The sequence below is a fragment of the Flavobacterium panacis genome (assembly GCF_024649945.1).
In the GTDB taxonomy this organism is placed as follows: Bacteria; Bacteroidota; Bacteroidia; order Flavobacteriales; family Flavobacteriaceae; genus Flavobacterium; species Flavobacterium panacis.
Map to the genome: position 1 here is coordinate 57,672 of NZ_JANKMS010000002.1, position 115,343 is coordinate 173,014.

Annotated in this window: 108 protein-coding genes and 3 pseudogenes (2 of these 111 cut by a window edge); 62 read left to right on the forward strand and 49 right to left on the reverse strand. The window is 32.5% G+C overall.

The features are described from left to right. Window positions 1-874, forward strand: the 3' portion of a protein-coding gene (locus tag NQQ59_RS05135; RefSeq protein WP_144214520.1) for a hypothetical protein. It extends 110 nt beyond the left edge of the window; 874 of the gene's 984 nt are visible here — the last part of the coding sequence; the start codon falls outside the window, past its left edge; its stop codon occupies window positions 872-874. A 139-nt stretch (window positions 875-1,013) separates the two neighbouring features. Here the strand turns inward: NQQ59_RS05135 and NQQ59_RS05140 are convergent, their stop codons facing one another. After that, window positions 1,014-1,565, reverse strand: a complete 552-nt coding sequence (locus tag NQQ59_RS05140) for a Smr/MutS family protein (protein WP_144214522.1) — start codon at window positions 1,563-1,565, stop codon at window positions 1,014-1,016. A 1-nt stretch (window position 1,566) separates the two neighbouring features. Then, window positions 1,567-1,716 carry a hypothetical protein gene (locus NQQ59_RS05145; protein ID WP_186296678.1) on the reverse strand — a complete coding sequence of 50 codons (150 nt, stop codon included), beginning with the start codon at window positions 1,714-1,716 and terminating at the stop codon, window positions 1,567-1,569. A gap of 149 nt (window positions 1,717-1,865) precedes the next feature. Here NQQ59_RS05145 and NQQ59_RS05150 point away from each other — a divergent pair, with 149 nt between their 5' ends. Next, a complete protein-coding gene (locus NQQ59_RS05150; protein WP_257698169.1) occupies window positions 1,866-2,132 on the forward strand; it encodes a DUF2752 domain-containing protein in 267 nt (88 codons plus the stop codon). A 101-nt stretch (window positions 2,133-2,233) separates the two neighbouring features. Here the strand turns inward: NQQ59_RS05150 and NQQ59_RS05155 are convergent, their stop codons facing one another. Beyond that, window positions 2,234-2,935 (reverse strand): DUF1003 domain-containing protein, encoded by a 702-nt coding sequence (locus NQQ59_RS05155; protein WP_144214526.1) that lies wholly within the window; start codon window positions 2,933-2,935, stop codon window positions 2,234-2,236. A 190-nt stretch (window positions 2,936-3,125) separates the two neighbouring features. Between NQQ59_RS05155 and epsC the strand changes: the two genes are divergently transcribed. From epsC to NQQ59_RS05175, 4 genes are all read left to right on the forward strand, one after another. After that, a complete protein-coding gene (epsC, locus tag NQQ59_RS05160; RefSeq protein WP_144219753.1) occupies window positions 3,126-3,917 on the forward strand; it encodes a serine O-acetyltransferase EpsC in 792 nt (263 codons plus the stop codon). Between the two features lies 1 nt (window position 3,918). Continuing rightward, window positions 3,919-4,806, forward strand: coding sequence for a cysteine synthase CysM (gene cysM, locus NQQ59_RS05165; protein WP_144214528.1), 888 nt, complete (start codon window positions 3,919-3,921; stop codon window positions 4,804-4,806). A gap of 102 nt (window positions 4,807-4,908) precedes the next feature. Next, window positions 4,909-5,895: an aldo/keto reductase gene (locus NQQ59_RS05170; protein WP_144214530.1), complete on the forward strand. Its 987-nt coding sequence runs from the start codon at window positions 4,909-4,911 to the stop codon at window positions 5,893-5,895. A gap of 112 nt (window positions 5,896-6,007) precedes the next feature. Beyond that, window positions 6,008-6,412 carry a hypothetical protein gene (locus tag NQQ59_RS05175; RefSeq protein WP_144214532.1) on the forward strand — a complete coding sequence of 135 codons (405 nt, stop codon included), beginning with the start codon at window positions 6,008-6,010 and terminating at the stop codon, window positions 6,410-6,412. A 37-nt stretch (window positions 6,413-6,449) separates the two neighbouring features. Here the strand turns inward: NQQ59_RS05175 and NQQ59_RS05180 are convergent, their stop codons facing one another. Beyond that, the gene (locus NQQ59_RS05180; RefSeq protein WP_257698150.1) at window positions 6,450-7,325 is read right to left on the reverse strand and encodes a sensor histidine kinase; all 876 of its coding nucleotides are present in this window, start codon (window positions 7,323-7,325) and stop codon (window positions 6,450-6,452) included. 332 nt (window positions 7,326-7,657) lie between these two features. Here NQQ59_RS05180 and rlmD point away from each other — a divergent pair, with 332 nt between their 5' ends. Genes rlmD through NQQ59_RS05195 form a run of 3 tightly spaced genes read left to right on the forward strand, consistent with a single transcriptional unit; the run spans window position 7,658 to window position 10,395 of the window. Beyond that, window positions 7,658-9,070: a 23S rRNA (uracil(1939)-C(5))-methyltransferase RlmD gene (gene rlmD, locus NQQ59_RS05185; RefSeq protein ID WP_144214536.1), complete on the forward strand. Its 1,413-nt coding sequence runs from the start codon at window positions 7,658-7,660 to the stop codon at window positions 9,068-9,070. Between the two features lie 7 nt (window positions 9,071-9,077). Further along, the gene (locus NQQ59_RS05190) at window positions 9,078-9,608 is read left to right on the forward strand and encodes a DUF6452 family protein (protein WP_144214538.1); all 531 of its coding nucleotides are present in this window, start codon (window positions 9,078-9,080) and stop codon (window positions 9,606-9,608) included. After that, window positions 9,580-10,395, forward strand: coding sequence for a DUF6048 family protein (locus NQQ59_RS05195; RefSeq protein WP_144214540.1), 816 nt, complete (start codon window positions 9,580-9,582; stop codon window positions 10,393-10,395). The genes NQQ59_RS05190 and NQQ59_RS05195 overlap by 29 nt, the downstream gene beginning before the upstream one ends. A gap of 109 nt (window positions 10,396-10,504) precedes the next feature. On the opposite strand, the gene NQQ59_RS05200 is transcribed toward NQQ59_RS05195, so the two are convergent. Together NQQ59_RS05200 and NQQ59_RS05205 are read right to left on the reverse strand one after the other, a co-directional pair. Further along, a complete protein-coding gene (locus NQQ59_RS05200) occupies window positions 10,505-10,741 on the reverse strand; it encodes a hypothetical protein (protein ID WP_144214542.1) in 237 nt (78 codons plus the stop codon). Between the two features lie 182 nt (window positions 10,742-10,923). Beyond that, window positions 10,924-12,081 carry a THUMP domain-containing class I SAM-dependent RNA methyltransferase gene (locus NQQ59_RS05205; protein WP_144214544.1) on the reverse strand — a complete coding sequence of 386 codons (1,158 nt, stop codon included), beginning with the start codon at window positions 12,079-12,081 and terminating at the stop codon, window positions 10,924-10,926. Window positions 12,082-12,227: 146 nt separating this feature from the next. Between NQQ59_RS05205 and NQQ59_RS05210 the strand changes: the two genes are divergently transcribed. Both NQQ59_RS05210 and NQQ59_RS05215 read left to right on the forward strand, forming a co-directional pair. Further along, complete coding sequence (locus tag NQQ59_RS05210) at window positions 12,228-12,992, forward strand: class I SAM-dependent methyltransferase (RefSeq protein ID WP_144214546.1); 765 nt, start codon at window positions 12,228-12,230, stop codon at window positions 12,990-12,992. A gap of 94 nt (window positions 12,993-13,086) precedes the next feature. Further along, entirely contained in the window at window positions 13,087-13,755 is a 669-nt protein-coding gene (locus NQQ59_RS05215; protein WP_144214548.1) for a ZIP family metal transporter, read from the forward strand. Between the two features lie 134 nt (window positions 13,756-13,889). On the opposite strand, the gene NQQ59_RS05220 is transcribed toward NQQ59_RS05215, so the two are convergent. Together NQQ59_RS05220 and NQQ59_RS05225 are read right to left on the reverse strand one after the other, a co-directional pair. Beyond that, window positions 13,890-16,268 carry a TonB-dependent receptor domain-containing protein gene (locus NQQ59_RS05220; RefSeq protein ID WP_144214550.1) on the reverse strand — a complete coding sequence of 793 codons (2,379 nt, stop codon included), beginning with the start codon at window positions 16,266-16,268 and terminating at the stop codon, window positions 13,890-13,892. A gap of 156 nt (window positions 16,269-16,424) precedes the next feature. Beyond that, on the reverse strand, window positions 16,425-17,573 hold the full coding sequence (locus tag NQQ59_RS05225) for a helix-turn-helix domain-containing protein (RefSeq protein WP_144214552.1): 1,149 nt from the start codon (window positions 17,571-17,573) through the stop codon (window positions 16,425-16,427). 165 nt (window positions 17,574-17,738) lie between these two features. Here NQQ59_RS05225 and murQ point away from each other — a divergent pair, with 165 nt between their 5' ends. The 5 genes from murQ (at window position 17,739) to NQQ59_RS05250 (ending at window position 20,069) form a co-directional block, all read left to right on the forward strand. Next, the gene (gene murQ / locus NQQ59_RS05230) at window positions 17,739-18,551 is read left to right on the forward strand and encodes an N-acetylmuramic acid 6-phosphate etherase (protein ID WP_144214554.1); all 813 of its coding nucleotides are present in this window, start codon (window positions 17,739-17,741) and stop codon (window positions 18,549-18,551) included. 179 nt (window positions 18,552-18,730) lie between these two features. Next, entirely contained in the window at window positions 18,731-18,952 is a 222-nt protein-coding gene (locus NQQ59_RS05235; RefSeq protein ID WP_144214556.1) for a DUF6095 family protein, read from the forward strand. A gap of 27 nt (window positions 18,953-18,979) precedes the next feature. Then, complete coding sequence (locus tag NQQ59_RS05240) at window positions 18,980-19,210, forward strand: hypothetical protein (RefSeq protein ID WP_144214558.1); 231 nt, start codon at window positions 18,980-18,982, stop codon at window positions 19,208-19,210. Next, the gene (locus NQQ59_RS05245; protein ID WP_144214560.1) at window positions 19,195-19,509 is read left to right on the forward strand and encodes a type II toxin-antitoxin system RelE/ParE family toxin; all 315 of its coding nucleotides are present in this window, start codon (window positions 19,195-19,197) and stop codon (window positions 19,507-19,509) included. The genes NQQ59_RS05240 and NQQ59_RS05245 overlap by 16 nt, the downstream gene beginning before the upstream one ends. Next, the gene (locus tag NQQ59_RS05250; protein WP_144214562.1) at window positions 19,497-20,069 is read left to right on the forward strand and encodes a pentapeptide repeat-containing protein; all 573 of its coding nucleotides are present in this window, start codon (window positions 19,497-19,499) and stop codon (window positions 20,067-20,069) included. The genes NQQ59_RS05245 and NQQ59_RS05250 overlap by 13 nt, the downstream gene beginning before the upstream one ends. A 4-nt stretch (window positions 20,070-20,073) precedes the next feature. Here NQQ59_RS05250 and NQQ59_RS05255 read toward each other — a convergent pair whose 3' ends face one another. Next, window positions 20,074-20,877 (reverse strand): DNA alkylation repair protein, encoded by an 804-nt coding sequence (locus NQQ59_RS05255; protein ID WP_144214564.1) that lies wholly within the window; start codon window positions 20,875-20,877, stop codon window positions 20,074-20,076. Between the two features lie 130 nt (window positions 20,878-21,007). Here NQQ59_RS05255 and NQQ59_RS05260 point away from each other — a divergent pair, with 130 nt between their 5' ends. From NQQ59_RS05260 to NQQ59_RS05300, 9 genes and pseudogenes are all read left to right on the forward strand, one after another. After that, the gene (locus NQQ59_RS05260; protein WP_144214566.1) at window positions 21,008-21,358 is read left to right on the forward strand and encodes a winged helix-turn-helix transcriptional regulator; all 351 of its coding nucleotides are present in this window, start codon (window positions 21,008-21,010) and stop codon (window positions 21,356-21,358) included. Between the two features lie 11 nt (window positions 21,359-21,369). Continuing rightward, a complete protein-coding gene (locus NQQ59_RS05265; RefSeq protein WP_144214568.1) occupies window positions 21,370-21,945 on the forward strand; it encodes a DUF1572 family protein in 576 nt (191 codons plus the stop codon). A 16-nt stretch (window positions 21,946-21,961) separates the two neighbouring features. Then, window positions 21,962-22,426: a hypothetical protein gene (locus tag NQQ59_RS05270; protein ID WP_144214571.1), complete on the forward strand. Its 465-nt coding sequence runs from the start codon at window positions 21,962-21,964 to the stop codon at window positions 22,424-22,426. A 134-nt stretch (window positions 22,427-22,560) separates the two neighbouring features. Then, window positions 22,561-22,932, forward strand: a complete 372-nt coding sequence (locus tag NQQ59_RS05275; RefSeq protein ID WP_144214573.1) for a DNA topoisomerase IV — start codon at window positions 22,561-22,563, stop codon at window positions 22,930-22,932. Between the two features lie 224 nt (window positions 22,933-23,156). Beyond that, window positions 23,157-25,076 (forward strand): DUF294 nucleotidyltransferase-like domain-containing protein, encoded by a 1,920-nt coding sequence (locus NQQ59_RS05280; protein ID WP_144214575.1) that lies wholly within the window; start codon window positions 23,157-23,159, stop codon window positions 25,074-25,076. Between the two features lie 2 nt (window positions 25,077-25,078). Continuing rightward, a complete protein-coding gene (locus NQQ59_RS05285; protein WP_144214577.1) occupies window positions 25,079-25,714 on the forward strand; it encodes a 3'-5' exonuclease in 636 nt (211 codons plus the stop codon). A gap of 155 nt (window positions 25,715-25,869) precedes the next feature. After that, entirely contained in the window at window positions 25,870-27,348 is a 1,479-nt protein-coding gene (locus tag NQQ59_RS05290) for a PhoX family protein (protein ID WP_186296571.1), read from the forward strand. 71 nt (window positions 27,349-27,419) lie between these two features. Then, on the forward strand, window positions 27,420-29,204 hold the full coding sequence (locus NQQ59_RS05295; protein WP_144214581.1) for a cytochrome-c peroxidase: 1,785 nt from the start codon (window positions 27,420-27,422) through the stop codon (window positions 29,202-29,204). Window positions 29,205-29,350: 146 nt separating this feature from the next. Next, window positions 29,351-30,007, forward strand: a pseudogene (locus NQQ59_RS05300) (AAA family ATPase); the annotation flags it as partial. 62 nt (window positions 30,008-30,069) lie between these two features. Here NQQ59_RS05300 and NQQ59_RS05305 read toward each other — a convergent pair. From NQQ59_RS05305 to NQQ59_RS05365, 13 genes are all read right to left on the reverse strand, one after another. Next, the gene (locus tag NQQ59_RS05305; protein WP_144214583.1) at window positions 30,070-32,790 is read right to left on the reverse strand and encodes a DNA gyrase/topoisomerase IV subunit A; all 2,721 of its coding nucleotides are present in this window, start codon (window positions 32,788-32,790) and stop codon (window positions 30,070-30,072) included. A gap of 32 nt (window positions 32,791-32,822) precedes the next feature. After that, window positions 32,823-33,383 (reverse strand): hypothetical protein, encoded by a 561-nt coding sequence (locus tag NQQ59_RS05310; RefSeq protein ID WP_144214585.1) that lies wholly within the window; start codon window positions 33,381-33,383, stop codon window positions 32,823-32,825. A 6-nt stretch (window positions 33,384-33,389) separates the two neighbouring features. Next, complete coding sequence (locus NQQ59_RS05315; RefSeq protein WP_144214586.1) at window positions 33,390-34,493, reverse strand: PDDEXK nuclease domain-containing protein; 1,104 nt, start codon at window positions 34,491-34,493, stop codon at window positions 33,390-33,392. A gap of 20 nt (window positions 34,494-34,513) precedes the next feature. Further along, window positions 34,514-36,382 (reverse strand): DNA topoisomerase IV subunit B, encoded by a 1,869-nt coding sequence (locus NQQ59_RS05320; protein ID WP_144214588.1) that lies wholly within the window; start codon window positions 36,380-36,382, stop codon window positions 34,514-34,516. A gap of 162 nt (window positions 36,383-36,544) precedes the next feature. Next, window positions 36,545-37,720, reverse strand: coding sequence for a nicotinate phosphoribosyltransferase (pncB, locus tag NQQ59_RS05325; protein ID WP_144214590.1), 1,176 nt, complete (start codon window positions 37,718-37,720; stop codon window positions 36,545-36,547). A 72-nt stretch (window positions 37,721-37,792) separates the two neighbouring features. After that, window positions 37,793-38,773 (reverse strand): transglutaminase domain-containing protein, encoded by a 981-nt coding sequence (locus NQQ59_RS05330; RefSeq protein ID WP_144214592.1) that lies wholly within the window; start codon window positions 38,771-38,773, stop codon window positions 37,793-37,795. Further along, on the reverse strand, window positions 38,774-39,298 hold the full coding sequence (locus NQQ59_RS05335; RefSeq protein WP_144214594.1) for an NADPH-dependent FMN reductase: 525 nt from the start codon (window positions 39,296-39,298) through the stop codon (window positions 38,774-38,776). After that, on the reverse strand, window positions 39,295-40,254 hold the full coding sequence (locus NQQ59_RS05340) for a YihY/virulence factor BrkB family protein (protein WP_144214596.1): 960 nt from the start codon (window positions 40,252-40,254) through the stop codon (window positions 39,295-39,297). Before NQQ59_RS05340 ends, NQQ59_RS05335 begins: the two co-directional genes overlap by 4 nt. A gap of 430 nt (window positions 40,255-40,684) precedes the next feature. Next, a complete protein-coding gene (locus tag NQQ59_RS05345; RefSeq protein ID WP_257698151.1) occupies window positions 40,685-41,026 on the reverse strand; it encodes a hypothetical protein in 342 nt (113 codons plus the stop codon). A 7-nt stretch (window positions 41,027-41,033) separates the two neighbouring features. Further along, entirely contained in the window at window positions 41,034-41,711 is a 678-nt protein-coding gene (locus tag NQQ59_RS05350) for a TIGR02117 family protein (RefSeq protein WP_144214600.1), read from the reverse strand. Window positions 41,712-41,939: 228 nt separating this feature from the next. Further along, window positions 41,940-43,034: a redox-regulated ATPase YchF gene (ychF, locus tag NQQ59_RS05355; RefSeq protein WP_144214602.1), complete on the reverse strand. Its 1,095-nt coding sequence runs from the start codon at window positions 43,032-43,034 to the stop codon at window positions 41,940-41,942. Window positions 43,035-43,277: 243 nt separating this feature from the next. Next, on the reverse strand, window positions 43,278-44,435 hold the full coding sequence (locus tag NQQ59_RS05360) for a carboxypeptidase-like regulatory domain-containing protein (RefSeq protein WP_186296572.1): 1,158 nt from the start codon (window positions 44,433-44,435) through the stop codon (window positions 43,278-43,280). 169 nt (window positions 44,436-44,604) lie between these two features. Continuing rightward, a complete protein-coding gene (locus NQQ59_RS05365; RefSeq protein ID WP_144214606.1) occupies window positions 44,605-44,955 on the reverse strand; it encodes a 4Fe-4S dicluster domain-containing protein in 351 nt (116 codons plus the stop codon). Window positions 44,956-45,091: 136 nt separating this feature from the next. On the opposite strand from NQQ59_RS05365, the gene NQQ59_RS05370 reads away from it, so the two are divergent. The 7 genes from NQQ59_RS05370 to NQQ59_RS05400 all read left to right on the forward strand — a co-directional run bounded on the left by NQQ59_RS05370 (window position 45,092) and on the right by NQQ59_RS05400 (window position 53,196). After that, window positions 45,092-46,165 (forward strand): acyl-CoA reductase, encoded by a 1,074-nt coding sequence (locus NQQ59_RS05370; RefSeq protein WP_144214608.1) that lies wholly within the window; start codon window positions 45,092-45,094, stop codon window positions 46,163-46,165. 93 nt (window positions 46,166-46,258) lie between these two features. Continuing rightward, window positions 46,259-47,329: a 3-phosphoserine/phosphohydroxythreonine transaminase gene (gene serC, locus NQQ59_RS05375; protein WP_144214610.1), complete on the forward strand. Its 1,071-nt coding sequence runs from the start codon at window positions 46,259-46,261 to the stop codon at window positions 47,327-47,329. Between the two features lie 88 nt (window positions 47,330-47,417). Continuing rightward, window positions 47,418-48,368, forward strand: a complete 951-nt coding sequence (locus tag NQQ59_RS05380) for a D-2-hydroxyacid dehydrogenase (protein WP_144214612.1) — start codon at window positions 47,418-47,420, stop codon at window positions 48,366-48,368. Window positions 48,369-48,470: 102 nt separating this feature from the next. Continuing rightward, a complete protein-coding gene (locus NQQ59_RS05385; protein WP_144214614.1) occupies window positions 48,471-49,034 on the forward strand; it encodes a hypothetical protein in 564 nt (187 codons plus the stop codon). A gap of 264 nt (window positions 49,035-49,298) precedes the next feature. After that, window positions 49,299-49,733 (forward strand): DUF6146 family protein, encoded by a 435-nt coding sequence (locus NQQ59_RS05390; protein ID WP_144214617.1) that lies wholly within the window; start codon window positions 49,299-49,301, stop codon window positions 49,731-49,733. A gap of 33 nt (window positions 49,734-49,766) precedes the next feature. After that, window positions 49,767-50,072 carry a DUF6787 family protein gene (locus tag NQQ59_RS05395; RefSeq protein ID WP_144214619.1) on the forward strand — a complete coding sequence of 102 codons (306 nt, stop codon included), beginning with the start codon at window positions 49,767-49,769 and terminating at the stop codon, window positions 50,070-50,072. A 349-nt stretch (window positions 50,073-50,421) separates the two neighbouring features. Further along, entirely contained in the window at window positions 50,422-53,196 is a 2,775-nt protein-coding gene (locus NQQ59_RS05400) for a T9SS type A sorting domain-containing protein (protein ID WP_257698152.1), read from the forward strand. Between the two features lie 48 nt (window positions 53,197-53,244). On the opposite strand, the gene NQQ59_RS05405 is transcribed toward NQQ59_RS05400, so the two are convergent. Further along, window positions 53,245-53,529 (reverse strand): hypothetical protein, encoded by a 285-nt coding sequence (locus NQQ59_RS05405; protein ID WP_144214621.1) that lies wholly within the window; start codon window positions 53,527-53,529, stop codon window positions 53,245-53,247. A 264-nt stretch (window positions 53,530-53,793) separates the two neighbouring features. Between NQQ59_RS05405 and NQQ59_RS25255 the strand changes: the two are divergent. From NQQ59_RS25255 to NQQ59_RS05455, 11 genes and pseudogenes are all read left to right on the forward strand, one after another. Next, window positions 53,794-54,012 (forward strand): annotated as a pseudogene (locus tag NQQ59_RS25255) (ATP-binding cassette domain-containing protein); the annotation flags it as partial. Between the two features lie 213 nt (window positions 54,013-54,225). Continuing rightward, window positions 54,226-54,672, forward strand: a pseudogene (locus NQQ59_RS25260) (ABC transporter ATP-binding protein); the annotation flags it as partial. Beyond that, entirely contained in the window at window positions 54,672-56,369 is a 1,698-nt protein-coding gene (locus NQQ59_RS05415; RefSeq protein WP_144214626.1) for an LIC_10190 family membrane protein, read from the forward strand. The pseudogene NQQ59_RS25260 and the gene NQQ59_RS05415, both read left to right, overlap by 1 nt. Further along, window positions 56,362-57,126 (forward strand): TIGR02757 family protein, encoded by a 765-nt coding sequence (locus tag NQQ59_RS05420; RefSeq protein WP_144214628.1) that lies wholly within the window; start codon window positions 56,362-56,364, stop codon window positions 57,124-57,126. The genes NQQ59_RS05415 and NQQ59_RS05420 overlap by 8 nt, the downstream gene beginning before the upstream one ends. Before the next feature lie 86 nt (window positions 57,127-57,212). Beyond that, the gene (locus NQQ59_RS05425; RefSeq protein WP_144214629.1) at window positions 57,213-57,968 is read left to right on the forward strand and encodes a LytR/AlgR family response regulator transcription factor; all 756 of its coding nucleotides are present in this window, start codon (window positions 57,213-57,215) and stop codon (window positions 57,966-57,968) included. After that, entirely contained in the window at window positions 57,946-60,972 is a 3,027-nt protein-coding gene (locus NQQ59_RS05430; RefSeq protein WP_144214630.1) for a sensor histidine kinase, read from the forward strand. Before NQQ59_RS05425 ends, NQQ59_RS05430 begins: the two co-directional genes overlap by 23 nt. A 93-nt stretch (window positions 60,973-61,065) precedes the next feature. Continuing rightward, window positions 61,066-61,251 (forward strand): hypothetical protein, encoded by a 186-nt coding sequence (locus NQQ59_RS05435; protein WP_144214631.1) that lies wholly within the window; start codon window positions 61,066-61,068, stop codon window positions 61,249-61,251. Between the two features lie 20 nt (window positions 61,252-61,271). Further along, on the forward strand, window positions 61,272-61,874 hold the full coding sequence (locus NQQ59_RS05440; protein ID WP_144214632.1) for a hypothetical protein: 603 nt from the start codon (window positions 61,272-61,274) through the stop codon (window positions 61,872-61,874). A gap of 6 nt (window positions 61,875-61,880) precedes the next feature. Continuing rightward, on the forward strand, window positions 61,881-62,537 hold the full coding sequence (locus NQQ59_RS05445) for a hypothetical protein (protein WP_144214634.1): 657 nt from the start codon (window positions 61,881-61,883) through the stop codon (window positions 62,535-62,537). A gap of 2 nt (window positions 62,538-62,539) precedes the next feature. Continuing rightward, the gene (locus NQQ59_RS05450) at window positions 62,540-62,986 is read left to right on the forward strand and encodes a hypothetical protein (RefSeq protein ID WP_144214636.1); all 447 of its coding nucleotides are present in this window, start codon (window positions 62,540-62,542) and stop codon (window positions 62,984-62,986) included. After that, entirely contained in the window at window positions 62,961-63,893 is a 933-nt protein-coding gene (locus tag NQQ59_RS05455; RefSeq protein ID WP_144214638.1) for a lysozyme inhibitor LprI family protein, read from the forward strand. Before NQQ59_RS05450 ends, NQQ59_RS05455 begins: the two co-directional genes overlap by 26 nt. A 255-nt stretch (window positions 63,894-64,148) precedes the next feature. On the opposite strand, the gene NQQ59_RS05460 is transcribed toward NQQ59_RS05455, so the two are convergent. Beyond that, window positions 64,149-64,766 carry a hypothetical protein gene (locus tag NQQ59_RS05460; protein WP_144214640.1) on the reverse strand — a complete coding sequence of 206 codons (618 nt, stop codon included), beginning with the start codon at window positions 64,764-64,766 and terminating at the stop codon, window positions 64,149-64,151. Between the two features lie 205 nt (window positions 64,767-64,971). Here NQQ59_RS05460 and NQQ59_RS05465 point away from each other — a divergent pair, with 205 nt between their 5' ends. Further along, the gene (locus NQQ59_RS05465; protein ID WP_144214642.1) at window positions 64,972-66,321 is read left to right on the forward strand and encodes a DEAD/DEAH box helicase; all 1,350 of its coding nucleotides are present in this window, start codon (window positions 64,972-64,974) and stop codon (window positions 66,319-66,321) included. 113 nt (window positions 66,322-66,434) lie between these two features. Here NQQ59_RS05465 and NQQ59_RS05470 read toward each other — a convergent pair whose 3' ends face one another. Continuing rightward, window positions 66,435-67,547 (reverse strand): lactonase family protein, encoded by a 1,113-nt coding sequence (locus NQQ59_RS05470; RefSeq protein ID WP_144214643.1) that lies wholly within the window; start codon window positions 67,545-67,547, stop codon window positions 66,435-66,437. A gap of 250 nt (window positions 67,548-67,797) precedes the next feature. Between NQQ59_RS05470 and NQQ59_RS05475 the strand changes: the two genes are divergently transcribed. From NQQ59_RS05475 to NQQ59_RS05490, 4 genes are all read left to right on the forward strand, one after another. Continuing rightward, entirely contained in the window at window positions 67,798-69,726 is a 1,929-nt protein-coding gene (locus NQQ59_RS05475; protein ID WP_144214645.1) for a vWA domain-containing protein, read from the forward strand. A 156-nt stretch (window positions 69,727-69,882) separates the two neighbouring features. Then, window positions 69,883-71,133 (forward strand): dihydroorotase, encoded by a 1,251-nt coding sequence (locus NQQ59_RS05480; protein WP_144214647.1) that lies wholly within the window; start codon window positions 69,883-69,885, stop codon window positions 71,131-71,133. Between the two features lie 5 nt (window positions 71,134-71,138). After that, window positions 71,139-71,465, forward strand: coding sequence for a hypothetical protein (locus tag NQQ59_RS05485; protein WP_111286666.1), 327 nt, complete (start codon window positions 71,139-71,141; stop codon window positions 71,463-71,465). A 148-nt stretch (window positions 71,466-71,613) separates the two neighbouring features. Next, window positions 71,614-72,258: an alpha/beta hydrolase gene (locus tag NQQ59_RS05490; RefSeq protein ID WP_144214649.1), complete on the forward strand. Its 645-nt coding sequence runs from the start codon at window positions 71,614-71,616 to the stop codon at window positions 72,256-72,258. A gap of 95 nt (window positions 72,259-72,353) precedes the next feature. Here NQQ59_RS05490 and NQQ59_RS05495 read toward each other — a convergent pair whose 3' ends face one another. From NQQ59_RS05495 to NQQ59_RS05505, 3 genes are read right to left on the reverse strand one after another with little or no spacing between them, the layout of a single operon-like run. Then, entirely contained in the window at window positions 72,354-72,812 is a 459-nt protein-coding gene (locus tag NQQ59_RS05495) for a hypothetical protein (protein WP_144214650.1), read from the reverse strand. 46 nt (window positions 72,813-72,858) lie between these two features. Next, a complete protein-coding gene (locus NQQ59_RS05500; RefSeq protein WP_144214651.1) occupies window positions 72,859-73,362 on the reverse strand; it encodes a hypothetical protein in 504 nt (167 codons plus the stop codon). 12 nt (window positions 73,363-73,374) lie between these two features. Next, entirely contained in the window at window positions 73,375-74,139 is a 765-nt protein-coding gene (locus NQQ59_RS05505) for an MBL fold metallo-hydrolase (protein WP_144214652.1), read from the reverse strand. 89 nt (window positions 74,140-74,228) lie between these two features. On the opposite strand from NQQ59_RS05505, the gene NQQ59_RS05510 reads away from it, so the two are divergent. Beyond that, window positions 74,229-75,689, forward strand: coding sequence for a TonB-dependent receptor (locus NQQ59_RS05510; RefSeq protein ID WP_144214653.1), 1,461 nt, complete (start codon window positions 74,229-74,231; stop codon window positions 75,687-75,689). Window positions 75,690-75,985: 296 nt separating this feature from the next. On the opposite strand, the gene bcp is transcribed toward NQQ59_RS05510, so the two are convergent. After that, on the reverse strand, window positions 75,986-76,438 hold the full coding sequence (gene bcp / locus NQQ59_RS05515; RefSeq protein WP_144214654.1) for a thioredoxin-dependent thiol peroxidase: 453 nt from the start codon (window positions 76,436-76,438) through the stop codon (window positions 75,986-75,988). Between the two features lie 286 nt (window positions 76,439-76,724). On the opposite strand from bcp, the gene NQQ59_RS05520 reads away from it, so the two are divergent. After that, entirely contained in the window at window positions 76,725-77,411 is a 687-nt protein-coding gene (locus tag NQQ59_RS05520) for an endonuclease III domain-containing protein (RefSeq protein ID WP_144214655.1), read from the forward strand. Between the two features lie 108 nt (window positions 77,412-77,519). Here the strand turns inward: NQQ59_RS05520 and NQQ59_RS05525 are convergent, their stop codons facing one another. The 3 genes from NQQ59_RS05525 to NQQ59_RS05535 all read right to left on the reverse strand — a co-directional run bounded on the left by NQQ59_RS05525 (window position 77,520) and on the right by NQQ59_RS05535 (window position 79,944). Further along, window positions 77,520-78,584: a tetratricopeptide repeat protein gene (locus NQQ59_RS05525; protein ID WP_144214656.1), complete on the reverse strand. Its 1,065-nt coding sequence runs from the start codon at window positions 78,582-78,584 to the stop codon at window positions 77,520-77,522. A gap of 582 nt (window positions 78,585-79,166) precedes the next feature. Further along, window positions 79,167-79,310, reverse strand: a complete 144-nt coding sequence (locus NQQ59_RS05530) for a hypothetical protein (protein ID WP_186296573.1) — start codon at window positions 79,308-79,310, stop codon at window positions 79,167-79,169. 49 nt (window positions 79,311-79,359) lie between these two features. Further along, complete coding sequence (locus tag NQQ59_RS05535) at window positions 79,360-79,944, reverse strand: RNA polymerase sigma factor (RefSeq protein ID WP_144214657.1); 585 nt, start codon at window positions 79,942-79,944, stop codon at window positions 79,360-79,362. Window positions 79,945-80,485: 541 nt separating this feature from the next. Here NQQ59_RS05535 and uvrA point away from each other — a divergent pair. Beyond that, window positions 80,486-83,281, forward strand: a complete 2,796-nt coding sequence (uvrA, locus tag NQQ59_RS05540) for an excinuclease ABC subunit UvrA (RefSeq protein ID WP_144214658.1) — start codon at window positions 80,486-80,488, stop codon at window positions 83,279-83,281. 81 nt (window positions 83,282-83,362) lie between these two features. Here uvrA and NQQ59_RS05545 read toward each other — a convergent pair whose 3' ends face one another. The 5 genes from NQQ59_RS05545 to NQQ59_RS05565 all read right to left on the reverse strand — a co-directional run bounded on the left by NQQ59_RS05545 (window position 83,363) and on the right by NQQ59_RS05565 (window position 89,762). Further along, complete coding sequence (locus tag NQQ59_RS05545) at window positions 83,363-83,662, reverse strand: hypothetical protein (protein ID WP_167365388.1); 300 nt, start codon at window positions 83,660-83,662, stop codon at window positions 83,363-83,365. 435 nt (window positions 83,663-84,097) lie between these two features. Beyond that, window positions 84,098-85,567 carry an oligosaccharide flippase family protein gene (locus NQQ59_RS05550; RefSeq protein WP_144214659.1) on the reverse strand — a complete coding sequence of 490 codons (1,470 nt, stop codon included), beginning with the start codon at window positions 85,565-85,567 and terminating at the stop codon, window positions 84,098-84,100. Between the two features lie 39 nt (window positions 85,568-85,606). Beyond that, on the reverse strand, window positions 85,607-86,893 hold the full coding sequence (locus NQQ59_RS05555) for a glycosyltransferase family 4 protein (protein ID WP_144214660.1): 1,287 nt from the start codon (window positions 86,891-86,893) through the stop codon (window positions 85,607-85,609). Between the two features lie 69 nt (window positions 86,894-86,962). Then, on the reverse strand, window positions 86,963-89,419 hold the full coding sequence (locus NQQ59_RS05560; RefSeq protein ID WP_144214661.1) for a YfhO family protein: 2,457 nt from the start codon (window positions 89,417-89,419) through the stop codon (window positions 86,963-86,965). 49 nt (window positions 89,420-89,468) lie between these two features. Further along, entirely contained in the window at window positions 89,469-89,762 is a 294-nt protein-coding gene (locus NQQ59_RS05565) for a DUF4834 family protein (protein WP_144214662.1), read from the reverse strand. Between the two features lie 122 nt (window positions 89,763-89,884). Here NQQ59_RS05565 and NQQ59_RS05570 point away from each other — a divergent pair, with 122 nt between their 5' ends. Together NQQ59_RS05570 and NQQ59_RS05575 are read left to right on the forward strand one after the other, a co-directional pair. Beyond that, window positions 89,885-90,853 carry a transporter gene (locus NQQ59_RS05570; protein WP_144214663.1) on the forward strand — a complete coding sequence of 323 codons (969 nt, stop codon included), beginning with the start codon at window positions 89,885-89,887 and terminating at the stop codon, window positions 90,851-90,853. Window positions 90,854-90,901: 48 nt separating this feature from the next. Further along, window positions 90,902-92,020 carry a GTP cyclohydrolase gene (locus NQQ59_RS05575; protein WP_144214664.1) on the forward strand — a complete coding sequence of 373 codons (1,119 nt, stop codon included), beginning with the start codon at window positions 90,902-90,904 and terminating at the stop codon, window positions 92,018-92,020. Between the two features lie 315 nt (window positions 92,021-92,335). Here NQQ59_RS05575 and NQQ59_RS05580 read toward each other — a convergent pair whose 3' ends face one another. Further along, window positions 92,336-92,824, reverse strand: coding sequence for a hypothetical protein (locus NQQ59_RS05580; protein WP_144214666.1), 489 nt, complete (start codon window positions 92,822-92,824; stop codon window positions 92,336-92,338). A 118-nt stretch (window positions 92,825-92,942) separates the two neighbouring features. Further along, on the reverse strand, window positions 92,943-94,202 hold the full coding sequence (locus NQQ59_RS05585; protein ID WP_144214667.1) for an aminotransferase class I/II-fold pyridoxal phosphate-dependent enzyme: 1,260 nt from the start codon (window positions 94,200-94,202) through the stop codon (window positions 92,943-92,945). 311 nt (window positions 94,203-94,513) lie between these two features. Here NQQ59_RS05585 and nirK point away from each other — a divergent pair, with 311 nt between their 5' ends. From nirK to NQQ59_RS05600, 3 genes are read left to right on the forward strand one after another with little or no spacing between them, the layout of a single operon-like run. Continuing rightward, a complete protein-coding gene (gene nirK, locus NQQ59_RS05590) occupies window positions 94,514-95,902 on the forward strand; it encodes a copper-containing nitrite reductase (protein ID WP_372497214.1) in 1,389 nt (462 codons plus the stop codon). Between the two features lie 16 nt (window positions 95,903-95,918). Further along, window positions 95,919-96,698 (forward strand): formylglycine-generating enzyme family protein, encoded by a 780-nt coding sequence (locus tag NQQ59_RS05595; protein WP_144214669.1) that lies wholly within the window; start codon window positions 95,919-95,921, stop codon window positions 96,696-96,698. 16 nt (window positions 96,699-96,714) lie between these two features. Next, on the forward strand, window positions 96,715-97,311 hold the full coding sequence (locus tag NQQ59_RS05600) for an SCO family protein (protein WP_144214670.1): 597 nt from the start codon (window positions 96,715-96,717) through the stop codon (window positions 97,309-97,311). Between the two features lie 413 nt (window positions 97,312-97,724). On the opposite strand, the gene NQQ59_RS05605 is transcribed toward NQQ59_RS05600, so the two are convergent. The 5 genes from NQQ59_RS05605 to NQQ59_RS05625 all read right to left on the reverse strand — a co-directional run bounded on the left by NQQ59_RS05605 (window position 97,725) and on the right by NQQ59_RS05625 (window position 103,228). Further along, on the reverse strand, window positions 97,725-98,963 hold the full coding sequence (locus tag NQQ59_RS05605) for a cbb3-type cytochrome c oxidase subunit I (RefSeq protein WP_257698153.1): 1,239 nt from the start codon (window positions 98,961-98,963) through the stop codon (window positions 97,725-97,727). A 184-nt stretch (window positions 98,964-99,147) separates the two neighbouring features. Next, window positions 99,148-99,879 carry an iron-sulfur cluster repair di-iron protein gene (ric, locus tag NQQ59_RS05610; RefSeq protein ID WP_144214672.1) on the reverse strand — a complete coding sequence of 244 codons (732 nt, stop codon included), beginning with the start codon at window positions 99,877-99,879 and terminating at the stop codon, window positions 99,148-99,150. A 23-nt stretch (window positions 99,880-99,902) separates the two neighbouring features. Then, window positions 99,903-102,137 carry a nitric-oxide reductase large subunit gene (locus NQQ59_RS05615; RefSeq protein WP_144214673.1) on the reverse strand — a complete coding sequence of 745 codons (2,235 nt, stop codon included), beginning with the start codon at window positions 102,135-102,137 and terminating at the stop codon, window positions 99,903-99,905. 91 nt (window positions 102,138-102,228) lie between these two features. Beyond that, complete coding sequence (gene azu, locus NQQ59_RS05620; protein WP_144214674.1) at window positions 102,229-102,756, reverse strand: azurin; 528 nt, start codon at window positions 102,754-102,756, stop codon at window positions 102,229-102,231. 22 nt (window positions 102,757-102,778) lie between these two features. Beyond that, window positions 102,779-103,228, reverse strand: coding sequence for an RrF2 family transcriptional regulator (locus NQQ59_RS05625; RefSeq protein WP_144214675.1), 450 nt, complete (start codon window positions 103,226-103,228; stop codon window positions 102,779-102,781). A gap of 200 nt (window positions 103,229-103,428) precedes the next feature. On the opposite strand from NQQ59_RS05625, the gene NQQ59_RS05630 reads away from it, so the two are divergent. Together NQQ59_RS05630 and NQQ59_RS05635 are read left to right on the forward strand one after the other, a co-directional pair. Continuing rightward, window positions 103,429-104,208: an NYN domain-containing protein gene (locus NQQ59_RS05630; RefSeq protein ID WP_144214676.1), complete on the forward strand. Its 780-nt coding sequence runs from the start codon at window positions 103,429-103,431 to the stop codon at window positions 104,206-104,208. A gap of 36 nt (window positions 104,209-104,244) precedes the next feature. Further along, entirely contained in the window at window positions 104,245-105,759 is a 1,515-nt protein-coding gene (locus tag NQQ59_RS05635; RefSeq protein WP_144214677.1) for an FMN-binding glutamate synthase family protein, read from the forward strand. A 50-nt stretch (window positions 105,760-105,809) separates the two neighbouring features. On the opposite strand, the gene NQQ59_RS05640 is transcribed toward NQQ59_RS05635, so the two are convergent. The 3 genes from NQQ59_RS05640 to NQQ59_RS05650 all read right to left on the reverse strand — a co-directional run bounded on the left by NQQ59_RS05640 (window position 105,810) and on the right by NQQ59_RS05650 (window position 108,103). Continuing rightward, window positions 105,810-106,241: a hypothetical protein gene (locus NQQ59_RS05640; RefSeq protein WP_144214678.1), complete on the reverse strand. Its 432-nt coding sequence runs from the start codon at window positions 106,239-106,241 to the stop codon at window positions 105,810-105,812. 268 nt (window positions 106,242-106,509) lie between these two features. Next, on the reverse strand, window positions 106,510-106,917 hold the full coding sequence (locus NQQ59_RS05645; protein WP_144214679.1) for a hypothetical protein: 408 nt from the start codon (window positions 106,915-106,917) through the stop codon (window positions 106,510-106,512). Window positions 106,918-106,924: 7 nt separating this feature from the next. Beyond that, window positions 106,925-108,103: a glycoside hydrolase family 88 protein gene (locus NQQ59_RS05650; RefSeq protein ID WP_144214680.1), complete on the reverse strand. Its 1,179-nt coding sequence runs from the start codon at window positions 108,101-108,103 to the stop codon at window positions 106,925-106,927. A 108-nt stretch (window positions 108,104-108,211) separates the two neighbouring features. On the opposite strand from NQQ59_RS05650, the gene NQQ59_RS05655 reads away from it, so the two are divergent. After that, the gene (locus tag NQQ59_RS05655; RefSeq protein WP_144214681.1) at window positions 108,212-108,595 is read left to right on the forward strand and encodes a ribosomal maturation YjgA family protein; all 384 of its coding nucleotides are present in this window, start codon (window positions 108,212-108,214) and stop codon (window positions 108,593-108,595) included. Here the strand turns inward: NQQ59_RS05655 and NQQ59_RS05660 are convergent. Further along, entirely contained in the window at window positions 108,576-110,354 is a 1,779-nt protein-coding gene (locus NQQ59_RS05660) for an ABC transporter ATP-binding protein (RefSeq protein ID WP_144214682.1), read from the reverse strand. The two genes, NQQ59_RS05655 and NQQ59_RS05660, sit on opposite strands and share 20 nt — an antisense overlap. 78 nt (window positions 110,355-110,432) lie before the next feature. Between NQQ59_RS05660 and NQQ59_RS05665 the strand changes: the two genes are divergently transcribed. From NQQ59_RS05665 to NQQ59_RS05675, 3 genes are all read left to right on the forward strand, one after another. Further along, window positions 110,433-111,011 (forward strand): non-canonical purine NTP diphosphatase, encoded by a 579-nt coding sequence (locus NQQ59_RS05665; RefSeq protein WP_144214683.1) that lies wholly within the window; start codon window positions 110,433-110,435, stop codon window positions 111,009-111,011. A 203-nt stretch (window positions 111,012-111,214) separates the two neighbouring features. Continuing rightward, window positions 111,215-113,119, forward strand: a complete 1,905-nt coding sequence (locus tag NQQ59_RS05670) for a DEAD/DEAH box helicase (RefSeq protein ID WP_144214684.1) — start codon at window positions 111,215-111,217, stop codon at window positions 113,117-113,119. Between the two features lie 172 nt (window positions 113,120-113,291). Next, on the forward strand, window positions 113,292-114,065 hold the full coding sequence (locus NQQ59_RS05675; protein ID WP_144214685.1) for a carboxypeptidase-like regulatory domain-containing protein: 774 nt from the start codon (window positions 113,292-113,294) through the stop codon (window positions 114,063-114,065). 112 nt (window positions 114,066-114,177) lie between these two features. Here the strand turns inward: NQQ59_RS05675 and NQQ59_RS05680 are convergent, their stop codons facing one another. Beyond that, a protein-coding gene (locus NQQ59_RS05680) for an aminoacyl-histidine dipeptidase (protein ID WP_144214686.1) crosses the window boundary here: on the reverse strand, window positions 114,178-115,343 show its 3' portion. The gene runs 295 nt beyond the window's last position; only the last 1,166 of its 1,461 coding nucleotides appear in the window; its start codon lies beyond the right edge, outside the window; its stop codon occupies window positions 114,178-114,180.

The following is a 115,343-nucleotide window of genomic DNA, read 5'->3' on the forward strand; positions in this document are numbered from 1 at the left end:
CTGTGATACGACAAACACTTTAATCTACAAATTAAAAGATCAGGAAGCTCTTTTACTGCAAATGCCTTCTGGTTCAATTATTAACGACAATAAAAAATATGACTACGTAATTGACTCGAAAGGAAACGGACAGTATCGAGTGGTATACAGAGCTTATGACGGAACAGTTGCTACAACTAATATCTGTGGTATTATTCCTCCAAGCACTCCTAAAGTAACACAAGAATGGCTTGGAAAAGACGGTGTTATACATATCGAATCTACACAGATAGATAAAACAAATACAACAGATGATGGTACCAGAATAACCGGCTACAGTCACAGTATTGTATTTCAAAATATAACATTTGCAAAACCATCTGGAGATCAGACTCAGGCGAAGTATGTATTTGGATCTTTCCAAACCACAGTAACTCCTGCCGATTTTACATTTAGAACTAATCCAAACGGAACGATTTATGAATGTGGAAATTTTAAGAAAATATACAATTACAATAATTCATTCTATCTATCAATTGAAGATGTCGATCCTGAATTATTTGAAAATGTAGTAACTCCAGCAAATCAACCAAGAACTAGATTGATTGAAGAAACTAAGAATAAGGTTTTTTATAAAACAGTAAAAACGGGTACTGGTTCTTTTTCCGAATCTTACATCTGTACTCCAACCGCAACTCCTGTAGTTGATCAAACTTGGACAGGGCAACTTGGGGTGGCTAGTGTGTCTGGTATTATCGAAGTTTCTACTACTCTTACTGCAAAAACTTATACCCACACCATCGTACTTAAAAATGTAATTTTACAAAGAGACAATAGTACTTTTAAACTAGGAAGCCGTTTTACTTTAGGTGCTATTGAAAGAACTGTAAATTAAAAAAGACAAATAATAGAACAACAATTAATTCTTACAAAAAACGTCTGTTTTTCTAAGCTGATTTTAACACTAAATCAGATCGAAAAACAGACGTTTTTTTATGCTCAAAAAAGAACATTTTAAAGCAAGTTTATTTTGTTTATTTATTGTTTTGTCTAAAATAAACTTCTGTTGCACCAAGACCATATTTTTGATAATTGGCATCCTGAAAATCTATTCCGTCATATCGGCCTAGCAAAAAATCTAATTCCGCTTTTAAAATTCCTTCGCCAACACCGTGAATAAAAACGATTTTCGGAATACGGTTTCTGATCGCAAATTCAATGTGTCTTTTCGCCGTTTCGGTTTGCAAAGTCAAAATATCAAAATTAGACATCCCTCTTTTATTTGGAACCAATTTTTCGATGTGTAAATCGAATTCTGGAACTCCAACATCGCGTTTATCTTTCTTTTCTTTGACAAAACTTCTCGGTTTTGGTCCCGTTTTTTCTTTTGAAATTTCATCTAAATCAAATCTTTTAATAGAATTCATTAAATTACTGGCATCTTGAACCTTAAGCAATTCATTGACAAAAAATGTCATCATAAATCCATCTGTAGTTTCTATTAAAACTTCATTGTTTTTGACCGAAACAACTGTTCCGTTTATGGCTTCGTCAAGAACCGAAACCTTATCTCCTTTTGCCAGCATCCTACTCTTCTTTATCGTTATTTTTACTTGGTGTTTTAGCGCTCAACTGCATCATCCCAAACATGAAAACTACAATTGCAATAATCATGATGTATATATTTTTTTCTTCTGAAACCTGCTCATAAAACGCAACCGAAATCGCAAGAATCATTATTATAATTTTAAAAGCCTTCATTAATTTTAAAGTTTAAAAAGTCAAAAGTATAAAACTTTCAAATATCACTTCTATTCTACTTCAAACGTTTGTCATATTTTTTTAGTAAAATTGCAAAAAGAATTATCATGACTTTAGAGAAATACATGATCCCATGTTTATTCAAAACCATCTTTGGTTTCGAGTGTCTGGGCTGTGGTTTTCAGAGGTCTTTATTCTTACTTTTTCAGGGGCAGTTTTTAGCCGCTTTCAAAATGTATCCAGCCATATATTCTTGTCTTTTACTCTTCACTTTTATAGCATTTCATTATTTAGACAAATCCAAAAATTACAAGAAATTAATTTGGAGAATGGCAATTATAAATCTCTTTTTTATGCTTGGAGGTTATTACTTCAAACACTTTTATTTTTAGATTTTAGATTTTCTAAAAAATCGTTTCGCTCTTTTTTGGAATTTGGGATTTAAAAAATTGGACTCGAGCGATAGCGAACAGGCGAAGCAATTTCAAACAACTTATCTCTTTATCTGATTCAAAATATCGTTCATCATTTCAATTTGAACTTTCTGAATTTCGATTAATTCTTGTTGCTGGTGCATAATCAAATGATCAATTTTATCGTGAATCATTCTAATTTCTAATTCTGATTTTAGATTAATCATATAATCTTTTTTAGCACGGTTTCGGTCTTTTTCTTCTTGACGATTTTGACTCATCATAATCACTGGCGCTTGCAAAGCCGCAACACAGGAAAGAATCAAATTTAGAAGAATAAAAGGATAGGGATCAAAACCTTTGTTTAAAAAAATGTAAACATTCGAACCAATCCAGATTGTAATAAATACGACAAACGAAATAATAAACGTCCAACTTCCACCAAAATCGGCGACTTTATCGGCTACTCTTTGCCCTAAATTGCGTGTTTCTTCTTCATCTTCCACAATGCTAACAATCGATTTATCTTCTTTTAATGAAGAAATCACATTTTTCTCCATTGCCGTAAGTGCCCCGATTTCTGTCGAAAGATAGTTTGAAATATATTTTTGACGGTAAACATTTAATTCGTTAACTGCAATACAATCGTCATCATTAAAATCAGGAAATTCCTTTTTAATTAAACCCAAAATTGGATCATGAATCGATTTGCCACAGATTTTTTCGTTTTCAGCAAAAGATAGCCCTGAAATTGCACTTTTAAATGTCTGGTTGTTTTTCATTTTTATTTGTTTTGAAAGCTAATTTACGTAATTAACTTCTTAAGAATAGCATAAAAAAGAACTGTTTCTGATTCGTTTTTTATCACAAATGAGGTTTTCTACAGAAAATTTCTTTAGTTAAATCGTGACTGTATTTCCAAAAAACGCCTTACTTTTAACGTTCCAAAATTATTCATTCATTTTTACCATTGTGACAAAAGACACTATCATACAAAACATAAAGGCTTTAAAGAGTCATTCACATATAAATTACGGTATTAAAACCAAAACAGAAGACTTTACGGAAAAGCTTTTTTATACTCTTTTTGATTCAAATGCTTCTCTTGATGAAAGTATTGATGAATTAGAAATACGCTTTAAAGAAATTGCGGTTTTAGCTTGCAAAAAACCTCAAAATTTATGCGAATCCATTTGGGACAGATTTCTTGAAAAACTTCCAGGTGTTTTAGAAAAACTAAATCAGGATGCAGAATATATCTTAGAAAATGATCCAGCTTCAAACAGCATTGACGAAGTATATTTAGCTTATCCCGGTTTTTACGCCATCGCTATTTACAGATTAAGTCACGAATTGTACAATTTAGATTTACTTCTTTTCTCTCGACTAATGAGCGAATATGCGCATAGAATTACTGGAACTGATATTCATGCCGGAGCCGATATTGCCTCTCCGTTTTTTATTGATCACGCAACTGGAATCGTAATTGGAGAAACTACTGTGATCAAAAAACATGTAAAAATTTATCAAGGTGTTACGCTTGGTGCATTGAGTGTAAGCAAAGAGATGAAAAATGCAAAAAGACACCCAACAGTCGAAGCAAATGTCTGTATTTATGCTAATGCAACCATTTTAGGAGGTGAAACTATAATAGGTAAAAACAGTATTGTTGGGGGAAATGCCTGGGTTACGAAATCTATTCCTGAAGATTCGATCGTTTTAAATACCACTACAACTGAAGTTAAAATAAAAGAAAAAAAATAAAATGGGTCCACAGAAATTATTAAACCTGATTGGAAACACTCCTTTGATGGAAACCGTCAATTTGGTTCAAAATAAAAATGTAAAACTACTGCTTAAGCTTGAAGGAAACAATCCTGGCGGAAGCGTAAAAGACAGAGCTGCATACAACATGATCGCTGCTGCTCTGGAAAGAGGCGATATTAAAAAAGGGGACAAACTAATTGAAGCAACCAGCGGAAATACCGGAATTGCATTGGCCATGATTGCACAATTATTTGGCATTGAAATCGAATTGGTTTTACCTGAAGATTCTACAAAGGAAAGAACTCAAACCATGCGTGCTTATGGCGCTACGGTTATTTTAACGCCAGCTAGCGAAGGAATTATCGGTTCTCGTGATTATGCTGACAAAAAAGTGGCTCAAGGCGGTTATTTGATGTTAAATCAGTTTGCTAATGATGATAACTGGAAAGCACATTACAAAACAACCGGACCTGAAATATGGAATGATACGGAAGGAACTGTTACCCATTTTGTTTCGGCAATGGGAACAACCGGAACGATTATCGGAACTTCGACTTATTTAAAAGAAAAAAATCCAAATATTCAGATCGTTGGAGCACAGCCAAGTGACGGTTCTCAGATTCCTGGAATCCGTAAATGGCCACAAGAATATCTTCCTAAAATTTTTGATGCTTCTAAAGTGGACACTGTTATTGACGTAAGCGAAGAAGAAGCACGTGCAATGACTAAAAGACTAGCTCTAGAAGAAGGCGTTTTTGCAGGAATGAGCAGCGGCGGTTCTGTTGCCGTAGCCTTAAAAATCGCCGAAAAATTAGAATCAGGAGTCGTAGTTGCCGTAATCTGCGACAGAGGAGACAGGTATTTGTCTTCGGATTTATTTGACTAATTAAAAAAGGTACTAAGCTACTAAGATACTAAGGTTCTAAGGTTTTGGAAACTTAAAAAACTTAGCTACTTAGCACCTCACAACCTTAGAAGCTAAAAAAAAATGAACTACAGAAAACTAGGAAAAACAAACTTTAATATCTCTGAAATCTCACTTGGTACTTGGCAGGTTGGAGGAAAATGGGGATCGGGTTTTGATGATAAAACTGCTGATGAACTTTTGAACACAGCGATAGACAATGGGGTAAACTTCATTGATACAGCAGACGTTTATGAAAATGGATTAAGCGAAACTGCAGTTGGACGTGTCGTTCGTTCGAGATCTGAACGTATTTTTGTAGCTACAAAATGCGGACGTCAAATTAATCCGCATGTAAATGAAGGATATACACCGAAAGTACTTCAAAAATTTGTGGAAGACAGTTTAAAAAGAACTGGTTTAGAAACTTTAGATTTAATTCAGTTACACTGTCCGCCAACCGAAGTATATTATCGTCCAGAAATTTTTGAACTTTTTGATCGTTTAAAAGAGCAAGGAAAAATCCTTAACCTTGGTGTAAGTGTCGAAAAAGTTGAAGAAGCTTTAAAAGCGATTGAGTACGATAATGTAACAACGGTTCAGATTATATTCAATTTATTTCGTCAGCGCCCGTCTGAATTGTTTTTCGCTGAAGCGAAGAAAAAAGACATCGGAATTATTGCAAGAGTTCCTTTAGCAAGCGGACTTTTAACGGGTACATTCAGCGAAAAAACAACTTTTGCCCCTCAAGATCACCGTAACTTCAATCGTAACGGAGAAGCTTTTGATAAAGGAGAAACTTTTTCAGGAATCGATTATGACCTTGGACTAAAAGCAGTTGAAGCTTTAAAAGCATTATTTCCAGGATCAGAAAATCTGGCTCCAATTGCATTACAATGGATTTTAAGTTTTAACGAAATAAGCTGTATTATTCCAGGTGCTTCAAAAGTAAGCCATGTATTATCGAATTTATCCGTTTATGATACTCCACAATTAACTGCTGAACAAATTTCGGCAATGAATAAAATCTACAACGATTACATCAAACCTTCTGTTCATCAACTTTGGTAATAATACCATTTAGGCATGCAAATAATATTTTTAAGTTTTTTCTCTCATAATCACGCAACCATTTATGGTTTATTGCATCTAGTTATAAAATACTAACCAATAAACCGTAATTATGAAAAAGTTATCCTTTTTTCTGCTAACAATCTGCATGACTATTACTTCCTGCAGTAAAGACGAAAGCTCGCGAGAAGAAGAACAAGCAAGGCTTGACAAAATGTCTGATGAACTTATTGAATATTCTCAAGTCAATTCCAAAACCTGTACTAATCCAGCAGATTGGGACATCCTAAAATATGGTGAAAGTGCTTGTTCAGGCTTCTACATTTATAACAAAAGTGTAGATGCCGCTGTTTTTAAAAAGAAAGTCGATAGCTATCGCGAAGCCAGAAGTAAGTTTGACGCTAAATGGGGTGTTTATTACGACGCTTACCCGTGTGAAACAGTAGTTATGAATACAAGAATATCGTGCGTAGAAGGAAAAGCAACTTTAGTTTATGATAATACCAAAGGGCAATAAAACAATTGAGGTTACTAAAAATTAGTAACCTCATGTTTTATATATCAAATTCTATTTTAAATTCGGCACCACGATTTTTTCCATCGCTCGAAGCGCTTAATCGGCCTTTATTACGTTCTATAATTTTCTTGCACAAGTACAATCCAATTCCAGTAGAACCTTCATTTGCAGTTCCGAGTCGACTCATTTTGGTGAATTTCTTAAACAATTCTTCAATCTGATGTTTATCAAAACCAATTCCTGAATCTTTAACCGTTAGAATCAATTTAGCATCTTCAGAATAAATTTTCACTTTAATTTCACTATCAAAATAAGAGAACTTTACGGCATTGCTTATCAAATTAACTAAAACCTGAATCAAAAGACCTTCGTCTATTTTAAGTTTGGCTTCAACACATTCTAAAACCAAATTTAGTTTTATATTTTTATCAAATAAGCGCTGTTCCACTTGTTCATTGATAAATGGAAGAATATTAGGAAACAGAACCGTTTTTATTTCTGGATTTATCTTAACAACTTCATCTTGTTCTTTTAGCAGTTTTATAAAGTTTTCTATATATCTAAATTGTAAATCTGTTGATTCACAAATTAATTCTGCTAGATTTTTAATTGATTCTGAAGGATCTTCGCTTATAATCAATTTTGCTAATCCCTGCGGATTTCCGGCAAAGTTTTTTAAATCATGCGAAAGCATATAAACCAAATCTTGTTTTTCGTTGATAAAACTTTCTGCTTCTAAAATTGATTCTTGAATATTACATAAAAGCAATCCTGCTTCATCTGTATATTCTGTTGGCAGAACAGAAAGTTTTCTGAAACTACGGTAATCATCTAATGCTTTTGAAGCTTTTTTAATTGGATTTATTAATCTGTTTAAAACCAAAAGTGTGATAGCGGTTGCCAGCAAGGTCATAATTAGCGAAAAAACTAAAATTGAAGTGGGTGAAATACTGTGCTTAAAATACAATACAAAAAATAAAATTCCTATTAGAGGAATATGAATACCGATAAAAGCAACAAAAAGGAACTTAAAAGCATAACTTTTTTTAAGAAAGCTGATCTGGGACAGTTTGTGGTACAACTTCATAAAAATGGGACAATCTCTGTAGGTTAATATTGTAATACGATGGAGTTTCTTACAAAACAAAATTAACTTTTATCCTTTAAAAACTAATTTTTTGATGAATTTCTAAAAATTTTGTAAAATTAAATTTGTAAAAGTTTTCAAAGGTTTATTTTTGCGCTATGGGAAGAAAAAATACAGACAAAGTTGTCTTTCATCAAATTCAAGTTCTTGATGCTGGTGCAAAAGGAGTTTCAGTAGCCAAAGCACCTGACGGAAAAGTTATCTTTATTCCGAATGTAGTGCCTGGAGATGTGGTTGACGTACAAACATTCAAAAAAAGAAAGGCTTATTACGAAGGTAAAGCCGTAAAATTTCACGAATTATCAGATTACAGAGTTGATCCAATCTGTGAGCATTTTGGAGTATGTGGAGGATGCAAATGGCAGAATATGAAATACAGCCAGCAGCTTGCATTTAAACAAAATGAAGTTAAAAATCATTTACAAAGAATAGGAAAAATTGAACTTCCGGAATTTGAAGACATTTTAGGTTCTGAGAAACAGTTTTTCTATAGAAATAAAATGGAGTTTTCTTTTTCAAACAGCCGATGGTTAACGGAGAAAGAAATTGGAAGCACAGAAGATTTAGGTAACAGAAATGCATTAGGATTTCATATTCCGAAAATGTGGGACAAAATTCTTGATATTAATAAATGTCATTTACAAGAAGATCCTTCAAATGCCATTCGCAACGAAATCAGAGCGTTTGCAAACGAGCACAATTTAGCGTTTTTCAATCCGAGAGAACATTCTGGATTATTGAGAACAGTGATGATTCGTACCGTTTCTACTGGCGAAATCATGGTTTTAATTCAGTTTTTTGAAGAAGACAAAGAAAACAGAGAATTAATTTTAGATCATTTATACGAGAAATTCCCTCAAATTACCTCTTTACAATATGTGGTAAACGGAAAACCAAACGATACGATTTACGATCAGGATGTTATTCTTTATAAAGGAAGAAACTACATTTTGGAAGAAATGGAAGGTTTAAAATTCAGCATTAACGCAAAATCTTTCTACCAAACCAATTCGGATCAGGCTTATGAATTGTATAAAATAACAAGAGACTTTGCTGATCTTACTGGAAATGAAGTTGTTTACGATTTATATACAGGAACAGGAACAATTGCGCAGTTTGTTTCTAAAAAAGCTAAAAAAGTAATTGGTGTAGAAAGTGTTCCTGAAGCCATTATTGATGCTAAAGCCAATACAGAACGCAATAATATTACCAATTGTGAGTTTTTTGTTGGAGACATGAAAGTAGTTTTCAACGAAGCTTTTATTGCACAACACGGAAAACCAGACGTTATTATTACTGATCCACCACGTGACGGAATGCATAAAGATGTAGTGGAACAAATCTTAAAAATTGCTCCAAAACGAGTGGTTTATGTAAGTTGTAATTCTGCAACTCAGGCACGTGATTTGGCTTTAATGGACGAGAAATACAAAGTTACCCGCGTGAGACCTGTAGACATGTTTCCGCAGACACATCATGTTGAAAATGTTGTACTTTTAGAACTTCGATAAAAAATAAATGAAAAAAATAATCTCGTTTTTACTGCTCTTTACTTTTGGCTTATCAAGCTGCGAGAAAGATGATATTTGTGACGGAAATACTCCAACAACTCCAAGATTGGTTATTACTTTTTACGATAACGCCAACCCGACAAAAACCAGAAACGTCAACAATTTGGAAGTAATTGGTGAAGGCATGGAAGAAGGAATTGTTTTTAATGAAAATGCTATCGATAGTACAAAATACTTAACTAGCGGCAGCAGTGTCATGATTCCGTTAAAAGTGAGCGATAGTACTGTTACTTATAAATTTATCTATAACGCAAATAGTACCACATCAAAGAATACAGATGTTATAAAATTCAATTACACTACTCAAAATGTATATGTATCAAGAGCCTGTGGTTTTAAAACTATTTTTACTCTAAAAACTCAAGATCCTTTTGTTCAGACAGACCCAGATGGGGATACTGTCTGGATGACAGACGTGCAATTGTTTAACCCAAACATTGAATCCGAAAATGAAACACACATTAAAGTATTTTTCTAGCATTTTCTTAGTGTTTTCAATGTCTTTAGGGTACGCGCAGGAAACACAGGAAACTACAGTAAAAAAAGAAGTTACTCCCAAAAAACCTAAAACTGAAACTGCAAAACCAGAAATTCAGGAAGTAAAAAAAGACAGCATCATCAAAACGGATCGTTACGGTCTTCGTGTTGGTGTTGACTTATACAAACTTACCCGAGGTCTTTATGATAAAGATTATAAAGGAGTAGAATTCGTTGGAGACTGGAGATTGACAAAGAAATATTATCTGGCTGCTGAATTAGGTTATGAAAATAAAACAACAGATGATGACCGATTAAATTCATCTGCTTCGGGAACTTATCTAAAAGCTGGATTTGATTATAATTTCTACGAAAACTGGCTTGACATGGAAAACCTAATCACAATCGGACTTCGTGGTGGTTTTAGTTCTTTCAGTCAAGATTTAAACAGCTATAAAATCTACAATCCGAACCCGTATTGGGGAGAATTACCTGCTTTAACAACAAACCAAAAATATAGCGGACTTTCTGCTAGTTGGCTGGAAGTTGCGATGGGGATAAAAGCAGAAGTTTTTGATAATGTTTTTGTTGGTTTTGGAGTACAACTTAAACTTCTTGTAACCAATAAAAAACCAAGCGGATTTGACAATCTTTATATTCCTGGTTTCAACCGAACTTATGACGGAAGTTTTGGAGTAGGATTTAATTATACTGTCTCTTATTTCATTCCGATTTACAAGAAAAAAATAAAGATTCCTCAGATACAAGAAGTTTCTAAGAAAAAATAGTCTTTTTTAAAGGTTCTAAGATACTAAGACGCTAAGGCACTAAGCTTAAAAAGGCTTAAATTCAAAAAAATATTTGAATTTAAGCCTTTCTTTTTTGGAGAAATTTTAATTATCCTATTTCTTTAATTCCTTTCATAAAAAGCCATTTCATAAAAAGTTTTTCTCCGTCTTTTGTTCGAACAGCCTGAAATTTAGGTCCGATAATTGTTCCGATTACAAAAGCAGTCAAAGGAATCCATATTCCAGTTAAACCAGTATAAGCGGCGATTAAAAATCGAAACGCAAGAAACAGGATTGCAAAAGCAGCTAATTGATATAAAAAAGCTCTTAATTGTAGTTTTGACATGTTTTTATTTTTTGAGTTGCTAAGCTGCTAAGGGGCTAAGTTGCTAAGTTTTTTCTTAACAACTTAAATTATTAAAAGCTTAATTTTTTTTTAGTTGCTAAGTTAATAAGACACTTAGTTGCTAAGTTTTTTTCTTAATAATTTTAAAACTTAAAACCTTAGCAACTAAGTATCTTAGAAACTTAAACCTGAAATTTCGTTCTCTTACTTCCTTCGTACATTTCGTATTTTACTAAACGTGCTTCAAGACTTCCGTTAAAAAGCTTGATTTTTCTTGAAGGTTTTAGACCTACGAATTTTAAAGCTTCTAAGTTTGCTGTAATAAACCAGGCATTTGTCCCTGGATAATTTTTCTTTAGCGTATCTCCAATACTAGCGTAGAATCTTTCCATATGAATGTCCAAACGCTCATCGTAAGGCGGATTGAAAACAATATGAAGTTTACCTTCTGTTTCTTTTTCTGTATCAAAGAAATTCTCTTCGTAAACCTTTATATAATCCTCTAAATTGGCATTTCTTATATTGTCTTTGGCTTTGCTAACCGCACTTGGCGCTTTATCATAACCTTTAATTGTATAATGAAATTCTCTCGTTTTCTTCATTAAACTATCAATAATTTTATCAAATAGATCATTGTCCCAATCTTTCCATTTTTCAAAAGCAAATTCTTTTCTGTTGATGTTTGCTGGAATATTGCAAGCAATCATCGCCGCTTCTGCAAGGAAAGTTCCAGATCCACACATTGGATCAAGAAAATGACTTTGTCCGTCCCAGCCTGATAATAATAAAATTCCAGCAGCTAAAACCTCATTAATTGGCGCAATATTCGTTGCCGTTCTATAACCACGCTGATGAAGAGAAGCTCCAGAAGTATCTAAAGCTACAGAAACCTGATCTCTATCGATATGAATATTGATTTTTAAATCTGGATATTGTTTATCAATACTTGGGCGTTGTCCCGTTCTTTCTCTAAACTGATCTACAATGGCATCTTTACATTTTTGAGAAACAAATTCAGAATGATTGAAATAAGTAGAATGAACCGTTGCATCAATTACAAAAGTCTGGTTGGCATTTAAATATTTAGACCAGTTTAACCCCGAAACACCTTTATACAAGGCTTGTTCGTTGTTTGCTCTAAAAGAATAAATTGGTTTTAACACTTTAAGCGCCGTACGCAAAGATAAGTTGGCTTTGTACATAAAACCTTTATCCCCCTTAAAACTCACCATTCTCACTCCTTTTTCAACGTCCTGAGCTCCAAGGTCACGCAATTCTTTTTCTAATATTTCTTCAAAGCCAAAAAAACATTTGGCAATCATCTTAAAATTTTCTTCCATCTTTCTTTTAAATTAAAAAAACTAAAAATTCAAAAGACACTCATTTGCATCTCTTCATAATGCAACAATGTATCGCACCTAAATAGTTATTTTTCGGCAAAAATACACTAAATTTGCCGGACTTTGAATTAATTGAAATAGAATAAATGTCTGAAAAGCATAACGGATCTGTCCAAAATCAAGAAGGCAACAATCAAAACTGGTATTCTTCCTGGTTTGATACTCCTTATTATCATATTCTTTATAAGGATCGCAATTATCGTGAAGCGCAAGTTTTCATGGATAATTTGACGCACTATCTTAATCTGCCTGAAAAGGCAAAAGTATTGGATTTGGCCTGTGGTAAAGGACGTCATTCTATCTATTTAAATCAATTGGGTTATGATGTTTTAGGAGCCGATCTATCTGAAAACAGCATTGCCGAGGCAAGTAAAAACAGCAACGATACACTTCATTTCAAAGTTCATGATATGCGTGAACCATTTGAAGAAAAGTTCGATGCTATTTTCAATCTTTTTACGAGTTTTGGTTACTTCGAAAGCGACGACGACAATCTAACAACTTTAAAAGCAATTAAAGAAAGTTTATCTGAATATGGTTTTGCCGTTATCGATTTTATGAACGTAGCAAACGTGATTGAAAATCTTGTTCCAGAAGAAACAAAAACCGTTGACGAAATTGATTTTCACATCAAAAGATACGTTGAAGATGGACATATTTTCAAAGAAATAGATTTTGAAGACCAAGGCAGAAAATATCATTTTACAGAAAAGGTAAAAGCCTTAACTTTAAAAGATTTTCAAGATTTAATGGACGAAGCCGGAATTTTCCTTCTGGACATTTTTGGAGACTACAAACTCAAAAAATTCCATAAAACTGAAAGCGAAAGATTAATCATGATTTTTAAATAGGTTTAATCGTCAAACCGTTAATTTGTTTAATCGCTTAAACAAACTAACAAAAAAACCGATTAAACGATTAAACAATTAAACGATTAAACAAAAGATGAATTATCTACTACCTTTATTTTCTGTACTTTTAGGATATAGTGTGGCTTTGTTTATTAAACCAAAAAACAAAACCAATTTAAAATTACTGCTGGCTTTCAGCGGTTCTTTTTTATTGTCATTAACCGTAATGCACCTTCTTCCTGAAGTTTACGAATCTCACAATCATAATATCGGAATTTTTATCATGATCGGAATTTTATTCCAGATCATACTCGAATTTTTCTCAAAAGGAGCTGAACACGGGCACGTTCATGGACATGCAAAAATGTCTCAAATTCCGTGGCTTTTATTCTTTAGTTTGTGCATTCATGCTTTTTTAGAAGGATTTCCTGTTAGTCATCATCATGGTTTAGCAATCGGAATTGCTATTCACCACTTACCTATTGCCGTGATCTTAACAACATTTTTTATCAATGCGGATTTAAACAAAAAAGCCATTTTCGCTTTCATGCTTACATTCGCTGTAATGACACCATTAGGAACAGTAGCATCAGAATTTCTTCCCATATTAAATGATTATTACACCGAAATAACAGCAATGGTCATTGGTATTTTATTCCACATCTCTTCAACAATTATTTTTGAAAGCAGCGAAGGACATAAATTCAATATCGCCAAAGTTTCTATGATTGTTCTCGGAATTCTATTGGCTTTCTTTTTATAATGAGTTAATTAGAAAATGTGTCAATTAGCTAATGAGAGAATTTTTTAATTTAAGACGAAGAAAAAAAATACCTAACAGGTTTTAAAAACCTGTTAGGACAATTATCTAATTATCTAATTGACTAATTATCTCATTTAATTAGCTCTCTTTCTCTCCTCTTGATTTCCAAAATTACGTTCCTTCATGTTAATCTTTTTATTTCCAAAATTGTAAACTACGGACAAACGGACAAAACGATTGCTTTCATTGTTACTATAAACTTGTTTTACGCCATTTACTACCGAAGTAAAATCTTTTAAATAAGAAGTATTAAAAATGTCATTGGCTAGAAATGCAATTTGCATCGTTTTATTAAACAAATCTTGTTTGAATCCAATATCAAAACTAGAAGTATATCCTATTTCATATAATCCTCTTTTAAAAGGTGTACTGTAGTTAAAATCAATTTGAAGTTTTGTGTTTTTTCCTAAAACGAATGTATTATTTGTTGTAAAATCAATCTGCAAACTGTTTGATGGCATTGCATCAATATCTTTAATAAATTCCGTTTTTGCACCTAAAAAATATAACGAATTTTCACTTTGCCACCAATCTGCAAAAGTTGCAGAATACGTTTCTCCTAAGCCATAATTTAAGCTTTTAAAATAATTATCACGCGTTACAATTTGCGTATTCGTTTCTGGATTTGAAGTAAACAAAACGCCATAACCATTTGTAATTAAATTTACAGTAACACTTGTTCTTAGAATTTCTTTATACGAATGAGCAAACTCAAAATTATCACTAAATGAAGGCTTCAAAAACGGATTTCCTTCAGAATAACTATTACTGCTAATATAAATTCTGAACGGATTCAATAAATCAAAACGAGGCCTATTAATTCTTTTTCCATAATTCAAACTGAAATTATTATTCTCATTCTTTTTGTATGAAGCAAATACTGTTGGAAAAAGTTTTAAATAATTGTTTACCGTTTCCTGATTCAGTGTTTCTGAAAATCCTGTAGTTTGTGTATTTTCAAGTCGCAATCCTAATTGAAAATTCCATTCTTCGTTTATTTTTTTATCACCGTTTATATAAACTGCCTGATTACTTTCTGTGTATTTAAATCGGTTTGATTGATTTGTATCTAAAACAGGAGTTCCCGTAATTGTATCATAAAAAAGCATATCGCTTACACTATTTGTAAAACTCACTTTGGCTCCATAAGATAAATTCATCACTTGAAGCGGATGTTCCATATCTGCCTTAAAACTCAAATTATCAATATCCTGATTCGAGATATTTCTTCCAGATTGATTCACATCAACAAAAGTTCCGTCTGCTAAATAATTATTTGCAACAAACTCACGATCAAATTTTGAATTATAATTAAAGTAATCTGCATCAAATGATAATTTTCGGTTTAACGAATCTAGTTTTGTAATCAAATGGGCATTGTACGTTTGATTGTTTGAACCTCTGTCTGCAAAACTGTTGTTTACAATGTAATGTTGCAATTGATTTTGTGTATTGTACTTATTGACGACAATATCTGATTGAAAATCTGGATTGTTTCTATCATTTAAAATTTGAAAACCGATTGTCGTTTTTTCTGAAAAATCATAATCTAAAGCTATTTTTGCAGACAAGTTTTCATTTTTTAATTTTGTGGTTGCATCCATTCTGGAAAGTCCATCCTCAAAATAGACATCCGAAATTTCATCTATACTCTTATATCCTGTTTTTCCGTTAACACTTGCAGAAAAACGAAATTTGTTCTTGTTGTAAAAGAAATTATCTCTCAAAGTAAAACTTCCATATTTATTTTGATCGTAAGATGTTGTAGTCGTATTTTTCCAGGAGTCACGAACTCCTTTTTTCATAATAATATTGATCAATCCGCCAGTTCCCTCTGCTTCGTATTTTGCAGGCGGATTGCTAATTATTTCAATATTCTTGATATCATTTGCTGAAATTGATTTCAAAAAATTATTCAATTCTTCACCCGTTAATTCAATAATTCTTCCATCAATCATAACTCTCGAAGTTCCTTTTCCTAATATATTAATTGTATTGTTTTGCACTACAACACCAGGAGCAGTATTAATAGCGTTCAAAGCATCTCCTCCTATATTTGCAACATTATTTTCAAGATTATATATTATGCGATCTGTTTTTTGCTCAATTGTTTTCTTTTTAGATTGAATCACAACTTCAACCAATTTGGTTTCGTTTTCTTTGAGGATAATAGTTCCCAAATCAGTGTTTTTTTCTAGGGAAATTTCCTTTTCATAATCCGCAAAACCCAAAAGACCAATTTTAATTTTATAAAAACCATTAGTAAGATTTATTTCAAAAAAACCATCTTCTTTAGTTGTAGCTCCATTAATAATTTTTCCTTCTTTATTTAATATCGAAATTTCAGCCCATTGTACAGATTGGGTTTCGCTAGCGACTTTTCCTTTTAATGTTGATTGTGCTAAACAAAACAAAGGCAATAGTAATAAGATTAGGAGATTTAATTTTTTCATGATTTCTAATTTTAACTTGTTCGATTAATTTGAAGCAAAGTTGCCTTAGAAAACTTCCCTATGCGACCGACAAAAAAAAGTCGAACCATTTTCTCAAATAGAAATTGGTTCGACTTTATTAGCTAAGGCGTTCGACTTTTTACAAAACCTTTATTTTCAACTATTTCTGTACGCTGTAGGTGTTAAATTGGTATATTTTTTAAATGAAGTATTAAAAGAGGATTTCGAATTAAAACCTACTTCATATAATATTTCCAGAACCGTAAGCTGGCTTTTAGTTTGATCTTTTAAAATATGCATGGCTTTTTGAATGCGATATTCATTCACAAAATCAAAAAAATGCTGATCGATATGATGGTTAATCAAAACAGATAAATCACGAACTGGAATTTCAATTTGATTAGAAAGCTCCTGAATCGTGAGTGAAGGATCAAGAAAAGGTTCTTTTTCTTCCATATACTGCTTTAATGTCGAAATTTGAGAAGAAATAACTTTATCCTCAACCTCTATTGTTTTTGAGACTTTAACTTCTTCCTTTTCTGTAGAAAGAAACTCTTTTGTTAATTGCAAATTAGAATTGATTCCTCTAAAAAGTTCCGGATGATTTAATGCTTTCATTATAAACCAGCAAATGACACTTAAAGCCATAACGATCATCAAAACATTTCCCCATAGAAAAACATCTCTCGAAGCAGTATAACGCAACAAATTTTTTGAAGCCGTAATAGAATGCATTACCACAAAAACACAATTCATCTGGAAAAGCCATTTATAGGTAGACGTACTTGGATTCGTATAATTTTCAAGATAAATTCTTTTGTATTTTCTTAAAACTAAAAATATACTCACAATATAAAACCAATATTGAAATTCGATTAGAATCTGAAAAAAGTAAATTTCAAACATGGTACTGTAATGTTCTAAAATAAACTGCTTTTCAGCGCCCGATTTCAGATAAACCCTTGGCATTAAAACAAAATTCATTACAACAAATGGAAGTGTATAGATTAAATGCTTCCATTTTAATCTAAAATCAGAATAACAAACTGCCAAAACATATAAATAGATCAATGGCATCTCCAATAAACACACTGTGCTTCTGAATAAATCTATATTTATGTATTCTAAAGGAAATGAATAATCCATCAGCCCGCTAAAATCAATAGCTGAAAAAATGATAAAACAAGCAAACAATCTATTAGCCAGTTTATTTTCCGTTTTTACTGTAAGTAAAAAAAGTGCCAACAATAACGAAACAAAGACAGCAATACGGGCCACGCTATCTAAAAATCCTAATTTATCCATTTATCGTATATATGAAACAAATATAATATTTTAGTTGGTGTAACAAAGAACCTCAAAAATCGTCTTTAATAACAAAAAAACGAATAAAGTAAAGATTATAAATCTTTGAATTTTGCAAGATTGGAATAAAATATATTAATTTTGGCGAGTCTAAATAACGATAAAATGACATTTACGAAAACCACGGAACAATCATCGAAATATGAGCATTTAGAGAAAATGTCTATTCATGAATTGTTGACCAATATTAATCAAGAAGACAAAACTGTTCCTTATGCGGTCGAAAAAGCTTTACCTCAAATAGAAGCTTTAATTCCGCAAATCGTCTCTAAATTAAAATTAGGAGGCCGATTATTTTATATTGGAGCAGGAACTTCTGGTCGCCTTGGTGTTGTTGATGCTTCAGAATGTCCGCCAACATTTGGTGTTCCTTTTGATTTAGTAAATGGTATTATTGCGGGTGGTGACACTGCCATTAGACGTGCGGTAGAAAACGCCGAAGACAGTACAACAAATGCTTGGATTGATCTTCAAAATCATAAAATCGACTCAAATGATGTTGTAATCGGAATTGCAGCTTCGGGTACAACTCCTTATGTTATCAGTGGTTTAGAAGCTTGTAACCAAAATAATATTATTACGGGTTGTATTACGTGTAATGAAGGAAGTCCGTTGGCATTAACGGCTCAATTCCCGATTGAAGTGGTTGTTGGTCCTGAATTTATAACAGGAAGTTCTAGAATGAAAGCCGGAACTGCCCAAAAATTAGTTCTTAATATGATTTCGACTGCAGCTATGATCCAGCTTGGAAAAGTGAGAGGAAACAAAATGGTTGATATGCAGCTAAGTAATATCAAACTAGTTGATCGCGGCGTTAAAATGATTATGGAAGAAATTCCAGTTTCTTATGAAGAAGCTTCAGAATTATTAAAAAAATACGGCAGCGTGAGAAATGCTGTTGATAATTATAGAAAATAAAAAGCTTTGTCTGGTGGTTTAACCGCAAAGCACGCAAAGTTCGCAAGTTTTATTTACAAAGCTTTGCGAATTTTGCGTTTTATTTTAGGGTTATAATGTAAAAAAACTTTGCGACCTTTGCGTTTAAATACAAGTCAACAACTTGAAACAAAAGAAACCTGAAACTTGAAACAAACTAAATGGCAGCAAATAAAGAATTACTAAGAAAAGGAGTTACATATCTAACAGGCGCTCTGCCTTTGATGTTTTTAGGTCCGTCAATGATTTATAATGCTTTTCAAAATCAGCATACCAACTGGCATTATCTTGTTTTAGGAATTGGAATTGTAGCTTGTTTATCTTCTATGGTTTTGATCTTTTTAGGGTTGAAAATCATTATGAAAGGTATATTTAACGACTAATTTGTATCTTTACTAAAATTCTTTGTTATGGATATACAAGCAGAAATAAACTGGATTCATCAAGAAATTGATAAAGTGAAAGATCCTTCTTTTGTTGAAAAACTAAAACACCTCCTACAATCTATCAATAATACCGCAATTGACTCAGATACAGCTTATAATTTAGATATTGAAAATGCCTTAGAAAACATTAAAAAAGGTAATTTTTATACTGAAGATCAAGCAAAAGAAATTGCGAAAAAATGGGGAAGAAAATAATTTGGTCAAGCGATGCTTTAAACCAGTTAGAGGACATTCATTTTTACATTTTCTTTGAAAGTAAATCATTAAAAATTGCTGATAAAGTAGTTAATACTATTTTTGATAGTACTGAAATACTTAAAACACAGCCTGAAATTTATAAACTTGATAAACAAAAAACTAATAATGATGGTAGTTTTAGAGTTTATTCCGTTTATGATTATGCTGTTTCTTATCAAATAACAGAGGAAAATATCTTTATTCTTCGAGTGCGTCACAACGCACAAAAACCTAAAAAACATTCATGGAAAGTCTAATTCACATTCAGAAAACATTCGAGAAAGTTGTTTACATCGATAAAAAAATAAACAATCGAGAGTTTGAAGATTGTGTGTTTAAAAACTGTGATTTTTCAAACAGTAATTTTAATTCGAATACTTTTCTGGACTGCGAGTTTATTGACTGCAATCTTTCTATGACGAGTTTGGCTGGAACGAGTTTGAAGAATGTCACTTTTAAAAACTGCAAACTTTTAGGAATCGCTTTTAATGAATGTGACGATTTCTTGTTTCAAGTTTATTTTGAAGAATGTACTTTGGATTATGCGTTATTTTCGAACAAAAAAATGCCCAAAACCAAGTTTATCAATTCTTCAGTTCGAGAAGTAACTTTCATTGGAACCAATTTAACCAGTTCTGTTTTTGATAATTGCGATTTGGACGGCGCTATTTTCAACGAAACGCAATTGGCATCTGTCAATTTTAAAACAGCTTACAATTATAAAATTGATCCTGAATTTAATCCGATGAAAAAAGCGCAGTTTTCTACAGAGGGAATTGTCGGACTTTTAGATAAATATGATATTAAAATTGTTTAAGCGATTACTTTTCGATTGTTCGTAATGCCTTTTTTATAATGTATAGTGTTTCTTTTGTGGCACTCTCTTTTTTCCATTTCTCACATAAATCTTTTACAAAATCCGGTCTTGTTTTACTGGCATCATTGAGCCAATTGCCAACACTATCCTGAACATACTTGGAAGAATCAGATTTTAAAGCATTTAAAATCTTCAAACTTAATTCTGGTTCTTGTTTCAATTTTTCGATATGTTCACACCAAACGCCTCTCGGGCGAGTCGCTTCGGTTGCAAAACGTCTAATATTTTCGTCTTCGCTTAAAGTCCATTTCAAAAGTATTTCAAGGCTTTCTTCTAAATTTCTTATAATACTCGAACGAATTGCTAACCATGAAATTTCTCTAACACCAAAATGCTTATCGGCTGCAAGAAACTGAATTTGCGCTAAAATTTCTTCTATCTTAAATTCTTGATTTTTCCCAATTGTATAAGCAGACCAGCATCGCACCACATCCGATTTATGTTTCGAAATGATGGAAAGTATATCCGAATCGTTATTAAGAATTGACTCTGCTAATATTCCTGTCCCAATTGTTTCATTTATAGTATTGACCGTTTGCTTTTTTAAATTTCTAATATCTGTTAAAATAGGTTCCAAATATTCCATTCGGTTAGACTCTTTCAACACATTTTCTAAAAGCTTCGTTTGATTTACCGCAAGCCATTCTACCAAATTTGCCGTTTCGATTTCTCCTTTATTGAGCTGTTCTAAAACCCAAGCTGGAATATCTTTTGTCGATCTGGCTCCTTTACGCTTTATCTCTTCCATAATTTTTACTTTGATTCACGCAATCGTTTAGTATCCTTAAAATTTTGATTATTTTTGTAAATATCGGAAAGCCTGAGAACACTGGCAATACCGCATATTTTTGTCCCATAGGGATATAAAAGTCAATTTTATGCAAACAAAGGAACGAAGCGAAGAAAATAAAATCTGTCCATTGGAAATTGCTGTGAATACAATAAGCGGAAAATGGAAAATTCCAATTGTCTGGCAGATTAATGAAGGAAAAAAAAGACCGAGCGAATTTTTAAGAGGCATTGCAAAAGTAGACCGACGCGTTTTAAATCAGCAGTTGAGTGAAATGGTGGAAGATGGTATTTTAACCAAAGAATCTTTTAATGAATTACCACCAAGAGTTGAATATTCTCTGACTGAAACTGGAAAACAATTGGTAGAGATTCTGTGGAAACTAAACGATTGGGGAAAAATATTAATTACTGAAAATAAAGTTGAACTTCAATCTTAAAATAGCAAATCATGAAAGCTGACGAATCTTATTTAGAAAGTGCTAAAAAACAGTTTTTGTATTATAAAGCTCTAGGTGAAAAAGCAATCGATCAACTCGAACCAACACAACTTTTTGTTTCTTTTAATGAAGACACCAACAGCATTGCGACTATTATAAAACACATTTCGGGCAATATGCTTTCGCGCTGGACCGATTTTTTAACTTCTGATGGTGAAAAAGAATGGCGAAACCGTGATGCAGAATTTGAAAATGATCTGCAATCTAAAGAAGAAGTCTTGGAAGTTTGGAACAAAGGCTGGAATTGTCTCGAAAATGCTTTAGAAAACTTGAAACCAGAACAACTTTCTGATATCATTTATATTAGAAATGAAGGTCATACGGTAATTGAAGCCATAAATCGTCAATTAGCGCATTATCCCTATCATGTTGGGCAGATTGTTTTTTACGCCAAACAATTGAAAAACAGCGAATGGAATAGTTTATCGATTCCGAAGAATAAATCGGGAAATTACAATGCTGAAAAGTTTGCCAAAGAAAAAGAAATCAAGAACTTTACCGACGATGAACTAAAAAGATTGAAATAACATATCTTTTCAAAATATGAAATCAAAAAACAACGAAACACATCATTTTTTGCCTAGTGGCGAATGGGAAGGTTTTTATTGTTATTCTAACTCCCCACAACAGCACAAAATGTCTATTAGTTTAAATTTTTCCAATTTGAAGGTTAATGGTTCTGGAACTGATGATGTGGGATCTTTCAAATGGAATGGCAATTATAATCTGGAACAGTTTAAAATCAAGATGGTTAAAACTTATCCTACTCATCCTATTAATTACAAGGGAGATATTGACGAAAATGGTATTTGGGGAATGTGGGATAATCCAGAAGATTTAAGCGTTTTTGATGAATACTCGCCCGCATTTAAACAACAAGTAAAGGCAATGACATTCGGAGGATTTCATATCTGGCCTAAAGCAGTAGGTGGCGAATCTAAAGAAGAAATGAAAGAAGAAGTCAAAGAATCCAAAAAGCTAAAAGAGTTTTATATCCCAAAAGTTTAAATTAAATACAACTGCTTCTTATTATCCTAATGCCCTAGCCCTGATTGAAATGGAAATCCTTTTTGTTTTTTTCTTTAAAAAATAAAAAGATTGGAATGGAAAGCAGGATTAGCTCCTAAAAAAACTTATTTAAAATGAAAAAATTTATATTCTTATTTCCGGTACTGGCTTTAGTATCTTGTTATAATACCGAACACAATTGCAAAGATTTTAAAACTGGAAAATTCAAATTTGAAACAGAAGTCAACGGCGTTAAAAAAACAACTTATTTTGAACGCAAAGAAGACATCGAAATCGAAACTTATGAAGGAAAAACAGATACTGCAACGATTCGATGGGTAAGTGACTGCGAATATGTTCTTCAGAAAAAACATCCAAAGAATATGGCTGAAGAAAAAGCCATCAGCATGAAGATTCTAACTACTTCTAAAGATTCGTATACTTTTGAATTTGGTCTGGTTGGTTCTGAAGAAAAACAACGCGGTACAGTTCATAAAGTAGATTAAAGTACTGATTTTAAAACACACAAAGCTCCAAATTTTGGGGCTTTTTTTCTGCCACGAATTTCACCAATTTCCACAATTTTTATTGTATCAAATTAATTCGTGGAAATTGGTGAAATTCGTGGCAACCATTAAAACTTTGTCTCTTTGCATCTTTGCAACTTTTATTAACGTGTTTCTTTTACATTTCTATTTTAAATAGTACATTAGGACTTTAATCTAGCCACATGAAAAATACCATTTCGCAGAGAGTTGCTGACTTTTTAAAAGGATATCCGCCCTTTAATTTTTTGCATCAGAAAGATTTAGAAAAACTGTCTGAACAGATTTCAATTATATACAAAGAAAAAGATTCGGTGATTTTTGCTGAAAATGATAAAACCCATGATTCTTTTTATGTGGTGCATAAAGGCGCCGTTGCCTTGAAAAAAAGCACTAAAAACACTGTTTTAGACATGTGTGATGAAGGCGATATCTTTGGTCTTCGTCCGCTTTTGGCTCAGGAAAACTATATTATGGAAGCCGTGGCTCACGAAGAAAGTATTTTATACGCGATTCCGATTGCGGTTTTTAAACCTTATGCTCTTGAAAATAGAAATGTTGGTAATTTCCTGATTGAAAGTTATGCTTCTAATACCCGAAATCCGTACTCGGATATTCATAAAGATAAATTGTATGGGGATGATTTGCTTAATGAAAATCTTCAAACTAGCAATCATTCGTTTGATTTAGCACCAATCAAATATTCTAAAAAAATTGTAACCTGTAGTCCATCAACAACAGTAAGAGATATTGCAAAAATCATGGGCAAGAAAAAAGTCGGTGCGATTTTAATTGTAGACGAAATGCTTCCTATTGGTATTTTGACCGATAAAGATCTCCGAAACAAAATTGTGACGGGAGAATTTCCTATCGAAACAACTGCCGAAACAATTATGACAAAACCTGTAATTACCTATCCTAAAAAAATGACGGTTACAGAGGCACAAATGGCGATGATGAAAAGTAATATCAGCCATTTGTGTTTGACGAAAGATGGAACCGTAAATACAAAAGCAGTCGGAATTCTATCGAAACATGACGTTATGGTCGCTTTAGGAAACAACCCTGCTGTTTTGATCAAAGCGTTAAAGCGAACTAAAAAGATTAAAGAAATAAAGCCAATTCGCAACCAAATCATGCAATTACTGCAAGGTTATTTGGATCAAAATATTCCGATGACGCTGATTACCAAAATCATTACCGAACTTAATGAAGCTTGTACCACGCGTGTTATCGAAATTTGTATTGAAAAAATGAGCAGTCCGCCACCTGTTAAATTTGGCTGGCTCGCACTTGGAAGTCAAGGAAGAGGCGAACAAATGTTGCATACGGATCAAGATAACGCCATTGTTTATGAAAATGTAAATGAAGTTTTTAGAGATGAAACTAAAATTTACTTTTTAAAACTGGCTGGACACGTTAATAAAGGTCTTTTTGAAATTGGTTATGATTATTGTCCTGCCGATATGATGGCTTCGAGTCCGAAATGGTGTATGAGTTTGGACGAATGGAAATCGCAAGTACATCATTGGATTACTAATCCTGGTAAAAACGAGGTATTGCTTTCGTTTATTTTCTTCGATTACAGCATGACTTACGGCGATTCAGATCTTGTAAATCAATTGTCTGATTCTATTTTTGAAGATGTTAAAGCCAACCCTATATTTTATATGCATTTGGTGAGTGGAGCTTTGCAAAGTCCTTCTCCTACTGGTTTCTTTAGACAATTCTTAGTAGAACAAGATGGTGCCAACAAAGATAACTTTGACATTAAACGAAGAGCTTTAATGCCTTTGACTGATGCGGCTCGTGTTTTAATTTTATCACATTCTATTAAAGGAATCAGCAACACCGCAGAACGTTTTGAAAAACTGGCGGAATTAGAGCCTAATAATAGAGAATTGTATTTATCTTGTTCGTATTCGTTTAAAGCCTTACTGAAATTTAGAACCAAACAAGGATTATTGCACCATGATTCTGGGCAGTTTATAGAATTGGAATCTTTAACCAAAATGGAAAAAATTAAACTGAAACGTACTTTTAAAACTATAAAAGAACTTCAGGAACTTATTTCAGTACGTTTTAATATCTCAAATCTGGTATAATCATGAGTTTATTCAATTTTTGGAAAAAAGAAGAAAACAATCTGTTTGATGAAAACATCACGATTGAAGAAACTCGATTTGTGGTTTTAGATACGGAAACCACAGGTCTTGATTACGATAATGATCGTATGTTATGCATTGGAGCGCTTGTACTTCAAAACGGAATTATCAATATCCAGAATAGTTTTGAAGTATATCTGGAACAAGAGCATTACGATAAATCGACAGCACAGATTCATGGCATTCTAAAAGATTTATTAGTCAAACGTCCAAGCGAATTGGAAGCTTTACAACAGTTTTTGGATTTTCTAGGAGATTCCATAATCATTGCACATCATACTATTTTTGATGTTACGATGATCAATAAAGCTTTAGAACGAAACGGACTTCCGCAATTAACCAACAAAACTTTGGATACGGCTTATTTGTATAAAAAAACGCTGATTCAATCGCATTTGTTTGAACGAAAAGATCATTATACTTTAGATGATTTGGCCGATAAATTTGATATTTCTAAAAAAGATCGTCATACTGCTTTGGGCGATGCGTATATTACAGCTATTGCATTTCTAAAGATTGTTAAAAAACTGAAAGAGAAGAAAGCAACTAACCTAAATCAGCTTTTTAAACCGCTTTAAGATTTTTTTAAGAGTCTTAAATTTACATTCAAAACCTTTAATTTACTATTTCATAATAATAGACTTACAATTATTAGCATTAAGAAAAAATTAACATAACCTGTATTTTGTTTTAGAGAGATAGCTTTGTGCTAATCAAAAAAACAAAAACAATTATGAAAGCTAACTTTTTAAAATCAATTGCCTTGTTGGGAATTGCAGGATTCTCTGTAATCTCTTGTCAAGATGATGACAAAAAATCCTCGAATGAAGTAAATGCGAATATCGATTTTACTTCACATTCAAAAGTTCCTGCGTTTGTATACGCTATGACTGGTTTTGAAAACCTAAAAATCAGTACTTTAATTGCAAGTACAGATGTACTTCCTGAATCTCCAAAATTTATTTACGGTGCTCAGCCTGATGGTGCTGGACTTATGAAGAATCCAAATGGAGAGGGTTATATCATGATTACCAACCATGAAATTTTACAATCTGTTTCTAGAGTTTATTTAGATAAAACTTTCAAACCTGTAAAAGGTGAATATATTGTTGATGCTGTTGGAGGTTTAACACGTTTGTGTTCTGCAACTTTGGCTACTCCAGAAATTCACGGTTTTGGACCAATCTTTTTAACTGCTGGAGAAAGCGGACAAGAAAGTATGGTTCACGGAATTGATCCTCTTGGATTAGCGACAGATAAAGCGAGAAAAGACAGAGTTTTACCAGCTTTAGGAAAAGCGAGTATGGAAAACGCTGTTCCACTTCCAAAAGAGGCTTATCCTGGAAAAACAGTTATTTTAATTGGTGAAGATCAATCTTACGCAACTTCTCACGTAAGTGCTGGACAAGTAATTATGTATGTAAGTACAGTTGGTGATTTATCTAACGGAAAACTCTACGCTTTAAAAAGAACGGATGGAAATCAGGTAGAAACGGATATCAAATTGAACAGCAGTTATCCAGTTGAATTCGTTGAAATTCCAAATGCTAAAAACTTAACTGGAGCTGTAATCAACACAACAGTAAACGATTTAAAAGCAATCCGTTTTTCTAGAGTTGAAGACTTAGATTACAGAAAAGGAAGCGCTACAAATAACAGAGAAGTATATTTTACTGCTACAGGTCAGGCAACTAATAATGCTCCTGTTGATGGTTATACTATGTGGGGAAGAGTTTATAAATTAAAATTAGATGCTTCAAACCCATTAAAAGGAACATTAGAATTAGCCGTTGAAGGAGACAGTACTCCAGGAACTGGAATTATTAATCCTGATAACTTATGCGTAACTGAAAACTTTGTTTACATTCAGGAAGACGGAGACAGCTATTATGCAGACGCAAAACACGATTCATATATCTGGCAATATAGCATCGCTACAAAACAAAATAAACCATGGTTAAATATGAACCATAAAAGAACTGATACGGCTTGGAATGCATTGTATAACCCAGTTGGAGAAATGAAATTGGGAAGCTGGGAATTTGGAGCTATGGAAGATATCTCAGACATTATTGGTGTTCCAGATACTTTTACAGTAAACATTCACCCTCACACTTGGCAAAGTTCTGATTTCAAAAATGCTGACGGTTCAGGAACTAGCAGCAATATTGAAGGTGGTCAAACGGTAATTATTAGAAACGTACAACGATAATAATTCTTGTTCAAATCAATAAAAGACAACCCTTATTTTCGAATAAGGGTTGTTTCTATTACAATACTATTATGAAATTAAAGCACTTTACTTTTTTATTTCTAAGCTTGTGTTTGTTCTTTTCCTGTAAAGAAAATGAGACTTCAAAAGCAACAATCAAACAAGATTTACTTATTAATTTAACCAAATTAAATAATGAAATTGTTCATTTTCAGAAATTAGTTGATGCTAATTCTTCTCAGAAAGAAATTGTAGAACAATTTAAAAAGTCACGCCTATTATATAAAAAAGTCGAATGGGCAATTGAATATTTTGTTCCCGAAACGGCTCGTTTTATGAATGGTCCAGCGTTGGACGAAATGGAATTGGAAGAAAACAGGTCTTTTGAACCTCATGGTTTTCAGGTTATCGAAGAAATGATTTATCCCGAATATAAAATTGAAGATAAAGAAAGCGTAACAAGAGAATTGAATATTTTCAAAGCCAATATCAAACAATTGGAAAGTACATTTGAAGTCATCACAATTTCAAATGATTATGTCTTAGATGGACTCGAACAAAACGTATTCCGAGTTATTACTTTAGGAATTACAGGTTTTGATAGTCCCATTTTACAATCCTCAATTCCTGAAACTGGAGAAAGTCTAATTTCTATTGCTCAACCTCTTGAAATTATTAATTCTTCTAATAAATCATTAGCAGAAATAAAAAAACTAACCACAAAAGCAAAGCAATATTGCAAAGACAATAATAACTTTAATGCTTTTGACAGAGCTTTTTTTATCACAGAATATTTAAATCCGATTTCTAAAAAGATAAAGGCTTTTCAGAAAGAAGAAAATATTAAAAACGTAAAAAAAACAAATGTGCTGAAGCCTGAAATTGAAACTTTATTTGATAAAGACGCTTTTGACGTAAATGCATTTGTACTTTCAAAAGAGTACAATTTTACAGCGGACAAAGCAAAACTAGGCGAAAAATTATTTTATGATACCAGTCTTTCAAAAAATAATGACAGAAGCTGTGCCAGTTGTCATCATCCAGAAAAAGCTTTTACTGATGGTTTAAAAACAAACGTTTCATTAACAGGTTCAAATTTAGCCCGAAACACTCCTACTCTAACCTATGCTTCTTTGCAAAATGCTCAATTTTGGGACATGCGTCAATTAGATTTAGAAAAACAAAGTGTAGATGTGATTCAGAATAAAGATGAAATGCACGGCTCAATGGACGATATTCATACTAAAATTCTTTTGAATAATGAATATATCAGTCTTTTCAAAAAAGCATATCCCAAAACAGCAAAACCAGAAGCTTGGCAGATTCAAAATGCTATTGCCAGTTATGTACGTTCTTTAAATGCTTTCGATTCTAGATTTGACGAATATATGAGAGGAAATAAAAACGCTTTAAACAAAGAAGAAATTGAAGGAATGAATCTTTTTATGGGAAAAGCAAAATGTGCAACCTGCCACTTCACTCCTTTGTTTAACGGAACTGTTCCGCCAAGTTATTCTAAAAGTGAACATGAAGTTATTGGAACACCTGAAGATGCATCAGGCAAGAAATTGAGTCCAGATAAAGGTCAATATTTATACAATGAAATGCCTCAATTAATCGGTGCTTTCAAAACTCCCACAGTTCGAAATGTAGCTGTAACAGCACCATATATGCATAATGGAGTTTTTAAAACTTTAGAAGAAGTAGTCGACTTTTACAACAAAGGTGGCGGGCAAGGTTTAGGTTATGAAGTAGAAAACCAAACACTTCCTTTTGATGAATTGAAACTGACTAAAAATGAAGAAAAAGCACTTGTCGCTTTTATGAAAACACTTACGGATAAAAAATACCAGTAAAAACCAGAATAAAACCTTAATTGAACAGAAACGCCGAAAATGTATTTTCGGCGTTTTTTATCCTAATCGACAAACATGCGATACGGAAACACATTTGACGATTTACTTTTAAGGTTTTTCAAAAAGCTTTCACATAGATAATTCCACTCGTTGGGTCGCCCCCAGGATATGTCGGAAGCGACGTTGGTGGGCTGCTAGTAAATAAGATTAGACAAAAGCCCTACTCCATTGTTTTATTTGATGAAATTGAAAAAGCACATCCTTCTGTTTTCGATATTTTTCTGCAAATTATGGACGAAGGAAAACTACACGATCGTTTGGGAAAAGAAGGTGATTTTTCGAATGCGATCATTCTTTTTACTTCAAATATTGGATCGGACCATATTGTAGAAACATTCAATAAAGGTCAAATCCCAAATTCAATTTCTTTAATGGAAATAATGGCAAATTATTTCCGACCTGAATTTTTAGGCCGATTGACTGAGATTGTACCTTTTGCGCCTATCACTAAGGAGAATGCTCTTAAAATATTTGAGGTACATCTTAAAAAAGAATTTACCGATTTATTGAAAAATATTAAAATAAAGGTTGAAATACCAATTGAGGTCAAAACCTATCTAGCCGAAAATGGCTTTAATGCAAAATATGGAGCAAGACCTATTAAAAGTATTATAAGAAGTCATTTAAGAAGACCATTAGCAAAGAAAATAATTTCGGGAGAAGTCAAAGATGGTGATACTGTTTCTGTTGTTATTGAGAACAACGAAGTCAAATGGATTACAGAAGAGATTATTCCAGTTTAAAATTAATCGAAACAATGCACATAAAAAACGCTAAGAAATCAATCTTAGCGTTGTTCATTTTTTTATTCTAAAACTAAGCCTATTTGGCCATCGTCGTCTAATTCTGTTTCAACAGGATCGTCTTCTGAAATTTCTGGTCTTTCAGGAACTTCTTCAACTGGCTCTTCGTAAGGAAGTGGCTCTAATAAATTAACTTGTCTTAATTTATCTGTTGTCAATTGGTTTCCTAAAGCTTTAAAACCTTTTACAGCTATAAAGTCTTCCACGTCTATGTGAAGATCGTCTTTTTGAACTCCTTTTACCTTCGCAAAAACCAATTGTGCCACTGGACGATAATCTGTTGATACAATTTCTAACTGAGAATTCGGGTGATCTGTAATAAAACTCTCTTCCTTAGTTTCATTTTCGACAAGGAAACGTTTTAAGAAATAGCGTTCTTTTTCACCATCGTAATAAATGGCAGAAATTGGTTTTTTAGGTTTCCATTTCTCCAAAACAATCATGTCTTCCTCAAAGTGAGTTGATAATTCAGGGATGATAACCTTTAATTTTCCACTTTGACTGATTACTAATATTTTATCACTTGGTTTAAATTCGCCTAACAATTCTCCTCTCGCGTCAACATTCAGACGTTTTACGGTATCATCGAACCAAACTTTTCTTGGCAGTAGAGTCGAAATTCCTTTTTCTTTTAATTCAATTTTCTTGATCGGATATTTAGTTACTAAATTTCCTTTTGAACCACGACCTTTGATGGCCAATTTAGCAAAATCAATATCGAATTTCAGTTTCTTAATCGTTCCAACCTGACGCAGTAAAATAGTCACAACCTCAGCTTCTCCGTTTGGATTATGCGAAAAATAAACTACCTGTGAACCATTTGTTCCATTTGTTAAATCGTAAGCTTTATCACGTGTTACTCCGGTAACATTAAAACGCTTTATGTATGATGGCCCCGATTTACCATCACGATACATCATGTTGTAAATAGTTCGTTTATCATTTTTATCAAAAACGGCCGCGTGTATAATATCTTTTCCGATAAAAGTTTTAGCATCGACTTTTGTAATCATCAAAGTTCCATCGCGTAAAAACACGATAACATCATCAATATCAGAACAATCACCTACGTATTCGTCTTTCTTTAAACTTGTTCCCACGAAACCTTCTTCACGGTTTACGTATAGTTTTGTGTTACGTAAAACTACTTTTGTAGCCTCAACGTTATCAAAAACACGAAGTTCAGTCTGACGCTCACGTCCTTTTCCGTATTTCTCTTTTAATTTGGCAAAATACGCAATAGCAAAATCGGTAAGATGTTCTAAATTGTATTCTACCTCTTTCATTTCTTCTTCTAACTTCGAAATCAATTCGTCGGCTTTATCAGAATCAAAACGAGTGATACGAATCATTGGGATCTGAGTGAGTCTTTGTAAATCATCGTCATTGATTTCTCTTACGAATGATTTTTTGAAAGGCTCAAATCTATCATACAAATATTTATATAATGATTCTCTGTCTCCGTATAATTTGAAATCAATGTACATTTCTTCTCTAATGAAGATTTTCTCCAAAGTAGAGAAATGCCATTTATTTTTTAATTCTTCTAATTGAATTTCTAATTCCTGACGAAGTAAATCAACCGTTCTTTCTGTTGAAATTCTCAACATTTGAGAAACACCAATAAACAACGGTTTGTTATCTTCAATAACACATCCTAGAGGTGCTACAGAAGTTTCACAGGCTGTAAACGCAAATAAGGCATCAATTGTTTTATCTGGCGAAACTCCTGGAAAAAGATGAATTAAAATCTCAACATCGGCAGCAGTATTGTCTTCAATTTTCTTGATTTTGATTTTACCTTTTTCATTAGCTTTCAAAATACTGTCAATCAAACTCGAAGTATTGGTCGAAAACGGAATTTGCGTAATCACCAATGTATTTTTGTCTAATTGTGAAATTTTAGCACGTACACGCACACGTCCGCCACGCATTCCGTCATTGTAATTCGAAACGTCCGCGATACCTTGCGTCATAAAATCAGGATAAAGCGTAAACGGTTTTCCTTTTAAGATTTTAATCGAAGCGTCTATTAATTCGTTGAAGTTATGAGGTAAAACTTTCGTTGACAAACCTACCGCAATACCTTCTGCTCCTTGAGCCAAAAGCAATGGGAATTTTACTGGAAGATTATTTGGTTCAGCACGACGTCCATCATATGAAACTCCCCAATCGGTAATTTTTGGAGAATACAAAACCTCCAAAGCAAATTTAGATAAACGTGCCTCGATATAACGGGGAGCTGCCGCACCGTCACCAGTAAGGATATTTCCCCAGTTTCCTTGGCAGTCAATCAACAAATCTTTCTGACCAATTTGTACCATTGCATCACCAATACTCGCATCTCCGTGAGGGTGATACTGCATAGTGTGCCCTACTACATTGGCAACTTTATTATAACGACCATCATCCAGCTCTTTTAAAGAGTGCATAATACGACGCTGAACAGGTTTAAATCCGTCTTCGATTGCAGGAACAGCACGCTCTAGAATTACATACGAAGCGTAATCCAAGAACCAGTCTTTGTACATTCCGGTTACTTTCGTAATAATGTCTTCGCCTTCTTCTTCCTGATTTTCGTAAAAATGCTGTCCTTCAAAATGTTTAGCATCTACATCGATAATCTCATCGTCATCTCCATTTTGATTGTCATCAATCTGGTTTTCATCCTGATTATTCTCGTTGTCGTTTGGAATTATGTTATCGTCTTCTTCGTCTTTCATTTTTATGCTGAATTTATTTTCAGTAAACTTTCTTATTCGTAATCTTCGTCAAAATATTTTATACCTGCTTTTTTAAAAAGGTCCTCCATTTGAGTAAAGCAAAAACCATTGTAATTTTCAAGGTTTTTTGATTCTCTATAACCTTTGCATGACAAACAAAGCTCTTTGTAACCAATTATTCTATTTTTTTGATCTCTAAAAACTATCATGTGTCTTGGCATATAACAATCTCTAGGCAAATTTTCTACTTTACAACTATCTTGAGACAATAAGCCAATTAATTCCGTTTTCAATGCTGAACTTAGTAATACTCTCTCTTTAACTTTTGTACTGTCAAAGTTCAATTTATAATCGACAACAAGGTCTTTGTAATATTTATTCTCTTTTTTAGTAATTTTTTTATCCCATCGCATTCTGTCTTCATAAGATAAAACTTCAACTTTGGATAAATTCTTAAAAGGAAAATTTCTTTCTTTGATTATTTCTGTTTCAGTTCTAGAAGACACTGGACTTTCTTCAAATTGAGAATTTTCTTTTTCTTTCTTACAAGAAAAGAATACAAAAATGACAATCAAAAATAAGATTTTCTTCATTTATTATTATTTACTTTCAAGCAATTCTTTTAGAACCTCAACACTTGGCAAAACGGTTTTATATTTACTAGCAAAAATCTGTTCATTGTTTTCAGGTAATGTATATCTAACTACAGCTTCACTTTTATTTTGGCAAAGAATAATTCCAATCGTTTTATTCTCATCTTCCAAGCGCATTTCTCTGTCGTAATAATTAACATACATCTGCATTTGACCTAAATCCTGATGCTTTAATTCTCCTATTTTTAAATCAATAAGAACAAAAGATTTTAATATTCTGTTGTAAAAAACTAAATCAATTCTAAAATGCTTTTCATCAAAAGTAATTCTTTGCTGTCTGCCAACAAAAGTAAAACCATGACCTAATTCTAATAAGAAATGCTCCAGTTTATTAATGATTTCTTCTTCTAATTGAGATTCTGAATATTGACTCAATTCAGGCAATCCTAAAAATTCAAGTATATAAGGATCTTTAATTATATCTTTTGGTTTTTCAATAATCTGACCTTTTTCTGAAAGCTTTAATATTTCTTCCTTATCTCTGCTTAAAGCCAATCTTGTATAAAGTGCAGAATCATATTGACGTTTTAATTCTCTTACACTCCAATTATTTTTCTCAGATTCTATTTTATAAAAACGTCTTTCTTTTTCATCTTCAATTCGCATTAAAAAAATATAATGAGTATAAGTTAACTTAAAAAAAGAAGCCAAAGTTTGATTATCAAACTTATTAAATTCCGCAGACACTGTCTGCGTTTTTTCTAAATTCAATTCCCCAGTCAGTGACTGGGTTTTTTGAATTTCTAAAATACGAGTCAGTGACTCGGAATTTGAGAAAGTTAAATAAAACTTCCTCATATTTTCTAAATTAACTACAGAAAAACCTTTTCCAAACTCTTGTATCAATTGTTGAGAAAGACTTTTCAAAAGCTTTTTCCCATATTCTGCACGATCTTTTCCATTTTGCTCTTCCTCAACAATAATTCTTCCAATTTCAAAATAGGTAATTGTCATTGTTGAATTTACAGTACGCAAAACCTGTTGTCGGGCATTTTGCAATAACTCGGCAACTTGTTGGAAAATGACTTTATTTTGAAGACCGTCTGGCACTCTATTTTATTTAAACTTTATTAAGCCTCCTCAAGCTCATCAATTTCAACCTTTAAATTCTTGATAATAAACTCTTGTCTATCAGGAGTATTTTTCCCCATATAGAAAGACAACAACTGCTCAATCGATGTATTTTTATCCATCATAATTGGGTCAAGACGAATGGTGTCTCCAATAAAGTTTTTAAACTCATCTGGCGAAATCTCTCCCAAACCTTTAAATCGAGTGATTTCTGGTTTTGGTTTTAGTTTTTCAATCGCATCTTTTCTTTCTTCTTCAGAATAACAATAAATCGTTTCTTTCTTGTTACGAACCCTGAAAAGTGGCGTTTGCAAAATATACAAATGTCCTTCTTTGATTAATTCTGGGAAAAACTGTAAAAAGAACGTAATCAAAAGCAAACGAATGTGCATTCCGTCGACATCGGCATCGGTTGCGATTACGATGTTGTTGTAACGCAGTTTTTCTAATCCGTCTTCGATATCCAATGCTGCTTGAAGTAAGTTGAATTCTTCGTTTTCATACACAATTTTTTTAGTCATTCCGTATGAATTCAAAGGCTTACCACGTAAACTGAAAACCGCTTGCGTATTTACGTCACGTGATTTTGTAATCGATCCAGAAGCCGAATCCCCCTCGGTAATAAAAAGCGTACTTTCTAAGTTTCTTGGGTTTTTAGTATCTGGAAGGTGCGCACGGCAGTCTCTTAATTTTTTATTGTGAAGATTGGCTTTTTTAGCGCGATCTGTAGCCAGTTTTCTAATTCCTGATAATTCTTTACGCTCACGTTCTGCCTGAAGAATTTTACGTAATAAGGCCTCCGCAGTTGTTGGATTTTTATGTAAATAATTATCTAGTTTCGTTTTGATGAAATCGTTAACGAAAGTACGAACAGAAACAGCTGGAGTTCCATCATCAGAACCCATATCGGTAGAACCTAATTTTGTTTTGGTCTGAGACTCAAAAACCGGTTCCATTACTTTAATACTAATCGCACTTACAATCGATTTACGAACGTCTGAGGCTTCAAAATTCTTATTGTAAAACTCACGAATTGTTTTTACAACAGCTTCACGGTAAGCCGCTAAGTGCGTTCCTCCTTGTGTTGTATTCTGACCGTTTACAAAAGAGTGATATTCTTCACTGTATTGCGTTTTACTATGCGTAAGCGCAACTTCAATATCATGCTCTTTTAAGTGAATAATCGGGTATTCTAAATCTTCTTCATTAATGGTTTCTTCTAATAAATCGCGAAGTCCATTTTCTGAATAATATTTTTCTCCATTAAAAATAATCGTCAAACCATTGTTCAAATAACAATAGTTTTTGACCATTTTAATTACGTATTCTAAACGGAATTTATAGTTTTTGAAGATTGTTTCGTCTGGCGTAAAAATTACTTTTGTCCCTTTACGTTTTGTAGTATCGATAACATCTTCTTCCTGAACCAAATTTCCAGCGGAGAATTCTGCTGCTTTTTGTTTATCATCACGAACCGATTCTACACGAAAATAATTAGATAAAGCATTAACGGCTTTTGTTCCGACACCGTTCAAACCAACTGATTTCTGGAAAGCTTTAGAATCGTACTTTCCTCCGGTATTCATCTTCGAAACTACATCGACAACTTTTCCTAACGGAATTCCACGTCCGTAATCACGAACAGAAACTGTCCTGTCTTTAATAGAAACTTCAATCGTTTTTCCGGCACCCATAACGAATTCATCGATACAGTTGTCTAAAACCTCTTTTAATAAAATGTAAATACCATCATCCGGTGATGATCCGTCCCCTAATTTCCCGATGTACATACCCGGACGCATACGAATATGTTCCTTCCAATCGAGTGAACGAATATTATCTTCGTTGTATTGATTTTGCTCTAGCATAAATGAATTTAGGATTTTTTGCTAATGTACCATTTATCAACAAAAAATGAAAGCGTATTTCTTTTTTGTTATGAATAATAACAGTTTAAAACCTATTTAAATTGATTTTAAAATAAAACGAACACTAAAATTATAAAAAAACTGCTTTTTCGACAAAAAACACTATTTAATTCCAAGCACTTCCTTTGCCAGCGCAATCATTTCAGGAGTTCCCGTATTTTTGTTTTTTTCGTCAGACAATTTTACTACTCCTTGCCAATGTGTATTATCAGGCTTTGTATCGGTTAGTTTAATCACCATATTCATTGCAGGAAGTCCAACGTCATTGGTAAAATTGGTTCCAATTCCGAAAGACATTTTTATCTTGTCATTACAGAAATCAGCAATTTTCTTTACCTTATCAAAATTCAAAGAATCTGAAAAAACAATAGCTTTAGATTTTGGATCGATTCCCATTTTGGTATAATGAGAAATTACCTTTTGAGCAAATTCTATTGGATCTCCGCTATCGTGACGAACACCATCAAAAAGTTTAGAATATTTTTTATCAAACTGATTGAAAAATATTTCTGTTGTATAAGTATCTGTTAAAGCAATTCCGAGATCTCCTCCGTAAACTTGTGTCCAATGTTCCAAACTTATCAAATTAGCCATTTTAAAACCATATTGCGCCGCATGAAACATAAACCATTCGTGAGCATGTGTCCCTAAAGGTCTTCGGTTATTAACCATAGCAAAATGTACATTGCTGGTTCCAATAAAACTTTGTCCGCCATATGTTCTTAAAGTTTCATTTACCAACTCGTGAACGTCGTAAGAATGACGTCGTCTTGTACCAAACTCTAAAACTGAAACTCCTAACTTATTGTAATTATCAATTTTTTCTTTAGTCAGATTTTTTATAGCCTCATCATTCAAACGAATTAAATGACTGGCTTTATAAAAAAGCTCCGAAATTAAAGCCATTAAAGGGACTTCCCATAAAATTGTTCTATACCAAAATCCTTCGACAGTTACTTTTATTTCCGAACCTTCCTGGCTAATTTGCACTTCTGAAGGATCAAAGCTGTATCCTTGCAGAAAATCTAAATAAGTAGGATCAAGATACGGACAATAATGAGAAAGGTAACTTTTTTCTTCTTTCGTCAAACGAAGATCAGCCATAGCATCGACTGAACGTCGAAGTAAATCTGCAAAACCAGCAGGAAAAACATGTTTTCCGCGGTTGATAAATCCATAACGAACTTTTGCCTTTGGAAAAAGCTTTATTACAGCATGCTGCATTGTAAATTTGTAGAAATCGTTATCTAAAATTGATTTCAAAAAAGTGGTCTCCATAGCATCAAATTCTTTTCATTTACCTGCTAAGATACGGCAATTTAAGAAAAGAAGAAAATCGAAAGTTCTTTATTATTTTGAAACAATTTTAAACGAAACAATACTGTTTGTATCGATAAAAATAGTGATATAGTCACCAATATTATTGTCTATAAGAATTTGAAACTCCAAACCACCTCGTTTCTCTTTTGGGTTTAAAATCTTAACAGGCTGATTTCTTTTATTCAAATAAAAAACCTGATTTGCTTTTGAAACATTTTTAATTTCAACCGTAATTTTATCCCCATTTTTTGCCTCAATAATACCTGAATCTGGACTTTTAATCTTGTAATCGTTTTCGATGGTTTTATTGTAAATCAAAGGACCGTTTAAAAAATCATCTTTACTTAATCTATTACCTAAAAAAGTTCCTGAATCCGGAAAATGTTTCGCAAAGAAATAATCAGGATCGGTATCAAAATAAACTGGATCAAAATCGGCAACCATTCTTCCTTTATTACTATCATAGTAACCTTGTCCCCAAGTCACATCGATCAATCTCCATTTTTTATCAATCAAAACCATATTCCAAGCATGATTGGATGAAGTTGATTTACGCCCAATATCTCTTAAATTCGTTTTAGAATCCCCACGAATTATTTCGCACTTTAACCCTAACTGTTCTGCAAGATTTTGGTATAAAGCCGTAAAACCTTCACAAACTGCTTTTTGAGATTTGAAAGCTTTCTGAATCAAATTATCATTCAGTTGTTTTATTTTTCTTTGTTTTTCAGCTTCAGAAGAATAACTAAACCCCTGCACTTTCGGCGGATTTAAAAATGCATTGTAATCGTATTTGATATTGAAAGCCATCCAGCTGTAAATAGCTCGCGCACGTTCGGCATCAGAATCAAAATCTTTTCCAATTCTTTCGGCTAATTTTTCAGTGGTATTAAAGCTTTTCGGGTATTTTGCTACAATTTTGTCTACTTCATTAATCTTTTGAGAAAAAGCAAAATTGAAAGTAATACTATTTAATAAAAGGTATAAAAATAAAATCTTTTTGTGTGGCATTTAAAAATTTGATTTAATACTATCTCTAAGTTCTTTATCTAACTCAGGATTAGAAATTTTATTTTCTTGTAAATCAAAATTCGAGCCAAAAGCTGGTAATGAGAAAGTTGCTTTAATTTCAGCACCATAACGAGGAAAAAGATTTTGAGCAATTCCTAAAACTGATGAACCGCCTCTTCCTCCTGGCGAAGTTGCCATTAACAACATTGGTTTATGCTGAAAAACATCTTTTTCAATACGGGAACTCCAATCGAAAACATTTTTGAAAGCAACAGAATAGTTCCCATTGTTCTCCGCCATTGAAACTACTAAAATATCAGCTTCTTTCAATTTATTTAAGAACGACTGTGCTACTTGATGTTGACCAACTTCTTTTTCCAAATCAACACTAAAAACAGGCATTGCATAATCATTTAAATCTAAAACTTCTACATCAGCATTTTCAAATAAACTTGACGCATAAGTCGCTAAACGTTTGTTGATTGACTGTGTACTGTTACTTCCTCCAAAGGCTATTATTTTCATGGTTTCTCGTTTGTTAATTTTTGTTCTGTTGATTTTTGGGTTACATCTTCGATCTCGTAAACTTCTTTTGCAATCTCTACGGAGTATTCATTTGGATAGATTTTTCCTCCATACGATTTTGCATATACTTTCGTAAATTCTGCTCCAAAGTACAGAATAATTGCCGAATAATAAACCCAAACTAAAATAATGATTACAGATCCAGCTGCACCGTAAACTGAAGCTACTGTAGAACTACCTAAATAGAATCCAATGGCAAATTTACCAATCATAAAAAGTACAGCAGTAACACTGGATCCAATAATAGCATCTTTCCATCTTATTTTTCCATCAGGTAAAGTTCTGAAAATTATGGTAAACAAAAGCGTAATACTTGCCAACACAATCACTATATTGACTACATAAAATAGGTAAACGGTACTTTCAGGAAAATATATTTTTAAACGCGCACTCATCAAATCCAATACCGTATTGATAAATAAACTGACAATCATTAAAAAACCAACAGATGCAATCATAGAAAATGACATTAATCTGTTTTGGATAAATTTTCTAACTCCTTTATCAGGTTTGGCGCGAAGTCCCCAAATATAATTTATAGAACTCTGAATTTCTGCAAAAACTCCAGAGGCACCAATTAGCAACATTACAACTCCAAATACAGTTGCAAAGACATTATTTCCAGACAATTGTACATTTTTTATCGCTTCTTGAATTTGTGTCGCAGCACCGTTACCCACCAAACCATTTATCTGCCCATACAACTGACCTGTAACTGCTTCTTCTCCAAAGAAAAAACCACAGATTGTAATGATGATAATCAACAACGGAGGCAATGCAAATATGGTGTAATACGACAATGCTGCACTAAGCTTAATAGCATTGTCATCATTAAATTCTAAAAAAGTATTCTTTAACAGAAACCATGTTTTTGAAAAGATATTTTTGATTCTCATTATGCCGATTTTTTGAGTTATACTCAAATTTAAGCAATAATAAAAACCGACTTCTTCTTGTATTTTAGTAAGATTTTACATTTTTTCCATGTAAATTACCTAGAGATTTTTTTATATTCCTGACTAACTCCTAATGATTTAATTTTTAAAATCTTTTTGAATTCGTTTCTTTTTGCTTTGATTAAATAAGACATTGAATCTAATTTTTCAGCTTTAACAGAAGTTATGGAATCGAGCTTTTTTAAATCACTAGGCAAATAAATTTCTTTAAATTTTAAAATGTTATTGTCTAATGATAAGAATTCAACAGTCCAAAAAATAGAATCACGTTTACTTATCACTAATTGACCATTTATCTGTTTTAATTTTTGATTATATGAAAATCTAAAAACAGTATCTAAATAACTCTCTGTTAACTCTAAGGAATCTCCTACAGGGTGAAAATAAATCTTTTCATTAGTATTTTTTTTTTAAGTAATTTGTCCTTAAATATTAAATATTCAGACTTCATCGAATCTAATTCATTTTTATGAATTACAGATTTCATAAAATAATTCAACACTATTCTATCTTCGTCAATTTTCAAAAATGTTGAATCTTCATTTTTATACAATCCTCTAAACCGATTTGGAAAGCGATCTAATTCTGAATCATTTTCAGGTTGTGGATTTTCAAAATAAAAGAAAAAACAATCCGGACAAGGACGCATTCTGATTTTTTTACATGAAACCATACCAAGCGCAATAACTAAAATTAAAACTGCCTTTTTCATAGCAGAATTATTTATAATGACAAAAAATCCCTTTATCATAAACCGTCCACAAGCTTGCTTTTTGATTGGCTGCTTTTAGAGCGTTGTTTGCCCAAGTATTGCAAGTATAAAAAAGACTGTAACTTCCTTTTGCTTCATAAAAAGCATCTTTCATACCGTAGCTGTGTCCTTCAATCCATTGCGGATGAACAGAATCGCTAAAACTTCCTGAAATATAAGCAACGAGTTTTTGATAATTTTCTTTTGAAATCAAAATGCGTTTACAGTCATCCCCTTCTCGTAATTGTTTGAAAAATGTCGTGTGCATAGCTGACGAACTCACTCCGAAAGCCGCTTTCAAAGCTGTACTTGCTTTTAAGTCTGACCATTCTGGTGTATCCAGATAAAATCCTTTATCGCCCCATCCAAAAGCAATGTAATTCATCAAAGAATCTTTTGATTTTGTTTGGTTGAATTGAATTTCATTTCGCCAATCTTTTATTTCGTTTTTAATTGGAACTACAATGTCGGTATGAACACCGTTGGAAAGAATATAAATCGGAATAGCATTTTGTTCTTCGATTTGAGCAATCTCTGAATTGACTGTAATTTTAGAAATCAGATAAACGGAAAGTACATACAGAACAAGAAAACTGAAAATTCCGAAAAGCGTCCAGCCTAGAAATTTGAATGATTTTTTTAGCATTTTAACGGGTTGATTTTAGATTAGTAATTGGTTATTTTTTCTCTAACCAATTTTTAAGCCAAAAATTTTGTTTTGCGAAATGGATCGCAGATTTTACTGATTCGCTTTCGCGAAAGCGCAGATTTAAACGTCTTTTTGTTTTAATATTTTAAACATAAAAAAACTGCTGAATCTCTCCAGCAGTTTTCTCTATTTTCTATTTTCTTTATTCTATTCTCTTAAAAAAGATTAAACGTTAAAACGGAAGTGCATTACATCTCCATCTTTTACAACATATTCTTTTCCTTCAACTTTGAATTTTCCAGCTTCTTTTGCTTTTGATTCAGAACCGTATTGAACGTAATCATCATATGAAATTACCTCCGCACGGATGAAACCTTTTTCAAAGTCAGTATGAATAACTCCGGCTGCTTGAGGTGCAGTCGCTCCGATTGGAATAGTCCAAGCACGAACCTCTTTTACTCCCGCTGTAAAATACGTTTGTTGTTTTAATAATTTATAAGCTGCACGAATTAGAACTGAAGCTCCTGGCTCAGTTAATCCCATATCTTCAAGGAAAACCTGACGCTCTTCATAGCTTTCTAATTCTGTAATATCAGCCTCTGCTCCTACTGAAAGAATGATAACTTCAGCTTCTTCGTCTTTTACTAATTCACGAACCTGATCTACATATTTGTTTCCGTCTACAGCAGAACTTTCGTCAACATTACAAACATATAAAACTGGTTTTGCTGTAATTAATTGGAAGCCTTCCATCAAAACTTCTTCATCATTACTTTGAGGAATAATTGTTCTAGCAGATTTCGCTTGCAAAAGAGCTTCTCTAATTCTGTTCAATAAAGCTTCTTCTGTTTGAGCTTCTTTATTTCCAGTTTTTGCAGCACGTTTTACTTTTTCCAAACGTTTTTCGATTGTTTCCAAATCTTTTAACTGCAATTCGATATCAATTGTTTCTTTGTCACGAATTGGGTTTACATTTCCGTCAACGTGTACAATATTATCGTTATCAAAACAACGTAAAACATGGATGATAGCATTACACTCTCTAATGTTTCCTAAAAACTGGTTTCCAAGACCTTCACCTTTACTTGCTCCTTTTACCAAACCTGCAATATCTACGATATCTACAGTTGCCATTTGAACGCGCTCTGGTTTTACTAATTCTTCCAATTTATTGATTCTTGGATCCGGAACGTTTACAACACCAATATTAGGTTCGATTGTACAAAAAGGAAAGTTCGCACTTTGCGCTTTTGCATTAGATAAACAATTAAATAATGTTGATTTTCCAACATTTGGTAATCCTACAATTCCTGCTTTCATCTGTTTGTTTCTATATTATTTATTCGACCTTTTTATTTAGGTCTAAAACATTAAATATTGTCTTTTAATGTTTTGTAATTTAAATGCTCTTTCTTGATTTTCTGCTGAAATGATATTTTTCTGCTTTAAAATTTTGCAAATATAAGATTTAATAGCTCTTGATAAAGTAAAGCAGAAATCTTTTTTAGTAAAACAAAAAATCCTGAATTTTTAAAGTTTCAGGATTTTCATCTGTTTATATAATTACAATTTAAATTCTAAGGAAGCGATAATGGCTTTTTCCTGATCAGTCGCCGTAAAACCGGAAATATCCCAATAATTGGTCAGGATTTTATTCTCTTTATTGAAAAGTGATTTTTCTTTAAAAACATCACTTTCATTATAGGTGAAATTTTGCTTATTAAACCCCGTTGTAACAAAGCTATTTCTAACCTGAATGTTTTTTGATTTCTCTTTTTGAACGAGTGTATAACCAATTTCTTCATTAGAACTCAACAGATAATAATCATTTCCGTCTAAACGGTAGCTTACATTTACAAACGACTTGGTAATATTTTTATCCCCCACTCCTGTTTTTTCTTCAATTTTATCAAAACTTGCTGGAGGCACTGAAATTGTAAATTCTAAAATAAGTTTTTTTACGGGATCGTATATAATTTCAAAATTATCGACCGCATCTTTCACCTTGTCTAACGGATTAACAGACATTACATAATAATCTTTGTTTTTTGCATGTCCTTTAACCGTGAAATCATATTCTTTCTTTGATTTAGAATCCAACAAGGGTTCAAAATATTTAAAATTGGAGTAATTCTCCATTATATTATTCAAATTATACCCCATCAAATCGGCACTTACGTCTGTTTCTAATAATCCGTAAGAACGATTTTGTTCTACTAATAAAGTTGTGGTATTATTTTTATTGAATTGAAAATTAACCAATCCATCATTATAATAAGAATATTGGTTGTCGAGCATAAAAAACTCCCTAACATAGACTTTAAGACGATGTGCACTACTTATTTTTTGTTTAGAATTGGAAACAATTCGCTGAAGTGTTTTTTGAAGATTTTCCTGAGAAACGACTACTTCATCTAAATTCTCTTTTTTATTTTTAAGGTAAATGACAAATTCACTCTCTTTTAAGGAAGCCCAGCGAATGGTCAGATTTTCATAATTCATTTCTGAAACCTGCACATTAGAACCACCGCTTAAAACAAAAGTAACTTTCCCGTCTTGATTTGTCATTAAAACCTGTTTGGTTTTTAAAACAACGACAGTTGCATTTTCAATTGGCTCCAAAGTTTCGATATCCTTTACAAGTATAGAATATTCTTCGCTTTGTGCAAAAAGGCTTACAGTACTAAATAAAACGAGAATTAAAAGTAGTAATTTCTTCATAGGCATTGTTAATTTTTCAACTAAAGTATTATTTTTTTAGCAAAAAATCAATAGCTAAAAAAATAAAACATTCGTTATCAACAAACTAACTTTTAAAAATACCTGACATCAGGGTAAAAAAAATCCTGAGTTTTTAGCTCAGGATTCTATATCAAATTTACTAGAAAAATTATTCTCCGTGTAGGAAAGCTTGTCTTTCTAACAAAGTTTCTTCGTCTTCAACATGATCATCATCTGGTACACAACAGTCAACAGGACAAACTGCAGCACATTGTGGCTCATCGTGAAAACCTTTACATTCTGTACATTTTCCAGGTACAATATAATAAACCTCATCAGAAATTGGAGTTTGAGCATCATCTGCATCAACCTCAGTTCCGTCAGGTAAAACTATTTTTCCTGAAAGACTAGTTCCGTCTTTATATCTCCAATCATCTGCTCCTTCATATATTGCCGTATTTGGGCACTCTGGTTCGCAAGCCCCACAATTGATACATTCGTCAGTTATAATAATTGCCATCTTTTTCTTCTTTTTGTTAAAAGTTATAAGGATTTAAATATTAAAATATCAAAGATTTTAATCTGCTTTGCCTTATAACGTAATATAGCTTATTTTTGTGCAAAATTACAATCAAAACAATTCATAAACAAACATTATGACATTAGAAACAAAAAAAAGTGTTTTTGTTGAATTAGGAAATTTTTTAAGTCAGTTTTCCGAAGCAGGATCCATACAAAAATCTAGCGTTTTATTTAACGATATCTTTTTTGACGATTTTGAGAAACTAATACATTTATCACAATCTCATAATGGATGGTACACGCCTGAACAAGTTTACTTTTCGATACAATCGTGGGCAGAAGCTTTGACAGACAAAAACATAGAAAAATGGCTTTCTTCCTATAAAACAGAATTTGAAAAAGCTGATCAAAAAGAAAAAACAGTTGCTTTAATATTGGCTGGAAATATTCCGTTAGTGGGTTTTCATGATTTTTTATCTGTTTTAATAACAGGTAACAAAGCATTAATCAAAACTTCTTCAAATGACCAGCATTTATTGCCTTTTCTTGCTAAATATTTAATTGCTGTTGATGAAAATTTAAAAGACAAAATTACTTTTGTAGATGGTAAACTAGAAAATTTTGATGCTGTAATAGCCACCGGAAGCAACAATACAGCTCGCTATTTTGAATATTATTTTAAAGATAAGCCTTCTATTATTCGTAAAAACAGAAATTCGGCTGCGATTTTAACTGGAAAAGAAACGAATGAAGAATTAGAAAATTTAGGGGAAGATATTTTCAGATATTTTGGTCTTGGGTGCCGAAATGTTTCTAAACTTTTTGTTCCTAAAAACTATTCGTTTGATGCTTTTTTCCAGGCTATGTTTAAATATCAAGATGTTATTCATTATGAAAAATATGCTAATAATTACGATTACAACAAAGCTGTTTTTTTAATGAGTAATTTCAAATTATTAGACAATGGTTTTTTAACGATAAAAGAAGATACAAGCTACGCCTCGCCTATCTCGAGTGTTTTTTATGAATATTACGAAAACCTTGATGAACTGCAAAAACGTCTTGAGAATGATTCAGATCAAATTCAGTGTGTTGTTAGTAATAATTTAACCCAAAACAGTATTGCATTTGGAGAAACTCAAAAACCGCAATTGTGGGATTATGCAGATAATGTCGATACTATAACGTTTTTGTTAACAACAAAGTAATAAAATGTTTAATTATTTCGAATATTTTAACGCTTTTTCGGCTCTTATTGCCGAAATTTGCGTCTTTAAAATTTTCGACTATTAACAACAACCATGAAAAAACACAACTACAGCGCAGGACCAAGTATTTTACCTCAGGAAGTTTTTGAGAAGGCATCAAAAGCAATTTTAAATTTTAATGATTCAGGGTTATCTATCCTTGAAATCTCGCACCGAAGCAAAGATTTCGTTGCAGTTATGGAGGAAGCTCGTTCCCTTGCTTTAGAATTATTAGGACTTCAAGGAAAAGGTTATCAGGCTTTATTTTTACAAGGTGGTGCAAGTACAGCATTCTTAATGGCACCATACAATTTATTAAAAGAAAACGGAAAAGCAGCTTATTTAGATTCAGGAACGTGGGCAACTGCAGCAATCAAAGAAGCGAAACTTTTCGGTGAGACTATTGTCGTAGCTTCTTCAAAAGAAGACAATTATACACATATTCCAAGAGGTTACGAAATTCCAGCTGATGCTGATTATTTCCACTGCACAAGTAACAATACCATTTTTGGAACACAAATGAAAGAATTCCCAGCAACTAACATTCCAGTTGTTTGCGATATGAGTTCTGATATTTTCTCTCGTGAATTAGATTTCTCTAAATTCGACTTAATCTATGCTGGAGCTCAAAAAAACATGGGACCTGCAGGAACAACTCTTGTTGTAGTTAAAGAAGAAATCTTAGGTAAAAACGGAAGAACTATTCCAAGTATGTTAGACTACGCTAAACATATTAAAGCAGAAAGTATGTACAATACTCCACCTGTTTTCTCTGTTTACGTTTCTCTATTAACTTTACAATGGATTAAAGAAAAAGGCGGAATCGCTGCTGTTGAAAAATTAAACAATGCAAAAGCAGAATTACTTTACGCTGAAATCGACAGAAATCCATTATTTAAAGGTGCTGCTAATGTAGAAGATCGTTCTAACATGAACGTTACTTTCTTATTGACAAACCCAGATCATGCTGCAACTTTTGATGCTTTATGGAAAGAAGCTAACATTTCAGGATTACCTGGACACCGTTCTGTTGGTGGTTACAGAGCTTCTATCTACAACGCTATGCCAATTGAAAGCGTACAGGTTTTAGTTGATGTAATGAAAGCATTGGAAAGCAAAGTCTAGTTTTCAGTCGAAGTCACAGTTTACAAAAAAGAAAAATCAAATAGCTGGTTATCAATTAAACGATTGCCAATTAAACAAAATAAATACAATGAAAGTATTAGCAAATGACGGAATTTCTAAAAGTGGAATTCTAGCCTTAGAAAAAGGTGGTTTTGAAGTTATCACTACAAAAGTAGCTCAGGAACAAGTAGCTAACTATATCAATGAAAACAACGTTGACGTAATTTTAGTTCGTAGTGCAACTAAAGTTCGTAAAGATATTATTGATGCTTGTCCAGGCATCAAAATCATCGGTCGTGGTGGTGTTGGTATGGATAATATTGATGTGGATTATGCTAAAAGCAAAGGAATCCATGTAATCAATACTCCTGCTTCATCTTCAGAATCTGTTGCTGAATTAGTATTCGGACACTTATTTAACGGTGTACGTTTCTTACATGATTCCAACAGAAACATGCCTCTTGAAGGAGACACAAATTTTGACGGTTTGAAAAAAGCTTATGCTAATGGAACTGAATTAAGAGGAAAAACTTTAGGTATTGTTGGTATTGGTCGTATCGGACAAGCTACAGCAAAAATGGCTCTTGGTTTAGGAATGAAAGTTATCGCAGCTGACAGCTTCATTCCTGAGGTTGACGTAAAAGTTGAATTCTTTGACGGACAATCTATCACAACTAAAATTGTTTCTCAATCTTTAGAATCTTTATTTAAAGAAGCTGATTTCATTACATTACACGTTCCTGCTCAAAATGGTTACATCATTGGAGAAAAAGAACTTGAAACTATGAAAGACGGAGTTGGAATCGTAAACTGTGCTCGTGGTGGAGTTATCGACGAAGTAGCTTTAGTAAAAGCTTTAGACTCAGGAAAAGTTGGTTTCGCTGGTTTAGACGTTTTCGAAAACGAACCAAAACCAGAAATGGCCATCTTAATGCACTCTAAAATTTCATTGACTCCACACATTGGAGCTGCAACAGGAGAAGCACAAGACAGAATTGGTACTGAATTAGCATCACAAATCATTACTTTATTAAGCTAATTAACTATAATTAAATTACTTGCGAGGGATTTATTAACATTGTTTAATAAATCCCTTTCTTTTTTTGTTTAAATTTGAGTTCTAATCTAAATCCTAAAAATCATGTTTGAACAATTAACCCAATTAGTACAACAATATGGAGGCGATGCAGTGGTAAACAATAACGCTGTTCCAAATGAACATAATGAAGCTGTAATTAGCGAAACTAGTAATTCTATTTTTGAAGGATTAAAAAAGATTGTATCTGAAGGAAATACAGATCAAATCGCTGGATTATTCAGCGGAAATTCTTCTATTGACAGTTCTAACCCTGTTGTACAACAAATTCAACAACAACTAAGTGGAAATCTTGGCGAAAAGTTCGGATTGAGCAGTGCAGATTCAAGCGGAGTAGCATCTAATTTGATTCCACAGATTTTAGGCTCTTTGGTTAATAAAGCAAAAGATCCAAATGACAACAGTTTTCAGATTTCAGACATTATCAATTCCATTTCAGGAAACAGCGGACAAGCATCTGGAATAATGGATACCATTTCTAAATATGGAATGCAATTTGGCTTAGACCAAAATGGAGACGGAAAAGTTGATGTTGCCGATGTTTTGGTGGTAACCAAAAGCAAAGGAGGAATCGCCGGATTTATTGGAAAGTTGTTTGGAAGTAAATAAGGTGCAAAGTTACAAAGTGACAGAGTAACAAAGGCAAAAAAAATAGTTGAAGCTGTTTGCAATAAATTGCAAACAGCTTTTTTTCACCTTCAAAACAACCTTAATTGCTACTTTACTTTTTTACTTTTTTACTCTTTCACCTTGTCACTCTGTCACTCTGTTACTTTGTTACTTTGTTACTTTGTTGCTTTGCTTTGTTGCTTTGAACCTCAAAATCTTGTTAAACTTCAGTCTCTTCTCATCATTTATTCGTAAATTTAAATCATGAAAAAGTGCATTTCCATATTAATTGTTTTAGCTACAATAATTGCTTGTTCTACAGCATCGCAAAAAGTTGCAAGCAATGATAATGCACCAAAAACTAAGCAGAATGACACCATTAGAATAGCCAATGATTCTTTAGAATATGAAGTTATTATAATTGACAATGGTTTTAATTTCTGGCTTTCATCAATGGCTTTTCCGAGAAACTACCATAGCTTAGCTTTTCTAGAAAACAAAAATCAACAATATGTAACAGAATGGAACATTCGAGCTTCACAACCCAATCGTTACAACCCGAATTTATACGAAATGACAATAGATTATCAGCCTCAGATTCATTACGGATACGAAGTAAATTATCTTATTTATAATTATATGATCTATTTTCAAAATACTTACAAACAAAAGCTGGCGGGATATGTTCCAATAAGATAATGTTAGTATATTTGTAATGATTATAAATAAATAATGGACAGACTAAAAAAACGCTGGGGAATCACTTCCAACTTACAAGCCATAATTATACTTATCGTTTTTGCTATCACAGGATCAGCTTCTGCATGGATTTCCAGGCCATTTTGCGACTGGGTAGGAATACATAAAGAAGATTTGGGTACTGTCTGGTTTACCTTAATCCGATTATTGATTATTCTTCCTGTTTATCAGGTTTTATTGGTTGCTATTGGAACTATTTTTGGACAATTCCGTTTCTTTTGGAATTTCGAAAAGAAAATGCTCAAAAGAATGGGACTTGGATTCCTATTTAAAGACTAAACATTTCTTCTTATTCAAACAATCCATTCTGGTTGAGAACTTCTCTTAGTCAGATTTTTTTTATTTATACCGTTTTTTGAAATTATCAAAATTTCACTTTTCAAATTGTTTTTTCTATACAATTTATTCCTTTATCAAATAAAAATATTTTAAAAATTTAGGATTTAAAAAACACATCCTATTTTTTAAACCCTCTTTTCATGATAAAAACGCATACAGAACAGGATGGTGCAGGATGGTTTAATTTAGGTTAATAATAAACTTTACAATAGTTGCATAATTTTCAAATACTGAATACCAGGTATTTAAAAACACACAACTATTACTTACTAACCAAAACCAAATTGAAATGCTGAAAAACTACTTAAAATTCTCCATAATGGTGACTACACTCTGTCTCATTATGCCAATGACAAAGATTTTTGCCCAAAATCCAATCGTAAAAATTGACTTTGACCAGTCAGGAAGACCTAAAGCAGAAGTAAATGATCCCGATTATACAGCTTGGGTAATTGCTTCTGGAAATACCAGCACGTATACCGAAAATGGTGTTACATTTACTGTGACCAGAGTTGGAAATAATGGAGATGCATTAGGAACTAACTGGTACAAAGCCGGAATTCAGGCTCCATATTATGCCAGATTAGTTAGTGACGGTGTAACTGTAAAGGGAACGACTGCAAATCTAGGCGCGCAAATAGAACTTAAAATAAGCGGATTAGCAACTGGAGAACATTCATTCTTAGCTTTTTTTAATAATGTAGACAGTCCTACAGGAAATAATTTTAGCCCTATTGATATTTTTCTCAATGGCAATTTAGTAGTTGATAATTTAATTCCAACTGTTCGAGCTCTTAAAACAGCCGATGCTAAGTCTATCTATTTAAAATTTCAAGCAACTGCAGGAACAGATGTTGTTATATTAATGGCAGCTGAAACTTCAGGAACAGAAAATGTAAAAAACTTCATTTTTAATGGTTTTGAGCTAAATACTCCAAATATTTTCTATCAGGCAACCAATCCAAATCCGAAACAAAATGACGAACATGTTGAATTAACTTCGGGCGGAAAATTACTCCAATGGACAGCAGCAGCTAATGCTGTTTCGCACAACATCTACTTTGGCACAGATCAGGCTGCTGTAAATAATGCCACTACATCTTCCCCAGAATACAAGGGCAATCAAACTTTGGCCACCAATTCCTTTCAAGCAAACGGATTATATACTGGCGCAACATATTATTGGCGCATAGATGAAGTTTTAGCAAATGGAATTGAAAAAGGAAATGTATGGCGTTTTCGTCCAGCACAACTTGCGTTTCCAGAAGCTGAAGGTTATGGACGTTTTGCCAGAGGCGGACGTGGCGGAAAAGTAGTTGCTGTAACTAATTTAAACGACAGTGGCCCAGGAAGTTTTCGTGAAGCCGTTACAAATGATATTGGCCCAAGAACAATCATTTTTAATACATCTGGAGTAATTCAGCTACAATCACGTCTTGTTTTAAGTCAGCCTTACGTTACTGTTGCTGGTCAAACTGCTCCAGGAAAAGGAATTTGTATTCGCTCTGCTCCTTTTGGAGTTACAGGAAATGATGCAATCGTTCAAAATTTAAGAGTTCGAGTTGGTGCAGGACCAACTTATGACGGAATGGGACTTACCGGTGCTGACAACAGTATTATAGATCATTGCTCTATCAGCTGGACGATTGATGAATCTTTCAGTTCAAGATCGGGAAAAAATATCACCTTACAAAGAACACTTATTTCTGAAGCTTTAAACGCAGCTAATCATCAAAATTATCCTGCAGGAACAGAACACGGTTACGCAGCAACAATTGGCGGTGATATTGGAAGTTTTCATCATAACTTGTTAGCACATTGCTACGGCCGTAACTGGAGTCTTGGTGGAGGATTAGATGGAAGCGGTGCCTACACAGGAAAAATGGATATTACCAACAATGTTGTTTATAACTGGGGAGGAAGAACAACGGACGGAGGAACCAAAGAAGTCAATTTTGTAAACAATTACTATAAGCCAGGCGCAGGTTCTAAAATATTCGTAGCATTTAATCAACAAAACGAAGGAGTTGGAACTGGAATGCAGCAGTGTTATTTTAATGGAAATGTTATGCCCGGATATTTTGATGAAAACAACCAAACTGCAGGAAGAAAAGCTTCTGGTAATACCGTTTCTTATGAAAACTTCGTAAACACACCCTTTTTCCCTTCTTACGTAACCACTCAATCTGCCAAAAATGCCTACAAAATAGTACTTTCTGATGTTGGATGTACACAACCCGAATTTGATGATCACGATCAGAGAATTATCACTGAAACTTTAAACGGTAGTTATTCGGCTGTTGGAAGCGTAACAGGGAAACCTGGATTTCCAGATAATGAATCTGATGTTGGCGGATTTGAAACTTATCCAATAGTAGTTAGAGATGCTAATTGGGATACAGATCAGGACGGACTTCCTAATTGGTGGGAAAGTATTATTGGAACAAATCCAAACTCTGCAATTGGTGATTTTTCGGATGCTAATGCAGACCCTAATCAAGATGGCTACACTAATTTAGATCAATATCTACAATGGATGTCATTACCACGATATGAATCTCAGCAAGGAACTAAAGTTGATATCGATATTCAAAAATTATCTAGAGGTTTTACCAGCGGTGTTTCTTATGCTCTTTCAAATATTGTAAACGGAAACGCAGTACTCAATAACAACATAGTAGCTTTTACACCAGCATCAAACGGATTGTGTTCTTTTGAATTTACAGTAAGTGATTCCGAAGGAGGTACTATGAAGCGAAAAGTAAATATTGTTAGCGGACAAACCGTACATCTAGATACCGAAGACATTATTAAAACCAACAATTCGTTTAATGTTTGGCCAATTCCAAGCAACGGAGCATTCTCAGTTTATATTGATAATGAAGAAGCAGAAATTTCAGATCTTAAAATCTATGATATTTCTGGAAAAGAATTATTGAAACAAAAAATCAGAGGCAATACTCAAGAAAACATTCAATTACATTCTAAAGGTGTCTTTATAATCAAAGTAACCAACCCACAGACGAAGAAAACACAATACGTTAAGAAAATAATTATTCAATAAACAAACTCAAAATGAGTCATTAAAAGACGGTTTTTAAAGCCGTCTTTTTTATTTTCTTTGAAAGAAATAAGTATAAATCCAAGTCAAAGTAAACGACGGAATAATATCTGTAAATGGTAGTATTTCTTCCAGAAAAGTTAAAAATCCAGCCACCTTCCCTACTCTTCCTTTGTACATTCTGGTCATAATTACACCAGCAATTGGTGCCCAGACAATATCTCCAATTTCTCCAAATCCTAGAACAGAATAAGTCAGCATACCAATAGCATCCAAAATTAAACCTATAATCAATTTTGACATCCTGTTATCTTCAACCACTTCTAAATCTTGCATAACACCTTCATTTTTAATACAATCGAAATTAAAAATTATTAATGAAACTATATTATTTCTTTTTAAAATTTAATTTCCAAAATTCCCATATCAAGAAACATACCTATTTTTAGATTTTAGATTTTAGATTTTACAAAAAATCGCTTCGCTCTTTTTTGGAATTTGGGATTTAAAAAAATTAGAATTTAATATCCCTCTCTAATTTGAAGTTGGAATTTGATATTGTCCATAATCTTCGTTTCTTTGTAAAAACAGTTTCACTACATGATACACGCAAAAAACATACATAAATTCTACGATAAACTTGAAGTTTTAAAAGGAGTTGATTTACATATTAAAAAAGGCGAAATTGTATCTATAGTCGGTGCATCTGGTGCTGGAAAAACTACATTACTGCAAATTCTGGGTACTTTGGACAAACCCGATTATGCTCCAGATTCTTCTTTAACTATCAATGGAAAAAATGTTCTTGAATTACAAGACATTAAAAATGATAATTCAAAAGAAGAAAAAACATTCAAAATAATTACATGGATAGGATCTATTTACATTATCCTTCTTGCAGTTTATTTATTATTTTTTAGAACTAAAATTTTCGACGATACACTGAGATTAGTTGCAAGCATAACTTTATGCTTACCTATAATTACAATGCTTTTTTACTACAACCGTTACTTCAAAAAGAAAAGCAAACAAGACCGAATATTATCTGATTTCCGAAATTTAAACTTAGGATTTATTTTTCAGTTTCATCAGCTTTTACCTGAATTCACTGCATTAGAGAATGTCTGTATTCCGGCTTATATTGCAGGTAAAAAAACTTCAGAAACGGAAGCTGAAGCTAAAAAATTGCTTTCTTTTCTAGGCCTTTCACATCGTATCAATCATAAACCTAGCGAACTTTCGGGCGGAGAACAACAACGTGTCGCAGTTGCAAGAGCTTTAATCAACAAACCTGATGTCATTTTTGCTGATGAGCCTTCTGGAAATCTGGATACCCATTCAGCAGAAAACCTTCATCAATTATTTTTTCAGCTTCGAGATGAGTTTGGGCAGACTTTTGTAATCGTAACTCATAACGAAGAATTAGCCAATATGGCTGATAGGAAATTAGTAATGTCTGATGGACAAATAATTTCGTAATGCTTTTAATTGCAATCAGCTGGATTTATATTTTATTCACAACCATCAATTTAGGTTTTGGTTTTGACAAAATAATGAATCTAAAAAACAAAGATTTCGTTACAACATCAATTCTTGGATTATTCTCCGTAACTATTTTAGCCAGCATCTGGGCAATATTCGGAAGAATACATTTTGAGTTTCATATCGTTTTAGCTGTATTGAATATTTTTTGCATTCTAAAATTTCGCAATGAAATCACCAATCTTTACCAATCATTTTTATCTGAATTTAAACAACTAGAGAACAGTTTAAAAGTTATTCTAATTATTATTTCTGTTTTAATAATTGCACAATGCGCTTCTGTCCCATTTGTAATTGACAACGAATCCTACTATATTCAAACTATAAAATGGCTTAATGAATATGGTTTTGTAAAAGGACTTGCCAATCTTCATTTGTTTTTTGGTCAAACCAGTGGCTGGCATATTACTCAAAGTGTTTTTAATTTCTCTTTTCTATATAATAAATTCAATGATTTGAGTGGTTTTTGTCTGTTTTTAGGAAATATTTTCGCTATTCAAAAACTTAATGAATATTATAAAAACAGCAATAAAAACTATCTGATTGTTGGTTTAGTTCCTTTATTTAATATTTTTTTCTTTCAGTTTATCAGTGCACCTTCGCCCGATATTCCTGTGTATGTTATCTCTTTTATTCTGTTTTTTTATTTTTTAGAAAATTTCAAAAACACAACTCCCGAAATATTCAAACTAGTTACGGCATTAGTACTTTTTTTATTATACATAAAAAACACAACTTTAACTTTTGCCCTATTTCCAATCATTTTATTAGGTTTTCATTTTAAAACTCTTTCAAAAAACCTTTTAAAACCAATAACACTTGCCCTTTTGATTGCCACTATTTTTGTCATTAAAAATATGATTATTTGTGGTTCACCAATATTTCCTTCAAAAATTAATGTCTTAACAATAAATTACGCCATCCCAAATATAATAGAAAGCTTTTACTACGATCAGGTTAAGTATTATGGCTTCTTTTTAACGGCAGAACAATATCACAAAATGAGTGTTTTTGATTTATTCCTTCATTGGCTTTCAATGTCAAAACTGAATGGTTTATTCAATAAAATCAGTATTCTTCTAATAGTAATTGTACCTATTTTTATTTATAAATATCACAACAAAAAAGCGCTATGGCTTCTATATTTCATAATGCTTTTACAACTGATTTTATTAGGGTTAACATCGCCTCAATATCGATTTTTCATGAATTTCATATTCTTCTTTTCTCTTTTTTGTTTTGTTTGCCTTTTTTACAAAAAGAAAACAATTGAAATCTTCCTTATTTTTTCGATATTTATTACTGGTTTTGTTTTATTATTCCCAATTAATCTTAATGGATTTTCAAACCATAAATTCATGCTTAAAATAAGTAATTTTTCTATAAAAAACAGTATCTCTCCATATCAAAATTCAAAAAGTAATACTTCCTTTGAATCCATTCAATTAGGAAATTTAAAATATAATTCTCCCGTAGAAAATGAATTTTTCTGGGCAAATGGCGACGGTAATCTTCCTTGCGTGGATAAACGACAGTTGGATTATTTTGAAAAATATTACCATGTTATTCCCCAAATGCGTACCAACAATTTAAAAGACGGATTTTACTCTAAAGAAATTAAAACAAATGAATAAATCAGAATTAAAAGAATTTCTAGACGAAAAAGTCATTCAATATAACAATCAGGATTTTATCGAAAGTGATCCAGTTCAAATTCCGCATCTTTTTACTCAAAAGGAAGACATTGAAATTGCAGGTTTCCTAAGCGCTTCGATTGCTTGGGGAAACCGTAAAATGATCATCAAAAATTCTCATAAAATGATGGAATTGATGGGCAACACTCCTTACGATTTCGTTATGTCCCATTCTGATGAAGATTTAGCAAGATTGGAAACTTTTGTGCACAGAACTTTCAACGGACATGATTTTGCTGGTTTTATAAAAGGACTAAAAAACATCTACCAAAACCACAACGGACTTGAAAATGTTTTCGCTAAAAATCAGGAAAAAGACAGTTTGCAGAAAAGTATCAGCGAATTCAAAAAAATATTCTTTGAAACAGATCATTTAGCAAGAACGCAAAAACATATTTCAGATCCTTTAAATAATTCGGCAGCAAAAAGAATCAACATGTATTTGCGATGGATGGTGCGCCAAGATGCAAAAGGAGTCGATTTGGGAATTTGGAAAAGTATTTCTCCATCCGTTTTATCTTGCCCGCTAGATGTGCATTCTGGAAATGTTGCACGTAAACTTGGCATTTTAGAACGAAAACAAAACGATGCAAAAGCCCTAGCCGAATTAGATAAAAAACTTCGTGAAATGGATGCTTTAGATCCTGTAAAATATGATTTTGCTTTGTTTGGATTAGGCGTTTTTGAAGGGTTTTAATAATCCTGATTATCGTTAAATTGAAATAATTGCACGTTTACTAATTCATCCTTTAAATTCCCTCCAAATACCACTATTTTTAACAGATGATAAAAACTATAATCGTTGATGATGAATTTAATGCCAGGGAGTTTTTAGAAAAACTTCTGACTCGCTACTTTCCCAATAAATTTCTAATTCTTGACAAATGCGAAAGTGTTGACGAAGCAATCGAATCTATTGAAAAGTTTTGTCCTGAACTTGTTTTTCTCGATGTGCAAATGCCTAATAAAAATGGTTTTCAACTTTTTAAAGAATTAAATAAAGTAAACTTTGAGGTTATTTTTACAACTGCACATTCAGAATTTGCAATTGATGCCATAAAATGCAGTGCTTTGGATTATTTATTAAAACCAATCAATTATATCGATTTGTTGGAGACCATCAAAAAGTACGATGAAAAACAAAACAAAGCATCTCAAGAAGAAAAACTAAGATTGCTTTTAGAAAATATTGATACTGGAGGTTCTGAATACAACAGAATTGCCTTACCAACAGAAAATGGATTTGAATTACTCAAAACCAACTCCATTTTGTATTGTGAGGCTGATAGTAATTATTGCAAAATTATTTGTTTGGACGGGCGAAATATCGTGCTCTCCAAAACCTTAAAATATGTAGAAGAATTACTTCCTAAATCTATTTTTCAGAGAATTCATAAATCCTATTTAGTAAATCTAAATTACGTTACCCGATTCAACAAAACCAACGAACTCCTTGTAGAACTTAGCAACGGAGAAACATTACCTGTATCTGTTAGAAAAAAAGAGGAATTTATAAATGCTATCATTCAAAAAAAATAAGCTCTTATTTATTCTGCTCTTTCTTGTTGAAACAGCTTTTACACAGCAATTTCCATCAAAAAATTTTTCTACAATTGATGGACTGCCAAACAATAGTATCTATTCGATATTCAAGGACAGCCGGAATATTCTTTGGGTTGGAACAGCAAATGGACTGTCGGCGATCCAAAACGGTGCGGTAAAAAATTATTTCACTTCAGATGGTTTAGCCCATAATAGTTGTTGGGCCATTGTAGAAGATCATAATCACAATCTGTGGTTTGGAAGTCACGGTGGTGGTTTGACCTTTTACAATGGTAAAAAATTTGAAGTGATAAACAAAAATAACGGACTTATTCATGATAAAATAAGACGACTATTTATCCACAAAAATCTTCTTTATATAGGAACTGAATTTGGGATTTCAATTTTAGATCTTACAACTCATAAAATTCTTTTCAGCAAGAAAATTGTCGGCATCCGGCATTTATTTCAAGTAATGGATTTTGTAGAAATAAATTCTAAAATCTATTTTGGGACTTTCACTGATGGCTTTTGGCGCATAGATTTAGAAACAAAAAAAATAATACTAATAAATCACAAACAACCTGGTATTTTTTCTATCCACAAAAAAAAGGACAGTCTTTTTATTTGTCATGGAGATCATAGCAACAAGGCAATAAGTAAAATTAGTATAAAGGATTATTTATCAAACAAAGATTCTAATATATACTTTGGAAGCACTGTTTTTTGGAACTTTGCTACAGATAAACGAGGCGTAATTTATACTGCCGGAAACGGAATTAATTTTGCAACTGGTGGAGTTTATAAAATAGTCAACAATAAAGTTATCAATTTTAATACTGCTTTTGGAATAGAAAGCTCAGAAGTCTGGAGCTTATTCTACGATTCTGAAACAGATAATCTATTTGTAGGAACAATTAATAAAGGATTGTTTAAGATTAATTTGAAAGAAGAAATAAAGTATTATCCGTCTTCTTTTTTCAAAAAATCAAATCTAGATGTTGTAGCAAATACAACTGTTCAAAATCAAAAAATAATTTTACATAAAGCAGGATTATTATTTTTAAAAGAGGAAAGAATTCAAACAGAAATAGCTAAAAAAAACTTCTTCCTATTTGCTCATCAAAGTTACAGGACAAAACCGTTTCTTAAAGACCATGAATATTTTGCTCCGTTTTCAAAAACTAGCTTGGAATCATTTGAATTACGAGAGCTTAAAATTATTGATTCAAGCATTTGGGTCACTTCAACAATTGGTCTTTTTGAAGTAAGTTATGATGGAAAATTTAAAGGATATTATCCCTACTCTACAAGTGCTTTTTATTTAGAACATTACAATAAAATCATTTTTCAGGTTGCTTATGGAAAATTCTGTGTCGCAGATAATTTCAGAAACAACATTGCCTATAAAGAATTCGAGCCTGGTAATTTAAATAATCCCAAAGATGCTTTTAGTATTTTGCCCTTAAATGATAAATATTTTGTAGCCTCAACTTCTAATGGATTATACAGTTATAAAAATGGAAAATTTTTCTCCTACTATTTCAATAATGTATGGAAAGAAAATGAATTGGTTCAGGCCAAAATCAATGATAAAAAAGAGCTGGTAATTGCGACTGCATTTGGTGATGTTTTTATCATTAATGTTTCAAAAGGATTTCAAATAGTCAGCAAAATTGATCGAAAATCATTAAAGGGAAATTCAATTTCATTTTTAGAATGTTACAAAGATTATCTCTTCATTGGAACAGAAAAAGGACTGAATATTTATAAAAATGGTACAGTTCGTTTAATTGATGAGGAACAAGGATTAACGGCAAAAGCCTTTACTTCTTCTGATATTAAAGGAACAGTTCTAACAATTGGAACTCAAAACGGTTATTTTGAATTTGATTTTAAAAACTACATCGCAACAAAAAATATACTTCAGAAAATAAAAATTACTAACATCGAAGTCAATTTTAAGACCATTGATCAAAATCGTTTTAAGTGGCTACATTACAATTCAGATAAAATTGTACTTCCTTACAATGAAAATACAATTTCAATTGCTTTTGAACCTCAAAATGCAGCGTATCCCAACAAACTAGAATATCGATACAATGTGATCGGATTGACAAACTCTAATTGGACAAAATGGACAAAAGATAAAAATATCAATCTTACTTATTTACCAAACGGAACATATAAAATAAGATTAGAAACTAAAGATTTATTTTCAGGAAATATATTTTCGAATGACATTTTAAAAATTGATATAACGCCTCCTTTCTGGAAAACCTGGTGGTTTCTTCTTTCGAGTTTTGTTCTTATTTGTGTGTGTTGTTATTTACTTTATATCAGTCGAATTCGTGCTGTCAAAAGCAAAGAACGTGCAAAAGCGGAGGTTCAAAAACGTTTGGCCGAAACCAAAATGGAAGCACTGCAAAGTCAAATGAATCCTCATTTTATTTTTAATGCGATGAATTCTATTCAGAATTTCATCATTGATAACAATACCGATGACGCCTTGATGTATATGGGAGAATTTTCGAAAATAATTCGCCAGACACTCAATAATTCATCCATTCAGCGAATTGCCTTATCAGATGAAATTGAATATTTACAGTCGTATATTACCTTGGAAAATATGCGTTTTAAAAATCAAGTCGAATTTGAACTGCTAATTGATGAGCATTTAGACTTGTTTGAAACAGAAATTCCGCCAATGCTATTACAGCCTTTTATAGAAAATGTATTTGTTCATGCATTTGATTCTCGTTCTATAAATCCAAAATTACTTCTGTCATTTGAACAGGAAGATGATTACCTAATTTGCAAAATTGTAGATAACGGAAAAGGAATGCAATCAGGAAACCTAAATAAACTTCACGCTTCAAAAGGTATTGATTTAGCTAAAGAACGTATTGCTTTGTTTCAGATGGATAATTCAGATCCTATAACTATTTCTTCTCAACCAAATGAAGGAACTATGGTAGTTTTGAAAGTACAAATACTATAATTTTTCACGATTAATCATCGAATCACTACGATAACTAATTGTTAAAATTTTCTCGAATTAGTAATTATAATTTTGATAAAAAATTAATAAACCATGAGAGAAATCAATCCACAACAATTAGCCGATATTATCGAAAATAATGTTGGAAACGCTATTGCGATTAACGAATTAAGAAACATTATTTTAGAAGAGGGAGCAATCCTTGTTCATAATGGTAATAGAATAGCTAACATAAGCGTAAATGAAGAAAACAATTATGTATTACAAATTATAGATTAAAACTTAATACATATCTTAAAATGAATAAAAATTATCTTAAACTTATTAGTTCTATATTTATTTCAGGAATATTTGTATTAATTGCCTTTGGAAGTACCGATAATGAACCAACAGAAGTATTTAAAAAAAACTCAAAAGAAGCATTCTGTGGCAAAAAATTTAAAAGTTCTTCAAACTTAAAAGAGATTGATATGGATATCGACGCTATTACAATTCTAAATTGTGATGGTACTTATACTTCAAAACAAGATTGGGGAACTTCAAAATCAAATCAAGAAGCTTACAATAATGCTATCGGACGTTCATCTGGTAATAATGCAGACTTTTCTGGAAAATGGGAAATCGTAGAATCAGAAACAAATTTGCCTTTAGAAATAAAAAATGATTTAAGTGATTTTAAAGGCATAGAATATTCAATCATAAAGTATCAAAGTAAAAAAGGAAAAACTAGATATGCTTTAATCTATAATTATAATGATCTGGCAACGCTGAAAGACTGGCCTACTTCATCTTCATTTGGTCTTTCTCTTCACATTTTTGTACTACCAATAGATTGTTACGAATACAAAACTTATAGAAATGAAGATTTACACATGTTTGAGGGGTTTACTGATAAGTACTAAAAAAATATGAAAAACGTGAATAACAAATTTAGTTTCGACACAGGAGTTGTTGTTACATTTCTACATGATTCTCTGAATGTAAAAGCCTCCAATTACAATAGTAATATAAACTATATTAACTTAGATAATTATACTTATAAAAATGTTTCTATACCAAGAGCCACACCTTTTAGCTTAGCAATTAGAACTCTTGTTTTTGGATGGATTTTTGCTTTTATAATTTTAATACCGGTAAAAGATGAATGGGGGGCATTATTTTTTACAGCAAATGCGTTTGATATCTTCTTAGCATGGTTAGCAATGATTGTATTTGCAGGCTCTTTTTTAATTTCTGCCTTAATATTTTGGGGATTCGTATTTTCTGCAGCAATACAAACATCATTTTTAAGTCGCTTTATAAACAATTACTTTTCTGATCATAGAGTGTTAGTAATTATTGGAAATAAAAGTGGGAATAATATTCAATTTTATACACTTGATAATGAAATTACAAAAATAAAAGAAGTTGAAAAGGAAATTTCAAATAGAAAAAAATCAAATAAAGGAGATACCCAACAAGATGATTTTTTTTCCAACATAAAAAAATTAGAAAAGTTGCTTAAAGAGAATCTTCTTACTCAGGAAGAATTTGATTTCAAGAAAAAGCAATTATTAGGCTTGTAATAATGAGAAAAATAATTTTCATTCATGTCATAGTTCCATTAGTAATTGGAGGGCTAATTTATATTTCTTTTCGTAGTCTATCTTTAAGAATGTTTGATTGGTTTAAATGGATCCATATAGATTTTATTACTTCATTAATACGTGATATAATGTATCCTTTCAAAAGGCAGATTCCAACTTGGTTTTACTTTTCTTTACCAGATGCGCTTTGGGTTTATTCTTTTTCATCGGCATTATTAATTATATGGAAAGACCAATTTAAAAAAGGGAAATATTGGTTACTGATTCCTCTGCTTTCAGGGTCAATTGTTGAGATTGCACAGGCGGTAAAATTATTCCCCGGTACATTTGATATGATAGACTTAATTTTCACCACTACTGCATTATTATTCAGTATAATGCTTAATTCTATATTTAATCAAAATGAGAAACATAAAAAACTATTTTAAAGAAATTATTTCAGTTTTAATTGTTGGTATATTTTTATTTTTAGCTTTTGCATCTGGGAGTTCTGATGAAAAAATTAAAATTGATATAAATGATACGTCAGCACTTGAGAATTATATGCAAGGAAAATGGTCTTTGGAAAAACATACTGGAGACATAAATCACACTTGGAGGTATCGCTTTGAAATTAAAGGGAACAAACTAAGAATTTGGAGATGTTGGAATAATATGGATGACCCATTTGATATGAGTGGTGGTTATGAAGAATTCAACTTTACTTTAGGTAGTCCTACAAGAGATGTTGATGGGTATCATGCAAGGTATCTTGAATTTGCTGTATTTGATAAGACGAATAATTTTGGAGGAGTTTACAATTCTTTATCTCCATTTTGGATTGTTTCTGATGAACATTGGGATACACCAGTATTGAGATGCGCCAGTGGTATTCCAACTTGGTCCAAAGAAGAATTTCAAGTTACAGGAAATAGAATTACACATAATCAATTTAACACAAATACCCCCCAAACGATATCGGAAAGTAGTTATTCAGCATCCAACAATTATAATTCAAATGATAGTATAACTACTAATAGTACAGATAGTTTAACTGATAGTGAAGAAGATACAAATGATATGAATAGTAATATAAAATCAGCCGAAGAACTGGAAATTGCGGATAAAAAATTGAATATCATATACAAACAAGTAATGTTAGTTTTAAACGAAACTGAAAAAACAGAATTAAGACAAGAGCAGAGAAAATGGATAAAATATAAGGATATTTCTTGTGAAGAAGAAACAAAAAATATGAAAGGCAGTTTATATAATGCTTTTTTAAACAACTGTGAAAAAGAAAAAACAGAGAAAAGAATTGAAGAATTAATTAAGATTCTTCAATCTAAAAAATAGTATTTCATAAATTCGTCATTTCCTTAATCTTTGTGGCGGTTCAAAGAGAAACATCATATAATTTTACACATTCTCTTACACTATATCCTTTTTTAAGACCAATAATAACTTTTGGATATTTTGATAAGAATTGGTTATATTTTTCAGAATTGGTTTTTGACCTTCCATAATAGATATTATTTGCTTTTACCAGTTGCATTCCTGAACGAATTCGAGAAGAGTTTATTTAAAGATTATTTGAATCTGGATCAAACTTTATTTCAACTGCTCTAAATGCAAATATTTTTCATCCGCAAAAATTTCTTGTCCTGAATCAATACTCCAGCCTTCAGAATTTAAAAATTTATATATAAAGTCATATTCAATCCATAGCGTTTCGTCTCCTAATTTCGAATTTCTAAGTTCTTCAATAGTAGAAGTGGCAACTCCAAAATTGTCAGCCACATAATTAGACTTTACAATTAGTTCATTATTTTCAACAACTGCTTCGTAAAAATATTTTTCGTAGTAAGACAGTTCCAACTGTCCATTTTTAAATTTCGCTAGACGAGCTTCTTCAACAGTATTTTGATAATATACTAACAAAATCAAAGTATTCAGATTTTTTGAAATCTGTTTTAAAATTTCATCGAAACAATATAATCCCCCTTGAAAGTCAAACTCAACTTCAACCCAATCTTTGGCTAGGTTTTGCGAAACTATTAAGGTTAGATTTTTACCCTCAAAAGAATTTTCTTCATGCGGTAAATTATAAAACCACCACTTATTAGTATCAAGCCATATTTCTCTACCAATTGGCAAGTATTTCTTTAACTCCGCTACTATCGTTTCAATATCATTAGACTTAATACTCGTCTGTGAAAATGTTCCCATCTTATTTATGATCTGTTCTTTACTTTTCAAAAATATTCAAAAATTTCCAAAAGAACTTTTCGTTTTTTAAAACACAAACAATAAGAATCTGAAGCTCTATAAAAACTGAAAATCAATTAATTATACCTCAAAATTATTAGATGATTCGAAAAAATTAGTGTTCTAACCATGAATTTAATGTACATTTGCACAAAATTTAAAGCAAATGAGCACTTTCGAAAAATTTAATCTTCCAAAATCATTACAAAAAGCAGTTGACGATTTAGGATTTGTTACGCCTACTCCTATTCAGGAAAAATCTTTTTCTGTAATCATGTCTGGACGTGATATGATGGGAATTGCACAGACCGGAACTGGTAAAACATTTGCTTATTTATTGCCTCTTTTAAAGCTTTATAAATTTACGCATACTAATACTCCAAAAATCGTAATCCTTGTTCCAACACGTGAATTAGTAGTTCAGGTTGTAGAAGAAGTAGAAAAACTAACGACTTATATGTCGGTTAAAACTTTAGGAATTTACGGAGGTGTAAACATCAATACACAAAAGAAAGCTGTTTACGAAGGTGTTGACATTTTAGTCGGAACACCAGGACGTACAATGGATTTAGCGCTTGACGCAGTTGTTCGTTTTGATGAAACACAAAAATTAGTAATCGACGAGTTTGACGAAATGTTGAATTTAGGTTTCAGACCACAATTGACTTCTCTTTTCGCGATGATGAAAACCAAACGTCAAAACATTTTGTTCTCTGCAACAATGACAGATGAAGTGGATGATTTGTTGAATGATTATTTTGATTTTCCAGAAGAAGTTACATTGGCTCCATCGGGAACTCCATTAGAAAAAATTACACAGCTTACTTATAACGTTCCTAACTTCAATACTAAAGTAAATCTTTTAAAACATTTGCTGGAAAACGACGAAAGCATGAGTCGTATTTTAGTTTTCGTAAACAATAAAAAGATTTCAGATATGCTTTTCAATCGTATTGACGAGCTTTTTGAAGGACAATTTGGTGTTATTCACTCTAATAAATCTCAAAATTACCGTTTGAGTACCATGGCTGAATTCCAAGAAGGAAATCTTCGAGGCTTAATCACAACCGACGTTATGGCGAGAGGTTTGGATATTTCAAATATTACACACGTCATTAACTTCGAACTTCCAGAAGAGCCAGAATTATACATGCACAGAATTGGTCGTACAGGTCGTGCAGACGCAACGGGAACTGCCATTAGTTTTGTTACTCCAAGAGAAGAAGAATTCAAAATCGAAACAGAACTTTTAATGGATCAAGAGCTTAAAATCGCTGATTTTCCTGAAGAAGTTGAAATTTCAGATAAACTGATCGAAGCTGAAAAAGACAAATTACCAAGAAAGTTTTTATTGAAAAAACCAAAACTAGAAGGTGACGGTGCTTTTCACGAAAAATCTAAAAAGAACCAAAAAGTTAATCTTGGAGGTCCTTCAAAAACCAAAAAGAAAACGCATGGTTCTGTCAATAGAAATATGTTGAAGACAAGAAACGAGAAGAAAAAGAAAAATAAATAATTTTTCTTAGGGACAAAGGTTCAAAGAAACAAAGTGACAAAGTTAAAGGCTCAAAAGTACAGGTTTAAACCTCTGTAACTTTGAGCCTTTGTAACTTTGTCACTTTTTAAAAATTAATTTTTCGTAAAAACCAGTCCCACTGGTGAACACAACTGGATTCTTCTTCCTGTGTCTGTGATTTTTCCTGTTGCGATATCTCTTTTAAAAATAACGATATCATTAGTATATTGATGCCCTACTAAAAGGTAATTTCCTGTTGGATCAATGGCAAAATCTCTTGGTCCTTTTCCTGCACTACTTTGTTGTTCTACTAATTCTAAAGCGCCTGTTTTAAGAACTTTATAAACTGAAATCGCATTCGCATCAACACGGTCAGAGACGTACAAGAAATTTCCATCAGGCGAAAGTTTTATTGCCGCTGCTCCTGTTCCACCTTTAAAATCTTTTGGTAAAATACTTGTTTCGGCAATAACTTTTAAACTTCCTGTTTTATCCCAGCTTAAAGTAGTCAAAGTTCCATCTAATTCTTGAACTAAATAAACAAATTTTCCGTCTTTGCTAAAAGTTAAATGTCGTGGTCCGCTTCCCGGTTTTACATCAACGCTTCCTTTTAAAGTCAGCATTTCATTTTTAGAAGCTGGATTATATCTGTAAATAAATACTTTATCTAAACCTAAATCGTTCGAAAGCACAAACTTTTTGTCTGGCGAAAAAACAACCATATGCACATGCGCTTTTTCCTGACGCGCTGCGTTTGGTCCTTTTCCTTCGTGCTGAATCAATTGCTGCACTTCTGTAATGCTTCCGTCAGGGTTTTTCTTGAAAACAACAATACTTCCACCAGAATAATTCGCAACGATTACATTTTTATCATCATTAATCAAATGACAAGGATCTGCTCCCAAAGCATCATTTTTATTTATAAAATTTACTTTTCCAGAAGCTGAATCGTATGAAAAAGCACTTACTGTACTTTGTGTTCCATTTTCATTCACCGCATAAATAAACTTATTATCGGCAGAGACAGATAAATAACTTGGACTGACAACATTCTCAGAAGAGTTTTTCAATTTATATTCGCCGTTTGTGGCATCGAATTCGTAAACGTAAATTCCGTTGCTTTGGCAAGTGTTAGTGTAAGTTCCAACTAACAAGTTGAATTTATTTTGAGCTTTAACCGTGGTCAATGATAAAGCTGAAAATAATACTAGATATATTTTTTTCATAGTTTGTTTTTTTGAATCAGCTAAAATAAGCAATAATATCGTTTAGAAGTACCATCTTAATTCCAAGAAATTACAAAAATTACATTTTTTTCTTAAACCATATAAGTACATATAAGTTATATAAGCTATCCTTTATTCTTTTACTTATAATCTCTAATATGAACTTATATGGTTTAAATAATTTTTAATTCGTATTTTTGACCAGCATCTTCGCGAAAAACAAAACGTAGTGAAGTAAATCGAAGCCAGAATGCATTTTAAACATCCCGAAATTTTATATTTTCTGTTTTTATTGATCGTTCCTATTTTGGTTCACTTATTTCAATTAAGACGATTTAAAACTTCCTTTTTCACCAATGTCCGATTTTTAAAAGAACTTGCTATTCAGACTCGTAAGAGTTCTAAAATCAAAAAAAGACTTTTATTAGCCACACGTTTATTATTGCTTACTTGTGCTATTATTGCATTTGCACAGCCATTTTTTGAAGCTGTTGACAGTAAAAATGTTTCGAACGAAATGTATATTGTTTTGGATAATTCCTTCAGTATGCAGGCAAAAGGCAAAAAGGGAGAATTATTAAAAAGAGCCGTTCAGGAATTATTAGAAAATACTCCAGAAAACACGCAATTTTCTCTTTTAACTAATACCGAAAACTTCTGGAATACCGACATTAAATCATCTAAAAGTGCTTTACAGAATTTAAAATACAGCGCCACTTCTTTTGATCTTTCAGCAATTACAGCCAAGATTAAAGCACACAAATCGGCTCATAAAAAAGATATTGTGATTATTACAGATGCGGTTGGCTTAAAAGAAAAAGACATTGCAACTGTCAATTTTGAAGAAAAACCATACTTCATTGTTCCAGAAGCAGAACAAAAAAATAATGTTTCTATTGATAGTGTTTATATCAATCAGACTTTAGAAAACTTTTATGAAATTGGCATTAACTTATCGGCTTATGGCGAAGATTTCAAACCTGTTTCAACGGCACTTTACAATCAAAACAAACTAATTGCTAAAACAATTGTCAATTTTGATGCGAAGAAAAAGAAAATCAATTTCACGATTCCAAAAGAAGCTTTTCATGGTTATGTCGCAATTGAGGATAATGGTCTGACTTATGATAACAAACTATTTTTCAGTATTTCTAAAAACAAAAAAACAAACGTAATCAGTATTGGAGAACCCGAAAAAAGTAATTTCCTATCGAGAATATATACTTCTAGTGAATTCAATTATAATAATTATCCAATTAGTTCTTTAGATTACAATAGTTTAGAAAAACAAAATACTATTATTCTAAATGAATTGATTGATATTCCGCAAGCTTTGCAGACGACTTTAAAAGCTTTTGTTTCTAAGGGAGGAAACTTGGTTGTGATTCCATCCGAGAAAACGTCTATTTCTAATTTGAATACATTTTTAAGCAGTTTTGGAAAAATTCAATTCGGAAATCTCGAAACCAACAGCAAATTAATCACTAAAATTAATTTCGATCATCCTTTATTTTCAGGAGTTTTCGAAAACAAAATAACCAATTTCCAATATCCGAAAGTCAATAGTTCATTTGCTGTTTCGAGTTCGTATCCGACTGTCCTTTCTTTTGAAGATCAAACTGCATTTGTAACGGCAGTTCAAAATCCGATTTCTGGAGTAACCGTTTTTACAGCGCCAATAAATAGCGCCAACTCAAACTTCCAGCAATCACCTTTAATTGTTCCATTATTTTATAAAATCGCTCAGAACAATCAGAAAACAGGAGTAAATGCTTTGACAATTGGAAATAATCAGCCTTATTTTGTTGATGTTTTATTGACTAAAGATGCGATTTTGGAAGTCAAAGGAACAGAAGATTCATTTATTCCGATTCAGCAGATTTTAAACAATAAAGTCAAATTAACATTCAATGATTTCCCAGAAACTGCTGGAAATTATAGTGTTTTTGACAAAAAAGAATGGGTTGAAAATATCAGTTTCAATTATAAAAGAACCGAAAGCGATTTGAGTCAAGTAAACACAAATGTAGTTTCTGATTTTAAAACTGCTGATACAATTTCAACCATTTTTAATACGTTACAAACAGAGCGAACTGACAGCCAAATTTGGAAATGGTTTGTTATCTTTGCACTGTTATTTTTAGCATTAGAAATGGCAATTATAAAATTTGTAAAATGATTTTATTTCACCATTAAGACATTAAGATTATTAAGTTTTTTCTTTATGATCTTATTTTAAATGTCCAGAGAATTAAGTTCCTCGCTTTATGAACTTAATTTCTTAATGGTAGAAATAAAAAACATTTAATGTTTGAATAAAATAAATATTTAAAATATGAAACTAATCATCAAAAGCGCCAAAATTATCGACTCAAAAAGTCCGTTTCACAATCAGACCGTTGATCTTTTAATTGCAGATGGTGTAATAGAAAAAATAGGAGTTTCTCTTCCGCACGATAATGATGAAACGGTTGTAAGATTTGATAATCTTCATGTTTCTCAAGGTTGGTTTGATAGCAGTGTTTCTCTTGGAGAACCTGGTTATGAAGATAGAGAAACCATTGCAAACGGATTGAATGTTGCAGCAAAAAGCGGTTTTACAGCAATTGCTTTGCAACCTAATTCATTACCAATTATTGACAATCAGTCTCAGGTAAATTTTGTAAAAAATAAAGCAAATGGTTTTGCGACAGAAATTTTTCCAATTGGTGCTTTGACTAAAGCCAGCGAAGGAAAAGATATGGCAGAACTTTTTGATATGAAAAATTCGGGAGCGATTGCTTTTGGAGATTACAACAAAAGTATCGACAACGCTAACATCCTGAAAATTGCTTTACAATATGTGCAAGATTTCGACGGATTGGTAATCGCTTATTCGCAAGACCCAAACATTAAAGGAAATGGTGTTGCAAACGAAGGAATTGTATCGACAAGATTAGGATTAAAAGGAATTCCAAACTTAGCGGAAGAACTTCAAATTTCCAGAAACTTATTTTTATTGGAATATACAGGCGGAAAACTTCACATTCCGACCGTTTCTACAGCAAAATCGGTTGAATTAATAAGAGAAGCTAAAGCAAAAGGTTTACACGTAACCTGCAGTGCATCTGTTCATCATTTGGTTTTAACGGATGAAAAACTGGACGGATTTGATACCCGTTTCAAAGTAATACCTCCACTAAGAACAGAAGTTGACAGACAAGCTTTGCTAAACGGAATTGCTGATGGAACAATCGACATGATTACTTCAGACCACAACCCAATTGATATTGAATTCAAAAAAATGGAATTTGATACGGCTAAAAACGGAACAATTGGTTTAGAAAGTGCTTTTGGAGCTTTGTTAACGGTTTTACCAGTAGAAACAATTGTGGCAAAATTAACTGCTAGAACTGTTTTTGGCTTGGAAAACACTATTATTGAAGAAGGTGCAAAAGCGAATATCACTTTATTTTCAACAGAAGGAAAATCAACTTTTGCAAAAGAAAATATTCTTTCAAAATCTAAAAATTCTGCTTTTTTAGGAACAGAGCTTAAAGGTTCTGTTTACGGAATTTTCAATCAAAATCAATTAGTTACAAAATAATACAAATGAATAATTCAGTCGAAGAAGGAAAACCAATCGCAATAACGAGTTACATTCTAATCATTGGTGTATTAATCGCCATGAGCATGAACTCTGAAAACAAAAACAGTTTTGCTTCTTTTCATATCCGTCAAGCTTTAGGTTTGTCACTAACTTTTATTTCTTTAGGAGCAATTATCAGCAATTTCGATAGTTTTTTTATCACTTTTCCAATGTGGATTTGTATTTCAATTCTATGGACTTTCGGTATTTTTAATGCTATTCAAGGTCAAATGAGACCAATTCCTTTAGTTGGAGAATTGTTTCAAAAATGGTTTAAAAAGATTGGGTAATTTTTTAAATTCCAATACAAAAATTTCAAATTCCAAACCTGAAACGCTAAAAAACTTTGTCAAAGTTTTAAACTTTGACAAAGTTAAGAACTGAAAACCGAGACTGCGACTGAGACTAAAAATTCACAACTCACAATTCACAATTAAAATGAATCTATCTTTAGAATATAAAATAAGAGAACCAAAAGTAATTTTAGATAAAAATCCGTTATTGCTTTTATTACATGGATACGGGAGTAATGAAGAAGATTTATTCTCGTTTGCTTCTGAGCTTCCAGACAATTATTACATCATTTCTGCAAGAGCGCCTTACGATTTACAATATGGTGCTTACGCTTGGTACGCCATCAATTTCGATGCAGATCAAAACAAATTTTCGGATAATGAACAAGCAAAAATTTCTAGAGATAAAATCGCTTCTTTTATTGATGAATTAGTAGCAAATTATCCCATCGACGCTAACAATGTTACCTTAATCGGATTCAGTCAAGGATCTATCTTAAGTTATGCTACAGCGCTTTCTTATCCTGAAAAAATTCAGAGAGTTGTAGCCATGAGCGGTTATTTCAATGAAGAAATCATCAAAGAAGGTTTTGAAAACAACGATTTCAAAAACCTAAAAATATTCGCTTCACACGGAACTGTAGATCAAGTTATCCCTATAGAATGGGCGAGAAAAACTCCTGCTATTTTAGAAAAATTGAATATTCCTGTAATATACAGAGAATATCCTGTTGGACATGGAGTTGCACCACAAAATTTCTTTGATTTTAAGAATTGGCTAATTAATTAGTATTCAGTCGCAGTTTTCAGTCTTACACTACTTTAGAACTTTTTCAAAGTTGCAAGTAAAAACTGAAAACTGCGACTGTGACTTAAAACTTAAATTTATTGTCCTGTATAAAGAATCTTCTCTCCTTTTTTCAAAACATAGCCTTTCCAAGGAATTAACTGCCAATCGCCGTTAATCCAAGAATCACCTTCCGATTTTCTTTCTAAAATGATGGATTCTTTTTGAGTATCTAAGAAAAGTTCTGCTTTGTTTCCGTCAAAGATTACGTAAGATGCAGTTGTATACGTTTTTCCGTCATCGTAATGTGATAATTTCGTGCCTTCAAAAATTCGAATACATTCTTTTTTAAGCGTTGACCAAGTGTAGCCAGCTGAGGCTTTACAGCCATGTTCATCAGCATCTGCTCCTACTTTGACTTCTTTTACAGTATCTTTTAAATTTACTTCGACCCCATCTTTTTTTGGTTCTTGCAAATTAGTTTTTTCTCCTGAAGGTTTCTTTGCACAAGACACTACAGTACTTACAATCATTGCAATCAAAATTACTTTTTTCATAATCTTATAATTTAAAAATTGAGCAAAAAAAAATAGGATTAAAATCCTATTTTTGATATAACCAAGTTTGATTTACTTCAAATGTAATATTATCGTCGTTATCTACAAAATATTTTAACAAGACTTCTCCCCATAATTCTCCATTACTGTAATCTGCAATAATCCATCTGTGGTTTAAAATTTTAACTTTATTGATAATGAATTTCTTTCCGTCCATCATATCCTGACCTGTATAAGGATTTCCTTTTGGATTTGCATTAAAATCTAATAACTTTTCCGTTACAACTGGAATTAGTTTTTCATACAAAATCACTTTTCCGCCAGAAGCACTATTGTCAAAGTAATTTTGAGCGTTTTCATTATGTTCTAGAGAAAAATAATCAGCTTCTGCTAATTGAGTTTTTACAATATTGATGCTATCTCTAAGTTTCTTAGTAGTTTTATCATATCTATTCTGAGCAAATTTTACTTCGCCACTGTAGAATGCATACGTGAAAACATTCATCAAAATAGCCAAAATAAAAAGATAAAGCATTAAGGATTTTTTCATTGTGTGGTATAATTAAATTGTAATTTCTAAATTGTCGTAAGCCAGAAAAACATTTTCTGGAAGTGTTTTTTGTACTTCTTCATGAAAACCTAAAACATGGCTAATGTGCGTTAAATAAGCCTTTTCAGGTTGTACAAGATTTATAAAATCAAGTGCTTCTTTAAGATTAAAATGTGTATCGTGAGGTTCAACCCGTAAAGCATTTACAACTAAAACTTTCAAGCCTTTTAGTTTATCAACTTCAGCTTGTTCGATTGTTTTTACATCTGTTAAATAGGCAAAATCATCAATTCGATAACCAAAAACCTGAAGATCTCCATGCATCGCATTTATTGGAATAGCGATTTTATCACCAACTGCAAAAGGAGAGTTGTTTTCTACTTCGATTGTTTTGACACTTGGAGCACCTGGATATTTATTTACGGTTTCGAAAACATAATCGAAACGACGCCTCAAATTATCTAAAACACGTTGATGTCCGTAAATAGGAATTTCACCTTGTCTAAAATTAAACGGACGAATATCATCTAAACCGGCAGTATGATCTGCATGTTCGTGAGTAAAAAGAATAGCATCCAGTTTTCGGCAGCCGCAAGAAAGCATTTGCTGTCTAAAATCTGGACCGCAGTCAATTACATAAGAATGCTCGTCCCATGTAATCCAAATGGATACACGAAGCCTTTTATCCTTAGCATCAGTGCTTTTACAAACTGGATGATCGATCCCGATAATCGGAATACCTTGAGAAGTACCTGTACCTAAAAAATAAACCTTCAATTGAACTTAATTTTTTTACAAAAATAGATTATTTCTCTTTCATTAGAAGCCTAATTTACTAACTTTGTAACAAATCTATTTAAAACAAAATGGGTACAGAAATAAAACTCAAAGGTGACAAGGTCATCGAACAGATTCCTTCTATAAAAGACAAAGCTTTACGCATTAATTTAAACGAGAATATTTACGGAACATTTGCTGAAATTGGCGCTGGACAAGAGACAGTTAGACATTTTTTCAGATCTGGAGGTTCTTCGGGAACAATCGCAAAAGCAATGTCTGCCTATGATAAAGATTTTAGTGACGCCGTTTACGGAGTTGAAAGCGACGGAAGATATGTTACGGAAGAACGTTTGAAAAAAATGCTGACTCATGAAGGTCAGATCATTGAAGAGCGTTTGAGCAGAGAAAAACATCCAACCAAACTTTTTTTCAGTTACGCCAATACGGTTGCCACAATAGATTTTGCCAAACAATTTAAAGGTCACGGATGGGTTGGAATTCGATACCAAATTGAACCAGACGAAGCTTACAACGAAATTATTCTTCACATTCGTTTTAAAGAAACTGACGCGAGATTACAACAAGAAACACTTGGTATTTTAGGAGTTAACTTAATTTACGGTGCTTTTTACAAATACAACGATCCAAAACGATTACTTCGTTATTTATACGATCACTTAGATAAAGATCAATTAGAAATTGACACCATTAACTTTTCTGGACCTCGTTTTGCCGATGTTGACAATCGTTTAATGAGTTTGCAATTGGTTAAAAACGGAATGACAGATGCCGTAATGTTTAATCCTGAAGGAAAAAACATTCTTCCTGCCGCTATTTTATACAAGAAAAACCTCTTGGCTTTAAGAGGAAGTTTCCGTCCAGTTACTAAGGTAAACATGGACATGTATGAGAAGTCATTAGAAATGTTTCTCAAAGAAAATAAGGTTGAAAAAAACAATACGCTTGTAGTTTTTGAAATCACACTTTCGAATTTACGTTCAGATGGTGAAATTGACGAGCGTGACTTTATGGACAGAGCCGAATTGCTTTGTTCTCTTGGTCAAACGGTAATGATTTCAAATTTCCAAGAATACTATAAAGTTGTTGAATATTTCGCTAATTATACGAAAGCCCGTATGGGATTGGCAATGGGAGTAAATAACCTTGTTGATATTTTTGACGAGAAATACTACCGTCATTTAAGTGGTGGAATCCTAGAAGCTTTCGGAAAATTATTCTATCGTGATATGAAAGTATTCTTATATCCGATGTTAGACGAAGATGGCTCATTAATGAATTCTAACAACTTGAAAGTTCATCCTAGAATGAAAGAATTGTACAAATTCTTTAAATTCAACGGAAAAGTAGTCGATATTGAAGATTATGATCCAAATATTCTGGATGTTTTCTCTAGAGAAGTTCTAAAAATGATCAGTCAAGGCAAACCTGGATGGGAACCAATGCTTCCTCCTGGAATTCCAGAAATTATAAAAGAACACCATCTTTTTGGATATCATCCACAGAAAGAATTAGAACAAAACGCATAATAAAAAAAGTCCCATTGTTGGGACTTTTTTTTTAGTATTCAGTATCAGTTTTCGGTCTCAGTGCAATACTTTGTACTTACCCAAGCTTTGTGTTGATTTTTTTAACGCAAAGGACGCTAAGTTTTTTTTGCCTGGGTTTACGCTGAAAAACACAAAGATCGCAAAGCTGGATTTACACAAAGCTTTGCGATCTTTACGTTTTTGTAAAACTTAGCTTAGAAAAACTTAGCGCCCTTTGCGTTAAAATATGCCCAATTCTAAGAACTGCGACTGAAAACTGCGACTGCGACTGAAAACTATTTCAATATCTGCGCTGCGTGTTCTTTTGTTTTTACTTTTTCGATTACTTCTTCGATGATTCCTTTTTCATTGATTACGAAAGTGGTTCTATGAATACCGTCGTATTCTTTTCCCATGAATTTCTTTGGTCCCCAAACTCCAAAAGCATTGATTACCGATTTGTCTTCGTCGGCAATTAAAGGGAATGGCAGTTCGTATTTTTCTTTGAATTTTTCCTGTGCTTTCTGGCTATCGGCACTTACACCTAGAAGTTCATAATTATTGGCTTGAAAACGGTGGTAATTATCTCTTAAATCGCAAGCTTCTGCCGTACAACCTGGCGTACTTGCTTTCGGATAAAAGAAAACTACTAATTTTTTTCCAGCATAATCGGCTAATTTATGTGTTTTTCCGTCTTGATCTACTCCTGAAAAATTTGGCGCTTTATCGCCTTCTTTTAATGTTGTCATCTTTTTTATTTTAGATTTCTGATATTAGATTTTAGATTGTTTCTTCTAACAAAGATAACTTATAACTCATAATTCATGACTTATTATTCCCAACTTCTTTTGCCCCAGATTGAAGTGAAAACCCCGGAATTGTGGTAGTTTACATTTTTTGTATTTAAAAAGCGACCAACGGAAGCTCTTTTAAATACTTAAAAATGTTACTACCACAATGAGGAGTTGTAACGGAAAGCTGGATTAGGCACATGATAAAAATTATACTATTTTTACAGACGCTAAAATCACCGAAATGAATAAAGAAGCTCGTGTACAATTTGTTATCGATAAATTAAAAGAACTCTATCCTACCATACCTGTCCCGCTTGATCATAAAGATCCTTATACACTTTTAATTGCGGTTTTATTATCTGCACAATGTACTGATGTGCGTGTGAACCAGATTACCCCGTTATTGTTTGCAAAAGCGGATAATCCATACGATATGGTTAAAATGTCGGTGGAAGAAATTAAGGAAATTATTCGTCCTTGCGGATTGTCACCAATGAAATCTAAAGGAATTCATGGTTTGTCTGAGATTTTGATTGAAAAACATAACGGAGAAGTTCCTGAAAGTTTTGAAGCTTTAGAAGCTCTACCTGCCGTTGGTCATAAAACAGCAAGTGTTGTGATGTCTCAAGCTTTTGGCGTTCCTGCTTTTCCTGTTGATACGCATATTCACCGATTGATGTACAGATGGAATTTATCTAACGGAAAAAATGTTGCTCAAACTGAAAAAGATGCAAAAAGATTGTTCCCAAGAGAGTTATGGAACGATTTACATCTACAAATCATTTGGTACGGACGCGAATATTCTCCCGCAAGAGGCTGGAATCTGGAAAAAGATATTATCACCAAAACGGTTGGAAAAAAATCTCTTATTGAAGAAATGGAAAAAGTTTCAACTGTTGTAAAAAAAACTAAGACACAAAGCAAATAATCTTTGTGCCTTTTTTTTATGTGTCAATTTATCAATTAGAAAATTAGATAATCAATTGATTGGTCGCAAAATATCTAATTATCACATTTTCTAATTTTCTAATACTATTTACCTTCCAGCTTTTAAGGTATTATATTCGTTTGTCATATCCAGCGACCTATAAACACCTAACAAAGTTTTCGTCGCATCTTCATTTTTAGGTTCTATAGCAAGCACTTTTTTCAGATATGGAATGGCACTTCTTGTAATATCATCTTTTTGGGCATTCAGCTTATCATATTTCTGCATTTCTGCTTTGGTAGTTCCTAATGCTGATATTTCATCTGCTAAATCTTTTTTAATTTGTAATTTCAAATAAGCAAGATTGATATAGGCATCAATGTAATCTGGATTTAACTCTAAAACATAATTATAAGTCGCTTCTGCTTTTTGATAATCTTTTCTCTCCAGATAAGCAAAAGCTAAATTACTATTAACTTCAATCTTTTTAGAAGGAACAGATTCTGTTCTTGGTTTTTCATAAAATCCTTGCTGAATGGCAGATTCTCTAGCTTTTGGTGAAATAAAAACGTCTTCTTCTTTCGTTTTCTTATTGGTTGCATAATACAAAACACCTTTTCCAGAGAAATTAATCTTTTTCAATAACTCATAGTAGGTAACTGCAGCACCATAATCTTTTGCATTTATAGATGAGGCTGCAGCGTTTAATAAGTTCAAAGTATCCTTTTTGTCGAATAAGTATACTTTATAACTCTTGTCAGCACTTTCTTTGAATTTTCCGGTATTAAAATCAGCCATTGCTCCCTTAACAAGACCAGCTTTCATATCTTTTAAGGCCATATTAGCTTTAACAGTAGATTTAAATTTACCAGACTCATTTTCATACAAAAATACATCTTGGTAAGCTTGTGATGCCAATGTAAAATTATTCGCAGCATCAACATTCTTTAAAGCTAAATCTTTTAAAACATTCCCTTTCAAGAAATAGTAATCAGATTTATCTTCGTCTGGGGCATTAAGGATAAGATATTCGGTTTTGGTTAAAATAGCTAAAGATTCTTCGCTTTTTCCTTTATCATACAAAGATTGCGCTTCTTTAATTCGGTCTTTTTGGGCAAACGTGGTCATGCTTATTAATAATAAGCAGGATAGCATTCTAATGTTCTCTTTCATTTTGCGGTTAAGTTTTGAGGTGGTTAAATGATTTTCTTTTATTCTTGAAGAATAGTTACGAAAGACAATTAAACTGGTTAAAAATTACTTTCTTAAACTATAATATCAGCAAAAGATATTTTCTGGTTCAAATACTTTTACTTAAAATCAAATAGACAAACTTAACAAAATAAGGTAGGGTAGTTTTTCTTCATAAATGATCTGATTTGGGTTAAATATTTAATTTTTAGTTTATTATTATTTATTGTTAGAATTCGACAGAAACAAACCAATATGAAAAATATTCAATAAAAGCTTTTTTACTGAATAAAAAATTAGTTTTTAACTAAAATAAAATTAAAAATTAAACAAACACACAAAAACCAGTCAAAATATTAAATTTTAACAAAACTTATAAAAAAATGATATAAAAAACTTACGCAACAAAAATTTAACTGATTATTCTCTAAAGAAATAAATTAAGGAATATTTTTACATAAAAAAAACTCACTATTTGTTTTATATACAAACAGTGAGCCTTTCAAACCAAAACGACCATTTGGTTCATGTTTTAATAAACATCCGACAGGAGCAGTGGGCTGTTTAATTAGCTATAATCTCAAAGCTTTTGTCCTCAACTTTAACTACAGTCAAAGCTTGAGAGTAGTTTAAAAGAAAAGAAACAACTTCTTTATTAGGTTTAAGATTTTTAGAAGCTAATGCTTTTTTTGAGTAAATTTTCGCCATACTATCAAATGTTTTATATTAGTATAACGAGCTTATTACCAAAATAGTATTAGTTGGTTAAAATAATTTGATGTTTGTCAATTATTTTTCTCAAATTCATTAATGCATAACGCATTCTTCCTAACGCGGTATTGATACTAACGCCTGTAATTTCTGAGATTTCTTTGAAGCTCATATCCTGATACATACGCATAACCAAAACTTCTTTTTGGTCCTCAGGTAATTCTTCGATAAGCTTTTTCAAATCGACTTCGACTTGATCTACTATCATTTTACCTTCTATAGTTAGTGCGTCATCTGACATGATAGAAAAAATCGAAAATTCTTCGGTTTCTCTATACATTGGCATTTTTTTAGTTTTGCGAAAATGATCTACGATCAAATTGTGCGAAATACGCATTACCCAAGGCAAAAATTTACCTTCTTCGTTGTACGAATTGCTTTTTAAAGTTTTAATAACTTTAATAAATGTATCCTGGAAAATATCATTTGAAATATCTCTATCAGCAATCTTAGAATATATGAAACCATATATTTTAGATTCGTGCCTTTTTATTAATGTTGCCAAAGCAGCTTCATTGCCGTCAACATAATTTTTCACTAATAGAGCATCTGGAGTATGCAGATCAGCCATAATTCTACTTTTTTAGTTCTAATTTTAAAATTTGGAGTAATTTTTCTAAAAAGTAGTTTTTTTATATAGGCGAATCTTTTTTTTTGAGTTGTGTTAATATTGCGACCAAATTTAACAAATAAATGTTTTAGAAAGCAAATAAATTTGCTAATAATTAAGAAAAAAACATTTATTAAAGTAAAGTAAACTTAGATTTTACATAGAAAATGCTAACAATATCTACAATGAAATTAGCAAAATCCCTTTAAAAATAAGCTTTCAAACCTTAAATTTGATCTTTAAATGATTCAAGTCATCCTTAAATCTGGATTTAAATTACAATTTTTTCTTCACTAATTTTATTTTTCTGACGTAATTATTTTTCTTGATTGCTTCTATTTTACTTTTATTCTTTTAAAATCAGGATAAAGTTTTACAAAATTTCTGTTCGAAAACCACTTTCCAACTTGTTGTTTTTATGATAAAATAGTTAAAATTTGGAACTATATCCTTAACAGAATCCAATTCAAAATTGATTACTTTTGTAAAAACCGACATTTTTATGCAAATTGATCTTTCTACGATAGACCCAAAATCAAATATTATAATAAAAGGAGCACAAGTACATAACTTAAAAAATGTAGATGTTGTGATCCCCAGAAATAAACTTGTTGTTATAACCGGACTTTCAGGATCTGGAAAATCAAGTTTAGCATTTGATACTTTATATGCCGAAGGACAAAGACGTTATGTAGAAAGTTTATCTTCTTATGCCCGTCAGTTTTTAGGCCGTTTAGACAAACCTAAAGTTGAATACATTAAAGGAATTGCTCCCGCTATTGCAATTGAACAAAAAGTAAATACAACCAATGCTCGTTCTACTGTTGGAACATCAACGGAGATTTACGATTATATGAAGCTTTTGTATGCCAGAATTGGTCGTACCTACTCTCCTGTTTCCGGACAGGAAGTCAAAAAGAACACTGTTACAGATGTTGTTGCAGACGTTAAAAGCCTGCCAATTGACAGCAAATGGCTTCTACTCGCTCCTATTCATCTTGAAGAAGGAAGACAATTAGAAGATAAATTAAAAGTACTTCTTCAACAAGGATTTGCACGTATTCTGGTTGACAATGAAATGATTCGTTTAGATGAATTTTCAGCTTCAGACTTACATCAATTTGACAATAAAGATATCTTATTGATTATCGATCGTATTGTTGTAAAAGAGGAAGAAGAATTCTTTAATCGACTTGCAGATTCTGTTCAGACAGCATTTTTTGAAGGAAAAGGAATTTGTTATCTACAGGAATTAAATGCTGAGAAAAGATTTTCGTATTCAAACAACTTTGAATTAGATGGAATTACTTTCTTAGAACCAAACGTTCACTTATTTAGCTTTAACAATCCTTACGGCGCTTGTCCTGTTTGTGAAGGATATGGAAATATTATCGGGATTGATGCTGATTTAGTCGTTCCAAATACTTCTTTATCTGTTTTTGAAAGTGCTATTTATCCGTGGCGCGGCGATAGTATGAGCTGGTATAAAGACGAATTGGTTAAACACGCTTATAAATTTGACTTTCCAATTCACAAACCATATTTTCAATTAACAGAAGAACAAAAAGATTTAATCTGGACTGGAAATCAATATTTTCAGGGATTGAATGATTTCTTTAGAGAATTAGAAGAAAAAAATTATAAGATTCAAAATCGTGTTATGCTTTCTCGTTATAGAGGAAAAACAAAATGTCATGTCTGTAAAGGCAAACGTCTACGCGAAGAAGCATCTTATGTAAAAATAAATGGAAAAACAGTTTCCGACCTAGTTGATCTTCCAATAAAACATTTGGTTACTTTCTTTAAAAACATCGAATTGAATGTTTATGAGCAACAGATTGCCAAACGTTTGATGGTTGAAATCAACAACCGTTTATCTTTTTTAACCGAAGTAGGATTAGATTATCTGACTCTAAATAGAAATTCCGCAACACTTTCGGGAGGTGAATCACAGCGTATCAATCTTGCTACTTCTCTTGGAAGTAGTTTAGTTGGATCCATGTATATTTTGGATGAACCTAGTATTGGTCTACATCCTAAAGATTCGGAAAGACTGATTAAAGTATTACTTTCTCTTCGTGATTTAGGAAATACCGTAATTGTAGTGGAGCATGACGAAGATATTATGAAAGCTGCCGATATGATTATTGATATAGGTCCTGAAGCCGGAACTTTTGGAGGAAAACTTGTTGCTCAGGGAACTTATGATGAAATCTTGAAATCAGATTCTCTAACAGCTCAATATCTTAATGGAAATCTGGAAATTGCTGTTCCTAAAAGAAGAAGAAAGTTTAAAAACCATATTGATATTGTAGGTGCACGCGAAAACAATTTAAAGAATATTAATGTTACTTTTCCTCTCGATGTCCTAACTGTCGTTACGGGTGTTTCTGGAAGTGGAAAAAGTACTTTGATCAAAAAAATTCTGTTTCCTGCCATGCAGAAAAAACTGGAAAGTGCCTCTGAAAAAGCTGGACAATTCAGTGAATTAAAAGGTTCGTTCTCTCAAATCAAACATATCGAATATGTTGATCAGAATCCGATTGGTAGAAGTTCGAGATCAAATCCTGTAACGTATATCAAAGCGTATGACGATATTCGTGATTTATATGCAAAAGAGAAATTATCCAAAATAAGAGGTTATCAAGCCAAACATTTTTCTTTTAACGTTGATGGTGGCCGATGCGAAACTTGTAAAGGAGAAGGGTCTATAAATGTCGAAATGGTCTTTATGGCCGATGTTTCGCTTCCTTGCGAAACTTGTGGTGGAAAAAGATTCAAAAAAGAGATTTTAGAAGTTACTTTTGACAATCAAAATATCAATGATGTTTTGACTATGACCATTGATGATGCAATTGCTTTTTTTGAAAAAAACAAACAAGCTAAAATTACTCAAAAACTACAACCGCTTCAGGATGTTGGACTAGGATATGTTCAGTTAGGACAATCTTCTTCCACTCTTTCTGGTGGTGAAGCACAACGTATTAAACTGGCTTCATTTTTAGTAAAAGGAGCCACAAAAGACAAAGCATTATTTGTGTTTGATGAACCAACAACGGGACTTCATTTTCATGATATAAAAAAGCTTCTTGCTTCTTTTGATGCTTTAATAGAAAAAGGACATTCTATTATCGTAATTGAACACAATCTGGATTTAATAAAATGTGCCGACTGGATTTTGGATTTAGGTCCCGAAGGAGGAGAAAACGGAGGACATTTATTAGCTTCGGGAACTCCTGAAGATATTGTAAAAGTAAAAGAATCTGTAACTGGCGTTTATTTAAAAGACAAATTATAAAAAGTATTTTATAATAAAGCCCTAAATACAATTGATTAGTTTGTATTTAGGGCTTTTTTATTTTATTTCTCTTTTAATGTTTTATGCTACCAAGCATCTTTCTTCAAAAGGAAGACCATCTTCGTCGATAGCTACTAAAATCTTTTTTTGTTTTGAAGCCTCAAAGGTTAAATACAGCCAAGCAAATGACCATAAACCAAGAGTTAAACAAAAAATCATAAAATTTAAACTGTGATTAACTACTTTTCCTCCTTTTGATAAGACAGCGAAAAGGAATTCATCATTTCTTTCTTCTAAAGTAAATCCATTATGAACTTTGTTTGATATCATATTTGAAAATACTTGCATGCTTTGTTCTTGGCTGAGATGGTTGTCTTTCATAATTATTCAATTCTACATTAATCCATAAACTTTTTCTTGCGCATTTTATTGCAAAACTACTCAATATTAAATAATAATAAAATACCTACATTTAGTGATTTTGTTAGAAATAATTCTGCAATTTCCTCTAAGTAGTATTAAATTTTCAGACTAAAGTTAATTTTTATCTAATTAATTACAAAATAAATACATGTTAAAATTTATTATTTAATAACTAATTTTCAATTACTTAACTTTTATCTGTAAAAAGCAAAAGACAGATTTTTATAATAATGTTTGAAGAAATCTCGAGGAATCTAATGGCATTTTAATCTTTAGAATTCATTATCAAACAGATAACAAATTCCAGATTATTTAGAAAGAAAACTAAATTTACAGTTTTCCAGAGCTTACAAGAAGTTTTTTAAAACACTAGTATTTTTCCTGCAATTAAAATTAGATTTTAATTCCTATCTTCTTAAAAACAGAATCGATAACATTATTGATGTCTGGAGAAATTTTGAATTTATAATTCAAATACACATACAGAATAGTTACTAAAATAGATTTTAATGCAATACTGATCAATTGGAAAAATGGAAATTCCCAGAAGTAAAATACCAGAAATAAAGCAAATGTCAAAAGTATTGAATAAACAGTCTGATTGGTAAAAGGATATAAATGAAGCTTTTTAACTACAAAAAGCAATTTAGCCAAACTGTATAAAGTAATTGATAAAAGTGTCGCAAATGCAGAACCAAAAATTCCAAAAATCGGAATAAATATCATATTCAAAACTACAGTCAAAACAACCAGCATTAGACCTAAATACAATACCATACGGTAATATTTTGTATTAAAAATAATGGCATTGTTATTTCCTAAAATCAAATCAAAGTATTTAGAAAGACCAATCATAAATACTACTGGGATTCCTCCACTATATTCTTTTGGAACCAATTCGTACAACTGATCGATATTTACAAAAATACAAAGCATTACAAATCCGCCCACAATTTGCAGATTGATAGACGTTTTTTTGTATAATTGATTTAGTTCATCATGTTTGTTTTCATGCATCAGTTTAGCTGTAATAGGATATACGATTTGATGCATCGCACGACTCGGAACCGATATTACTAAGGCAATATATGTCGCAACAGAATAAAAAGCAATATTGTCAATAATCATATACTGATTCAATATCATTTTATCTCCGTCTAAAAGTAAATTAGCAACACTTCCCGACAAAATTATATAAAAGGAATACACCAATACATCTTTAGCATTTTCAGGTTTTGTAAACTGAAACACTGGCTTCTTAATATTAAATGCATAAAACATCGTAACTAAAAACGCTAATAAATACAATACAGCAGTTGCATATACAAACCCCTCGACACTAAGTACGTCATAATAAACTGCAATCAATAAAAACAAAGAAAACAATCGTAAACCGATTTCTTTAATAAAATTACCAAAAACAGAATGCATATGAACGCGTGCCCAAGCATAAAAGATTTCAAAATAAGCCATCGTTAAGCCTATAAAAGGAATTAACCAGATATAACTTTTAACAATCGCATTCTTTTTTGACAAAAAGAACAAAATTTCATCATAGAAACAAAGTCCGATTAAGATCAGTGGAATTATTAACAGGATCGGAAATAAAACCGTGAAGGATAAAAACCGATTTTTTTCTTCTTCTGTTTTATATTGAGAATAGAATTTTACTAATGTATTTTGCATTCCAATGGCAAACAACGGCATTATAACATTTGCACTGGAAGTAATGTAGTTCGTTAAACCATAGAAAGTCGCTCCAAGAAAAATCGGATATAAATAAAGTGTATTAATGGCTCCGATACCAAAACCTATATATGTAATTACAGTATTTTTAAAAGACTGATTTAAGACAATACCCATTTCTTGAGTTTAGATTGTGTAATTTAAATTTTCAATTGATTATTTCTTAATCAGTTGTGCTAACTGTTTGGTTAGATTTTTTCGGGAATACTGCTGTAAACCAATTCCATGTGATTGCAATTTCCCTTCTAAAAACTGATTAAAAAAGTCCAAAATTACACTTTTTAATTTCGCTTTTTCAGAATAATCAAAAAATACTCCTGTATTGGTTTGTGTTACAATATCGGCAAAGTCAGAACCTTGTGGTCCAATGGCAATTATTGGACGGTTTGAAACCATATATTCAAATAACTTTCCTGGAATAATACTTTTAGTATCTTCAGAATTAATCTCTATTAAAAGTAAAACCTGAGATTTTCTTTGATGCGCAACTGCTTCTTTATGGGAAACATATCCAACTAAATTCAAATAATCATTTAATTGATGTTCCTTTATTGCATCTAAAACTTCCTGACTTACAGCACCAATTAGTTTGATTTCTAAATGAGATTTGAATTCTGGAATTTCTTGCAGTAATTCAACCAAAACTTCCCAAAGAAAAGGCGGATTTCGATCTGATAAGAAAGAACCAATATGTGCCAGAGTAAATTTGGTATCTAAGGTTTGCTTTTCGACCGTTTCTACATCATAACCATTTGTAATTACTGTAATTGGCTTATCCGTAATGGCTTGAAATTCTGTTTTTGTAGTTTTACTAGTTACAATAATTTCATCAGCCATATTCAAAACCTTATGCTCTAACTTTTTGTGTTTTTTTTCAGCATAAGAAGATAATCGAAGTGCTTTATGATATCCAATTGTGGTCCACGGATCGCGGAAATCTGCAAACCACTTTACTTTTAATTTTTGTTGTAATTCTAAACCAATTAAATGCAAACTATGCGGCGGTCCAGAAGTTACAATCGTATCAATATTATTTTCCCGAATGTATTTTTCTAAATAAGAAACAGATGGTTTTACCCAAAAAACACGGGCATCTGGAATAAAAAGATTACCACGAACCCAAAGAAACGTTTTATCTAAAAAAGTCTGTTTTTTCTTTTGAGGAAAAATCCCAGAACTGATTTTTTTGGTTTTATTTTTTGAAAATATAGAAGCCAATTGATAAGGCTCCCAAATTTTATTCTTTAAAACAATTACTTTATCTGATATTTCACTTACCAATCCTTCATCAACAATGGGATAAGTCGGATTTTCTGGAACATAAACAATAGGTTGTACATCGAATTCTGGCAGATATTTTACAAATTTTAACCAACGTTGTACACCTGGTCCTCCAGCAGGCGGAAAATAATAGGTAATTATTAAAAGTTTTTTTTGTTCCATTTAGGATTTATTCAGTTCCACAGAGATTCGCAAAGAAATATTCACGGAGTGCTCGCAAAGTTTTAAAATTTATTTTTGAGTATTTCCGTTATTGCTTTGTGAATCTTTGCGAAAGAATTTTTCAAAATAAACACCTCCAAGTAAAAGCAATAACATTCCGATTGAACTAATTAAAGTAATTGTTCCTCCTGTTTTTATTACTTGTGGTTCAAATTTAAATTCGATAGTATGTTTTCCACCTGGAATTTCCATTGCTCTTAATACATAATCAACAGGAAAATGATCTGTCAACTGACCATCTACATAAGCATTCCAGCCGTTTTTATAATACATTTCAGAAAAAACAGCCAAACCGTCTTTTGCATTATCCGATTTATATTTGATATAATTTGGCTTGTATTCTACCACTTTAATTGTTCCACTTGTATCCCAAGGTTTCTTTAATCGAGCATTAGGGAATTTACCTTCGTGTTCATGAACATTAAAAACTGCTACTTTTTTAGTATCCAAAGTATTCAGTGCTTTCATAACATCATCTGCTTTGTTTACCAGTTTTACAGAACTTACAAACCAAGCATTTCCATTAGCATCTGGATTAACAGTCGGAATTTGATTTCCTTCCTTGTCTACCTGAATTACATACTTAACATTTAACATATTAAGTATTTCAAGATTGTTTTTAGCAATTTGATAATCATACAATTGCTGCATTCTTCTAGGTCTTACAGCACTGTAACCTCCAATTGTTTTATGAAAATAAGAAGATCTTCCCTGCAATTGTCCTTGAAGATCAAAAACACGATAAATTGAAGTATCTTTTAAAATCTGAGAATCAGCGGGCGTTTCCTGAAAAGGAGCCGCAATCTGAACTGGACTCACAAAATCTTTTGCCGAAACGTATTTTTTGTCTACAAAAAACAAATCAAAAATCATTACAATTCCCACTACAATCAATGTAGTTGTCTGAGAAAATCTATTTTTGATAAACATCCAAAGAACGACAAAAGTAACTACGATTAAAAATCCAGATCTCAATAAATCTGCATAATACATCGTTACTCGATCTTCTTTTAATGCATCAACGAAATCTGGTCCGTAACTTTCCATGAAATATTGATCACTTACTCCTGTAAAGTGAAAGAAGCTTTTAGCAATCAACAAAATAAAAAGTATTCCTAAACCAAAAACCCCTGTTTGAACCAGTGCTTTCTGTTGCAATTTAAGTTCATCTTTAGCTTTAAAAAAGGACTGTAATCCCATAACAGCCAAGACAGGAAAACATAGCTCTAAAATAACCTGAATAGAAGAAACAGCTCTAAACTTGTCATACATTGGAACGTGCTCTATAAAAAAGTTTGTCAGTAAAGAGAAATTTTTTCCCCAAGAAAGTACCAATGTAAATAAAGCACCTGATAAGAATACGTATTTGATTTTTCTTTCATCAATAAATAAAGCTAAAACAGCTAAAAAGAAAACAACTGCTCCAATATAAGCTGGTGCAGATACTATTGGCTGATCTCCCCAATAGGTTGGTATTCCAGAAACAAAGTCTTTAGCTTGTCCTTCCGGAACTCCTTTTTCTAACATGAAAGCATACATACGACTATCTGTACCTACATTTTCATGACTTGATCCTCCAAATATTCTTGGAGCAATTAAATTTAAACTTTCCGCTATACCGTAACTATATTCCGTAATATAATCGGTTGTCATAGAGGCAGTAGTTTCATTTTTTGATCCATCCGGATTAAAAGTCAGCTCACTTTTGTCTCTTATACTGTATTTAGCGTACTCGCTAGTCGCTAATAAATTTCCAGCATTGGCTCCAATTGCAAAAATTCCGGCAACGATTAAAGTTCCGATTGAAATTAATAAAGGTTTGTATTCTTTGTTTTTAATAAATTCAAAAGCATAATAACCTGAAAGTATCAATAAGAAAATCAATAAATAATAGGTCATTTGAAAGTGGTTGGCATTCACTTCTAATGCCACTGCAAACATAGTGAGCAAACCTCCCCAAATGTATTTTTTCTGAAAGACGAGTATAAATCCAGCAATTACCAAAGGCATATAGGCAATAGCATGCGCTTTTGCATTATGGCCAACTCCTAAAATGATGATCATATAAGTTGAAAAACCAAATGCAATGGCTCCGATAAAAGCCTTTAATGGATCGGTTTTTAAAACCAGTAACAAACCATAAAATCCAAAGAAATATAAAAATAAATAATCTGCAGGACGTGGCAGAAAACGAAGAACGTCATCTATTTTACCCACAAAATCATACGGATAATTTGCCCCAAGCTGATAAGTCGGCATACCACCAAAAGCAGAATTGGTCCAATAAGGTTCTGCATTTTCCATCGCTCTAAAGTCATTTTGCTCTTTTGCCATTCCGGTGTATTGAGCAATATCTGACTGGAAAATCTGCTTTCCTTGTAGAACTGGATAAAAATAAATTAATGAAACAAGAATAAAGCCCAGTATAACAAGGGCATGCGGATAGAACTTATTTACTATTTTCAATTTTGGCTGGTTTGGGTTAAAATGAATCCTAAATTTTCAGGACACAAATCTAATCTATTTCTTCGTAATCAACATACTCTCCCACTTTTTTGGTTTCGCGTGGGTTTTTAGCATTAGCAGTATTAATGATTATTTCATCATTATTATTTGTATTCTGATTATTGTGATATGTATTCCCCTGATTATATTGCTGTTGTTGTCTTTGAAAATTCTCACTAGCATTTTCTACAGCCTTTTTAACCAATACTGGCAAAAAGATTCTAGCTAAGAATTTAAAAATGTAATAAAAAGCTATAACCCACATGATGGTTTTAAACAAACCTGAAAATGACGCTTCTTGCATAACTATAATTTTTTTTCAAAATTAATAAATCCGTTGCTTAAAAATAAAATATGAATCTTAAATAAATAATAAAATATGTACATTTGATATGCGTTATTATATTTTAACCCAAAAAAAATTATATGTTTAAAATTAAAAACTTACTCGCCCCGGTACTTTTTTTTATTCCACAACTGTTTTTTGCACAATATACTGATGTCATTAATTCAAATCGTCCAGGCGAAACCATGTCGGCATATGGAGTCGGAAAATCAGTAATTCAGGCCGAACTTGGTGTTTACGGCATTAAAGAAAAACACGATTTATTAGATTATGATGCCAGCGGTTTTGGTACTGATTTAACACTGAGATATGGTGCTTTTCTTGAAAAATTAGAATTTGTTCTTGATTTGCAGTATCAAATGGAAAATTTTGACACACCTTATACCAGCTACAAGAAAAACAATTTCAGACAAACTGTTTTAGGAGCTAAATATCTTATTTATGATCCTTATAAAAACTATAAAAAAGAAGTTAATATTTACAGCTACAAAGCCAATCGAAATTTCCAATGGCGTGAGTTGATTCCGGCTGTTTCTGTTTTTGCGGGAGCCAATTTTGTTGGAGCCCAAAATCCATATTATTTTTCACCAGATGGCGCCATTTCTCCTAAAGTTTCTTTGATTACTCAAAACTTATTTGGTGGTGGATCATGGGTTTTTGTAACCAATATTATTGCAGATTATATTGGTACTGACTACCCAAGTTACGGATATGTATTAACTTTGACCCACGGATTCAACGACAAATGGTCTGGTTTTGTTGAAAATCAAGGATATAAAAGCGATTTCTATAGCGATTCAATTCTTCGTGGTGGTGCTGCTTATCTTCTTTCTTCCAACATGCAGGTCGATGCTTCGATAAGTACAAATTTTAAGAATACTCCATCAATATTATACGGAGGAGTTGGTATATCATGGCGTTACGACGGATGGTACAAAGAAAAAGTAATCGAAGCTAAAAACGATGCCAGAGCCAAAAAGAATATGGACAATGAAAAAAGTGTCGATTATCAGGAAAAAGAAAGAAGACGTAAATCTAAATACGAATAAAATTAATAACCCAAAAACTCTACAAAAGAGACACTCAATACCATATTAATGATCACAATTAAAGAAGCTAAAAGCAAAAAAGAATTAACGGAATATATCAAATTTCCTTTTTCACTTTATAAAGACAGTCCATATTGGGTACCGCCAATTATTGCTGATGAATTAGAGTCATTTGATAAAACCAAAAACCCTGCTTTTGATAATGCTGAAGCTTATTTCTATTTGGCTTACAGAGACAATAAAATTGTAGGTCGTATCACCGCAATTATAAACTGGTCTGAAGTAAACAATCAGCATAAACGAAAAGTACGTTTTGGCTGGTTTGATGTAATTGATGATATTGAAGTGACAAAAGCTTTATTGGAAAAAGTTTTTGAATTGGGAAGAAAACACAATCTAGAACATGCCGAAGGTCCAATGGGATTTTCGAATTTAGATAAAGTTGGAGTTCTTACAGAAGGTTACGATCAAGTTGGAACTATGATTACTTGGTATAATCATCCATATTATGTAACGCACTTAGAGCAATTAGGATTTCAAGTTGAAAAACAATATATCGAAAGTATATTTCCTTTCTCAAACGTAAAACCGGAATTCTTCCAAAAAGCTCAAGAATTAATAAAAAAACGTTACGGCTTAAAAGCGCTTAATTTTACCAAAACAAAAGACATTATGCCTCATGTGGACAAAATGTTTGATTTGTTTAATGAATCTTATGAGAAACTGGCTTCATTTGTAGCTATTTCTGATGTTCAAAAGGAATATTTTAAAAAGAAATACATCAGTTTTATAAATCCTGAGTATATTAAATTTGTGGTTGACAAAGATGATAATCTAGTCGCTTTTAGTATTGTAATGCCTAGTTTTGTTGAGGCTTTACAGAAAATAAAGGGAAAATTATTTCCTTTTGGTTTTCTTCAATTATTAAAAGCAAAAAAACACAGTAAAGATGTGGTTTTCTATTTGATAGGAGTTCGTCCTGAATATCAAAACAAAGGTGTAACGGCTATTATTTTTGACGAATATTACAAGACTTTTTCTGCTAAAGGAATCCAGAAATGTATTAGAACTCCAGAATTATTAGAAAACAACGCTATTCATTTACTTTGGAAAAATTTTGATCCGACCATTCACTGTCAGAGAAAGACTTATTTGAAGAATCTTTAGTTTAGTTTTCAGTCGCAGTCACAGTTTTCAGTTTTTAAGATTATGACACCAGATAAATCTTCATTAATTATTTGTGATGAATGTCAAAGTGAGTTTTATAAAGAAACATCTAAGATGAAGAATTTATGTCCTGAATGCGCTCATTTATTATATGGCTATGAAAATTGTATCCACAAGTTTGAAAGCGGCCGTTGCTTAAAATGTTATTGGAATGGAGATTCTAGCGAATACTTGAATAAAATCAAAAAATAATAAACATAAAAAAAATCCATTCGCCCCCAAACGAATGGATTTTAACTTCATAGTCACTTTCATTTATTCTACTTTACAATCGACTTTTGTCAACGTATTTTTTGCATCAAATTTCAGTTTGGTTTTATCTTTAAAAGAAACTTTGTCATTTGCCTCCACAACATCGCCGTAACCTTCGATGAACGCACCATCTTTTTGAAGAAAAGCAACTTCTCTTACAGACGAAACTCCCTCAGAACTAAAAGTATAATCGGCAATTAAGGTATCTCCTTTCATGTTTCCGATCAGACTTCCTTCATTTTTATCTTTTCCAACTAAATTATAACTTAGTTTTCCGTTTACTTCTTGATGTGAATTTACATTAAAACTCATTTCTATAATGCTTCCGTTTGATCTCCAAGCGTAACATTGATCTCCCGCAGGCTCAACCAGCTCAGCTTCTTTCGGTGGATTTGGTGTAATTTGTACTGGCTCTGTCGTCGTTGTTTCTTTTTTACAAGAAGCAAAAATTGACAAGGCAAGTACTGCTGTTAGTGTTAGTACTTTTTTCATATTTCCTCATTTTTATTTTGTGATTATGAAATAAAGTTACTTTAAATAAAAAAAATCCATTCGCATAACGAATGGATTTTTTTACATAATTCCCACATGGAAATCTATTTTTAAATCATTACGAAACGTCTACAGTTGTACGTTCTGCAATTTCTTTGTAAGTTCCGTTTGTCAATTTCTCACGAATTGCTTCAAAAGCAGTTAACGTTTCATCGATATCAGCTAAAGTATGAGAAGCTGTCGGGATCATTCTTAATAAAATGATTCCTTTTGGAATAACTGGATATACCACGATAGAAAGGAAAATACCGTAATTTTCTCTTAAATCATTCACCATTACCATCGCTTCTGGAATACTTCCTTCTAAGTAAACTGGGGTAATACAAGTATTGGTATCTCCAATATTAAATCCTTTTTCTTTAAGACCGCTTTGCAAAGCATTTACGTTTTCCCAAAGTTTATCTTTAATTTCAGAAGATTTACGCAATAATTCTAAACGTTTCAAAGAACCAATTGTTTGAATCATTGGCAATGCTTTTGCAAACATTTGAGAACGTAAGTTATATTTTAAATAATCGATAACCGTTTTATCAGCTGCAACAAAAGCACCAATATTTGCCATAGATTTTGCAAAAGTAGAGAAGTAAACATCAATATCTGCTTGAACTCCCTGCTCCTCACCTGCTCCGGCACCTGTTTTTCCAAGTGTTCCAAAACCGTGTGCATCATCAACTAATAAACGGAAATTGTATTTTTGCTTTAAAGCAACAATCTCTTTCAATTTACCTTGCTGTCCGCGCATTCCAAAAACACCTTCAGTAATAAATAAAATACCTCCGCCTGTTTCTTCTGCCATTTTAGTAGCACGCTGCAAGTTTTTCTCCATACTTTCCAAATCATTGTGTTTGTATGTGAAACGTTTACCCATATGCAAACGAACACCATCAATGATACAAGCATGTGAATCTACATCATAAACAATAATATCATTTTTAGTAACCAAAGCATCAATGATAGAAACCATTCCTTGGTAACCAAAATTCAATAAATAAGCAGATTCTTTCATTACGAATTCAGCCAATTCATTTTCCAATTGTTCATGGTACGTAGTGTGGCCAGACATCATACGAGCTCCCATCGGATAAGCTGCACCAAACTGAATTGCCGCATCTGTATCTGCCTGACGAACTTCAGGATGATTTGCTAGACCTAAATAATCATTTAAACTCCAGTTTAAAATATTTTTTCCGTGAAATTGCATTCTAGGACCCAACTCTCCTTCCAATTTAGGAAAAACATAGTAACCTTCTGCTTGAGAAGCCCATTTTCCTAATGGTCCTTTATTGTCCTGAATTCTTTCGAATAAATCTTTTACCATAATATATTGTAGTAATTTTTTTTACTTTATCAGCGAGCAAAAATAATCAATATTAATTTAAAATGAAGAGCCTCAATTATTTTTATTTAAAAATAATACGTAGATTTTTTTTTGCAGGATTTACCTTAAAATATCTCTAAAAATCATCATTGAAATCGAATTAAAATAATCTAAGTATGATTTTTATCATAATAAAAGACAAATTAGTCTTTTATTTTTGACTCATATTTAAACGAAAACAAAAACCAAGTGATATGAAAAGAAATTACAAAATTTGGACACAAATGAACATGATACTTTGTTCGTTTTTTATGATTCTTCTTTTAGGCAGTTGCAAAAAAGAGGAAGCCAAAAATTATGCAGATATTATGACTGAAGGAGAAATGGAAGCCGAGCTTACTTCGCCTCCTCATGTTCCTAAACCGGTTGGAAACAGAACAGCCATGAAATTAAAATTAAACATGGAAATCAAAGAACAGGAAGGTACCATGACCGACGGTGTAAAATACACCTACTGGACTTTTGGAGGTTCTGTTCCAGGAAGTTTCATCAGAACACGTGTGGGTGACGAAGTCGAATTTCATTTAAAAAATCATCCAGACAACAAATTACCACACAATATCGATTTACATGCCGTAACGGGTCCAGGTGGTGGAGCAACCTCATCTCTTGTAGCACCAGGGCATGAAAAAGTATTTAGTTTTAAAGTAATCAATCCTGGATTGTATGTGTATCACTGTGCTACAGCTCCCGTGGGAATGCACATTGCAAATGGTATGTACGGATTAATTTTGGTTGAACCAGAAGGCGGACTTCCTCCTGTAGATAAAGAATACTACGTAATGCAGGGTGATTTCTACACTCAAGGTGAATACGGAGCAAAAGGTCTACAGCCATTTGATATGAATAAAGCCGTAAAAGAAACTCCCGATTATGTTGTATTTAACGGAAAAGTTGGCGCTTTAACAAATGGAGGTGAATTGACAGCAAAAGTGGGAGAAACGGTTCGTTTATATGTTGGAAATGGTGGTCCAAACCTAGTTTCTTCTTTCCACGTTATTGGAGAAATATTCGACAGTGTACACGTTGAAGGCGGAAGTACAATAAACAAAAATGTACAAACGACTTTAATTCCTGCTGGTGGCGCTGCAATTGTAGATTTTAAAGTAGAAACTCCCGGAACTTTCATCTTAGTGGATCACTCAATTTTCAGAGCATTTAATAAAGGGGCATTGGGAATGTTAAAAGTGGAAGGAAAAGAAAATAAAAACGTTTACTCTGGAACTATTCAGGAAGGTATTTATTTGCCTGAAGGCGGAACAATTCAGAAAATGCCAGGGACTACGGCTGCAAAAACGGAGATTCCAAAACGAACTGTTGCAGAGAAAGTTAAAATTGGTAAAGAAATTTTCGGCACAACTTGTTTTGCCTGCCACCAATCTGAAGGACAAGGAATTCCGAATACTTTCCCTCCTTTGGCAAAATCAGATTATTTAAATGCCGATTCTAAACGTGCTATTAATACCATTCTTCACGGTTTAACTGGAGAAGTAACCGTTAATGGTAAAAAATACAACAATATAATGCCTGCTCAGAATTTGTCTGATGATGAAATTGCAAATGTATTGACTTACATCTATAACAGCTGGGGCAATAACAAAACAGAAATCACTCCTGAAATGGTGAAAGCGTTACGATAACAGCAAAACTAACAGCATGAAAAAATACATTTTCATACTAATAACTCTCTTTTTCTCTGTGTTTAGTGTCATGAAAGCCCAGGAAAAAGGAATGGTTTTCATAAAAGGGGGATCTTTTGTCCCTCTTTATGGAGCCGTTTCTAAAAATCCTGTTGTGGTAAAATCATTCTACATGGATGTTTATCCTGTAACAAACGCCCAATTTTTAGAATTTGTCAAAAAGAATCCTTCTTATCAAAAATCAAAAATTAAAGGAATATTTGCTGATAAAAGCTATTTGTCTTACTGGAAAAGCGATTTTAATTTTGGAAATGCAAAACCAAATTCACCAGTTACAGGTGTTTCTTGGTTTGCTGCAAAAAAATATTGCGAATGCGAAGGAAAGCGTTTAGCCACAATGGACGAATGGGAATATGTAGCAATGGCCGACACCAAAAAGATCGATGCCAGAACCAAGAAAGAATTCAACGAATATATTTTGTCTTGGTATGAGAAGTCGAGAACGTATGAAAATGAAATTGGAAAAACTTTCAAAAATTATTGGGGAGTTTACGACATGCACGGTTTAGTTTGGGAATGGACTTCTGACTTTAACAGCATTTTTTTATCTGGAGAATCTAGAAAAGATAAAAGTACTGATAAAAATCTTTTCTGCGGAAGCGGATCAGTAAATGCATCTGATTTAATGGATTATGCCGCTTTTATGCGTTACGCTTTTCGCGGAAGCTTGAAAGCACAATATTCTACAAGAAATCTTGGATTTAGATGTGCTAGTACGACAAAACCGAAAATCTAATTTAAATTAGTTTAAAATGAAAAAAATAGCAATTGCTTTTCTTCTTCTCTTCGCATTTTACAGTTGTAAAGAAGCAGATAAAAAAGAAGCTAAAGCAGAAACAAAAAAGGAAATCAGCGATTTATCGATTTATAATCTTCCTTCTAAATGGACCACACAAGATGGAAAAGATATCGAATTGAAAAGCCTGAGAGGAAACGTTCTGGTAATGGTTATGATTTATACGAGTTGTAAATCGGCTTGTCCGAGATTGGTTGCCGATATGCGCGATATTGAATCCAAATTGGAAAAACAAACCAAACAACATGTAAAATTGATTTTGGTTAGTATCGATCCAAATACAGATACTCCAGAAAGATTAAAATCGTTTGCCATTGAAAATAAAATGAATCAAGATCCTTGGATTTTCCTTCGTTCAACAGAAGAAAACACTCGTGAATTTGCGGCAGTTTTAGCAGTAAATTATAAAAAAATATCGCCAATAGATTTTTCACATTCGAATATCATAAGTGTTTTTAATCCAGAAGGAGAATTGGTTTTTCAACAAGAAGGTTTAGGTGTAAATAATGAGAAAACAATTGAAGCAATAAATATGGAAGCAGGAAAAATATAGATATTTAAATAGGTTAATTAGTAAGAACAAGAGTAGGTTTATGATAAAATCTGCTCTTGTTTTTTATTTATAATAAAAGCTTCGGAGAAGCGAAATATCTATAGAAAACATTATTGCACGTTATGTTATAGAACTCCAGCGGAGTGAGATATTTATATAAAAAACAAAACAGTCAAAAAAAAGAGCTTCGGAGAAGCTAAATATTTATAGAAAACATTATTACACGTTATGTTATAAAGCTCCAGCGGAGTGAAATATTTATCAGGTTAGAAAAAAATAACTTTTAGAAAATATTTCACCCAGCTGGGGCTCTCTAATCTTTATTAAAACATTTTCTAAATATTTCGCTCCGCTGGAGCTTCTTTTCTCTAGTATCTTATTCTTCTATAAATATGTCATCCCTCTGGGACTTTTTACTTAATCATTAATTTATTTTCTAAATCATCAAACTTTAATTTTATCATTGATAACATAATTAAAATTAATCCCAAAACCAAAAGAATACTAAAAATCAAAATACTTTGAAAATATCCAGGAAGACTTCCTTCTCCAAAAAAGAAAAGCCAACCTTGAAGAAACAGCAAAACTTCGGTCAAAATATATCCCGAAATAAAGCACTTCACTCCTATTTTTAATGAAGAAGAATTCGCAGAAAGCATTTTATTCTGAAGCAAAATTCCAAACAAAAATCCGGTGATAATTCCTAAAGTCGTTAAATGAATAAATCCGATTACAAAATTTCTGATTTGATGTGAAACTTCGGCAAGATTTGAAAAAATAGTCAGCAATTGAATTCCGACTTTTAGCAATAAAGAACACAAAGCCAAACCATAAACTATTTTAGTGGTTTTATCTAAAGCACTTTTGAAATGACGAATTTGCGGTTTAAGCATTTGATAGAAATAAATAAAAGCTCCCAATTGAAGCAAAACTCCTAAAGCGTTGACATAACTCAGAATATCATTTTCGATAAACCAGCGAACTGGAAAACAAACCGTTAAAAGTGTAGAAACAATCATTAAAACATAAAACTTCTTAAACTTTACCTCATCCATTTTATTTTGAAATTGTTTTAAAAACAAAGCCAAAATCGCCAATATAAACCATCCATTAAATTGAAAATGAAGAAAAAACTGAATCGCAATTTGATAAAATGCACTTTGTTTTCCTAATGTACTTACAGCTGGTCCGAGACACCAAACTCCGAAAGTCGATAAAATCATAAACAGAATCGAAACCAACAAAAGTCTTTGCGATGGTGATTTATCTCTTAAACTGTCTTTCCAAACCAAACGGCAAAAAACATAACTGAGTACAATATGCATCGTTGAAAAAACAATCGAAAACAAAGCATACCCTTGAATTGGAAAAGCAATCATCATTCCGATTACTGAAAATTCTGTCAACCAAAACAAACGATTATAAATAGGTTTCTGGCTTTTCTCTTTTGGAATAAAAAAATGAACAACCAAAACATAAACGATCATATAAACCCAGCCCAACATGGCAACGTGAGAATGCGCATGAAGCAAAAAACTATAGTTTAGAAAATCTAATGGAAAAAGATACATAAACCGCATCAATAATCCGAAAACACAGGCAATCAGAAAATTAAAAAAACAGCAAAGTATCCAGCTTTTTTGAGAATTCATAATGTAAAGTTTTAAAACCATATAAGTTCATATAAGAAATTATAAGTTTGTTTTAAATGAACTTATATGACTTATATGGTTCAAAAATTATCCGTTAAAATTAAGTTTTATTGAAATAAAAAACACCGATAATTATCATATTTAGATATTATATCGGTGCTTTCCCAACTATTAAAATTAACCTTTATTCTACTTCAACAAAATCTTTTTCTAAAATCACAGCTTTCGGAAATAAAATATTGTTTTCCAAATGAATGTGTTTGTGTAAATCCGCTTCAAACTCTTTCAGCATCGCAAAAGTTACTCTGTAAGTCGTACAAGCATCTGCTGGCGGAGTATAATTATCGGTTAAAGCTGCAATTTCTCTAAAACGTTCACCTTCATTATCATGCTCATGCATCATCATTGCAATCGGATTTGAAACAGTTCCGAAAGATGGTTGAGATAAAATTCCATCAGATTCTTTCGTTTTTACCATTCTTTTCACAAATGGAAATAAAACCAATTCTTCTTTTTTCATATGTTGTGATAATTCACCCGCGCAACCTTGGAACAATTCGTTAATTTTAAATAATTCTGGATGATTTGCTCCGTGTACTTTGCACAATTTATCTAAAAACGGAAGTAAAACATTTGTTTTTTCTTCCACATAACGGTGATGCGTTTTCTCAATATAATCTGCCAATAAATCTAAAGGCCATGAATTAAAATCGATGCTTCCGTTGTTTTCTGATTGCACAACTTGAAGCACATTTTCCAGTAAAGTATCTGCATCAATATTTTGTTTTTCGCAAACTTCAGTTACTGTTCGATTTCCTTTGCAGCAAAAATCAATTCTATATTTTGAGAACACAGCAGCCGTTCTAAAATCTTCGGCTACAAACGATCCTATTGTTTTGTTTTTTAAATTTTCCATGGTAATCAATATTAAATTTGTTTTTATTTTTTCTTTTTTAAGGTCAGTTCAAATACAAACCAAGCCATTGTAATAAATCCGATTCCGAAAATTGAATCTCCAATCGCACGAAGCCATTTTAAGGTAATCATTGTTGGCTGTTGCATTAATTCTGATGAACGAGCGTACCACATTCCGTGATTGATACTTTCAACTGCTTGCCAAACTCCAATTGGTAATAAACTTAGAATTGCCATTAGGAATAAACCAATATTTAAAGACCAAAAAGTAATTTTAAGTAGTTTGTTATTCCAGCTTACATTTCGGTATAAACTTCTTAGTACAAATAATACCAGACCAATTCCTAACATTCCGTAAACTCCAAATAAAGCCGTGTGTCCGTGTAAAGGCGTTGTATTTAAACCTTGTACATAATAAAGCGCAATTGGCGGATTAATGATAAATCCGAAGATTCCGGCTCCTAGGAAATTCCAAAATGCTACAGAAATCATAAAGTAAATTGGCCATTTGTAATCGGCAATCCATTGCGTTGATTTTGAGATTTTATAGTTTTGATACGCTTCAAATCCGATTAAAGTTAGAGGTACAACTTCCAATGCACTGAATGTTGCTCCTAAAGCCATAATTGCTGTTGGTGTACCAGAGAAATATAAGTGGTGGAATGTTCCTAAAATACCTCCAGACATGAAAATAATCGTCGCAAAAAGTACATTTAAAGTCGCTGTTTTCGTTTTTAATAATCCCAAACGAACAAACAAGAATGCAATTACAACCGTTGCAAATACTTCGAAGAAACCTTCAACCCAAAGATGCACTACCCACCATCTCCAATATTCGGCAATTGCTAAATTGGTTTGTCTTCCCCACATTAATCCTGCCCCGTAAAACATTGCAATCGCGCTACAAGAAACTAAGAACAAAATGATTAGGTTTTTCTCTTCTGTTTTTTTCTTTAAAACTGGAAGTAACGGACGAACCATTAAAGCCAACCATAAAAACAATCCCACTAAAAGGAAAATCTGCCAGAAACGGCCTAAATCAACATATTCGTAACCTTGATGACCAAACCAGAAGTTTTGAACCAAGTTTAATTTTTGCATTACACCAAACCATTGTCCAGCCATTGAACCTAAAACAATAATCAAAAGCGCAATAAACAAGAAGTTGATACCAAAACATTGGAATTTCGGGTCTTTACCAGAAACCGCCGGAGCAATATACAATCCTGTCGCCAGCCAAGCTGTTGCAATCCAGAAAATCGCTAATTGCGTGTGCCATGTACGTGTTACAGCGTAAGGCAAGATTTTATCAATCGGTATTCCGTACAAACCATTTCCTTCCACTCCATAATGTGCTGTGATGATTCCGAAAACCATTTGTAAAACCATCAGCAAACTCACAATCCAGAAATATTTAGTCACCAATCCCATAGATTTGGTTTTTCCCTGCTTGATAAGCGGATCTTCTTTTGGTAACGGAAATTCTTCTTCTTCACCCGATTTTGCGTGATAGAAAACTAAAATCCCAACACTTAAAATCAATAAAATAATACTAACTCCAGACCACGCTAAAAGTTCTGTTGTGGCTGTATTTCCAACCAATTCATCAGAAGGCCAGTTGTGCGTATATGAAATATCTCCATCAGGACGATTGGTAACTGTTGCCCACGTTGCCCAGAAGAAAAAGGCATTCATTTTATGCATTCTATCAACATCTGTAATAGAGTTTTTCGGAATCGCATAGTCGCCTCTCAGTTTATCAAATTTTGGATCATTCGTAAAAAGACCTTTATAATATTCACTTAAGTGTTCAATTGCTGCCAAACGGTTTTCAGAAATGGTTAGAATTCCTGTATCCGGATTATAGCGATTAGTTCTTACATCTTTTTGAAGACGAATTTTTAAAGCCGATTGTTTTTCAGCGTCTAATTCTTCATACTTCTTATTGAAATCTTTTTGAGCATAAAGATCCAGTATAAAAACCGCCTCTCTGTGCAGCCAATCTGCGGTCCAGTCTGGGGCCACATAGGCGCCGTGTCCCCAGATAGATCCCACTTCCTGGCCTCCTATACTCTGCCAGATATTTTGTCCGTCTTTAATTTCGCTTTCGCTAAAAACAGCTTTACCAGAATCGGTTACAATTTCTTTTGGAATTGGTGGTGCCTGCTGATAGATTTCATAACCGTAATATCCAAGCACTGCAAATGATATACTCATTACCAATGCAAAAACTATCCATAATTTTTTTTCTCTTTTCATCTTTTTTTTGATTCAATAAAAGACATTTTTATCCTTTATTGGTTTTTAAAAAAACTCCAAATCCATTTTCAGTATTTGGAGTCTTTATTATTTACTCAACAATTAAAACACCTTTCATCATGGCTACGTGACCTGGGAAAGAGCAAATAAATGGATAAGATCCTTTTTTATCAATTGTAAACTCGATTGTATCTTCTTCTCCACCACCTAATAATTTAGTGTGAGCGATAACTGAAGCTTTTTCAGATTCTGGAATATAATCAGTTGCTTTAGCATCATTCGCTTTTAGAGCAAAAGCAGCTTGATCTGTTACTTCTTGTAAAATCACTAAATTGTGTCCCATTGCTTCTTTTGGAATTTTACCAACGTGTTTCAACGTCAATTTAATTGGTTTTCCTGCAACCGCTTTTAATTCATTTACATTAAACTGCATTTGGTCATTTCCTTCAATAACTAAAACATTTTCTTCAGCAGCTGGTGTTACTGGTGCAGCTTCTCCTTCTGTCGATGGCTCAGTTGTTTCTGTCTGATCAGCCGGAGCTGTTTCTTTTTTACCACAAGAAGTAACTGCTAAAAATCCCATTAGGATTAATACTGAAATTTTGGTTTTTGTATTCATTTTTAAGATAATTTATTATATGTTAATCGTTTATATTTAGTGTTTTTAAAAAGAAATCTCCCGATTTTACGTCCGAAGCCAATTGTTCTAAAGTCGTTTTGGTGAGCATTTCCAAAAGCAAACTTCTTATTTTTTTAAATTCATGGTGAACGGGACAAGGATGTATTTCAGAACATTCTTTAAGGCCGATTCCGCAACCACTGTAAATTTTATTTCCATCAATGGCATCTACAATTTGAATTAACTTTATGGACTTCGATGCTTCTGGGGAAACTTCAAAACCGCCTCCTACTCCTTTTGCCGAATGAATGATGCCACTTTTGGTTAAAATCTGCATAATCTTGGCTGTGAACGGTTCTGGAGAATCAATCTCTTTCGCTACATCTTTTATTCCAACCCTAATTCCTTTTGAGGATTTGGTTGCAATAAATATTGAAGCTCTTATTCCGTATTCACACGCTTTTGAAAACATACATCCTTTATTAATTCTTTACAAAGATATAGAGCTTTTATATAAAAGACAAATTTATCTTTAATTAATTTTAAACTCTTGAAAACTTATTTATAATGAAAATAATTAATGCTGATTTAATCACTTATTCATCATTGAATTCTTATAAAAACCAATTTTAATTTTAACTTTGAGAGTATTTAATTTTTAATATTAAAATAATGCCTTTAAGCAATTCAAAAGATTTAAAACTGGCAGTTCTTATTGATGCAGATAATGTGCCCTACAGTAATGTAAAAGGCATGATGGAAGAAATTGCAAAACTCGGAACGCCAACTACGAAAAGGATTTATGCCGACTGGACAAAACCAAATGCAAATGGCTGGAAAGGTGTTTTATTAGAACATGCTATCACTCCTATTCAACAATATAGTTATACGGTTGGAAAAAATTCCTCAGATTCTGCTCTGATCATTGATGCTATGGATTTGCTGTATTCGGGAAAATTAGACGGATTCTGTATTGTGTCCAGTGACAGCGATTTTACACGTCTGGCTGTAAGACTTCGTGAATCTGGTATGAAAGTAATTGGAATTGGAGAAAAGAAAACGCCAAATTCGTTTATTGTTGCCTGCGACCGATTTATTTATATTGAGGTTTTGGACGGAGCAACTCAAAAGAAAAAACCAAAAACTGTTGCCGCCGATACCAAAAAACCAGTTGAAAAACCAGCTGAAAAAGCGCTTCATAAAATTGACAAACAAACTATTGAACTAATTGAAGATACAATTGAAGATATCGAAGATGATGATGGCTGGGCGTTTCTTGGGGATGTCGGCAATTTGATTGTGAAGAAAAAACCTGAGTTTGACCCTCGAAACTATGGTTTTTCGAAACTGACGCCTATGCTGAAATCGCTGACTGATTTTCTTGAAATTGATGAAAGAGAATCAGACAAAAAAGGAATCAAACACGTTTACGTTCGTTTAAGATTCAACTAATTATCGCATTTATTACCTATTTAATTTTTTAAAAACATGAGAAAGAAATTCTTTATTTACGGATTCTTATTGTTTCTAATTGTTGCCGCAATTTACTATTATACCGGACGAGGTTATTTACTCGTTTTTGTTATTCCAATTTTATTGATTGTTGGAGCTTATAATGCTTCGCAAAAGAAACATGCTATTTTAAGAAACTTCCCTGTTTTGGGTTATTTCAGATATTTATTTGAAATGATTGCGCCTGAAATTCAGCAATATTTTATTGAAAGATCTACAGATGGAAAACCTTTTTCCAGAAATCAACGTTCATTGGTTTATCAAAGAGCTAAAAATATTGATTCAAGTACACCTTTTGGAACACAATTGAACTTAAATACAGAAAACTACGAAGGAATCAAACATTCTATTTTTCCAGCAAAAGTAAACGAAGAACTACCTCGTGTTTTAGTTGGAGGAAAAGATTGTAAACAACCTTATTCTGCTTCTTTATTTAATGTCTCGGCTATGAGTTTTGGATCATTGAGTGAACACGCTGTTCGCGCCATTAATATTGGAGCAAAAAAAGGAAACTTCTACCAAAATACGGGCGAAGGTGGTTTGACGGAATTTCACTTGGCTGGCGGTGGTGACATCACTTGGCAAATTGGAACAGGCTATTTTGGATGCCGTGATGCAGAAGGAAATTTCAGTCCGGAAAACTTCAAAGAAAAAGCCAATCTTCCGAATGTGAAAATGATTGAAATTAAACTTTCACAAGGTGCAAAACCAGGTCATGGCGGTGTTTTACCAGCTGCCAAAAATACAGAACAAATTGCAAAAATTAGAGGTGTTGTTCCTCATACCATGATTCTTTCTCCTCCTGGACATCATGCTTTTTCTGATGCGAAAGGACTAATCCATTTCATCAAACAATTACGTGATTTATCTAACGGAAAACCGATCGGATTTAAATTGTGTATTGGAAATACTGCCGAATTTGAAAATATCTGCCAAGAAATGATTGCTGAAGATATTTATCCAGATTTTATAACTATTGATGGTGCTGAAGGAGGAACTGGAGCTGCTCCGCTTGAATTTGCAGATGGCGTGGGAATGCCTTTTGAACCTGCATTAATCTTTGTAAACAAAACCTTGGTACGTCTAGGTATTCGCGATAAAATGCGTATCATTGGAAGCGGAAAAATCATTTCTGGATATTCTATTTTACACGCGATTGCTCTTGGTGCAGATATGTGTAATAGTGCCAGAGGATTTATGTTCTCTTTAGGCTGTATTCAGGCTTTACGTTGTCACAATAACGAATGTCCTACTGGAGTTGCAACTCAAAATAAAATGCTGATGAAAGGTTTGGTTGTTACAGACAAATCAGATCGCGTGTATCATTTTCATAAAAACACTCTTCATTCTGCAAACGAACTTTTAGCCGCTGCAGGAAAAAGCAGTTTTGCAGATGTTGATATTAATATCTTTATGCGTGGTGATGAATTTGCTAATTTATCTGATCAGTATTTTCCGGATAACCTGAAAAACGTAACTCAGTTCTCTTAAATAAAAAAAGCCTCTTACAAAGAGGCTTTTTTCTTTTAAATCTATTTTAATTACAATTTTGCTGTTTCTTTATTTTGTGTTGCTTCTCCTTCTAAAGCTGCTAGTTCTTCCTGACCCACTAATTTTTGCGCCAAAATAGCATTGTTATAAGCTAAGAAATAAACGTCAAACTTTACTCCTTCAGCAATAAGAGAAGATGAAATTTGATCATTTTTAATCATTTCTTTCAACAAATCAGGAAAAGATTCTTCGTAGGCTATTCTGTTTGCATCTGTTTCCTCTAAATTCGTTTCAATTCTAATTTCAATTTTATTATCATTTAGAAAAGCTTTTGCTGTTGTACTCGTAATTCCGTTTCCTTTTATAGAAGAAGAATTGTTGTAACTACTTACATGTTCTTGGATTTTCTGTTTGGTGTTTTTACAGCTAACTAAAAAAAGTGCAAAAGCCAATGCAAATGCGATTTGGGTAATTTTTTTCATAAATTATTGGTTTTATAGTTATTTTTTTAACTCAAACATAACTAATTTATAATATAAAAACAACATTAAACTAAAAAAAACAATCACATAATGCTTTGAATACAAATCATTTATATCCAAAAATTGCAAAATTTTGTAAGAATAAAAGAGTAGATTTTACACTTAACTTTTAACTATAAATACAAAAAAGTCTCTTTAAATTAAAACTTAAAGAGACCTTCAATATGTAAGAATTAAACTCGTATCTTTTTAAACTAAATCTGATACTTTATTTCAAAAAATCTTTAAGAGATTCTCCTGTTAGCACTTCCTTATCAAAAACAGTATTGTCATCTGCCAGAAAATAAACATCAAATTGTACACCTTCCTCAATTAGCTGTCTTGGAATTTCGTCTTTTTCAATCATCAATTTGATTAATCTAGGAAAAGAAACAACCGAAGCTGCTTTATTCGTTTCGTTTTGCTCTAAATTGGTTTCAAATCGCAGCTCAATTTTATCATCATTGATATAACCTCTTGCCGTTGTAAGCGTTACATCATCGGCTCTAAAACTTGGTGCAATAGTTTTATTATATGTCACAACATACTCCTGAAGTTTCTGTTTAGTATTTTTACAGCTTGCTAGTAGAAACACCATCATTATTGCAAATGCAATTTGGCTTATTTTCTTGATCATAATTTTTCTATTTTAATTTTTGAAGTCTTAATAATGCCTCAAGATAGTAATAATCTGCGTAATTTATAGAACAATCTATCTCACTATTTGCTGGTTTATGTCCTGTCGAGTGTAATAAAAATGCTGAATTCACATCATGACTTTGGTAATGATCTGAAAGTGATACAATCATTTTTTTAGCTTTCGTTAAATATTCAGCTTTCAAATTCTTGTCCTCGGTATAAGAACTTAATTCCAAAAGCACAGAAGAAACAATGGCTGCTGCAGAAGCATCTCTTGGTTCATTCGGAATATTTGGCGCATTAAAATCCCAATACGGAACTAAATCTTCTGTCGTTAATTTATCGAGATAAACACGAGCTAATTTATGCGCAAAATCTAAGAACTTACTATCTTTAGTTTCTCTGTAAGTCATTGTAAAACCATAAATCGCCCAAGCCTGACCACGTGCCCACATACTGTCATCACTATATCCTTGAGCCGTTCTTCCTTTTATCTTTTTTCCGGTTTCATAATCGTAAATAATAACGTGATAAGACGTATTATCTGGTCTAAAATGATTGGCCATTGTAGTTTCAGCGTGCTTTACGGCAATATCGTATAGTTTTTTATTTCCTCCATTTTTAGAAGCCCAAAACAAAAGTTCTAAATTCATCATATTGTCAATAATCGTATTGTGACCACCCATTTTGTTATGAGGCCAGGATTGAATCGTTCCCACTTTCGGATTAAAAAGTGTTGCTAAAGTATCGGCAGTTTTTAGAATGATTTCTTTATATTCCTGATTCTTAGTCAATCGATATCCGTTTCCGAAACTATTAAAAATTTGAAATCCCAAATCGTGATCTCCTGCTTTACTGACAGATAATGGCGTTAAAAAACGACTAAATTTATCGGCTTCTTTTTCCCATTTTTTATCTTTTGTCACTTCGTACAAAAACCATAATTCCCCTGGCCAAAATCCGCTTGTCCAGTCTTTGTAGCCGACAAACTTCCAATCTTTACTTCCGTTTGGAACTGTTCTTGGCGAAGTTCCATCATTTGGAATCACTTTTAATGTTTTAGAAGCCTGTTCAGCGCAATACTCTAATTGTTTTTTGATATTAAACGATTTGTCTTTTTGAGAATAACCTTGATTTCCTAAAAGAAACAAAGCGGCAATCAGCGTAAAAAATTTTGCATTCATGTGGTTGATAGTTTGTTTAATTGATAAATTTAGGAAATAAACCAAATGCATTTAGATCTTTGTATTTTTGTCTACTAAATCTGTACAATTAATACCGTAAATTCCGTTTTGAACAAAGCAAGAATCTATTATTCCTTTACTTTCATCAGCATTATTGTCCTAGGAATTCTTTCTAGAAAAATTGCATTTATTCCCTTATGGATTGGTGATTTTCTGTACGCGGTAATGATTTATTTTTTGGTTCGAATATTTTTTCCATTTAAAAAAGCATTTGCAATTTTTCTTCTTTCCTTACTTATTTGTTATGGCATTGAATTTCTACAATTGTACCAAGCAGAATGGATTATCGAACTAAGAAAAACTCTTTTCGGAAGATACGTTTTAGGTCAAGGATTTTTATGGTCGGATATTCTGGCTTACACTTTTGGAGCTTGTTTTGCTTTTGTTTTAGAAATAAGCATTCAAAAAGTCTTCAATCGAAAGTTTGAGTGATCTTTTCAATATTTAAGCTATTTGCCATTGCCATAAATATCTGGTAATAAGTCCCTTTATTATCGTATAATTCATCGTGCGTTCCTTTTTCGACGCATTTCCCTTTTTCTAAAACAATAATATTAGAAGCATCAATAATTTGAGAAATACTGTGCGATATTATAATTACCGTTCTGTCTTTTTTAATGGCATCTAAAGATTTTTTAATCTGTTCGGTTGCAATTGCATCTAGACTTGCTGTTGGTTCATCTAAAAATATAATGGGCGGATTTTTGAGAAAAAGTCTTGCAATCGCAATTCGTTGCTGCTGACCACCCGAAAGCAAATGTGCATCAGAATCGTAACACTTTGGCAATTGCACTACTTGTTCGTGAATGTAGGCTTGTTTCGCCGCTTCAATTACTTCTTCTTGAGAAGCTTCGGGATTTCCGTATAAGATATTTTCAGCAATTGTTCCTTTAAAAATATGGTTTTTCTGAAGCACCAAACCAATGTTTTTACGCAGAAAATCGGTATTGTAATCTACTAAATCTACACCATCTAAAAAGATTTGCCCTGATGATGGTAGATAAAATTTATCTAATAAATTGATAATTGTACTTTTTCCTGCGCCACTTAATCCAACCAAAGCAGAGGTTTCGTTGGGTTTTACGGTAAAATTAATATCAAACAGCGCTTGTGTTCCGTTGGGATAAACAAAGTCAACATTTTTCACTTCAATTAATCCTATAATTTTTTCCGGAATATAATTCCCGCTGGTTTCCACTTCTTTTTCTGCTTCTAAAATATCAAAGAAACCTTCGGAATAAATCAAAGCATCATTTACTTCATCATAAATGCGGTGCAACTGTCTAATTGGAGACGAAACATTATTAAAAAGCATAATATGAAACATAATCGCCCCAATCGTCATTTGATTATTCAAAACAAAATAAGCCGTCAAAATGATAATAATTACGACTCCTATTTGCTCTACAAAACTTTTAATACTTTCAAAAATAAAACTGGTTTTTCTGGTTTCCAGCTGATTTTCGGTCATTTCAAACTGAATTTTTTCATGACGATCTGCTTCTGTTGATTCTCGTACAAAAGATTTAATCACCGTTATAGATTCAATTAAACTAATAATTCCGTTATTTTTAGTTTCGCGGTAATTGCGCATTCTTCTTCTGAAACCGCTAAGCTTAGTTGCCTGCAACTGACTGATATAAAAGTAAATCGGAATAATGCATAAACTGACCAATCCCACATAAACATTAGCATAAAACATGATGACTAAAGCGACAAAAGCATTAGCAAACAAAGGCAGAATATCAATAAAAAAGTTTTGCACGAGTCTGGTCAAACTGCTAATTCCGGCATCAATTCTAGTTTGGAGTTTTCCGCTTTCGTTTTCATCAGAAGTATAAAATTCCATTCTATAACTCAGAATTTTTTCGACAATGGTTTGAGAAATATCTCGAGTAATGAAAATACGGAGTTTTTCTCCATAAAACTTTTGTCCAAATTGTACAATTGAATTCACCAATTCTTTAGTCAGCAATACAATACTAATTATTCCCAGCAAATGAAATCCTTTAGACAAGGGTTCGTGAGCTACCATCAAATTGTTTATAGTATCTACAGTATATTTTAAGATTATGGCATTTACTTGTGCCGCAAAAGAACCTAAAAATGTGAGCAGTAGCGTTGCAATTACCATTTTTCTGTACGGCTTTACAAATGGTAGGATTTTTTTATAAAGGACTGATAATTGCATTTATTTTAAATTTTGATACTCTATCAAATATAAGAATTCTAAATTTGTGTTGAAAATCATTTAAAAAACTTTACTTCTATGAAACTCGTTTTCGCTTCAAACAACAAAAATAAAATTGCCGAAATACAAAGCATGCTTCCAGAAAGTATTCAAATATTAAGTTTAGAAGACATTAATTGTTTTGAAGATATTCCAGAAACAGCCGATACCATTGAAGGAAATGCCATTTTAAAAGCAGATTATGTAACTCAAAAATATGGTTATGACTGTTTTGCAGATGATACAGGTTTAGAAGTACAGGCGCTAAATGGCGAACCTGGAGTTTATTCTGCACGTTATGCTGGCGAACAGAAAAATGCCGATGACAATATGGATAAGCTTTTGAATGCATTAGAAAATAATGAAAACCGAAGTGCTCAGTTCAAGACCGTTATCACTTTAAATCTTGAAGGAAAACAATATTTATTTACAGGAATCGTTAAAGGAAATATAACTCTGGAAAAAGTGGGAACAAATGGTTTTGGATATGATCCAATTTTTCAACCTGAAAATTACAGTGAAACCTTTGCTCAATTATCATTAGAGACCAAAAACACTATAGGTCACCGCGGAAAAGCAGTTAAGCAACTAATTGATTTTCTGAACAACACAAAATAATTGTTTAAAATACAACATTTTAACGCCTAAATTTTACATTTCACGACGTGTTTTTTAGGCAATTTCTCATTTTCGTTTAAAAATTTATTTTAATAAAAGTGTAACTTTTTGATAATCAATTCTTAACAAATACATAATTCTTAAAATTGCATTAGTTTATCTGAATAATTAACAGTAATTTTGCACCCTATTTTAAAACACATATGAATAAATTTGAACAATTAGGATTGAATGAATCGTTACTGAAGGCGATTTTAGATCTAGGATTTGAAAATCCGTCAGAGGTACAGGAAAAGGCGATTCCCCTATTATTGGAAAAAGACACGGATATGGTTGCGTTGGCTCAAACAGGGACAGGGAAAACGGCAGCTTTCGGTTTTCCGCTAATTCAAAAAATTGATGCTGACAACAGAAATACACAGGCATTAGTTTTATCGCCAACACGCGAGTTATGTTTACAGATTACTAACGAACTTAAAAACTACTCTAAATACGAAAAAGGTATTAATGTGGTAGCAGTTTACGGAGGAGCTAGTATAACAGAACAAGCAAGAGAAGTAAAAAGAGGAGCTCAAATTATTGTAGCTACTCCAGGTAGAATGCAAGACATGATTAACAGAGGTTTAGTAAACATTAAAAACATAGATTACTGTGTTTTGGATGAGGCTGACGAAATGTTAAACATGGGATTCTATGACGACATCGTATCTATTTTATCAGATACTCCAGACGAAAAAAGTACATGGTTGTTTTCTGCAACTATGCCACAAGAGGTTGCTAGAATTGCAAAACAATTTATGAGCGAACCTTTAGAAATTACTGTAGGAACTAAAAACTCTGGTTCATCTACAGTTTCTCACGAATTTTATTTAGTTAACGCTCGTGACCGTTACGAAGCTTTAAAACGTTTAGCTGATGCTAATCCAGATATTTTCTCTGTAGTTTTCTGTCGTACAAAAAGAGACACTCAAGCTATTGCTGAGAAGTTAATTGAAGATGGATATAGTGCTGCTGCGTTACACGGAGATTTATCTCAAGCACAACGTGATGGTGTAATGAAATCTTTCCGTGGAAGACAAATTCAGATGCTTGTTGCTACTGACGTTGCTGCACGTGGTATTGACGTTGATAACGTAACTCACGTTGTGAACTACCAATTACCTGATGAAATTGAAACTTACAACCACCGTTCTGGTCGTACAGGTAGAGCTGGAAAATTAGGCACTTCTATTGTAATCGTTACAAAAAGTGAGTTACGTAAAATTTCTTCTATCGAGAGAATCATCAAACAAAAATTCGAAGAAAAATCTATTCCATCTGGAATCGAAATCTGCGAAATTCAGTTACTACACTTAGCAAATAAAATTAAAGATACTGAAGTTGATCACGAAATTGACAACTATTTACCAGCAATCAACAATGTTCTTGAAGATTTATCTAAAGAAGAATTGATTAAGAAAATGGTTTCAGTAGAATTTAACCGTTTCATTGCTTACTACAAAAAGAACAGAGATATTTCTGTTTCTGGTGGAGAAAGACGTGAAAGAGGTGATTCTGAGCCAAGAGAATTCAACAATAACGGAGCAGTTCGTTACTTTGTGAATATCGGTTCAAGAGACAACTTCGACTGGATGTCATTAAAAGATTACTTGAAAGAAACATTAGACTTAGGTCGTGACGATATCTTTAAAGTGGATGTAAAAGAAGGATTCTCTTTCTTTAACACCGACCCACAACATACCGACAAAGTAATGGACGTTTTAAACAACGTACAATTAGAAGGTCGTCGCATCAACGTTGAGATTTCTAAAAATGATGGTGGAGGAAGACGTGACCACAACAACCGTGGAGGAAGACGTGATTCTAACAGAAGAGACGGAAATTTTACACCAAGACGTGAAGGTGGATTTAGAGGAGACAGAAATTCTTCTAGAGATGGTGGATCTCGTGACGGAGGTTTTAGAAGCGACAGAAACTCATCTTCAAGAAGAGAAGGTGGTTTTAGAAGTTCTGCTCCAAGAAGCGAAAATGGTGGCTCAGACAGAGCTCCAAGACGTTCAGAAAACTTCGGCGACAGCTCAAGACCAAGAAGATCAAGAAGAGATTAATCATTTAAGATCTTAAAATACAAATCCCAAATTCCAATTTTATATGGAATTTGGGATTTTTTCTTATATCTCATAATCTTCTCAGTGCCTTTGTTAATTTTCTTATAATTAAATTCCAAGACTACGAGATATTTAATCCCGATTTACTACTTTTAGTGCTTTAAATCAGGATATGAAATATTTCGCAGTTTTCTTTTTTACACTCCTAGCCAACTTTGGTTTTGCGCAAGATACGCAGCCAACAGTTCCTCAAAGAGTTTCAGGTTATATTATTAACGACAACACCAAACAACCTCTTACAGGTGTAAATGTTATCAACACCAATAAAGTTCGTGGTGCAAAATCTGATGAAAAAGGGTATTTTGAAATTGACGTTCAAGTTAATGATACTTTGCACTTTTCTATTCTTGGTTTTCAATCTTTACGAATCAGAGTTACAAATGACTGGATTAAAAACAAAGTAACACGAATCCAACTTACTGAAAAAGCAATCGCTTTGGAAGAAGTCGTTATTGCTCCGTTTACTTTAACAGGATACCTAGAAATTGACTCCAAATTAATTCCAACAAAAGAAAACTACCGTTATAGCATTTCCGGACTTACACAAGGTTACGAAGCGGGAGAATATGCTCCAAACGCTTTTGGTAAGGTTTTAGGATCAATCTTTAACCCCGCCGATATGCTTTATAATTTCTTCGGAAAAAATGGTAAAGAGCTCAAGAAATTGAAAGAAATGAAGAAAGACGACACTGTTCGAACGCTTTTAGAATCGAAATACGATCGCGAAACAGTTGCCGTATTATTAGGCATTAGCAAAGACGAAATCCCAGAAATCATGCATCGTTGCAACTATTCCGACTCTTTCATTCAAACCGCAAATGATTTACAGATTATGGATGCCATCAGTGCATGTTATGAACAATATAAAGTTTTGAAACGAAATTAATTTTAGATATAAAAAATCCCCAATTTTTACAAATTGGGGATTTTTTTTAGTCATAGTTTACGGTCACAGTTTTCAGTCTGTTAAAATTGAAAACTGAGACTGCGACTGAAAACTATTTAACCGGTATATTAGAAAGAATTTCCAATACAAATTTCCAATATTTCTGTGCAGATGAAATACTTGCTCTTTCGTCTGGAGAATGTGCTCCGTGAATTGTCGGACCAAAAGAAATCATATCCATATCAGGATAATTTGTACCTAAAATTCCGCATTCTAGACCTGCGTGGCAAGCTACAACTTTTGGCTGCTCCCCATTTTGCTTTTCGTAGATTTCTTTTAAAACCTCTAAAATTTCAGAGTTAACGTTTGGTGTCCATCCTGGATAAGAACCTGAAAGCTCCACTTCGCATCCAACTAATTCAAAAGCCGAACGCAATGAATTCGCCAAATCAAATTTTGAAGATTCAACTGAAGAACGTGTTAGACATCCAACTAAAATTTCTCCGTCTTTAATCACTACACGAGCAATATTATTTGAAGTTTCAACCAAATCTGCCATATCAGCACTCATTTTGTAAACTCCATTTTGTGCTGCGTAAATTGCTCTGATAATTCCTTCCTGAACACCTAAATCCATCACCTTTTCAGGTAAATCGCCTTTTACGATTTCAATAGATAAGTTTGGTTCAGTTGTTTTATATTCTGCTTTGATATCAGAAATAATTTCCTGCATATCATACACGTAAGCCTCATCAAACATTTGAGAAATAATCACTTTCGCAACACTTTCTCTCGGAATTGCATTTCTTAGACTTCCTCCATTTACTTCAACGATTTGCAAACCAAAGTTTTCAAATGCATCAAACAATAAACGATTCATGATTTTGTTCGCATTTCCTAAACCTTTGTGGATATCCATTCCTGAATGTCCTCCGTTTAAGCCTTTTACTGTAATGGTATAACCAACAGAAGCTTCTGGAACTTCTTCTTCATGATAGGTTCTTGTAGCCGTTACATCAATTCCTCCAGCACATCCAATATCAATTTCATCATCTTCTTCAGTATCTAAATTCAATAAAATCTGACCTTGTAAAATTCCACCTTTAAGATTTAATGCTCCAGTCATTCCAGTTTCTTCATCAACTGTAAACAAAGCCTCAATTGCTGGATGCGGAATATCTTTGCTTTCTAAAATAGCCATAATAGTTGCTACTCCTAACCCGTTATCAGCTCCAAGTGTTGTACCACGCGCGCGAACCCAGTCACCGTCCACATACA

Excerpts from the sequence above, each read along its gene's own strand:
- NQQ59_RS05140 (WP_144214522.1), bottom strand. The coding sequence starts at position 1,565 with ATGCTGGCAAAAGGAGATAAGGTTTCGGTTCTTGACGAAGCCATAAAC.
- NQQ59_RS05145 (WP_186296678.1), bottom strand. The coding sequence starts at position 1,716 with ATGATTCTTGCGATTTCGGTTGCGTTTTATGAGCAGGTTTCAGAAGAA.
- NQQ59_RS05150 (WP_257698169.1), top strand. The coding sequence starts at position 1,866 with ATGATCCCATGTTTATTCAAAACCATCTTTGGTTTCGAGTGTCTGGGC.
- NQQ59_RS05155 (WP_144214526.1), bottom strand. The coding sequence starts at position 2,935 with ATGAAAAACAACCAGACATTTAAAAGTGCAATTTCAGGGCTATCTTTT.
- cysM (WP_144214528.1), top strand. The coding sequence starts at position 3,919 with ATGGGTCCACAGAAATTATTAAACCTGATTGGAAACACTCCTTTGATG.
- NQQ59_RS05170 (WP_144214530.1), top strand. The coding sequence starts at position 4,909 with ATGAACTACAGAAAACTAGGAAAAACAAACTTTAATATCTCTGAAATC.
- NQQ59_RS05175 (WP_144214532.1), top strand. The coding sequence starts at position 6,008 with ATGAAAAAGTTATCCTTTTTTCTGCTAACAATCTGCATGACTATTACT.
- NQQ59_RS05180 (WP_257698150.1), bottom strand. The coding sequence starts at position 7,325 with ATGACCTTGCTGGCAACCGCTATCACACTTTTGGTTTTAAACAGATTA.
- rlmD (WP_144214536.1), top strand. The coding sequence starts at position 7,658 with ATGGGAAGAAAAAATACAGACAAAGTTGTCTTTCATCAAATTCAAGTT.
- NQQ59_RS05190 (WP_144214538.1), top strand. The coding sequence starts at position 9,078 with ATGAAAAAAATAATCTCGTTTTTACTGCTCTTTACTTTTGGCTTATCA.
- NQQ59_RS05195 (WP_144214540.1), top strand. The coding sequence starts at position 9,580 with ATGAAACACACATTAAAGTATTTTTCTAGCATTTTCTTAGTGTTTTCA.
- NQQ59_RS05200 (WP_144214542.1), bottom strand. The coding sequence starts at position 10,741 with ATGTCAAAACTACAATTAAGAGCTTTTTTATATCAATTAGCTGCTTTT.
- NQQ59_RS05205 (WP_144214544.1), bottom strand. The coding sequence starts at position 12,081 with ATGGAAGAAAATTTTAAGATGATTGCCAAATGTTTTTTTGGCTTTGAA.
- NQQ59_RS05210 (WP_144214546.1), top strand. The coding sequence starts at position 12,228 with ATGTCTGAAAAGCATAACGGATCTGTCCAAAATCAAGAAGGCAACAAT.
- NQQ59_RS05215 (WP_144214548.1), top strand. The coding sequence starts at position 13,087 with ATGAATTATCTACTACCTTTATTTTCTGTACTTTTAGGATATAGTGTG.
- NQQ59_RS05220 (WP_144214550.1), bottom strand. The coding sequence starts at position 16,268 with ATGAAAAAATTAAATCTCCTAATCTTATTACTATTGCCTTTGTTTTGT.
- NQQ59_RS05225 (WP_144214552.1), bottom strand. The coding sequence starts at position 17,573 with ATGGATAAATTAGGATTTTTAGATAGCGTGGCCCGTATTGCTGTCTTT.
- murQ (WP_144214554.1), top strand. The coding sequence starts at position 17,739 with ATGACATTTACGAAAACCACGGAACAATCATCGAAATATGAGCATTTA.
- NQQ59_RS05235 (WP_144214556.1), top strand. The coding sequence starts at position 18,731 with ATGGCAGCAAATAAAGAATTACTAAGAAAAGGAGTTACATATCTAACA.
- NQQ59_RS05240 (WP_144214558.1), top strand. The coding sequence starts at position 18,980 with ATGGATATACAAGCAGAAATAAACTGGATTCATCAAGAAATTGATAAA.
- NQQ59_RS05245 (WP_144214560.1), top strand. The coding sequence starts at position 19,195 with ATGGGGAAGAAAATAATTTGGTCAAGCGATGCTTTAAACCAGTTAGAG.
- NQQ59_RS05250 (WP_144214562.1), top strand. The coding sequence starts at position 19,497 with ATGGAAAGTCTAATTCACATTCAGAAAACATTCGAGAAAGTTGTTTAC.
- NQQ59_RS05255 (WP_144214564.1), bottom strand. The coding sequence starts at position 20,877 with ATGGAAGAGATAAAGCGTAAAGGAGCCAGATCGACAAAAGATATTCCA.
- NQQ59_RS05260 (WP_144214566.1), top strand. The coding sequence starts at position 21,008 with ATGCAAACAAAGGAACGAAGCGAAGAAAATAAAATCTGTCCATTGGAA.
- NQQ59_RS05265 (WP_144214568.1), top strand. The coding sequence starts at position 21,370 with ATGAAAGCTGACGAATCTTATTTAGAAAGTGCTAAAAAACAGTTTTTG.
- NQQ59_RS05270 (WP_144214571.1), top strand. The coding sequence starts at position 21,962 with ATGAAATCAAAAAACAACGAAACACATCATTTTTTGCCTAGTGGCGAA.
- NQQ59_RS05275 (WP_144214573.1), top strand. The coding sequence starts at position 22,561 with ATGAAAAAATTTATATTCTTATTTCCGGTACTGGCTTTAGTATCTTGT.
- NQQ59_RS05280 (WP_144214575.1), top strand. The coding sequence starts at position 23,157 with ATGAAAAATACCATTTCGCAGAGAGTTGCTGACTTTTTAAAAGGATAT.
- NQQ59_RS05285 (WP_144214577.1), top strand. The coding sequence starts at position 25,079 with ATGAGTTTATTCAATTTTTGGAAAAAAGAAGAAAACAATCTGTTTGAT.
- NQQ59_RS05290 (WP_186296571.1), top strand. The coding sequence starts at position 25,870 with ATGAAAGCTAACTTTTTAAAATCAATTGCCTTGTTGGGAATTGCAGGA.
- NQQ59_RS05295 (WP_144214581.1), top strand. The coding sequence starts at position 27,420 with ATGAAATTAAAGCACTTTACTTTTTTATTTCTAAGCTTGTGTTTGTTC.
- NQQ59_RS05305 (WP_144214583.1), bottom strand. The coding sequence starts at position 32,790 with ATGAAAGACGAAGAAGACGATAACATAATTCCAAACGACAACGAGAAT.
- NQQ59_RS05310 (WP_144214585.1), bottom strand. The coding sequence starts at position 33,383 with ATGAAGAAAATCTTATTTTTGATTGTCATTTTTGTATTCTTTTCTTGT.
- NQQ59_RS05320 (WP_144214588.1), bottom strand. The coding sequence starts at position 36,382 with ATGCTAGAGCAAAATCAATACAACGAAGATAATATTCGTTCACTCGAT.
- pncB (WP_144214590.1), bottom strand. The coding sequence starts at position 37,720 with ATGGAGACCACTTTTTTGAAATCAATTTTAGATAACGATTTCTACAAA.
- NQQ59_RS05330 (WP_144214592.1), bottom strand. The coding sequence starts at position 38,773 with ATGCCACACAAAAAGATTTTATTTTTATACCTTTTATTAAATAGTATT.
- NQQ59_RS05335 (WP_144214594.1), bottom strand. The coding sequence starts at position 39,298 with ATGAAAATAATAGCCTTTGGAGGAAGTAACAGTACACAGTCAATCAAC.
- NQQ59_RS05340 (WP_144214596.1), bottom strand. The coding sequence starts at position 40,254 with ATGAGAATCAAAAATATCTTTTCAAAAACATGGTTTCTGTTAAAGAAT.
- NQQ59_RS05345 (WP_257698151.1), bottom strand. The coding sequence starts at position 41,026 with ATGAAAAAGGCAGTTTTAATTTTAGTTATTGCGCTTGGTATGGTTTCA.
- NQQ59_RS05350 (WP_144214600.1), bottom strand. The coding sequence starts at position 41,711 with ATGCTAAAAAAATCATTCAAATTTCTAGGCTGGACGCTTTTCGGAATT.
- ychF (WP_144214602.1), bottom strand. The coding sequence starts at position 43,034 with ATGAAAGCAGGAATTGTAGGATTACCAAATGTTGGAAAATCAACATTA.
- NQQ59_RS05360 (WP_186296572.1), bottom strand. The coding sequence starts at position 44,435 with ATGAAGAAATTACTACTTTTAATTCTCGTTTTATTTAGTACTGTAAGC.
- NQQ59_RS05365 (WP_144214606.1), bottom strand. The coding sequence starts at position 44,955 with ATGGCAATTATTATAACTGACGAATGTATCAATTGTGGGGCTTGCGAA.
- NQQ59_RS05370 (WP_144214608.1), top strand. The coding sequence starts at position 45,092 with ATGACATTAGAAACAAAAAAAAGTGTTTTTGTTGAATTAGGAAATTTT.
- serC (WP_144214610.1), top strand. The coding sequence starts at position 46,259 with ATGAAAAAACACAACTACAGCGCAGGACCAAGTATTTTACCTCAGGAA.
- NQQ59_RS05380 (WP_144214612.1), top strand. The coding sequence starts at position 47,418 with ATGAAAGTATTAGCAAATGACGGAATTTCTAAAAGTGGAATTCTAGCC.
- NQQ59_RS05385 (WP_144214614.1), top strand. The coding sequence starts at position 48,471 with ATGTTTGAACAATTAACCCAATTAGTACAACAATATGGAGGCGATGCA.
- NQQ59_RS05390 (WP_144214617.1), top strand. The coding sequence starts at position 49,299 with ATGAAAAAGTGCATTTCCATATTAATTGTTTTAGCTACAATAATTGCT.
- NQQ59_RS05395 (WP_144214619.1), top strand. The coding sequence starts at position 49,767 with ATGGACAGACTAAAAAAACGCTGGGGAATCACTTCCAACTTACAAGCC.
- NQQ59_RS05400 (WP_257698152.1), top strand. The coding sequence starts at position 50,422 with ATGCTGAAAAACTACTTAAAATTCTCCATAATGGTGACTACACTCTGT.
- NQQ59_RS05405 (WP_144214621.1), bottom strand. The coding sequence starts at position 53,529 with ATGCAAGATTTAGAAGTGGTTGAAGATAACAGGATGTCAAAATTGATT.
- NQQ59_RS05415 (WP_144214626.1), top strand. The coding sequence starts at position 54,672 with ATGCTTTTAATTGCAATCAGCTGGATTTATATTTTATTCACAACCATC.
- NQQ59_RS05420 (WP_144214628.1), top strand. The coding sequence starts at position 56,362 with ATGAATAAATCAGAATTAAAAGAATTTCTAGACGAAAAAGTCATTCAA.
- NQQ59_RS05425 (WP_144214629.1), top strand. The coding sequence starts at position 57,213 with ATGATAAAAACTATAATCGTTGATGATGAATTTAATGCCAGGGAGTTT.
- NQQ59_RS05430 (WP_144214630.1), top strand. The coding sequence starts at position 57,946 with ATGCTATCATTCAAAAAAAATAAGCTCTTATTTATTCTGCTCTTTCTT.
- NQQ59_RS05435 (WP_144214631.1), top strand. The coding sequence starts at position 61,066 with ATGAGAGAAATCAATCCACAACAATTAGCCGATATTATCGAAAATAAT.
- NQQ59_RS05440 (WP_144214632.1), top strand. The coding sequence starts at position 61,272 with ATGAATAAAAATTATCTTAAACTTATTAGTTCTATATTTATTTCAGGA.
- NQQ59_RS05445 (WP_144214634.1), top strand. The coding sequence starts at position 61,881 with ATGAAAAACGTGAATAACAAATTTAGTTTCGACACAGGAGTTGTTGTT.
- NQQ59_RS05450 (WP_144214636.1), top strand. The coding sequence starts at position 62,540 with ATGAGAAAAATAATTTTCATTCATGTCATAGTTCCATTAGTAATTGGA.
- NQQ59_RS05455 (WP_144214638.1), top strand. The coding sequence starts at position 62,961 with ATGAGAAACATAAAAAACTATTTTAAAGAAATTATTTCAGTTTTAATT.
- NQQ59_RS05460 (WP_144214640.1), bottom strand. The coding sequence starts at position 64,766 with ATGGGAACATTTTCACAGACGAGTATTAAGTCTAATGATATTGAAACG.
- NQQ59_RS05465 (WP_144214642.1), top strand. The coding sequence starts at position 64,972 with ATGAGCACTTTCGAAAAATTTAATCTTCCAAAATCATTACAAAAAGCA.
- NQQ59_RS05470 (WP_144214643.1), bottom strand. The coding sequence starts at position 67,547 with ATGAAAAAAATATATCTAGTATTATTTTCAGCTTTATCATTGACCACG.
- NQQ59_RS05475 (WP_144214645.1), top strand. The coding sequence starts at position 67,798 with ATGCATTTTAAACATCCCGAAATTTTATATTTTCTGTTTTTATTGATC.
- NQQ59_RS05480 (WP_144214647.1), top strand. The coding sequence starts at position 69,883 with ATGAAACTAATCATCAAAAGCGCCAAAATTATCGACTCAAAAAGTCCG.
- NQQ59_RS05485 (WP_111286666.1), top strand. The coding sequence starts at position 71,139 with ATGAATAATTCAGTCGAAGAAGGAAAACCAATCGCAATAACGAGTTAC.
- NQQ59_RS05490 (WP_144214649.1), top strand. The coding sequence starts at position 71,614 with ATGAATCTATCTTTAGAATATAAAATAAGAGAACCAAAAGTAATTTTA.
- NQQ59_RS05495 (WP_144214650.1), bottom strand. The coding sequence starts at position 72,812 with ATGAAAAAAGTAATTTTGATTGCAATGATTGTAAGTACTGTAGTGTCT.
- NQQ59_RS05500 (WP_144214651.1), bottom strand. The coding sequence starts at position 73,362 with ATGAAAAAATCCTTAATGCTTTATCTTTTTATTTTGGCTATTTTGATG.
- NQQ59_RS05510 (WP_144214653.1), top strand. The coding sequence starts at position 74,229 with ATGGGTACAGAAATAAAACTCAAAGGTGACAAGGTCATCGAACAGATT.
- bcp (WP_144214654.1), bottom strand. The coding sequence starts at position 76,438 with ATGACAACATTAAAAGAAGGCGATAAAGCGCCAAATTTTTCAGGAGTA.
- NQQ59_RS05520 (WP_144214655.1), top strand. The coding sequence starts at position 76,725 with ATGAATAAAGAAGCTCGTGTACAATTTGTTATCGATAAATTAAAAGAA.
- NQQ59_RS05525 (WP_144214656.1), bottom strand. The coding sequence starts at position 78,584 with ATGAAAGAGAACATTAGAATGCTATCCTGCTTATTATTAATAAGCATG.
- NQQ59_RS05530 (WP_186296573.1), bottom strand. The coding sequence starts at position 79,310 with ATGGCGAAAATTTACTCAAAAAAAGCATTAGCTTCTAAAAATCTTAAA.
- NQQ59_RS05535 (WP_144214657.1), bottom strand. The coding sequence starts at position 79,944 with ATGGCTGATCTGCATACTCCAGATGCTCTATTAGTGAAAAATTATGTT.
- uvrA (WP_144214658.1), top strand. The coding sequence starts at position 80,486 with ATGCAAATTGATCTTTCTACGATAGACCCAAAATCAAATATTATAATA.
- NQQ59_RS05545 (WP_167365388.1), bottom strand. The coding sequence starts at position 83,662 with ATGAAAGACAACCATCTCAGCCAAGAACAAAGCATGCAAGTATTTTCA.
- NQQ59_RS05550 (WP_144214659.1), bottom strand. The coding sequence starts at position 85,567 with ATGGGTATTGTCTTAAATCAGTCTTTTAAAAATACTGTAATTACATAT.
- NQQ59_RS05555 (WP_144214660.1), bottom strand. The coding sequence starts at position 86,893 with ATGGAACAAAAAAAACTTTTAATAATTACCTATTATTTTCCGCCTGCT.
- NQQ59_RS05565 (WP_144214662.1), bottom strand. The coding sequence starts at position 89,762 with ATGCAAGAAGCGTCATTTTCAGGTTTGTTTAAAACCATCATGTGGGTT.
- NQQ59_RS05570 (WP_144214663.1), top strand. The coding sequence starts at position 89,885 with ATGTTTAAAATTAAAAACTTACTCGCCCCGGTACTTTTTTTTATTCCA.
- NQQ59_RS05575 (WP_144214664.1), top strand. The coding sequence starts at position 90,902 with ATGATCACAATTAAAGAAGCTAAAAGCAAAAAAGAATTAACGGAATAT.
- NQQ59_RS05580 (WP_144214666.1), bottom strand. The coding sequence starts at position 92,824 with ATGAAAAAAGTACTAACACTAACAGCAGTACTTGCCTTGTCAATTTTT.
- NQQ59_RS05585 (WP_144214667.1), bottom strand. The coding sequence starts at position 94,202 with ATGGTAAAAGATTTATTCGAAAGAATTCAGGACAATAAAGGACCATTA.
- nirK (WP_372497214.1), top strand. The coding sequence starts at position 94,514 with ATGATTCTTCTTTTAGGCAGTTGCAAAAAAGAGGAAGCCAAAAATTAT.
- NQQ59_RS05595 (WP_144214669.1), top strand. The coding sequence starts at position 95,919 with ATGAAAAAATACATTTTCATACTAATAACTCTCTTTTTCTCTGTGTTT.
- NQQ59_RS05600 (WP_144214670.1), top strand. The coding sequence starts at position 96,715 with ATGAAAAAAATAGCAATTGCTTTTCTTCTTCTCTTCGCATTTTACAGT.
- NQQ59_RS05605 (WP_257698153.1), bottom strand. The coding sequence starts at position 98,963 with ATGAATTCTCAAAAAAGCTGGATACTTTGCTGTTTTTTTAATTTTCTG.
- ric (WP_144214672.1), bottom strand. The coding sequence starts at position 99,879 with ATGGAAAATTTAAAAAACAAAACAATAGGATCGTTTGTAGCCGAAGAT.
- NQQ59_RS05615 (WP_144214673.1), bottom strand. The coding sequence starts at position 102,137 with ATGAAAAGAGAAAAAAAATTATGGATAGTTTTTGCATTGGTAATGAGT.
- azu (WP_144214674.1), bottom strand. The coding sequence starts at position 102,756 with ATGAATACAAAAACCAAAATTTCAGTATTAATCCTAATGGGATTTTTA.
- NQQ59_RS05625 (WP_144214675.1), bottom strand. The coding sequence starts at position 103,228 with ATGTTTTCAAAAGCGTGTGAATACGGAATAAGAGCTTCAATATTTATT.
- NQQ59_RS05630 (WP_144214676.1), top strand. The coding sequence starts at position 103,429 with ATGCCTTTAAGCAATTCAAAAGATTTAAAACTGGCAGTTCTTATTGAT.
- NQQ59_RS05635 (WP_144214677.1), top strand. The coding sequence starts at position 104,245 with ATGAGAAAGAAATTCTTTATTTACGGATTCTTATTGTTTCTAATTGTT.
- NQQ59_RS05640 (WP_144214678.1), bottom strand. The coding sequence starts at position 106,241 with ATGAAAAAAATTACCCAAATCGCATTTGCATTGGCTTTTGCACTTTTT.
- NQQ59_RS05645 (WP_144214679.1), bottom strand. The coding sequence starts at position 106,917 with ATGATCAAGAAAATAAGCCAAATTGCATTTGCAATAATGATGGTGTTT.
- NQQ59_RS05650 (WP_144214680.1), bottom strand. The coding sequence starts at position 108,103 with ATGAATGCAAAATTTTTTACGCTGATTGCCGCTTTGTTTCTTTTAGGA.
- NQQ59_RS05660 (WP_144214682.1), bottom strand. The coding sequence starts at position 110,354 with ATGCAATTATCAGTCCTTTATAAAAAAATCCTACCATTTGTAAAGCCG.
- NQQ59_RS05665 (WP_144214683.1), top strand. The coding sequence starts at position 110,433 with ATGAAACTCGTTTTCGCTTCAAACAACAAAAATAAAATTGCCGAAATA.
- NQQ59_RS05670 (WP_144214684.1), top strand. The coding sequence starts at position 111,215 with ATGAATAAATTTGAACAATTAGGATTGAATGAATCGTTACTGAAGGCG.
- NQQ59_RS05675 (WP_144214685.1), top strand. The coding sequence starts at position 113,292 with ATGAAATATTTCGCAGTTTTCTTTTTTACACTCCTAGCCAACTTTGGT.